Source organism: Agromyces sp. Leaf222 (assembly GCF_001421565.1).
Lineage (GTDB): Bacteria > Actinomycetota > Actinomycetes > Actinomycetales > Microbacteriaceae > Agromyces.
Genome location: NZ_LMKQ01000001.1, coordinates 970,898 through 1,082,317, shown reverse-complemented (window position 1 = coordinate 1,082,317; position 111,420 = coordinate 970,898). Strand labels below are relative to the sequence as shown.

Below are 111,420 nucleotides of genomic sequence, written 5' to 3'. Positions count from 1 at the left end.
AGCGACCTGCCGTTCCGCACACTCCCGCTGGCCAACCGGTCCGGCGCGAAGGACCTCGCCACCGAACTCCACGCGCTCGGCTACCGGCGCTTCGCCGCGCTCACCGGGCCCGAGTCACTGCGCACCGCGCACGACCGCATCGCCGGCTTCACCGAGGGCCTCGCCCCCTTCGGCACCGGCCTCGCCGACGACCGCCTCGTGCGCACCGCGTTCACGCGCGACGGCGGATACGAGGGCATGCGCGAACTCCTCGAACGCGGACTCGGCGACACGCAGCTCGTGTTCGCGCTCAACGACGTCATGGCGATGGGCGCCATGTCGGCCGTGCGCGACGCCGGCCTCGAACCGGGGCGCGACGTGGCCATCGCCGGCTTCGACGACATCCCGACCGTGCGCGACGTCACGCCGCGCCTCACGAGCGTGCGCATGCCGCTCGAGCGCATCGGCGAGCAGGCGCTGCGCCTGGCCCTCGACGACGAGGCGGATGCCGCATCCGCCCGCGCCGCGTCGGCCGACGTCTCGACCGAGGTCGTCATCCGCGAGAGCACGCCCCGCCTCGAGGCGTAGGCCGCACCACTCCGCTCGCCGCCTCCCAGTACTGCGGCGCTCCTGCTGCCCGCGCGCCGGCCGCGCGTCGACCCGCCGGCCCGCCCGCCGGACCACCCGTCGGACCGCCGATCGGACCGCCCACCCCTCGGACCGCCGCCCGAGCGACGACCACGCAGCAAGGACGCTCGTTGCGGTCCGATCGCCTTCGACCCCGCAACGCACGTCCCCGCCAGCTAGGACACCCTCGCCTCTCGACCCCCACGGATGCCGCGGGAACGGATGCCGCGGGCCGGCGCTCCCCGAGCCTGCTTCGGCCGCAGCATCCCTTCCGCGAATGTCCGAAATGTCGGATACACGATCCGGCTCGCCGGCCGAAGGCGCATTGGAGCGGCGTGGCGGATCGTATATCCGACATTTCGGACATCGACCTCCCGCCGACCCGTCACCCGCCGACCCGCCACCCGCGGGCCGCCCCGGCCCCCGCCCGCACTCCCCCGCACCGGGTCTTGCGCGCCGCACCCTCGTGTGCCACACTCGGGTAAACGCTTTCCCAGCGCAGGACGCGGCACCGATCGCCTCCTGCCCCGTCCGAACAGGAACCACCGTGGCAGACACCGCAGCCCCCGCAGGCACCGCAGCCTCCGCACCGCAGGCACCGCAGGCACCGCAGGCGCCCCAGACCATCGGCATCATCATGAACGGCGTCTCGGGCCGCATGGGCTACCGCCAGCACCTCGTGCGCTCGATCCTGGCGATCCGCGAGCAGGGCGGCGTGCTCCTCGGCGACGGCGAGACCCGGGTGCAGGTCGAGCCGATCCTCGTCGGCCGCAGCGAGAAGAAGCTCGCCGACCTCGCGGCCAAGCACGGCATCGAGCACTACACGACGAACCTCGACGAGGCGCTCGCCGACGACCGCTGGCAGATCTACGCCGACTTCCTCGTGACGAAGGCGCGCGCGGTCGCGATCAAGAAGGCGATCGCCGCGGGCAAGGCGATCTACACCGAGAAGCCGACCGCCGAGTCCTTCGAGGAGGCGCTCGAGCTCGCCCGCCTGGCCGACGAGGCCGGCATCAAGAACGGCGTCGTGCACGACAAGCTCTACCTGCCGGGCCTGCAGAAGCTCAAGCGCCTCATCGACTCGGGCTTCTTCGGCCGCATCCTGAGCGTGCGCGGCGAGTTCGGCTACTGGGTCTTCGAGGGCGACTGGCAGCCCGCTCAGCGCCCCAGCTGGAACTACCGCGCCGAGGACGGCGGCGGCATCATCGTCGACATGTTCCCGCACTGGAACTACGTGCTCGAGAACCTCTTCGGCCGCGTCGAGTCGGTCTACGCGAAGGCCGTCACCGAGGTCCCCGAGCGCGTCGACGAGCGCGGCAAGACCTACGCGGCCACGGCGGATGACGCGGCCTACGCGATCTTCGAGCTCGAGGGCGGCGTGGTCGCCCAGCTCAACTCCAGCTGGACCACGCGCGTCAACCGCGACGAGCTCGTCGAGTTCCAGGTCGACGGCACGCACGGCTCGGCCGTCGTGGGCCTCTTCGGCTGCAAGATCCAGCCGCGCAACGCGACCCCGAAGCCCGTGTGGAACCCCGACCTCGCCGACGCGCACGACTACGCCGGCGACTGGATCGAGAGCCCCGGCAACCGCGAGTTCGAGAACGGCTTCAAGACGCAGTGGGAGGAGTTCATCCGCCACGTCGTCGAGGACGCCCCCAACGAGTTCGACTTCCTCGCCGGCGCCCGCGGCGTGCTCCTCGCCGAGCAGGGCCTCGCGTCCAGCCGCGAGGGCCGCCGCATCGAGATCCCGGTCGTCACGCTCGACTCGGGCCTGAGCACCGCGGATGTCGCGGCCGCCGTCGAGGCTCCCGAGTTCGCCGGGGCCCGCTGACCATGACCACGCTCACCCTCCTCGACGCCGACGGCGCACGGCGCGCCGTCGACCTCGCCGAGGCGCCGACGTTCGCCAAGCCGCGGCATCCGCTCACCAGCCGGGTCGCGTACGCGGCGGCGCACGTCGTGCCCAAGGCCCACGCCGACAACACGCCGGGGCAGCCGGCCGAGATCGACTGGGATGCGACGCTCGCGTTCCGCCACCACGTGTGGTCGTGGGGTCTCGGCGTGGCCGATGCGATGGACACGGCCCAGCGCAACATGGGGCTCGACGCGGCGGCCACGCGCGAGTTGATCTCGCGCAGTGCGGCCGAGGCGGCATCCGTCGGCGGCAGGCTGGTCGTCGGCGTGAACACCGACCACGTCGACGATGAGCAGATCTCGCTCGACCAGGTCATCGACGCCTACAAGGAGCAGCTGCACCACACCGAAGATGCGGGCGCCGGCGTCGTGCTCATGGCGAGCCGTCACCTCGCGCGCGCTGCGCAGACCGCTGACGACTACCGCCGCGTGTACCGCGAGGTGCTCGCCGCGGCGGGCGGGCCGGTCGTGCTGCACTGGCTCGGCACGGCCTTCGATCCGAGCCTCGCCGGCTACTTCGGATCCGACGACACGGATGCCGCGGCCGAGACCCTGCTGCAGATCATCGGCTACAACGGCGACAAGGTGCAGGGCGTCAAGATGAGCCTGCTCGACGCCGATGCCGAGATCGCCGTCCGGCGCCGCCTGCCCGAGTCGGCGCGCATGTTCACGGGCGACGACTTCCACTACGTCGGGCTCATCGAGGGCGACGAGCAGGGGCACTCCGACGCCCTGCTCGGCGCGTTCTCGTGCCTCGCGCCGAACGCGTCGGCCGCGATCCAGGCGCTCGACCGGGGCGACGTCGCCGGCTACCGCGAGATCCTCGCGCCGACCGAGCCGCTCTCGCAGCAGGTCTTCGCCGCGCCCACGTACTACTACAAGACGGGCGTCGCGTTCCTGTCGTGGCTGAACGGCCACCAGGCGGCGTTCCAGATGGTGGGCGGCCTGCACGCGGCCCGCAGCCTGCCGCACCTCTCGCGCATCGTCGAGCTCGCCAACGCGTCGGGCGCCCTCGAGCGGCCAGAGCTCGCGGCGGCCCGCTGGCACTCGCTGCTCACCCTGAACGGCGTCGACGTCACGACGGTCACGGCGACGGATGCCGCGGGCGAGGCGGATGTCGCGGGCGACGCCGCTTCGGCCGGGCAGGCCGGTCCTGCGTCCGCGGCGACCGCGGCGGCCCCGGTCGGACATGCCGCCCACGCGGCACCTGCCGAGGCTGCAGAGGACTCCGCGTCGGCGGACGCCGTCGACGCGGCATCCGTCGACGAGGAGGTGCACGCGTGAGCGCGCACCCCCGCCTGTCGATGAACCAGGCGACGATCAAGTACGCGCCGCTCGACGACGCCCTGCGCGTCACCGCCGAGGGCGGCTACGAGTCGATCGGCCTCTGGCGCGAGCCCGTGCAAGCCGTCGGGCTCGACGAGGCCGCTCGCCGCTTCGCGAGCTCGGGGCTGCGCCTGTCGACGTACTGCCGCGGCGGCTTCTTCACGATGCCCGAGGGCCCGGCCCGCCGCGCGTCGATCGACGACAACCGTCGGGGCATCGACGAGACGGCGACCCTCGCGGCGGTCGGCGCGCCCGGCAGCACGCCCGTGTTCGTGCTCGTCGCGGGCGGCCTGCCCGAGGGGTCCACCGATCTCGTCGGCGCCCGCTCGCGTGTGGCCGACGCCCTCGCCGAGCTCGCCCCGTACGCGGCATCCGCCGGCGTGACCCTCGCGATCGAGCCGCTGCATCCGATGTACGCGTCGGACCGCGCCGTCGTCTCGACGCTCGGCCAGGCGCTCGACCTCGCCGATCCGTTCGACCCGTCGGTGGTCGGAGTGACGGTCGACACGTTCCACGTGTGGTGGGACCCCGACGTGCTGCCGCAGATCGCCCGCGCCGGGGCATCCGGCCGCATCGCGACCTACCAGGTGTGCGACTGGAACACGCCGCTCGCCGTCGACGTGCTGCTCTCGCGGCACGAGCCCGGCGACGGCGTCATCGACTTCGCGAGCCTCACCGCGGCGGTCGAGGCCACCGGCTACGACCGCGACATCGAGGTCGAGATCTTCAACCAGGAGATCTGGGATGCCGCGTGGCCCGACGTCGTCGAGCGCACCGCACGTGCGTTCGGCGCCGCCGTCGCGCCGCACCTGCGGGCATCCGTGACCGCGTAGCCGCCGCACGTCGGACCCGAGCCGCCGAGCCTCTCGATCCCCTCTCGTCGCCTCGACGGGAGGGGATCGTCGCGTCGGGAGGTACCCTCCGCCCGAACGCCCTCCCGAGCCGCCGAACTCCTCCCACCGCTCAGGCGACGCTGCTCAGGCGAACGCTGCTCAGGCGAACGGCGCCTGCTCAGGCCGATCCACGGGGTTTCGGCCTGAGCAGCGGCCGGATGCCTGACTCCGATCCCCCCTCGTCGCCTCGACTGGAGGGGATCGTGGCGTCGGGAGGCCCCGTCCTCCGGAAATCGCCCTCCCGAGCCGCCGAACTCCTCCCACCATGTCGCTCACGCGCCACGCACGCCCGCACGCCGGCATGCCCACCCGCCACGCACACGCCACACACACACACACACACACACACACGCCATTCAGGCGCACGGAGGCTGCTCAGGCCGAAACACGACCGAACGGCCTGACGCGGCGACGTTCGCCTGAATTCCGTGCGAGCCGCGCCGAGCCGGGTCGAGCGGAGCCGGGTCGAGCGGAGTCGGGTCGAGCGGAGTCGGGTCGAGCAGGGCCGAGCACGCACGCAACAGGGTCGCCCCACCGGACGGGGCGGGGCCCGACTGCGGCCGCCCGAGGCATCCGCTACGCCGACTGCACCCGGTCGAGCTCGGCGTAGCGTCCGTCGGCGGCGATGAGCTCGGCGTGCGACCCGATCTCGACGATGCGCCCGTGCTCGAGCACGACGATGCGGTCGGCCGAGCGGATCGTCGACAGGCGGTGCGCGACGACGAGGGTCGTGCGTCCGCGCATGAGGTGCTCCAGCGCCACCTTGATCTTCGCCTCCGACTCGGGGTCGAGGGCGCTCGTCGCCTCGTCGAGCAGCAGCACGCGGGGGTCCCGCACGAGCGCGCGGGCGATCGAGAGCCGCTGCCGCTGCCCGCCAGAGAGGCGTGCACCGCGTTCGCCGACGACCGTGTTCCAGCCGTCGGGTTGGGCGTCGACGATCTCGAGCGCGTTCGCGTCGCGCAGGGCGTCGAGCACGCGATCGTCGTCGACCTCGCCGAGCCCGTAGGCGACGTTGTCGCGGATGCTGCCCTCGAACAGCACCGACTCCTGCGGCACGACCGAGACGAAGCTGCGGAACGTGCGCAGGTCGAGCTCCTCCATGTCGGCGCCGTCGAGCAGCACACGTCCGCTCGTGGGCCGCAGGAACCCGAGCACGAGGTTCAGCAGGGTCGACTTGCCCGATCCGGATGACCCGACGAACGCGATCGTCTCGCCGGCACGGATGTCGAGGTCGAGGTCCGAGAGCGCGGGGCGCCGCGCCCCGCCGCCACGCCCTGGCGACGCAGCTCCGGCGGCCGCGACATCCGCCGTATCGCTGCCCGGACCCCTGCCCGCATCGCCGCCCGCACCCCCGCCGTTGTCGTCGTACCGGAAACCGACGCCCTCGAGCGTGAGATCGCCGCGCACCGCGACGACCGGCCGCTTGCCCTCGTTGCGTTCGAGGTCGGGGTCCTGCATGACCTCGCCGATGGAGCGGATCGACTCGGTGCCGCGCGCGATGATCGGCAGCAGCATGAGCAGGTTCGTCGCGGCGCCGGTGAGCAGCGCGAAGTACGAGCTCAGCAGCACGACCTGGCCGGGCGTGATCGGGATGAGGCCGGTGATCGAGACCCAGGCGGCGAGCACGAGGCATCCGATGCCCAGGAGCTGCAGGCTCACCCACGAGAGCGACGCGAAGCGCCCGTTGAGCAGGTCGAGCTGGAACCCGGCCGCGCGCACGCCCTCGGCGCCGTGCGCGACCCGGTTGACGGCGGTCTGCTCGAGGCCGTGGGCTCGCGTGATGGGCAGCAGGGTCGCCATCTCGCCGACGCGGGCCGAGAACTGCTCGACCTCGCGGCGGAACGAGGCGTTGCGCATCGCGCTGCGACGGTTGAGGATCGCGCGCAGCAGCACCGCGAGCGGGATGGCGAGCGCGTAGACGGGCAGGAACGCCGGCACGTTGATCGCCGTCATGACGACCGCGCCGATGAGCACCATGGTCGCCGACAGCAGCGGGTGCGCGGTCTGCTGCAGCATGACCTCGACGTTCTCGACGTCACGCACGACCTTCGTCTGCACGACGGCGGAGTTCGCCCGCGAGTGGAAGCCGATCGAGAGCGCCTGCAGCCTGGCGGCGAGCGCGTTGCGCAGGTCGGCGCCGATCGCGCGCACGGCGCCCATGAACAGGCGCGTGTACTGCACGTGGTTCGGGTAGTTCTGCGCGAGCGCGACGACCGCGACGCCGGCCCAGATCATGAGCGTCGAGACCGGTCCGCCGGCCACGACCACGTCGATGATGGCGGCGGTGATGACGGGCAGGAGCCAGAGGGGCGTGTCCTTGAGCGTGAAGAACGCGACGGCCGCGAGCACGCTCCGGCGGTGCAGGTCGAGCAGGCGGAACACGGACCGCGCGGGGTGCTGTCCGTCGATCGCGTGCTCGAATCGGGAAAGCGCTTGCCCAGTCATGGTCCCATTCTGCCCCGAATCCGCGGCCATGGGTACGCTGGGAGCATGTTCGATCCCCGCAGCATCCCCGCCGATCAGTCCACGATCGACGCACTCCGAGGCCGCGGACTCGACTACCGCGAGGTCGACCCGGCCGACGAGACCGCGCTGCAGGCATGGGCGCAGGCCGAGACCCGCGGCTTCCACCACGCGAGGCCCGAACCGGCCGAACTCCGGCGCGAGCTGCGCATCGCCAAGCAGCGCAGCGTCCGGGGGGTCTACGACCCGAGCGCACACGACGCCGCAGTGCCCGTCGCGACCGTCGACGGCTGGCCGTCGGGCCTCAGCGTGCCCGGCGGTCGGAGCGTCGACGCCTGGGCCGTGAGCGCCGTCACCGTCTCCCCCACGCACCGCCGCCGCGGCATCGCCCGCGCACTGCTCGAGGCGCAACTGCGCTACGCCAGCGAGGCGGGCGCCGCCCTCGCCATGCTCACGCTCACCGAGGCCACCATCTATGGGCGCTACGGGTTCGGCCCCGCGGCATCCGCGGCGACGATCAAGGTCGACCGGCGTCGCGTGCACTGGATCGGCCCGGACGTACCCGGCCGCGTGCAGTTCGTCGAACCCGCCGACCTCATCGCCAAGGCGCCCGCGATCGCGCGCCGCGCCGTCGCGCGCACGCCCGGCGAGATCGACCGCTGGCCGGGGCTGCTCGAACGCCACCTCGGGCTCGTCGACCCCGACAGCGCGGCATCGCGGGCCCTGCGCGTGGCCCGGTACGACGACCGGTCCGGCCAGGCGCAGGGGTTCATCGCGTACACGGTCGGGCGAGAGCCGAACCAGCCGGGCGTCGTCGAGTGCGACGTGTTCGTCGCCGCGACCGACGAAGCCGAGCGCGCACTCTGGCACTTCCTCGTCGAGCTGGACTTCGTCACCGAGATCCGCGCGCGCCTGCGCAGCGTCGACGAGCCGCTTCCGTGGCTGCTCGAGGACCAGCGCGCCGCGAGCATGCACGACGTCGTCGACCACCTCTGGCTGCGCGTGCTCGACCCGATCGTGGCGCTCACGGCGCGCGAGTACGGCGCATCGGGCACCCTCACGCTCGAGGTCGCCGACCCGCTCGGGCACGCGGCCGGCACCTACGTGCTCGACGCCTCGGGCGTCGGGCACGCCGAGGTGCGCAGGGCCGACGAGGTTCCGGATGCCGCGGCCGCCGCATCGCGTTCCGGCCGCCGCTCGCGCGGGCAGGCCGCGCACGGGCTGCGGCTCGATGTGCGCGAGCTCGGCTCGGTGTACCTCGGCGGCGTGCGCCCGTCGGTGCTGGCCCGCGCCGGACGCATCGACGAGCTCTCGCCCGGCTCGCTCGCCCTCGCCGACCGCCTGTTCGCCGCACCGCGCACCCCGCACCTCAGCATCTGGTTCTGAGCGCGGCTGCCTCCGGCCCCCGGTTCCCGGCGGCGCTCGCGCCTCGACCCGCCCACGCCTGCGGCTGCGCCTGCGCCGCATCGGCCCACTCAGGGCCATCACTGATGAGCATTCCTCAGCACCGACCTACACTCGCCGTGTTCACCCCCGCAACCGCCGCGATGGCGTCGCCGAGCCGTCGCTGCGCACGGGCCCATCGCTGGAGGGCGAGAACCATGCAACACGCGAGCAAGCACTCGATCGTGCCCCTGAACGTGCCCCACTCCCGCAGCCACGAAGGGCGCTTCGGGCGCCTCTTCGGTCGCGGCTTCACCCCGTGGTCGCCTCCGGGGTCCACCGACGCCGAGAAGGAGGCGGCGATCCGCACCTTCGCGATCGACGAGATGTTCGCCGACGGCGCCCCGCCCGACAGTGCCACGCCGGTCGGCTACACGTATCTCGGCCAGTTCATCGACCACGACATCACGTTCGACCCGCAGTCGAGCCTCACGAGGCACAACGACCCAGACGGCCTGCAGAACTTCAGGTCGCCGAGGTTCGATCTCGACAGCCTCTACGGGCGCGGCCCCGACGACCAGCCGTACCTCTACGACCACGTTCGCGTGCTGCCCGACGGGTTCCCCGGGTTCCTCAAGGTCGGCACGGGCGAATCGCCGAAGGAACCCGATGTGCAGCGAAACGCCGACGGCATCGCACTCATCGGCGACCCGCGCAACGACGAGAACCGCATCGTCTCGCAACTGCAGCTCGCATTCGCGCTCGCGCACAACAGCACGCTGCAGAAGCTGGCGGACGCCCCGGTTCCGGCTGGTGAGATCGCGCCGACCGGACGGAAGCTGTTCCTCGAGGCTCAGCGCATCACCGTGTGGTTCTACCAGTACGTCGTCTGGAACGACTTCGTCTCGCGCATCGTCGACGACAAGGTCTTCGCCAAGGCGATCTCGTTCGACGAGGACGGCGGCGATGCCGGCGGCCCGTTCTACTCGGTCACCTACGGACTCGAGGACGTGTACGACTGGAGCGAGAACCCGTTCATGCCGGTGGAGTTCTCGGTGGCCGCCTACCGGTTCGGGCACTCGATGATCCGCGCCGAGTACCAGCTCAACATCGAACTGCAGCGCAGCGTCGGCGTCTCGCCGCCGATCGGAACCCAGTTCGGCAAGCCGATCTTCGCCACCCCGGGAGTGACCCAGCCGTCCGTCCCGGTACCCGGCCCGCCCGACCTGCGCGGCGGCTCACCCCTGCCCGACCGGCACTCGCTGCAATGGGACTGGTACTTCGACTTCCCGTCTTCGGGCGGGCCGTTCCCGCAGAGGGCGCACAAGATCGACACGCATCTCAGCAAGTCGGTGTTCACGATCCCTGGCGGACCGACGCCGAACCCGCTCGCGGAGCTCAACATCCGTCGCGGCTGGCGCATGGAACTGCCGTCGGCCACCGACGTCGCCCACGCGCTGCACATCCGCCCGATCGAGAATCTCGCCCCCATGGAGGAATCCCTCTGGGTCTACATCCTCAAGGAGGCGAGCGAGGCCCCCGCCGATGGCGAGCACCTCGGCGCGGTCGGCTCGACCATCGTCGCGGCGGTGTTCTCGGGGCTGCTGCGAGGTGACGCGTTCTCCTACCTGAACCGGGATCCCCACTGGACGCCGGCCAAGGAGAAGGCCGGCGGCGTCGCGCTCTTCGAGAAGATCTCGACGGCGGATCCCGAGAAGTGGGAGATCACCGACCTGCTCGCGGCCGCGGGCGTTCCGGTCGACGGCCAGGCCATCGCCGACCTGTTCGCCTGACCCTGTTCGCGACGCCCTCTTCGCGACGCCCTGTTCGCGAGAGGACACGTTTCGGCGGTCGGCACGCCCTGCCGACCGCCGAATACCGTCCACTCGCCGCCGGTGCCGGTGCCGCCGGCCGGTGCCGGTGCCGGGCCGCCTGCCGTCAGTGGGCGTCCTGCCTCGGGAAGATGACCTTCTCGACGATGATGATGAGCGACGCGGCGACCGGGATCGCGACGAGGGCGCCCAGCACCCCGCCGAGCGTGCCGCCGGCGACCGCCGCGATGACCACGAGCGCGCCGGGCACGGCGACCGCCTTGTTCATGATGCGCGGGCTCAGCACGTAGGCCTCGACCTGCATGTAGATGAGGTAGTAGATCGCCGCGACGAGCGCCGTGAGCGGCGAGGCGGCGAGGCAGACGAGCGAGATGATGACGGCGCCCGTGAGCGTTCCGACGAGGGGCACGAGGGAGAGCAGGAACGCGATGAACGCCAACAGGATCGGCGCGGGCGCGCCGATGATCGTGAGGAAGATGAGGCTCAGCACGCCGTTGACCGCGCCGAGCGAGAACTGCCCGATGACGTAGCGGCCGACGGATCCGGTGATCTCATCGGTCACCTCGCGGTACTTGCCGCGCGAGCTGGCGGGCACGAACTTGGTCGAGTAGCGCTTCATCGAGTCGAGCGAGGCGAGGAAGTACAGGGTGAGGATCAGTACGATCGTCGCCCCCGTGAATCCGCCGGCGATGCCGACGCCGACCGCGAGGATGCCGCCGCCGAGGGCCCCGAGGTTCGCGGGATCGGCGAGCCAGTCACCGGCCGAGGCGATCGCGTCGTCGATCGCGTGGTCGCCGCCGCCGAGCGCGTTCAGCCACGCCACGAAGTCGCTGTTCAGCACGTTCTCGCGGATGTCGTCCCAGTTCTCGACGATGATCTTGGTCTGCTCCACGATGATCGGCACGATCGTCGCGATGAGTCCGACGAAGATGCCGATGACCGCGGCGAACACGATGAGGATCGCCGCCCAGCGCGGCAGCGAGCGCCGCTGCAGCCAGCTCACGACCGGGTCGAGGCCGAGCGCGAGGAACAGTGCGAGCGCGACGTAGAGCAGCACGGTGCCGAGCTGCGAGACGATGCCGCCGAGCAGGATGGCGAGCAGCACGCCGAGCGCACCGACGAAGCCGATGCGGAACGACCGGATCCTCACCTCTGGCGCGTGCACCGTGCTGTCGGTCGTGATCTCGGCCGCCGGTTGCCTGAGCGTTTGCGGTCGTGCGCGTCTCCACATGGATGCGACGCTACGCGTCGGCGCACCCCCGCGAAAGGGTGCCGCGCCGATCATGACTCACTTACCTGGTTAGCGAGTTCAGTGGTACGATCTGGGCCCGCGAGCGGGTCGATCGGCGCGAGCGGATGCCGCGGGCGATCCGTTGCCGGGCCCGCGAGCCGACCGCGACCCGGGCCGTCAGAGGGCCGTGACACCGGCGACCATGCCGACGACGAGCGCGGCGAGGACGATGAGCACGCCCGCCACCGAGCTGGCGACGATGGCCACTCGCGCCGTGCGATTCGAGGCCTTCGCCCGCGCGCCGCCCGTCGTGCGAAGACCGCCGGTCGTGCGAAGACCGCCGGTCGTGCGAAGACCGCCCGTCGTGCGGAGGGAGCCCGTCGTGCGCGCCGAGCGGGTCGCGCCCGCCCTGCGGGTCGTGCGCGTCCGGCGAGTCCTCGCGAGGCTGCGGCTGCGCTCGCCGCCGCTCCCGCGCTTGCCTCGGCCCTCGATGATCATCGAGCGGATCAGGTCGCGCAGCGTGGCGGCGACGTCGTGCGCGTTCGGCCTGGCCGCCGGGTCGTCGTCGGTCATGGCGAGGAGCAGGTCCTGCCATTCGGCGCCGAGCTCCTCTGGCACGACCGGAGGCCGGTGCAGTCGGGCGAGAGCCGCCTCGATCGGGGTGCCGGTGTACTCCCGTTCGCCGTTGAGCGCTTCGAGCAGGACCAGGCCGAGGGAGTACACGTCGCTCGGCGTGCCGACCGGCTCGCCGCGCGCCTGTTCGGGCGAGATGTACGCCGCCGTTCCCATGATCGCGCCGTCGTTCGTCAGGCGGGAGCCCTCGACGAACTGCGCGACGCCGAAGTCGGCGAGCTTGGCCATGAGCGTGTAGCCGAGCGCCGGCGACTCGTCGAGCAGCACGTTCTCGGGCTTCACGTCACGATGGACGATCGACCGGGCGTGCACGTAGCTCAGCGCGTCGGCGAGCTGTGCGCCGAGGTCCGCCACCTGACGCGGCTTCATCGGCGACCGCGCGAGGCGGTGTTCGAGCGAGCGGCCCTCGACGAGCTCCATGACGATGAAGCGTCGGGGGCGCCCGTCGTGCACCATGGTGCCGGCGTCGTGGACGCCGACGAGACCGGGGTGGCTCAACACTCCCAGCAGGTGGATCTCGCGTTCGCGACGCTGCTGGTCGGCGATCGTGCCGCTCTCGTCGCGGAAGAGCTTGATCGCGACCTCGCGTCCGAGTTCGGTGTCGCGGGCTCGATACACGTCGGCCATTCCGCCGGAGCCGAGGTGACCGAGCACGTCGTAGCGAGGTCTGGTCGGCGGGTCGACCACCGGGTCGGCTGGAATCGGATCGGTCATGCTGGGGCTCCTGCGGTCGTACGTCGCGAACGGATGGCGCACGCACCGGTTGCCCTCTGCGTTTTCGCTAGTTTATCTAACGAAATTCGCGCCCGGAGGGCCTTGACAACGCGACCGCCGCATGTCCTCGCGGCGTCGGGGTCAGGCGCCGCTCGCGCCATCCGCCTGCTCGTCGGGCGTCGGCACGCCGTCGACGGCCTCCCGCATGAGATCCAGGAAGCGCAGCACGGCCGTGGCCTGATCGGCCGTGAGCGACTCGGCGACGTCGATCATGCGTCGGTGCATGTCCCCGAGGGTCGTGCGCACCTCGTCGTCGCTGTCGATCGTCGCCGCGATGACGAGTCCGCGTCGATCGGTCGGATGCGGTCGACGCTCGACATGCCCGCTGCGCACCAGCCGGTCGATGAGCACGGTCGTCGACGCCGTCGAGATGCCGAGGTACGCGGCGATGTCCTTCGGGCTCACCATGCGACCGGCCGATCGTTGCTTGAGCAGGAACCGGATGGCGAGCAGGTCGGTCTCCCCCATGCGCATCGCGGAGCGGGTACGGCGTCGCATCGCCGACTCCGCGGCACGATAGTCGCGCAGGGCGTCGAGCACCGCGACGCTGCTCCGGGTGCGGTCGTCGGCGTACCAGTAGTGCGAGGACCGCGGTTCACCCATGCGGACATCCTACGCAGACTGGTAACTAGACCGTCTAGGGATTCGAGGGGCGCGCGGCGACGTCGAAGCGGATGCCGCGGCATCCGATGCCCGAGTCGGGAATGGATCCCGGCCGCGAGCGTTGCACCGATGGTGTGGCTGCCCGCCGCACCCACGCGAGGGGCGCCGGGGCTCCCGCACGCGAAAGGGTGAACGTGGCCGAGACGACAGCCGTTGGATTCCGCTCCGAGCGGGGGCCCGTGCTGATCGCCGTCATGCTGGCCACCGGCCTCATCGCGATCGACTCGACGATCCTCGCGACCGCGGTGCCGTCGATCGTCGCCGATCTCGGCGGGTTCACGCAGTTCCCGTGGCTGTTCTCGATCTACCTGCTCGCGCAGGCCGTCTCGGTGCCCGTCTACGCGAAGCTCGCCGACACCGTCGGCCGCAAGCCGATCATGCTCATCGGCATCGGGCTCTTCCTCGTCGGCTCGGTGCTCTGCGGCTTCGCGTGGGACATGACCTCGCTCATCGTCTTCCGCACCGTGCAGGGCCTCGGCGCCGGCGCCGTGCTGCCCGTGTCGATCACGATCACGGGCGACATCTACACGGTGCGCGAACGGGCTCGGGTGCAGGGCTACGTCGCGAGCGTCTGGGCGATCTCCTCGGTGGTCGGCCCCACGCTCGGCGGCCTGTTCTCGGAGTTCGCGTCGTGGCGCTGGATCTTCTTCGTCAACATCCCGCTGTGCCTGCTCGCCGCGTGGATGCTGATCCGCAGCTACCACGAGTCCGTCGCACGCGAGAAGCACCGCATCGACTACGCGGGTGCGAGCGTGCTGACCATCGCCTCGACGCTGCTGATCCTCGCCGTGCTCGAGGGCGGCCAGGCCTGGGCGTGGCTCTCGTGGCAGTCGATCGGCGCGTTCGCCATCGGCGCGCTGCTCCTCGTCGCGTTCGTGTTCATCGAACGGCGGGCTGCCGAACCCGTGCTGCCGCTCTGGGTCTTCTCTCGCCGCCTCATCGTGACGACCTCGCTCATCTCGCTCGGCGTCGGCGCGGTGCTCATCGGGCTGACCTCGTACGTGCCGACCTTCCTCGAGTCGACCGCGGGGGCGAGCCCGATCGTCTCCGGGCTCGCCGTCGCCGCGCTGACGCTCGGCTGGCCGATCGCCGCGAGCCAGTCCGGCCGGTTGTTCCTGCGCATCGGGTTCCGCAGCACGGCGCTCATCGGCCTCGCGGTCGCGGTGCTCGGTTCGGCGGCGCTCGTCGCGGCCTCCCTCACGCCGAACGTCTGGACCACGGCGATCGCCTGCTTCGTCGTCGGCCTCGGGCTCGGGCTCGTCGCCTCCCCCACGCTCATCGCCGCCCAGTCGTCGGTGCCGTGGTCGGAACGCGGCGTCGTCACCGGCGCCAACATGTTCCTGCGGTCGATGGGCAGCGCGGTGGGCGTCGCGATCTTCGGCGCCGTCGCCAACGGCGTGATCGCGCGGTCCGGCCTCGGCGAGCAGTCGCCCGTCGCGATCCACGCGGCGTCGACCGCCGTGTTCGTGGCGGTGCTCGTCGCCGCGGTCGTCACGATCGCGGGCGGCATCGCCATGCCCGCGGCGCACGTCGACGATGTCGAACATCGCCCGGTCGACGAGGCCGCAACAGCCTGACCCGTCTCAGCCCCGCAGCGACGCCGGCCCCGTGACCTCGCCCTCGAGCGTGCGCACCCAGCGATCCCCCGTCTCGCGGAACTCCGCCCTGGTCGAGAACCGGTAGTGGTACGCGCGGGCCCGCACCCACCTGGGCGGCGCCCCGCCGAACGGGTCGCGTGCGAGCAGGCGCAGCGTCGCGGCATCCGCCTCGAGCAGGCGCAGCAGGAACACCTCGAACCACGGCTCCCACATGCGCCCGAGCGGGAGGAACCACATGAGCCAGTCGAGCCGCAGGTGGTACGGCGCCCATTGCCGCGGAATCGCGCGCACGTCGCCGGGCTTGCCCTTGAAGCCGTACTCGCGCCACTCGGCGGCATCGTCGGGCGCGAGGTCGAGCGTGCCCTCGACGACGATCTCGATGCGGCGCTTCGTGACCGTGCCGAACGCGCCGTAGGCGTTCACGAGCATCCACCGGTTGAAGCTCGCGTTCATGAGCTGACGCCGCGACACCAGGTTGCGCAGCGGCCACCAGCTGAGCACGAGCAGCAGGGCGGATGCCGCGAGCACGACGACGATCCACCACGGCGGCGACGACGCGGCATCCGTTCGAAGCGTCGCCGGGATCGCCGGGATCGCCGCGTGCCACACCGAATCGGGGATGGCGGCGGCCGCGAGCACGACGGTGATCGCGTTGAGCCACGCGAAGTTGCCCGTGACGATGAGCCAGAGCTGCGTGAGGATCACCACGGCGGCGGCGATCGCGCCGACGGGCACCGGGCCGATCCACGGCACGAAGAGCAGGAACGGCACGACGAGTTGCGCCACGTGGTTGCCGAGCACCTCGCCCCGGTGGAACCACGCCGGCAGCAGGTGCGCCTGCCGGCTCAGCGGGCCTGGCATCGGCTGGGTCTCGTGATGGAACATGAGGGCCGTGAGGTCGCGCCACTCACGCCCGCCGCGGATCTTGATCATGCCGGCGCCGAACTCGAGGCGGAACACGAGCCACCACACGGCGACGACGATCGTGATCGGCGGCGGCACCTGCTGCGAGCCGAGGAACGCGACGGTGAACAGCGCCTCGCAGAGCAGCATCTCCCACCCGAAGCCGTAGAAGGTCTGCCCCACGTTCACGATCGAGAGGTACAGCAGCCACGTCGCGAGCAGCACGACGAGCGGCACCCACGGCGGCCCGAGCTGGGGCAGCCCGAGCACCACGGATGCCGCGAGCACGGCGCCGGCGGTCGCGACGACCACGAGCCGACGATCCATGTAGCCCCACCGGAACACGCTCGGACCGCGCAGCCGCGACGCGCGGCGAAGCAGCTCGGGCACGGGCAGCAGGCCGTGCTCGCCGAGCAGCGGGCGGAACTGGTTCAGCGTCGAGACGAACGCGACGAGCGCGAGCGCGGCGACCCCGCGCTGCAGCACCTCGCGGGCGATCTCGGAGTCGTGCGCATCGAACCAGCCGAACCAGTCCTGCCACTGCATGCCGGGATCACCGCACCCCGAACCGCTCCCGCAGGGCGAGCCTCGCCGCGAACCAGCCGTTCATGCCGTGCACGGCCGGGCCGGGCGGCGTCGCGCTCGAGCAGAGGTAGACGCCGGGCAGCGGCGTGCGCCACGGCGCCGGCGAGACCACGGGCCGCTTGACGAGCTGGGTCAGCGTGAGCGCCCCGGCCGAGATGTCTCCGCCGACGTGGTTCGCGTTGCGCGCGGCCATCTGCGCCGCGCTGCTCGACGCCGACGCGAGCACGAGGTCGCGGAACCCGGGCGCGAACCGCTCGACCTCGGCCGTGATCAGCTCGGTCGCGTCGAACGTCGACCCGGCGGGCACGTGCGTGTACGCCCACAGCACGTGCTTTCCCGCCGGTGCGCGGGTCGGGTCGAGCACGCTCGGCTGGGTCACGAGCACGTACGGATGCCGCGGCGCACCGCCGACCCCCGGCTGGAACCCGCGGTGCACGGCGTTCTCGGCCGCCGCGATCTCGGCGCGCGTCCCGCCGAGGTGCACCGTCGCCGTGCGGGCGACGAGTGGATTCGCCCACGGCACCGGTCCGTCGAGCGCGAAGTCGACCTTGGCCACGCCCGAGCCGTACCGGTAGCGCTGCAGTGCACGCCGGTACGCGGGCGGGAGGTCCTCGCCGAGCAGCAGCTCGGGGGTCGTGTCGAGCAGCACCACGCGCGAGTCGCGCACGTCGGCGAGGCGTTCGACCGCGGCATCCGTCACGATCTCGGCACCCCGCTCGCGCAGCTCGTCGAGCATCGCGTCGGCGATGGCCTGCGATCCGCCGCGCGGGAAGCCCCAGCCCACGCCGTGGCCGTGCATCGCGAGCAGCAGGCCGGCGCCCGCGGAGGCGAGCGAGGGCATCGGCCCGGGGGCATGCGCGACGACGCCCGTGAGCAGCGCCTCGGCGACCTCGCCGTCGAGCGCTTCGGCGCCGACTCCGCCGCCGAACCTGAGGTTCCACAGCGGGGGGACGCCCTGCTCGAGTGCACGCAGCCCGAACAGCACGGCCGCCACCGGGTCGCGCGGCACGCGCAGCAACTGCGAGCCCGTGAACTGCACGACGCCCCGTTCGTGCGCCAGCAGCGGCGCGACGAGCCGGCGCCAGGCGTGGCCGGCCGCGCCGAGCCCGTCGACGGTGCGGTCGAGGTCGCGCCAGGCGATGCCGGCTCGACCGCCGTCGAGCGGGTGCGCGTACGACGCCTCGGGCACGATCCAGTCGACCCGCTCGAGCAGCCCGAGCCGGCGGAACACCGGCGACGCGAGGCCCGCCGGATGCACCGCGGATCCGACGTCGTGCCGGAATCCGGGCAGCGTGAGCTCGGCCGTGCGCACGCCGCCGCCGAGCGTCGACGACGCCTCGAGCACGCGCACCGACAGCCCGGCGCGTGCCGCGACCACCGCGGCCACGAGCCCGTTGGGACCGCTGCCGACGACCGTGACGTCGGTCATGTGCTCAGCTCCCGGCGCCGAGGGTGTTCGTGTAGACCCACGGGAGGCTGCCCACGTTGAGCCGGTGCTGCGCGCCCGGGGCCTCGGGTGCCCCGTCGGGCACGGCGTGCGTGTCGGGGCGCTCCCCGTCGAACGCCTCGTCCTCCTGCCAGATGACGGCGGTGCGATCGTCGCTGTAGCGCGAGACGTACGGGCGCACCTCACCGGCCGCGCGCGCGGCGAGCGCCTCGTCGACGGATGCCGCGTCGGTGAGTCCGTGCACCGTCACCCAGGTCGGCGGCCACAGCGTCATGCCGTCGGCGGCATGCCGCTCGAGCACGTCGATCGGGCGGAACCACTCGGCCCGCACGACCTCGTCTGGTGCGAGCACGAGCTCGCCCTCCGGCATGCGGGCGGCGAAGAACCAGGTGCGCAGGCGCTTCGGGGATCCGGGCGGCGGGGTCCAGTGCGAGAACGGCACGAGCTCCTGCAGGCCGAGCACGAGCCCGACCTCCTCGTACGTCTCGCGCACGGCGGCACGGCGCGCGGCGGCCTCGTCGCCGAGCGGGCCGCCGGCGGCATCCGCTTCATCGACGGCGCCGCCCGGGAACACCCAGGCGCCGGCGAACGAGCCGCGCTGGGGGCGCTCGGCGAGGAGCACCTCGACCCCGCGCTCTCCGTCTCGGAGGAGGACGACGGTGGCGGCCGAGCCGTCGACCGTGTCGCGCATCACGGCGTCGAGCTCGGCGGACATGACCTCCACACTATGACGCAGCGCGCGAAACCGCACCGGGCGAGCCCGCGCCCCACCGGCACCGTCGGCCCGCGCGTACACTTCGGGACATGGCCGACCCGCTGCCCCACCACGCTCGCCGCGGCATCCGCCCCTCATCGGTCTCGAGCCTGGCCACCTGCCTGCTCGCGCCGAACCCCGGACCGATGACGCTCGACGGCACGAACTCGTACGTGCTGCGGGCGCCCGGAGCCGCAGGGGCCGTCGTCGTCGACCCCGGACCGCTCGACGAGGGGCACCTCGAGCGCCTCGCGGCCCTGGGCCCGGTCGAGCTCGTGCTGCTCACCCACCACCACGCCGACCACCGCGACGGGCTGGCGCGGTTCGCCGAGCTCGTCGGCGCCCCGGTGCGCGCGGTCGATGCGGCGTTCTGCATCGACGGCGCCCCGCTCGTCGACGGCGAGCGCATCGAGGCCGCGGGCCTCGCCATCGACGTGCTGCTCACGCCCGGTCACACCGCGGACTCGGTCTGCTTCGGGCTCGCCGACGACTCGCCGCACGGCTCGGTGCTCACGGGCGACACGATCCTCGGTCGCGGAACCACGATCATCGCCGATCCCGACGGCGCGCTCGGGCCGTACCTCGAGTCGCTGCAGCGGCTGCGCGCCATGGCACGCTCGCGAGGCGGCCACGTCGCCGTGCTGCCCGGGCACGGGCCGGTGCTGCGCGACCTCGCCGAGATCTGCGACGAGTACCTCGCGCACCGCGCCGAGCGGCTCGACCAGGTGCGGGCGGTGCTCGCCTCGCTCGGCGCCGACCCGGCCGATCCGGCGACGGTCGCGCGCGTCGTCGACACGGTCTACGCCGACACGGATGCCGCGGTCAGGCCGGCTGCCGAGGCCTCCGTTCGAGCCCAGCTGGCGTACCTGCGCGAGCACGGCTGAGCCCGGCGCGCCAGCGCACGCCGGGCTCGAGGCTCGAGGTTCAGGCGCTCGGGCGCTCAGGCGCTCAGGCGCTCAGGCGCTCAGGCGACCTCGTAGGTGAGGCAGTCGGCGTCGTCGACCGAGCCGGCGCCGATGCGCACGGAGGGCGCGGTGCACTCGAGCGAGCTGTTGTGCACGCATTCGGAACGCTGGCAGGCGCCGACGTGGGTGACCACCTTGTCGAGGCCGCCGCGAACGCCGAGCGGAATGAAGGTCGCGCATTCGGCATCGCCGACGGCACCGCCGATGGTGACGGCCGCGGCGTGGCAGTGCGAGTGGTCGTTGTACGAACAGCCGCTCACCGAACACTCGGCGACGGCGGGCAGTTCATCGAGGGTCATGCTCATGGTGGCCTCCACGTGACTCGGCTGGGTACCGGTGATGCTACGCCCGAGCATCCGAGATCCGCCATGAACAAGCGCCGCTTTTCCCCAGATCAAGACCGGTTTTCTTTTTAGGCGAGCCTCACCTATCCGGTCGCTGGCGTCGCCGCTGTCGCGCCCGGGACCCGCCGCCGACGGGCCTTTACCGATGCGGGTCGTGCCGCCAGAATGGGAGCACCATCTGCACCATCTCGAAGGAGTGCGCCATGTCGACTGAAGCCGTGATCTGGTCGGTGCTCGGGCTGATCGCCGCCGTGGGCGGCATCGGGCTGCTCGCCTCGATCATCTCGCTCATCCGCGCCCCGCGCTGAGCGCTCGGCGCTCATCAGCGCCCCGGCGGCGTGCTCCCGCTCGGAGCGCGCCCCGGCGTCAGCGCTTCGGCGGCCTGGTCGACCAGATCGCGAGCGCGACGAGCAGCGGCTGGAAGAACAGCCGGACGAATCGCGACCGGTCGGTCGTGAGGCCGAACGCGTCGCGGCGCTCGCGCCACTGCGCGATGTTTCCCGGGAAGACGGCGGTGAAGAACGCCGCGACGATCCAGCCGATGCGGCGGCGCTCCTTGGGCAGCACGACGAGCGCCGAGCCGAGCGCGACCTCGACGACACCCGAGGCGACAACGACCCCGTCTGCGTCCATCGGCACCCAGGTCGGCACCTGCGCGCGGAACTCCTTGCGCGCCCAGAACAGGTGGCTCACCCCCGCGAAGACGAGGCTGCCGGCGAGAAACCAGCGGCCGATGCTGCGCGGAACCGTCGAGGTGCGAACGTCAGAGGTCATGCTCCGACGCTAGGGCGGCGGGCGGGTGGTTGTCACCCCCTTGCGCCGGGCGGCGGCGGGCTGCATCGATCCCGCGTCGTCTCGCAGGCGGCGGCCGGGTTACGCTGGCGGAGCCGCGCACGTCGTTGCCGTGGCATCCCACCCCTGCGCTTTCCGGAGGCCACCGTGCACGAACCGACGACCGCGGCGCCCGCGCTGCACCCCGAGACGCGGCTCATCATCGCGGGTCGGCCGCCGCACGTGCCCGACCAGCCCATGAACGTGCCGGTGCACCTCACCTCCACGTACGTCGCTGGTGGCGACCTCGAGTACGCGCGCTACGGCAACCCGTCGTGGACCGCGTTCGAGGAGGCGCTGGGCGGGCTCGAGGGCGGCCGGGCCGTCGCCTTCGCCTCGGGCATGGCCGCGATCACCGCGGTGCTCGACCTGGTTCCCGAGGGCGGCACGGTCGTGGCGCCCCGCCACTCGTACACGGGCACGGTCGCGCAGCTCGACCAGCTCGCGGTGCGGGGCCGCCTCTCGGTCGTCTACGTCGACATCAGCGACACGGCCGCCGTCGCCGCCTCCATCGAGGGCGCCGCGCTCGTCTGGATCGAGTCGCCCACGAACCCCGCGCTCGAGCTCGCCGAGATCCCGGCGCTCGTCGCCGCGGCGCACGAGCACGGCGCCCTCGTCGCCGTCGACAACACGTTCGCGACGCCGCTCCTGCAGCGTCCGCTCGAGTCGGGCGCCGACCTCGTCGTGCACTCGGCGACGAAGTACATCTCGGGCCACAGCGACGTGCTCATGGGCGCCGTGGTCGCCGCGACCGACGAACTCGCCGAGAAGGTCACGGCCTACCGGTCGATGTTCGGCGCGATCCCCGGGCCCTTCGAGACCTACCTGGCGCTGCGCGGCCTGCGAACCCTGCCCGTGCGACTCGAGCGCGCGCAGGCCTCGGCCGCCGAGCTCGCCGCACGCCTGCAGGGCCACCCCGCCCTCGACGAGGTGCGCTACCCCGGCTTCGGCGCCATCATCTCGATCGTGGTGCACGGCGGCAAGGAGCCCGCCGACGCGCTCGTGCAGCGCACCGCGCTGTGGGTGCACGCCACGAGCCTCGGCGGCGTCGAGTCGACCTTCGAGCGCCGTCGTCGCTGGCAGCTCGAGCAGCCGACCATTCCCGACGGCCTCGTGCGCCTCTCGGTCGGCCTCGAGCACGTCGACGACCTGTACCGCGACCTCGTCTCGGCACTCGACTCGCTCGGCGCCTAGCCCTCTCGTGCCGCCGCGTCGAGCCCGGCGAGGTGCCGTTCCCGCATCGCGAGGAACAGCGGGAACGTGAAGGTGAACGCGGTCAGCGCCGAGCCGACCACGTAGAGCCAGCCGAAGCGCATGCCGAGGCGCCGCGCCTCCACGATGATGAGGATGCTGCCGGCCACCGCCACGCCGAGCAGGTCGACGGTGAGCGACGAGACGGCGGGCCCGCCGCCGAACCACGCCGCGAGGAAGTCCTGCATCGCGACCGCCGCGAGCACGTTGAAGGTCATCGCGGCGACGAGTCCGGCGATGCTGATGACGAGGTATGTGATCGCGAGCGGCGTCCATCGGGGTCTCATGCGACCCAGTCTGGTGCGGCTCGGGTCAGCGCGCGAGCAGCCAGTCCATCGCGTCGGGCACGACGCCGAGCACCGAGACGTGCCCGTCGTCGAGGCGCATCCAGAGCGTGGCGTCGGGCAGGTGCGCGAGCATCCACGAGGCGTGGGTGCGCGGGACCACCCGGTCGCCCTCGCCCTGCACCACGAGCACGGGCGAGGCGACCTCGGCGAGCTCGAAGCCCCAGGGGTTCGCGAACGCGACGTCGTCGTCGATGAGCCCGTCGTCGCCGAACGCGGCCGACTTCGCGACATCCGCCCCGAGGTCGGACCAGGCGCCGTCGAGGGCCGCGAAGTCGACCGGCAGGAACTGCTCGGGGTCGAACTCGTCGACCTCGGCCAAGCGTGCGCGCGCGGCGCGCCCCTGCTGCGCGGCGTGCAGTCCGCCCGGCGAGCGCATGCCGGCGAACCAGTCGAAGCGGTCGGTGAACGGGGCGATGCCCGCCAGGGTCACGACGCCGGTCACGCGATCCGGATGCCGCGCCGCGCCCGCGAGCGCATGCGGGCCGCCGCCCGAGGCGCCCATGCTCGCGAACCGGTCGACGCCGAACGCATCCGCGACCGCCACCGCGTCGTCGGCCGCCGAGGCGACGTCGCGGCCCGGCCGCGGCGACGATCCGCCGTACGAGGGCCGGGCGTAGGAGATCACGCGGATGCCGCGCGCCGCCGCCGCGGCCACCACCGGCTCGAGCGGGGCGCCGGTCTGCGGCGAGCCGTGGTGCCACATGAGCACTCGCCCGCCCGCGGCATCCGCCACCGGACCGGTGTCGTAGGCGCGAAGCACGCGGCCGTCGGCGAGGTGGACGTCGAGCGCGATCGGCACTGGGCTCGGCATTCGGCCTCCTCGATCGGGGTGGGTGCTGCGGCGGCTGGCCGTCACCGGGCCAGCCTAGGCTGTTCCCCGATGGTGCAACGGTTCCTGCTCGGCGTGCGCATGCTGCTGCGCGGCTTCGGCTTCTGGCGTCGGCAGCCGGGCGCGATGCTGCTCGGACTCGTGCCCGCGGCGATCGTGTGGGTGTTCGTGCTGATCGCCCTGGTCGCGCTCGGCATCAGCCTGCCGACCATCACCGTGTGGGCGACGCCGTTCGCCGCCGGCTGGGTCGAGCCGTGGGCGACGCTCACCCGCACCGCAATCGGCGCGCTCCTGCTCGGCGGCGCCACCGTGCTCGCCGCCGTGACGTTCACCGGGCTCACCCTCATGGTCGGCGACCCGTTCTACGAGCGTATCTGGCTCGCCGTCGAGCATGATCTCGGCGGAGAGCCCACCGGCGACGGCATCGGCTTCTGGCGCTCGGCCGGCGATGCGGTCTCGTTCATCGCGCTCGGCGTGCTCGTCTCGATCGGGGTGGGGCTCAGCGGCCTGATCCCGCTCATCGGCGGCGTGCTGGCCCCCGTGCTCGGCGTCGTGCTCGCAGGGCGCCTGCTCGCCTGGGAGCTCACCGGGCGCGCATTCGAGTCGCGGGGCATCCCGGCCGACGTGCGCCGGACGCTCCTGCGGGGACACCGCGTGCGCCTGCTCGGATTCGGCATCGCGACGCAGCTCTGCTTCATGGTGCCGCTCGGGGCGATCTTCACCATGCCGGCGGCCGTCGCCGGCGCCACGATGCTCGCCCGCAGCGTGCTCGACGACGTGGCCGCGCGAGCGGCGACGCCGCCGGTGCCGCCGGTCGAATAGGCGCTCGCGCCGTATCGAGACCCGCGCCGACGAACCGGGTCTCGATGCGCTCCGCTACTCGACCGGCGCGGGAGCCGCGCCCTCGTAGAGCAGCACGGGCACCGGGCCGAACGGCATCGAGCGCACGCGAAGGCGACGCACGTCGGCGCCGGTGAACCCGGCGGCCGCGAGCTCCGGCTCGGGGTCGCGGTTCCAGTGGCATCCGTGGTCGAGCCACGTCGAGAGCGGGGTCGCCATGTTCTGCAGCGCGCGCTTCAAGGTGCCGCGCGGCGCGGCCACGTGATCGACGAACACGACCCGGCCGCCCGGCACGAGCACGCGGCGAACCTCGGCGAGTGCGGCCGCGACATCCGTCACCGAGCAGAGCACGTAGGTGCCGACGACCGCGTCGACCGAGGCGTCGGGCAACGGGATGTGCTCGGCCGTCGCGTCGAGCGGGGTCGACGCGTGCCGCCATTCGCGCGCCCGGGTCGCGAGCTCCGTGCGGCGACCGGCATCGGGCTCGAGGCCGGTCCACGCGACGTCGGGGTGGAACGCGCCGAAGTTCTCGCCGTCGCCCGCGCCGATCTCGAGCACGCGACCGCGCACCCGCCCGATGAGCTCGCGCTCGAGGTCGTCGAGGCGGTCGTTCGTGATGAGCTCCACGCCCGGCACGATACCCGCAGGCACCGACCGCGTCAGCCTCGGACTGCGTCAGCCTCGGACTGCTCCGCCCTTGGCGGCGATGCGCTTCAGGAGCGGCGGCTTCGCGAGCACCCACGCCACGGCGATGACGACGACGGATGCCGCGAACACGACGAACCCGATCCAGTCGTCGGCGTCGCGGGCCGCGTACATCTGGTTGAGCTTGCGCAGCGCGCCCGTGGTGAGCACGAGCACGACGTGCACGAACGTGAAGGCGAGGAAGAAGAGCATCACCGGGTAGTGCACCGCGCGTGCGAGCCGCTCGGGCACCGCCCGCGCGAGGCGCCCCTCGGGCGGCCAGACCGACGAGAGCCGGAGCCCCGTGAGGATCGCGAGCGGCGACGCGACGAAGACGACGGCGAAGTAGGCGAGCTGCTGCAGCGAGTTGTAGACGATCCAGGAGTTCTCGGTCGGCCAGTCGAGCGACGCGTACTGCAGCGCGGCCGAGATCGCGTTCGGCACGACCGACCAGTCGGTGGGCACGATGCGCAGCCACTGGCCGGTCGCGAAGAGCAGCACGATGTAGAGCACGCCGTTCAGCACCCAGAACGCGTCGAGCCAGAGGTGCAGCCAGAGGAAGATGCCGAGCCGGCGCGGCGCGCGCTTCGTGCGCGGCCACCGGGAGTTGTCGCGTGTGAAGAAGCCCGGCGGGCGCTGCTTCGATCGCAGCTGGAATCCGGTGCGCACGATGAGCACCAGGAAGAACACGTTGAGGAAGTGCTGCCAGCCGAGCCAAGCCGGAATGCCGACGGGCGTGCCCTCGGGCGGCGGCACGATGCCGGGGTAGGTCGTGATGAAGTCCTCGCCGGCCGGGCTCTGGCGAAGCCAGCGTGCGATCAGCACGACCACCACGACGACCACGACGGAGATGAGGGCGGTCCAGCCGACGAGACGCCGACGCGCCTTCACCCACTCGACGGCGCGCGAGGTCTTCGAGGCGGTCTCGGTCATCGCGCGGTGGAGTCCTCTCGGAGGGCAGGCACGAGCGGCCTGAATCGGCCGGTCGTCACGGGGGCGATCACGATCGCGTCGCGACGGGGCGACGAGACGGATGCCTCGACGATAGCGCCGCGACCTGAGCGGTGCGAGTCGACCCGCAACAGATCGCCACAGCGCCGGCCCGCGACATCCGCTCGGCCACCCCGCCGGTCCGCGACATCCACTCGCCCTTCCGTCGCCCCGCGACAACCGCCCGGTCCGCTGCCGCGAGAACAGGACGCCTCGCCCGACACGCCGTAGACCCGCCTGTTTCCGGATGCCGCGTGCTGCCCGTTCCTGTTTCCGGATGCCGCAGGCTCACGCCGCGAGCCCTGCCGCGTGCCTGGCGGCGTCGACGAACGCGGGGCGCACGCGCTCCCAGCCGTCGAGGTAGCCGCCGACCATCGCGGCGTCGCGGAGCAGCACGAGCTGTCCCGCCGCGATCGCGGGGTCGGGGCGGCCGGCACCCGTGAGCAGCGCCTCGAGCGTGCCGCGGAACCAGTCGCGGTGCTCCCCCACCGCGACCCGCACGCCGCTGTCGGCCTCGGGGTACTCGGCCGCGGCGTTGATGAACGGGCAGCCACGGGTGTGCAGGCGCGCCACGTCGTCGGCCAGGCCCTCGATCACCAACTCGAGCAGCTGCTCGGGGTCGTCGGTCACCTCGCCGGCCCGCTCGAACGCACCGCGGATGTTGGCGTCCTCGACGTCGAGGTAGGCCTCGACGAGGTCCTCCTTGCCCGGGAAGTGGCGGTAGAACGTGGCGCGCGTGACGCCGGCCTCGCCGATGATGCGGTCGACCCCCACGGCGTGGATGCCCTCGCGGTAGAAGAGGTCGGATGCCGCGGCGACGAGCTTCTCGCGTGCGACGGAAGCGCCTGCAGATGTGGTTCGTGTTGCCATGAAGTAAATGATAGAACGATCTTTCTCTTTTTGCTTGACAGCAGCTGTGAATCGGGTCTACCTTGAGATCCATCAGGAAGTAGACCAGTCGTTCTACTTACACCGCAGTCAGTTCGACCCACAGGAGAAGGCATCATGACCAGCACCGACAAGACCCCCATCGTCCTCGTCCACGGCCTCTGGATGACCCCCAAGAGCTGGAACACCTGGGCCGAGTACTTCGAAGCCCGTGGCCACCAGGTGATCCGCCCGGGATGGCCCGGCATCGACGACCGCGAGGTCGCCGACATCCGCTCGAACCCCGAAGCCCTCAAGAACATCGGCCTGAAGCAGATCGCCGACCACTACGAGCGCATCATCCGCGCACTCCCGCAGAAGCCGATCATCATGGGCCACTCCTTCGGCGGCCTGCTCACCCAGATGCTCGCCGACCGCGACCGCGACCTCGGCGTCGCCTACGTCGGCGTCACCCCCGGGCAGCCGGCCGGCATCACGACGCTGCCGCCGTCGACGCTGCGCACCGGGTTCCCGATCCTCGCCAACCCGTTCGACAAGAACGGCGCGAAGCCCATCTCGAAGGGCCACTTCCACTTCACCTTCGGCAACGACCTCTCGCGGGCCGAATCCGACGCCATCTGGGAGGAGTTCGCGGTGAACTCGTACAACCGGGTGTTCTTCGAGGGCGTCGCGGGCGCCTTCAACGAGAAGGGCGGCGTCAGCCACGTCGACTACGCCAAGGCCGACCGCGCCCCGCTGCTCGTCATCACCGGCGAGATCGACCACGTCGTGCCGCCGGCCATCGGCAAGGCCATCGTGAAGAAGTACCACGCCACCGGCAGCCCCTCGGTCGTCGAGTACCAGGAGTTCGCAGGCCGCACGCACCGCATCGTCTCGCAGGACGGCTGGGAAGAGGTCGCCGAGTACGCCCTCACCTGGGCGCTCGAGCACGCGGTCGCCCAGACCGCAGAGACCCCCGCCGACGCGTGAGCGGATGCCGCTGAATCCACGCGCGACGCACGACACGACGCCCGCACCGGTCACCCGGGGCGGGCGTCGGCTCGCCCGACGCTCATGCGCGAATCAGGAGGGCGCACCCGACTCGCCGTCGACGCGGGCCTCGGGCGCACGCAGCCCCACCAGGTCGGGCACCGACATCGGCACCCGCGGCAGCCAGGCCTGCACCTCGGGCCAGGCCCGACCGGTCGGCAGCCGCCGGAGCAGTGCCGCGAGCGAGGCATCCGCAGACGGCCACGGGATGACACGGGTCGGCGATTCGGCGGCGAGCACGCCGAGCCACCAGTGCTTCCACGTGACCGGCAGCCCCTCGGGATGCAGCACGACGTAGTAGTCGGGCACGTTCATCTCGCGCCGCCCGGCGGCATCGAGTGCGCGCTCGATCTCGAGTTCGAGCACCCCGAAGGTGGAGAGGTCGTCGAAGAACTCCACCCAGGCCGCGGCCACGTGTCCGAGCGGATCGTGGTCGTGCACGACGTAGGGTGCACTGGATGCGGCCGACCAGCGCACGACGTCTTCATCCGAGGCATCCGTGAGGCTCGCGGCCTGCACGTTCGGAAAGCGCTCGAGTGAACGGATGGCCTGCGACGCCTCGTCGCCGACCACGACCAGAGTCGTGCTGACCGGTGGCTCCATTTTCGGAGTCTACGTCTGCGCGACGGCCATGAGCCCGTCGGCGCGCGTTCCGACTCCGAACCGAAACACGCGCGACGCGTGGGCGCTACGCGGCCTGCTGGGCCTCTGCCGCACGGCGCTCGATCGCCAGTGCGGCCTCGAGGTACGGCACGTCGGCGACGGTGCGCACATGCCATTCGGCGTTCGCGAACTGCAGCACCGACGACGACAGGTTGTCGAAGCGCGGGTAGTGGCGGGCGTCGTGGCCCGAGATGCTCGAGAGCGTCTGGCGGATGAACGTGCCGTGCGCGATGGCGAGCACGTGCCGGCCGTCGTGGTCGAGGGCGATGCGGTGCAGCCCCCGCACGCCGCGCGCGGCGACCTCGTGGTCGGCCTCCTTGCCCGGGAACGCCCGGTCGGGCCAGCGCGTCGACAGCTCGGAGACGGCAACGCCCTCGGCCTCGCCGAACTCCTGCTCGATCAGCTCGTCGTACGTGCCCGTGAACGGCAGGTCGATGGCGTCGGCCAGGATCTCCGCGGTCTCGCGCGCACGCCCCAGCGGCGAGCTCACGACGGCCTCCCAGTAGCCACCGGCGTAGGCGGATGCCGCGGCACGAGCCTGCGCGCGGCCCACGGCGTTGAGGGGGATGTCGGTTCGTCCCTGCAGCCGTCCGGCGAAGTTCCAGTCGGTCTGGCCGTGGCGAATGAGCGCGAGCATGGCCTCCAGCATATGAGCGCGCGGCTGAGCGGATCCTGCGCACGGGCGTGCGCCGCGGGGTCGTTGCGCGACCGTGACCCTCCGCCACGGCGCGGGCGCCCAACACCCCGGGCGTTGCCGAGAGGACGGCTTCGGGCGGTGCCCGACGCCGCGGAACCGCCCGAAGTCGTCCTCTCGCCGAACGCTTCGGTGGCGTCCGCGGGGCGTGAGCCGGGCCGGAGCCCTCAGTCGGCGACGGGGCCCATCGTGCTCGTGCCGTCGGAGAGGATCGGCGAGATGAGCCCGAACACGTTGTTGTCGGGGTCGAGCAGGTAGCCGACCCGGCCGACGCCCTGCATGTCGTCGAGCGGCAGGGCCTCGATCGCCCCGAGCGCGAGGCCCTTCGCGAAGGTCGCGTCGATCTCCTCGACGCCGACGACGAAGTTCGCCCCGGTCACCGGTGCGCCGACCTCGGGTTTCGGGCCGAGCCGCTGCGTGAGGCCGCCGTTGATGCCGAACCCCGGCTCGCCGGTCACGTTGCCGATCGCGCCCTCGCCGGTCGAGATCGACCAGTACGGGATGTCGCCGAACTGCGTGAAGCTCCAGCCCAGCAGTTCGGAGTAGAAGTCGATGAGCCGCTGCGGCTCCGACGCGTGGATCTCGAAGTGCACGACGAGGCTTGCCATGGTCTCCCCCAGATGTCAGGTCGGGTGCGGCCCCCGCCGCCGTCCGATAGGCGCAGGCTACGCCCGGAGCGCGGGCGCCGCCACGCCGTGTGCGCACCCCGCATTCCCACGACGTCTTGCGGCTTCACGCCCGCGTGCGGAACTCCCGTGAAGCCGCGAGCCGTCGTGGGAACGAAGAGTCGGGACTCAGCGACCGTCAGGCGGGCAGCAGGCCGCGCAGGGTCTGGATCGTGTCGGCCTCGGCAGGCGGCTTGTCGTCGCGATAGCGCTTGACGCGGGCGAAGCGCAGCGCGATGCCGCCCGGGTAGCGACTGGAGCGCTGCACGCCGTCGATCGCGATCTCGACGACGGTGATCGGCTCGACGAAGACCGTGTTCGCGGTGCGGCGGGTCTCGATCTCGGGGAACCGCTCGGTCTGCCAGCGCAGCAGTTCGTCGGTGAGGCCCTTGAACGTCTTGCCGACCATGACGAACGACCCGGGCTCGCCGAACTCGCCGACCGCGTCGAGCGCCCCGAGATGCAGGTTCGACAGCAGGCCCGTGCGCCGGCCGGAGCCCCATTCGCAGGCGAGCACCACGAGGTCGTACGTGTGCACGGGCTTGACCTTGATCCAGCTCGCGCCGCGGCGGCCGGCAGCGTAGGGCGCGTCGATCGCCTTGACGACGACGCCCTCCTGGCCCGCGGCGAGCGCCTCGCGGGAGACGCGTTCGGCGACCTCGGGGTCGGCGGTGATCTCGCCGGGGATGCGGTGCGACGACGCGATGCGCTCGAGCTCGGCGATGCGCGTCGACAACGGCTCGTCGAGCAGGTCGCGCCCGTCGACGTGCAGCACGTCGAAGAACCACGGATGCAGCAGCGTCTCGCGCGCGGCATCGGCACCGAAGCGCGACATCGTCTCTTGGAACGGGCGCGGCCCGCCATCTTCGTCGAGCGCGAGCGTCTCGCCGTCGAGGATCACGTCGCGCACGGGCAGCGAGCGCACCACGTCGACGACCTCTGGCAGCCGGTGGGTCACGTCGGCGAGGTTGCGGGTGTACACGCGCACGTCGTCGCCGCGTCGGTGCACCTGGATGCGCGCGCCGTCGAGCTTGTACTCGACGGAGGCCTCGCCCGTGGTCTCGAGGGCGGCGGCGGCGCTCGACGCGGTCGCCGCGAGCATGGGCTGCACCGGGCGCCCGACCACGAGGCCGACCGCCTCGAGCTCGTCGGCCGTGCCGGTGAGCGCGAGCAGGGCCGTGGCGCCGAGGTCGCCCTGCAGCATCGCCGCTCGCCGCACGCTCGCCGGCGGGCGGTCGGCGGCCTTCGCGACCGCGTCGGCGAGCACGCCCGCGAGCGCGCCGGTTCGCATCTCGCCGAGCAGCGCCCTGGCGATGAACTCCTGCTCGTCGGCCGTCGCCGCCGCGAGCAGGTCGTGCAGCTCGCGGGTGCGGTCGAGGCTCGACCCTGTGCCGGATGCCGCGGCCAGCCGCTCGAACGCAGCGTCGAGCCCGTCGACGGTGAGCGTCGCCTCGGCCGCGGGCGTCGTCGACGACGTGGCGGATGCGACGCCCCTCCACCCGACGCCGAGCCGCCCCTGGCGGGGCTTGCCGACGAGCAGGCCGATCGCGGGCACGACCTCGTCGGGCTCGAGCCTCGCGAGGAGGTCGGCGAGCGCCTCGATCTTCGCCAGCCGCGATCGCGTGGCGGTGACGGCCTGGGCAGTGGTGACGAGCTCTGCGAGCAGCACGTGGCCAGTCTCGCACCCACCGCCGACGTCGCAACCGCCGTCGCCGTCTCACCCGACGCTCGCCGACATCCGCTCGCCCGAACGGCGTCGCCGCCACTACTCTTGGCCCAGCCCGCCCGTGAGGAGACTTCATGTCCGAACTTCCCGTCTTCACCGTCGCCGATCTCGAGGCGCAACCGCAACTCGACGTCGACGCCTTCGTCAACGACGATGCGGTCGACCTCGGGGTCACCGCCATCGAGGTGATCCGCCAGCGGCGGCTCAACCTGGCGGTGCGCGTGGTGCTGCGGGGCGACCTCGTGTTCCAGGCGAAGCTGCGCGAGACCGGGCCCGACAACGACGAGTGGCTGGCGGGCAAGGCCGCCGTGGTCGAGCGGTTCGGCGAGCCGTCGCTGCTCGTGCGGCGACGCCACGACGAGGCCGGCACGCCGTTCGGCGAGCGCGACGACGTCGACCACGACGCCCTGCGGGCGCACGGCGGCTCGCTGCCGATCCGCGTCAAGGGCGAGCTCGTCGGCACGATCACGGTCTCGGGCGAACCCGATGTCATCGACCACGAGGTGGCGACCGAGGCCGTTCGGCGGTTCAGAGCCCGCTGACGCCGAGGCACCTGCCACCGGCATCCGCACCGCAGGCGCCGGCCCGCGACATCCGCACCGCTCCGAACCCGCTCACACCCCGATCGTGAGCGCCGCCGCATACCCGGCGGCGACCGAGCCCGACATGTTCGCGATCTGGTGGATGCCGCCGTCGTCGCTGAACACGTTGTCGCTCGCGAGGCTCGTCTGCGCCATGTTGCGCACGCTCTGCTCGTAGCCGGCGGTCGCGTAGACGAGGGCGTTCGCCTCCTCGGGCAGCGCGATCTGCGAGGTCTTCACGATGGGGCCGCTCGCGACGGCGGTCGCGACGTCCGAGTAGACCTCGAAGTGGATGTGCGGCCAGCGGCCCGTGTAGCAGGCCGGGTAGATCGAGGTGAAGGTCACCGTGCCGTTCGCGTCGGTCTGCTGCACGCCGCGCAGGTAGTTCTCGCCCTCGAGCCCGTTCGAGTACAGCGAGTAGCCGCCGTCGCGGTCGCAGTGCCAGAGGTACACGCCGGCGCCGACGAGCGCGCTGCCGGTCGCGGCATCCCGCACCGTGAGCGCGATCGTGAGCGGGACGCCCTGGGCGACCGTCGACGACGATCCGAACGACGAGCGGATGTCGCGGCGCACGATGCCCGAGTCGTCGAGCACGTTGACACCGTTCGAGCCGTCGGCCGGGTAGGGGCCGCCCGTCTCGTCGGGCACCTCGTCGAGCGGTCCGGATGCCGCGGCCGACGCCGACGGCGAGGGGGTCGCGGATGCCGAGGCCGACGCCCTCGGCGCGGCGCTCGCCGTCTGCTCGGGCGGATCGGCCGAGCACGCCGCGAGCAGCGCGGTGAGGCCGACGCCGCCGAAGATGCCGAGGGCGCGCCTGCGGTCGACGAGCGTGCGGATGTCGTAGACGAGCCCGCGGTGGTCCTCGTCGATCTCGTCGCCGTGCTCGTCGATCCAGCGGGGGTCGGTCGTCATGTCGTGCTCCTCTCGCGGGCCCGGCTGTCGTGCTGGGGCATGCAGCGAGTGTGTCCCGGGCATCCCGCAACCCCCTGTGGAGCGACGATGCGTTTCCTATGATGGGTCGCGCCGACGCCCGCCGGGGCGACGCGCGAGCCGGGCGACCGGCGACCACGGAACTGCGAGGGAGCATCATGGGAACCATCTCGGTCGACCTGTTCATCACGCTCGACGGGGTCTACCAGGGTCCCGGGGGCCCTGATGAGGACGAGTCGGGCGGCTTCGCGTTCGGCGGTTGGCAGGGGCACTACCTCGACGACGAGAACGGCGCCGCGATCGGCGAGGGCATCGACCGCATGGACGCCCTGCTGCTCGGCCGCCGCACCTACGACATCTTCGCCGCGTTCTGGCCCCACCGGGGTGACGAGCCGATCGCCGTGAAGTTCAACGGGATGCCGAAGTTCGTCGTCTCGCGCACGCTCTCGGATCCGGGGTGGGAGGGCACGACGGCCCTCTCGGACGTCGAGGAGGTGCGGGCGCTCAAGGACCGCTTCGAGGACATCCACGTCGTGGGCAGCGGCGACCTCGCGCGGTCGCTCATCGCGGCGGGTCTCGTCGACCGCCTGAACCTCTACCTGTATCCCGTCGCGCTCGGCTCGGGCAAGCGGCTCTTCGACGGCGACTTCGGCGTTCCGGCGGCGTTCACGCCGGTAGAGCCGCCCAGGCCGTTCCCGAATGGGGCCGTGCTGCTCGTGTACTCGCAGGCCGGTGAGGCGGTCACGGGCTTCGACATGTCGAAGTAGCGTCGGCGCGTGGGCGGCTCCGACGGGAACCGCGGATGCCCGATGATGGTGGGATGCAGCCCGGATTCCGCTTCTCCGCCGACCCCGACGACCTCGACCGCGAGCGAGTGCACCGCTGGCTCTCGACCGACGCATACTGGGCGCTCGGCCGCCCGCGCGAGCGCCAGGAGGCCGCCATCGACGGATCCCGCAACTACGGCGTCTTCGACGAGGCATCCGGCGCACAGGTCGCGTACGCACGCGTCGTCACCGACGGTGCGACGTTCGCCTGGCTGTGCGACGTGTACGTCGATCCGTCGGCGCGGGGCAACGGCGTGGGCGTCGGGCTCATCGAGGGCGTGGTCGCCGACCTCGAGCCGCTGGGCCTGCGCCGCATGATGCTCGCGACCGCCGACGCGCACGGCCTCTACGCGAAGTTCGGCTTCGAGCCGATCGCCGAGCCCGCCCGGTGGATGGTGCGGCTCGACCCGGGCGCGAACGGCTGACCCGCCGACGGCGTACCGGCCGGCCGGGCGACGGCGTACCCTCGCCCCATGGACGATCGCGCGCGGGGGCTCGAGCGGCTCGAACAGGTCACCACCGAGCTCAGGGAGCGATCGGATGTCGCGGTCGGCCGCATGTTCGGCTCGGAGGGCTACTCGGTGCGGGGCAAGCTCTTCGCGTTCGTCGCGACCGACGGGCGCCTCGTCGTGAAGCTGCCGGAGGAGCGCATCGAGGAGCTGCGGCTCGACAACATGGTCATGCGCGGCCGGCCGATGCGCGAGTGGGCCGTCGTGCCATACGCCGACGGCGTGGATCGATGGGCCTCGATCACGGTCGAGGCCCACGCCTACCTCGACGAGATCACGCCGTAGCGCGGGTCGCGTGCTCGCCGAGCCAGGCGTCGAACGTCTGCGTCGCGAGCACGGCGTTGGGGCCGGGCAGCGTCTCGCCGCGGCGCATGGCGGCGAACTGCTTGCCGGGCAGCGAGACCGGCGACGGCGATCCTCATGCCGCTCCCCCCATTCACTGCGACAGGTCGTCGCGCTCCACGATGCGATCCTCGTTCCACGGCTCGGTCCACCCGAGCTCGTCGAACATGCGGGCGAGCACGAGCGCGGTGAAGCCCCACACGACGCGACCGCCCACGGTGAACGCGGGCCCGCGGTAGACCTTGCCGCCGAAGGTGATCTCGGTGCTGCCGCGATTGGCCGGGTCGAGCAGGTCGGCCACCGGCACCCGGAACACCTCGACCGACTCGTCGTGATCGACGGCCGCGACCTCCGACGGCCTCATCCACCAGCCGGGCACCGGCGTCACGAGGTGATTGCTCACCGGCACCGGAAGCGGGGCGAGCGTGCCGAGCGGCTCGACGTCGGCCGGATCGACGCCGGTCTCCTCGGCGGCCTCGCGGAGCGCTCCGGCGACGGGCCCGTCGTCGGACTCCTCGATGCGCCCGCCGGGGAACGCGATCTGGCCCGGGTGGCTGCCGAGCGTCGACGCCCGGCGCAGCAGCAGCACGTCGAGGTCGCGGGCGACCGGCGCGGATGCGGTGTCGTGCGCCGTGGCGCCGGCCCTCGCCGGCAGGTCGTCGAGCACCCCGAAGAGCACGAGCACGGCGGCCGGGCGCCGGTCTGCGGCATCCGTCGCCCACCGGGGCACGTCGGTGTGCCACGTGATGCCCCGTTCACAGAGGGCGAGGAGTTCGGCGCGGGCGTCGACGACCTCGCTCATGACGGGCTCCCGACATCGCGACGCAGCATGCCTGCCATCCTGCCACTCCGGTGCACCTGTGAACACGTCGTGAAATGCCACGCAACCCCCAGCCGAAAACACGACGAGGTCATATTCTGATCGGATGCTGGTGATCAGCTACAACCTCCGCAAGCATCGCGCGATCTCCGAACTCGCGGCGCTCGATGAGCGCTACTCGCCCGACGTCGTGTGCCTGCAGGAATGCGACACGCTCGACCTCGCCGAGCACGTCGGTCGGCTTCGCCTCGCGCACTCGACCGTCGGCAGCCGCCTCGGCCTCGCCGTCTACTACCGGCCCGACCGCATCGAGGTTCGGAAGCTCCGCACGGTCGCCCTGAAGAAGTCGATGCACGACCGCGTGCTGCGGCCCGCTCATGAGCGACTGCTGGGCGCCCTCGTGTTCGACCGCGTGCACGAGCGCGAGGCGATCGTGGCGTCGTTCCACGCCGCTCCACTCACGGCGCTGAACTCGCTCCGCCGCCACCAGATCAAGGCCGCGCTCGGCGAGCTGCAACTGCTCGGCCCGAACCTGCCGACCCTCATGGTCGGCGACTACAACTACCCGATCTTCAAGGACAACCTCGCCGAGAAGGTGCGCGAGGCGGGCTACGACCTGACGCTCAGCGACAGCCGCACCTACACGCGCTACAAGTTCTTCCGCGGCCACTTCGACCTCGCGACCTCGGCGGGCTTCACGATCCGCAAGGTCGAGACCCTGCCGCGCGGCTCGAGCGATCACCTGCCGATCCTCGTCGACACCGAGTACGCGGATGTCGCGAGCGACCTCGCGAGCGCTCCCGACCCGGCCGACGCGGCCGACGTCGCCTGATCCACCGCATCGGTGCCCGCGGCGGACCGGCCCCTTCCGCCGATCGCCGCGACGCCGTCTGACCAGGATCGAACCCGGCGGATGGCCGCCGCGCACGATTCCGGTCGCACGTGATGATGGCCGCGGAGCCCCCTCCTGCGGCAGAATCGTGCGATGACCGACCTCTCCGCGCGAGCACAGGACCGGCTCCCCGACCTCGCCAACGTCGAGACGCCGTGGGGCGCGTTCCTGGCCGTCGAGGACGACGGCGTGCAGCGCATCCGCAACATCCGCTACGCGCGGGCCGCCCGGTTCGCGCCCGCCGAGGCCGTCGACCCCGACCCCGCGTCATCCGCCGACCTGCAGTTCACGACGATCGCGTGCCCGCAGCCGCCGAGCCCGAGCGCGGCCGTGCTCGGCGAACCGCTCGAGGGCGCCACCTTCGACGAGGACTGCCTTCGCGTCACGATCACGCGCCCCGCCGACCTCGACGGCCCGGTGCCGGTCATGGTGTGGATCCACGGCGGCGCCCACGTCTCGAACGCGGGCGACCTGCCCGGATTCGACCCGTCGGCGCTCGCGCGCGAGCACGGCGTGCTCGTCGTGGCGCCCACATTCCGGCTCGGACTGCTCGGGTTCATCGGCGACGGCACCCCCGACACCGCGACCGGCAGGGCCCCAGGCGGAGCAGTCGGCGGCACGCACCGGCCCGCGAACCTCGGGCTGCTCGACGTCATCACCGCGCTCCGCTGGGTGCGCGAGCATATCGCCGGCTTCGGCGGCGACCCCGAGCAGGTCACGGTGTTCGGGCAGTCGTCGGGCGCCGACGCGCTCGCGCACGTGCTCGCCGCCGACGGCACCGACGGGCTGATCACGCGGGTCGTGCTGCAGAGCGCGCCCTTCGGCATCCGCACCGACCGCGACGAGATGCAGGCGAAGATGCGCGCGGCCATCGGCGAGATCCCGGCGGATGCCACGACCGACGAGCTCGGTGCGCTGCAACTCGTCGCGAAGCAGGCGGGTTCGGGGTTCGGGCTCCGCTCGAGCATGGCCTTCGGCACCGAGTACGGCCGCGCGCCCCTGCCCGTCGAGGCCGACATCCCCGCGGCGTGGATCCGCCGGGCACCGGGTCTCGAGGTGCTCGTCACGTGGACCACCGAGGAGACGATGTTCTACCTCGGCACCGTGCCGAGGCTCGAGCGGCTGTTCCGCGTGCCACTGATCGGCGCGCTCGCCCGCCGTGTGGTCGTGAACGCCACGACCAGGTCCGTCTACTCCCGAGACGGCCGCCGGTTCGCGAAGCTGCTCGCGCAGGCCGGCGCCTCGGTGCAGGTCGGCGTCTTCGACGGTCGGCCCGATGGCAGCCCGCTCGGCGCCGCGCACGCGATCGAGCTGCCGCTGCTGTTCCCGAACGAGGCCGCCTGGTCGCGTGCGGCCCTGCTCGACCCCGACGGGGCCGGCACGCTCGTCGAGGCGGGCGCCGCGCTGCGCTCGGCCTGGGTCGAGTTCGCCCGCACCGGGCGCATCGCCGAGCAGCGCATTCCCGTCGGCGCCGGCTGGCGCGGCGGACTCCGAGTGGAGGACATCGCATGAACGACAAGCCCGCCAAGCCCACCACGGTCGACGAGTACCTCGCCACGTTCGAGGGCGAGCCCGCCGAGCGCCTCGCCGCGGTGCGTGCGGCGATCCACGACGTGCTGCCCGACGCCGAGGAGAAGCTCCGCTACGACATTCCGGGCGTCTCGATCCGGGGCCGCTACTGGCTGCATTTCGCGGGCTGGAAGCACCACATCGGCCTCTACCCCGTGCCGCACACCGACGGCGAGCTCGAGGAGCGCATCGCGCCGTGGCGGGCGGCGAAGGACACCGTCAACCTGCCCTACTCCAAACCCCTGCCGCTGGATCTCGTGCGCGACATCACGCGGCTCGTGGTGGGCCTGCACGGCGCCGACGGTCCGACCGCCTGAGCCATCTGCCAGAATCTCGGGGTGACCAGCCCCGAATCCATCCCCTCGTCCGCATCCGTCGGCGCACCGACCCCCGCGCGCCCGTCTCCGCTCGCCATGGTGTCGTTCGTCGCCGGGACCGCGGCGAACCTGCTCCAGTTCCTCATGCAGTTCGTCTTCGTCCTGCTGCTGAGTTCGGTGGGCTACGCGGGGCTGCAGCCCGTGCAGTTGATCGCTACCGCGATCGCGTTCGTGCTCGGTGCGGCTGCGCTCGTCATCGGCGTCCTCGCGCTCCTGCAGAAGAACGCGCCCAAGGCTCTCGCCGGCGCAGGTACGGCGCTCGGCGCGGTCGTGGTGCTCGGCGCCGTGGTGAGCCTGATTCAGGGCCTCCTGCTCGCCCTGGTCTGACCCGCCCGCTCGGAACACGGCGGATGCCGCGGCAGCACGTGCTGCCGCGGCATCCGCGATTCTCATGGGCCGTTCAGACGCCCGCCCGAACTCAGCCGAGCGTGAACGTCTGCGTCGTCGCGTTGCCGGCGACGTCGTAGACGACGAGGGTGTTCAGCCCTGCGACCGCACCGAACACGCCGGGCTTGACGTAGTTCACGTCGGACCAGGCGTTGTTCGAGAGGTCCTTGACCTTGCCGTTGAGCTCGACGCGGTCGATCTTGCCCGCGTCGTACAGCTTGAAGCTGACGAGCGAGTACCCCGCACCCTTCGCGACGGTGTACGAGGCGCCGTCCTTCACGGTGACCGTCGGCTTGACGGCGTCGATCGTGAACGCGAAGGTGCTCGTCTTGGAGATGTTGCCGGCGAGGTCCTGCGCGTTGTACTTGACGGTGTAGTCGCCGGAGGCCAGCGCCACCTTCGCCGTGTGCGAGCCGACCTTCGCGCCGCCCTCGACCTTGGACTGCGTGCTCTTGACGAGCTTGCCGTCCTGGTAGATGTTCGCGACGATGCGCTGCAGGCCGCGGTCGTCGGTCGCGTCGACCTGCACCGAAAGCTCCCGGAACGGTCCGACGACGGTCGGCGAGACGAGCGAGACCTCGGGGCGGGTGGTGTCGGGCTCCTCGACGGGCGGCTCGACGCCCGCCTCGGTGACCCACTTCTCGCCGGCATCCGTCTTCGTCACGGTGAACTCGTCGTACACCGCGCCGACCGGGAGGTCGGTGGTGGCATCCGCCGTCTTCTCCGCGAGGTACGACCGGTAGTGCAGCTGGTCGTTCGAGACGTCGATGACCTGGTAGGTCGTGACGCCGGCGCCGCGCAGCACCTGGGTGGCGTTGTTGTTGGTCCAGACGTTCTTCGCGTCGGTCTCGAGCTCGTAGTGCTTCGCGCCCGAGTTGGAGACGATGTAGACGGGGCCGTCGGTGATGCCGGCCGTCTCAGTGACGTCGTCGTTGTTGTAACCACGGGCGTAGGTGTGGTCGTGGCCCATCATGACGAGGTCGATGTCGTGCTTCTGGAACACGGGCACCCAGTACTTGCGCAGCTCGGGCTCGTTGCGGCCTTCGGAGGCCGAGTAGACCGGCTGGTGGAAGGTCACGACGTTCCACTTCGACGGGCTCTGCTCGAGCACGTGGTCGAGCCATGCCGCCTGGAACTCGGGCCAGAGCGACGAGAGCTTCGTCGACGGGCAGTCGGCGCCGGCGCAGGCCGGGAGGTTGTCGGGCGTCAGGAACGTCGCGTCCCGGGTCGCGTTCAGCGTGATGAAGCGCACGCCCTGGTAGTCGGTGAAGTACACCGTCTCGGTGGCGAACTGGGTCCAGTGCGCGAAGTATGCGGCGTACTGCTTCGCGACGTCGGTGTCACCGTCGGCGAGGTCGGCGAGGGCGCCGACGGTCTCGGTCGTCGGGTTGTTGTGCGGGTACTCGAAGTTCGCCTTCCACGACTTCAGGAGCTTGTCGCCCGAGTACTCGTGGTTGCCGGGGGCGGCCATGACGTTGGTCGTCGCGGCCGAGGTCTGCATTCCCTTGAACCAGTTGACCCACTGGGTCTCGTTGCTGGCGCTGTCGATGAGGTCGCCGGCGTGCACCGATCCGATCGAGTCGGGGGCGGATGCCTCGGCCATGGCCACGACCTTCGGCCAGGTGGTGTCGAGGCCGATCTGCGCGTCGCCGTAGTAGACGAACTGGAACTCGTCGTCCTTCGGGTCGGCGGTCGTGAACTCGGTCCACGGGCTCCAGCCCGTGTCGGTGCCGACGCGGTAGGTGTACGCGGTGCCGGCGGCGAGGCCGTCGACCGTGGCGGAGAAGTGCTGCAGCGGGTTGCCGTTCACGGAGCCGGCCGCATACGCGTCGATCGAGCGGATGTCGCCGCCGGCCGTCGGGCGGATCTCGACGTGTCCCGTGGTCTGCGTCGCGTCGCCCGCGAGCCACGAGAACGACTGCGACGTCTCGGGGGTGGCGGTCGGCGTGAGGATGACGCGCGACGGCGGCGCGCTCACCGGCTCGACGGGTCCGGCGGCCTCGGTCAGCCGCAGCGAGGTCACGTCGAGGTAGATGTCGCTGCTGGTCTCGCGGTCCTGGTAGAGCGCGACGGCGACCGTGTTGACACCGTCGACGAGCACGTCGCCGTCGGCCGCGAAGCTCGCGGCGAGCGGGTCGGACATGCCGGCGCCGGCGTACTCCTGGTTCGTGGTGCCGGTGACCCGCTCGTCGCTGAGGCCGGCGACCTTCTGGCCGTTGATCCACACGATGGCGCCGTCGTCGTAGACGACGTCGCCGAGCACCTGGTCGACCCGGTCGGCGACGCCGGCCTCGAGCGTGAAGCTCGTGCGGAAGAAGAACGTCGGCACGTCGGGCGCCTTCACGCCGTCGAGGTACTGGTTCAGCAGGGTCTTCGGCATGCGCGGGCCGACGGCGGCGAGCTTGCCGCCCTTGGCGCCGAAGCTGCCCGCCGCGGACTTCCAGGCCGAGTCGTCGAACGCGCCGGTGGTCCAGGCCCGCAGGTTCGCATCGCCCTTCACGGGGTCGCTGCCGTCGTCGAGGTAGCGCCAGGTCGTCTCGCCCGTCACGACCGGTGCCGTGGGCACGTCGGGTGCGGTCTCATCGGCGGCGAACGCGGCGGCCGGCGCCGCGATCGCTCCGCCGACGAGGGCGAGCATGAGCGCGGATGCCGCGGCTCGCCTCCCCCATCGCGTCGCCGTCGTCTTCGTCTTCGTCATCGTCATTCCTTCGTCGCTCCGGAGGGCGCGCATGCGCGATGCCCCTCCGGTCGCCCGCAGGTGCACCGTCTGCCGCCCGAATGCCGTACTCCATCGAATCCGGGCCGGATGTCTCGCCCCTTGCCCCGCGGTGGCCCCGACGTGAACCCGCGGTGGCCCTGCGCGACAGGTCGGCCTGCTAGCCTTCGGGTCCTCCCGGTGCCGGTCCCACGGTCTCGGCCGATCGGCCGATCGGCCGATGCAGGTCCGGCCGGCGGGCCGATGCGTCTGCACACGCCGACGACGAGCATCGACGCATGACCCAGACTTCGAACGCCGGGACGGCACGCCGCCACCGCCGCCACCACCGCCCCGAGTGGCTCGCACCGGCGGGACTCATCGCCCTCACGCTCGTGCCGATGGCGGCGGGCTCGAGTCGGCTCGCGCAGCTCGGCTCGGGCGCCGAGGTCACCGCCGAGAACGCCCGCTTCTTCGACTCCCCCGTTCCCGTGATCGCGCACATCATCGGGTCCACGGTGTTCCTGTTGCTCGGCGCCCTGCAGTTCGCTCCGTCGCTGCGGCGGCGTCGCTGGCATCGGCTGGCCGGGCGGGTGGTGGCGCCCGCAGGGCTCGTGTCCGCGGCATCCGGGCTCTGGATGGCGGTGGCGTACGACCTGCCGGCGAACAGCGGGGTCGCGCTCATGGTGATCCGCGTGGTGCTCGCGCCGGCGATGGCGGCGGCGATCATCGTGGCGGTGCTCGCCATCAGGCGCGGCGACGTCGCGACGCACAGCGCGTGGATGACGCGCGCGTACGCGATCGGGCTCGGCGCCGGCACGCAGGTGCTCACGATCCTGCCGTGGGCACTCGTGGTGGGCGAGCCCGGCGAGGTCGCGTACACCGTGCTCATGGCGCTCGGGTGGGCGATCAACCTCGTGGTGGCCGAGGTCGTCATCCGCGCACGGGTGCGGCGGGGCATGTTCGGCCCGCGTGCCGCATCGGGCGGGCGCATCGTGGAGCCCTCGGCGCCGGATGCCGCGCACCTATCATGAGGGCATGACGAGCCCCGTGCGGTCGCTGTGGAACGCGCCGGCCGCGGTTCCGCCCCCGCCACGGCGGGTGTGGCGCGACTGGGCGCTTGTGGGCCTGCTCGTTCCCCTCATCGTCGTCGAGGCGTCGCTGCGTGCCGAGCTGCCGTGGCGGTGGGCGTGGGCGGCCGCCCTCGTGCTGCTCGTGCCGACCCTGCTCTGGCGCCGCACCCGACCCTTCACGATGCTCGCCGTCGCCTCGGGTGCGGGCACGCTGCTCGGAATCGCGACCGGCGGCGACCCGCAGTTCTTCACGACCGCGTACTTCCTGCTGCTCGTCTACGCCGTCATGCGCTGGGGGTCGGGGCGCGCAATGCTCGGTGGCGGCGCGGTCGTGCTCGCCGGCTCGGTGCTGACGCTCGTCACCGGCGAGCCGACCGTGGCCGACGTGATCGGCAGCATCGCGGTCGTCGTGTCGACGTGGTCGCTCGCCCTGGCATTCCGGTGGCGTGCCGGCGCGAGGTCCCGCGAGCTCGAGCGCATGCGCCTGCTCGAACGCGAGCAGCTCGCGCGCGACCTGCACGACACGGTCGCCCACCACGTGTCGGCGATCGCGATCCAGGCGCAGGCGGGGCTCGCCGTGGCCACCACGCAACCGGATGCCGCGGCCGGCGTGCTGCGCACCATCGAGGTCGAGGCGTCTCGCACCCTCGACGAGATGCGCGCGATGGTGCGCGTGCTGCGGCAGGACGGCGGGCCCGGCGACCGCGGGCCGGGCGCCGTCGGGGCGGACCTGAGCCCGGCGCCGGGAGCCGGGGACCTGCGGCGGCTCGCGACATCCGCCCACACTCCGTCCGAGCTCGAGGTCGAGGTGGCCGTCGACGGCGACCTCGACGGGCTGCCGCCGGCGGTCGGCGCGGCCGTGTTCCGCATCGCGCAGGAGGCCGTGACGAACGCCCGCCGACACGCGCGCGACGCGACCCGCGTCGGGGTTCGCGTGCGGGTCGACGGCGACGGCGTGCAGCTCGAGGTGCTCGACGACGGCCGGCCCGCGGCATCCGCTCGCCCGGGGTACGGCATCACGGGCATGATCGAACGCGCGACGCTGCTCGGCGGCACGTGCGAGGCCGGGGCCGTCGACGCGGCCGACGGCGGAGGATGGCGGGTCGCTGCCGCGCTGCCGCGCGCCGCCTGGACGGGAGGAACGGCATGACCGTGCGCGTGCTCATCGCCGACGACCAGGAGCTGGTGCGCACCGGCCTGCGCATGATCCTCGACGCGCAGCCCGACATCGAGGTCGTCGGCGAGGCGGTCGACGGCGGCGAGGCCGTGCGCATGGCGCGCGCCCTGCGCCCCGACGTGTGCCTCTTCGACATCCGGATGCCGGTGGCCGACGGCATCGCGGCCACGCGCGAGCTCGCGGGGCCGGGCGTCGCCGACCCGATGCCCGTGGTCGTGATCACCACGTTCGACCTCGACGAGTACGTCTACGCGGCGCTGCGAGCGGGCGCACGCGGATTCCTGCTGAAGAACGCCGGAGCCACGCTGCTGCGCGAGGCCGTGCATGCGGCTGCCAGAGGCGACGCGCTCATCGATCCCAACGTGACGGTGCGGCTCATCGAGGCGTTCGCCGGCACCGCCCCCGAGCCGAGGCCGGCGCCGTCGACGCCGCTGACCGACCGCGAGCGAGAGGTCGCCGCGGCGGTCGCCCGCGGCCTCGGCAACACCGAGATCGGGCGCGAGCTGCACATCTCGCTCAGCACGGTGAAGACGCACATCGCGAGCATCATGGCCAAGATCGGCGCCCGCAATCGCGTCGAGCTCGCGATCTGGGCGACCGAGACGCGGCGGTAGCGCGGATCGCCGGCTGCTCGCCCACGCAGATCAGTCGTCGAGCTCCTCGAAGAGCGTCAGCTGCAGCCCGGCCGGGCCCCGCAGCCGTGAGTTGACCGAGCGCCACGGCGTCTCGCGCGGCTCGGCGATGAGCTCGGCCCCGGCCTCGACGAGCTCGGCCGTCGTCGCCGCGCTGTCGTCGACCTCGAGGGCGACGCGCAGCCGGTCGCTGCGCTGCCCCTCGGCCTCGACGCGATCGATGAACCGCACCTGCGCCGGATTCGAGAGCTCGAGGGTCGCCCGCCCCGCGTCGAGGATCACGACCCGCGCGCCCTCGTCGCCGTCGTAGGCCTCCTGCTCGGGCATGCCGAGCACGTCGCGGTAGAAGGCGAGCGCCTGCTCGAAGTCCTCGGCCTCGACGACGAGCCGCAGCTGTCTGACGCCCTTGGCCCGGCGGGCGCCGGCGTTCTCGTGCTCGTGCTCGTGCTCTGGTTCGGTGGTCATGCACCCATTCTGCGCGCAACGCGGGCATCCGCATCCGCACCGGCAGCGCCCTCGGCCGCGGCGCGCTCTGCCGCGAGCCGCCCGACCATCTCCTTGAGGAACTCCTCCACGTTCGTGCACTCCACGGGCGTCGGCACCCAGAACACCGCCTCGGCGATCTCGGCCGTGACGGCCTCGGAATCCTGTTCGAACCGCACGAGCAGGCAGCGCACCGAGTACGCGGCCACGTCGATGAGGTATCGCGCCGCCCGCAGTCGCTGCTCGGGATCGAGCCCACCGGCATCCGTCGTCTCGATCACGCGAAGCAACATCGACGCGTCGAGCAGCATGCCGAACTCGTCGCCGCGCATCGCGGTCGACTCGAGCAGCGTGTCCAGTCCGGATGCCGCGGCCAGCCCATCGGGCTCGAGGATCCCCTGCCCGGCCAGCGCGCCGCGCACGCCCGAGAACCGCGAGATCTCCCACGGCGAGCGGATCGGCCGCAGCACGAGATCGCGCATGCGCTGCTCGTCGCCGAGCAGCTTCAGCTCCGGGTCCCATGACGCCAGCCCGCGGTAGTAGTCGACCGACTGCGCCGCACTCACCCGCCGCACGGCGTCGCTGACCACGTTCTCGCGCACCTTGCGGTTCTCCGCAGTGCGGGAGCGGCGCGCGAGGTAGCACGCGTACGAGTACCGGATCTCGATCTCGCACGACGCCTTCGTCTCGTCGAGCCACGGCCGCACCAAGGCGGCCGCCCGATCGCGGACCTCGGCCTGCCGCTCGGACTCCGACAGGGCCGCGAGGCGCCCCTGCTCGCGCCGCCGCTCGGCCCAGGCCGCATGTCGCGGAGGCCTCGACAGACGGCGGCTCGCGGCATCCGTCACCTTTGCGGCGTCGTTCGGGTCGATGGGGTCCGCGGCCGAGACGAGCTCGGTCACCGCGGACCCGTCGGAGAAGATCACGAAGGCCAGCGCCGCCCGTGCGCGCATGCGCAGGAGGATCCCGAACTGGTCGCGCCGCTCGAGCTCCTCGTTCTCCCAGGTGCGGCGGGCGGCAGCCGAATTCGGCCGGAGCGTGCTTCGGATGGCGCGGCCCGTCGCCTGGAGCCGCGTGAGTTCGGTGCGTTCCGCCGTCTCGAGCGCGAGCAGCTCGACGAGCCGCTCGAGGGAGCGCCGGATCTTCGCTCGACGAGTCGCGACGTCGTCGTCGACGCCGTGCAGCTCCACCTGCGCCGCCCAGTTGCGCGCGTGCGTCGAGTAGAGCATGAGCGTGCGGAGCAGCATGATGCGCGGCTCCTGCCGCCGAGTGCGCGTCCGTTCGCGTCGGCGTGCCTTCCGGTCGAACTCGGCATTCGGGCCCTTGCGCTCCAGCCGCGCCTGCTCCTCCCGCTGCTCCTCCTGCTTCCGCTTCCGCGACCGCTCGACGTAGTCGTGCCAGTCCCGTGGCTCCGCGTCGAACACGAGTTCCGCGCCACAGACGCTGGCGACCTGGTTCACCACGGGTTCGAGGTGATCCATGAGCGCCTCGAGGTCGCGGCGCCCTTGGGCCCCGTCGGAATCGAGCAGCACCCGCCGGTACTCGACGAGCAGGCTGCGCGGTTCGAGTTCGAGGGCGCGGTTCAGGTAGTAGTCGCGCTCGGCGGCATCGGCGGCCATCTGCGCGATGCCCAGGTATCCCAGCGAGCGCCAGTTCCTCGCGCCGTAGAAGCCGCGCACGTCGGGATACCGCTCGGCCATCGTCATCGCCGTGAACGCGGCCGCCAGCGCGAGCAGCTTGCGATGCTGGTCGGCCTCGTCGGCGTTCCGAACGCCACGCCAGCCCAGCTGGAGCTGCACCTCGCCCACGGACGCGCCGTTCCGGCGGATCGTGGCGATCGCGGAATCCGCGTCGACCATCGCGACCTGCAGCATCCAGGGCGAGGAGTTGAAGAGCACCTGCACAAGCCACGCGACCACCGAGGCGAGGCCGTTGCCGCTCCGGTCGGCGACCGTGATGAACTCGCCGAAGTCCGGCGAGTTCTGCCGTTCGACGCGTCCGGGATCGTCGGCGTTCAGGTCGCGCACCTGCAGGAGCGCATCGATCGACCAGGCCTCGTTCGCCGACCCGCCGGGCGCGATCACGTGGGCGTCGATCCGCGACCGCGTCGCGAGTCCGGGAGCGAGCACGCACACGGCCACGGTCGCGAGCACGCCGCCGACGAGCCCCCACATGAGCAGCGCATCGCGGGCGAAGACCGTGACGAACACGGTCGCGATCGGTGTCGCGAGCACGAGCGCCCAACCGTACGTGCGGAACCGGCGGCCGGCGGCACGCGTCAGCCGCAGATCACGCACGCCGGGCAGCAACGTCACGATGCGTGCCGCAACGGCGAGGCCGACCCACCAGCCGGCGATCGCGATGCCGGCGTCGGTCAGCGGCGCGAGGTTGCCGTCGACGAAGCGCTCCCAGCGGGCGCCGATGGACGAGGTCCAGTCGCCCAGGCCGCCATCCCCGGCTGCGGCGGAGCACCCGCTCAGGGCGGCCAGCACGATGAACGCGCCGAATGCCGCGCCTGCCGCCCTCGGCATTCGGGACCAACCTGACCGCGGATCGCGTCGCATCTTCCATACCGCCTGCCCCGACCATGGACCCGCGCGAGCCCGACCGGGTCAGGGCGGCCCCGGAGATCGCCCGAGGTCAGCCCTGAGTCGCGATCAGGACGCGGCACCGCCGAGCCCCGGTGTCACGGCGACCGGGGCGCGGCGGCCGAGGTTGGCGACGACGAGTGCGGCGACGCCGAGCAGCAGAATGACGGGCGCCCCGATCTCGAGGGCGAGCTGCAGTCCGGAGGCCGTGGCAAGCGCGCCGAGGCCCAGCGCCGCGAGGGCCTGCACGAGGTAGGCGACGACGTACGCGGCCGAGATCACGGCGGCCCGCTCGTGCGTGGGCGCGGTCGTGGTGATGAGTCCGAGGCCGCCGGCGAACATGAGGCTGTAGCCGGCTCCGGCGACGATCGAGGCGGCGATGAACGCGGGCAGCGAGTGCGCGGCCCCCGCGACGATGAGCAGGCCGAGGCCGGCCACGGCGAGCGGGGGCCCGATGCTCACGGCGGTGCGCGGCGGCATCCGCCTGAAGACGATCGCGACCACGCCGATGACGATTGCCGACAGGGCGATGATCGCGCCGTCGACGAACGCGTTGTCGCTGCGCACGAGTTCGCGGGCGATCTGCGCGCCGAGGGCGAGGAAGATCGCGCCCATGGCGTAGGCGGCCGTGATGCCGAGGGTTCCGGCGACGAACGGGCGGCGCTCGGTCCGCGGCATCCGGGGCAGTCGGGGTCGCCATGGGCCGGATGCCTCGTCGCGGGTGTGCCGGGGCAGCGCGGCCGTGAAGGCGGCGACGCCGACCGTGACGCCCGTGAGCACCCAGAAGCTCAGGTGCATGGGAGCCGGCGCGTACTGCACGAACAGCCCGCCGAGGATCGTCGAGAGCGCGAGGCCGGTCGCGGTCGCGGCGGTCGTGGCCGAGCCGGCGCGGCTCGCTCCGTCGGCGCCGCCGAACTCGACCATCGCGGCCGTGGCGGGGCTGAGCGCCAGGCCGACGCCGACGCCCATGAGCGCACGGCCGATGAAGACCCAGGTGAGGTCGGGTGCGATGCCGAACGCGATCGAGCCGAGGCCGAGGGCGCCGAGCCCCATGAGGATCACCGCCCGCCGGCCGATCACGTCGGAGAGGTTGCCGAAGACGATGAGCACGGGCACCAGCACGAGCGGGTAGATCGCGAAGATGGCGGTGGTCACCGTCGGCGGCACGTTCCACTCGGCGGCGTAGAGCGGATAGACCACCGTCGGGGCGCCGCTCGCCCAGAGGGCGAGGCCCGCGACGGCTGCGGCGGTGAAGAAGCTGCCTCGTCTGCCCAGGGTCATTCGGGACTCCTTCTGAGTTGGAAGGCCCAAGTTAGCATCCTGAGTACGAATCTCCTAGCCAGCTTGCTAGAATCAAGGCATGACGACCCCCGCCCCCTCGCTGCAGCGCTGCTCGATCGCGCGCACCCTCGACGTGCTCGGCCAGAAGTGGTCGCTGCTCATCGTGCGAGAGGCCATCTGGGGGCGCACCCGGTTCGCCGAGTTCCGCGCCCGCCTGGGCATCGCCCCCGACATCCTCGCTGACCGGCTCGCCCGCCTCGTCGAGGCCGGCATCCTCGAGCGCCGCCCCTACCGCGACGACGGCGAGCGCGAGCGCGACGAGTACGTGCTCACCGACGCCGGTCGCGCGCTGACCCCCGTGCTCGCAGCCATGGTCGACTGGGGCGACGAGTTCCGCCCAACGGGCTTCGGCCCGTCGACGGTCTACACCTCGCGCACCACCGGCGAGCCCGTGCGCCTCACGTTCGTCGACGCCGCCGGAGTCGAGCATTCTCCCGCCGACATCGTGCCCGTTCGCGGACCCGGCGCGCTCACGTAGCGGCGAGCGCACGACGAGCGCGCACGACCTCAGCGCGGAGCGTCGCCCATGCCGACGGCGAGCGAGGCACGCGCCCGGCTGAGCCGCTGCCGAACGGCTGCGTCGGAGAGCCCGAGCTCCTCGGCGATGCGCTTGGTCGCATGGCCGTGGCCGTACCGGAGCTCGACGACCTCGCGCAGCGCCTCGGGAAGCCCCTGCACGGCGCGCGCCGTCGCCGTCACGAGCTCCTGACGCTCCCACTCGGTCTCCGCGCTCGCCGCGAGACCGCCGCTCACGATGCCGGTGGCGGATGCCTCGGCGAGGACCTCGCCCGATGAGAGGAACGCACGTTCGCGCTGCCCCCGCCGGTACGCGTCGGCGACGACACGGCGGGCGATCGTGTCGACCCAGGCGCAGATCACGGGCTCCTCGGCGCAGCGAACGGCGTCGATGTGCTCGAGCGCCGCGACGGCCGCCGCCTGCGCGGCGTCCTCGGCATCCTCGCGACGGAGCCCGAGGCTCACGGCACGCCGGCGCAGGCGCTGCGGCTGCTCGGTGAACATCGTGTGCAGCACGCGGACCGCGTCGTCCGACGTCGCCTCGGCGTGCATGGTTCCTCCACTCGTTCGCCATCCGGTCGGCGGAGGCCTCGGGCACCAGACCCCGGTATTCGGGCCGCCGAACGCGAGAGTACCGGATCGCGATGTCACATTCTCGTCGCCGCGACGTCTCTCTTTCGGAACCCGCTCGTCGATTTGACGCACGGGGTCCGCCGACCCGTGCGAACGCCAGGTGCACCTGGGGGGACCTGGCGCTCCACGGGTCGGCGGCGGGGGCGCCGGACGCGGGAATCCCGCTGTCGCGGTGGAGCCCCGAACGATGGGGATGCTCCTGCGACAGCGGGATTCCGGTGGTGGATCAGGTGGAGGGGTCAGCGCCCGCGGCGCTCGTCCCACGGCTTGCCGGCCTGGTCGCCCTTCGGCAGCGGCCAGCTCACCTTGACATCGGTCTTCAGCTTGAGCGCGTTCGCGATCGTGAAGAAGGTGTCGGTCTGGTCGGTCAGGCCGAGCACGCCGATCGCGCTCGGGCCGAACGCGGCGACGCGCAGCTGCGAGCCGGTGTGCTGCTGCGAACCGCCCTCGGCCGAGGTGCCGTACGAGATGCGCAGCGGCGTTCCGTCGGCCGTCGTCAGCGTCGTGCCGAGGCCGGGGGTCGCGCCGTCGACGATCTGCGACGAGTGCGCGTGGTCGGCGGTGACGATGACGAGCGTGTTCTTGTCCTTCTTCGCGAAGGCGAGAGCCGCCTGCACGGCCTCGTCGAAGTCCTGCGTCTCGCCGATCTGGCCGCACGCGTCGGCGGCGTGGTCGCGCTTGTCGATCGACGCGCCCTCGACCTGCAGGAAGAAACCCTTCTTGGCCTTCTTGTCATTCAGCAGCTGGATCGACTTCTCGGTCATCGCCTTCAGGGTGACGCCGGATGCCCCGAGGTAGGCCGGGTTGGGCTGGCACACCTCGCCGGTCGCGGCACCCGACCCGCCCACGGTCGCGACGGTGGGCGCGAACCGGGTCGGCAGGTTTCCGGGCGCGAAGAGCCCGAGCACCGGTGCGTCCTGGCTCGCCTTCGTGATGCCGCTGAGGCCCGCGCCGTCGGTGACGACGTTGTAGCCGCGGTCCTTCGCCTGGTCGAGGAGCGTGAGCCCCGACCACTCGCCGGCCTTCGCCGTCTGGGCGAACGTCGCCGAGCCGCCGCCGAGGGTCACGTCGGGGCGGGTGTCGAGCAGCTGCTCGGAGATCGAGCCGGCTCCGCCGTTCACGAGCGCGTCGGCGCCGCACGACGCACTGTCGGGCCCGTAGCAGCTGCGGGCGGCGACGTGCGCGACCTGCACGGCCGGCGTCGCATCCTGGATCTCGGAGGTCGTGACGTCGCCGGTGCGCAGCCCGTTGCCCTTGGCGAGCTCGAGCAGGGTGCTCTGCGCCTCGCCGTGGATGTCGACCGAGACCGCGTTGTCGTACGTCTTCGTGCCGGTCGCCCAGCCGGTGCCGGTCGCCGCGGAGTCGGGCGTGTAGTCGGGCTTGCCCGCGAGCGGATCGCCGTCCTTGTAGAGCGAGTACGTCGTGTACTGCCCGGTGACGGGCAGGGCGTCGATGCCGGCGAGCTGGCCGCCGGCGCCGACGAGGTAGTTGCGGGCGATCGTGATCTCGCTGTCGCCCATGCCGTCGCCGATGAGGAGGATGACGTTGCGCGCCGGGGTCGGCAGCAACGACTTGGCGAGGTTGACGGCATCGCCGAATCCGGTGGTGTTGTGGCGCACCGCGCCGCCGGTCTGGTCGGGCGAGGGCTGCGACGCGGCGGTCGCCGTGAAGGCGGATGCCGCGACGATCGCGCCGGCGCCGAGCACGGCGGCCGCGGACAGCGCTGCGCGCCGCCGGGTGAGACGGAACTGCATGGGGATTCCTCTCGAAACGTGTGAGTGAGCGGCCGGCGATCGGGTGACCTGGCGGCCGAACCCAGCGCACCAGTGACCGCGTACGGCCGCATGAACTCCGCACGAATCTCGGATGAACACCCCCGGATGGGGGTCAACGGTCGTAGCTTGGTGGTGTCATCCCGCCTCGAACACCTCCGATGAAGGAGCATGCGCATGATCAGACGTCGTCACACCCTCCCCCTCGCCGCCGCGACCCTCGGCACGGTCGCCGCCCTCACGCTCGGCGCGATGCCCGCGGCCGCGGCCCCGACGCCGGCGACCGCGCCGGCCCAGAACCCGGCGCAGGCCGACTCGAGCGGCGATCCGTCGGGCGGCCCGTCGGGCGACCGACACTCGAAGCTCGCCGACCTGCTGCGGCGCGGCTCGACCGAACTGCGGGTCGCCACCTACAACCTCTCGCTCAACCGCGCGACGGCGGGCGAACTCGAGGCCGACCTCTCGACCGGCGACGACGTGCAGGCGCAGACGGTCGCCGAGGTGATCCAGCGCGCGAACCCCGACATCGTGCTGCTCAACGAGTTCGACTACGTGCCCGACGGTCGCGCCGCCGACCTCTTCCGCGAGAACTACCTGCAGGTGTCGCAGGGCGGCGCCGACCCCGTCGAGTACCCGTACGCCTTCGTCGCACCGTCGAACACCGGCATCCCGAGCGGCTTCGACCTGAACAACGACGGCACCGTGGGCGGCGGCGACGACGCCTTCGGCTTCGGCCTGTTCGAGGGGCAGTACGGCATGGTCGTGCTCTCGAAGTTCCCGATCGTCGAGTCGAAGGTGCGCACGTTCCAGGACTTCCTCTGGAAGGACATGCCGGGTGCGCTCCTGCCCGACGACCCGGCCACGCCGGCCGCGAACGACTGGTACACCCCCGAGGAGCTCGAGGTCGTGCGGCTGTCGAGCAAGTCGCACTGGGACGTTCCCGTCAAGGTCGGCCGCTCGACCGTGCACGTGCTGGCGTCGCATCCGACTCCCCCGACGTTCGACGGCCCCGAAGACCGCAACGGCAAGCGCAACCACGACGAGATCCGCTTCTGGTCCGACTACGTCTCGCCCGGCAAGGGGCGGTACATCGTCGACGACCAGGGGCGCCGCGGCGGTCTCGCGATCACGCAGCCGTTCGTGATCCTCGGCGACCAGAACGCCGACCCGCTCGACGGCGATTCGGTCGATCAGGCGATCGACCAGCTGCTCGAGAACCGCCGCATCACCGACCCGCTGCCGACCTCTGACGGCGCCATCGAGGCATCCGCCCTGCAGGGAGGCGCGAACGCGACGCACGCCGGCGACCCGCGCTACGACACCGCCGACTTCGCCGACACCGCGCCCGGCAACCTGCGCGCCGACTACGTGCTGCCGTCGCGCGTGCTGCTGCAGGTGAAGGATGCCGGGGTGTTCTGGCCCGTGCAGTCCGACCCGCTGTCGCGGCTCACCGGCGTCTACCCGTTCCCGAGCAGCGACCACCGGCTCACGTGGGTCGACCTGCGCGTACCCGGCTGGACTGGTTGGATCAGCTGACCCTCCGCTTTCACCCGCGAAGGCCCGGCAGCCTCATGGGCACCGGGCCTTCGCCGTGGGCGCTCCTCCCCGTCGCCGCCCGGCGGAGGCCGCTGCTTCTACAAGGCACCGTGGGAGGCGTGCGTCTTCCAGGTCGACGCGGCCGCCAACGGCGGAGGCACGAGCTACGTCTCGGCCGATCGATGGAAGGCGCTCGGCTACCCGGCCGTCACCACGCTCGACCTACGTGCCGTCGCTGCGCGCGATCACGTACGCCGAGTGGACCGAACTCGGGTTCCCGACGCCGCAGGTCGTGTCGAAGCTCCCCTGACTGCGAAGCCCTCGACCCTGAAGCGAGCGGATGCCGCGGCCGGCCGTCAGCCGGCCGCGTTCCCTCGTGCGCAACTCACGCGCATGCCACCAGGGGGCCGTCACTCCGCGGCATAGGCCCTCAGCCGCTCGCGCAATGAACCCGAGTGCAGCTCGAAGAGGTGACCGTCGTCGTCGTGGAAGTAGATCGAGTCGCCTTCGCCGTCGACCCGTGACCTCGGCGGCCGGATGTCGAGGCCGAGCCCGGCGACGGTCGCTCGAAGCCGAGGCAGGTCGCCCGCTTCGACCTGGAACGCGACGTGGTTGTAGCTGCGCGGCAGTCCGCCATCGCCGACCATGATCGCGACCCAGGTCGCCGTCGGTCCGTCGCCGACGAGGAAGAACCGCTCCTGCGACAGTGAGAACGTGTCGCTCCCGCTGTCGTAGACGCGCACCGCACCGAGCACCGTGGTGAGGATGCGTTCCATGCGGTCGAGGTCGCGCACGATGAAGGTCACATGGCTGAGTCCGCTGCTGGTCACCGCGACAGGCTACGCCGCTGACTCCCACACGAACCCGTCGGGGTCGGTGAACGCGCCGCCGTCAGAGGAGATGCGGATGCGGTGCGAACCGGTGCCCTCGGCGTCGACGCCCGCCTGCTTCGCGAGCGCGCGGCGCTTGTAGAGGCCGAGGCCGACGGGGCTCTGCCCGGTCGAGAAGTCGACGTAGCTGCCGAAGCTCTTGCCGACCTCGAGTCCGCGCGCGGTGTAGAACTTCTTGCTCGCCGACACGTCGTCGGCGCCGAGCAGCAGCACGAGGTTCTCGAACTCCTTGGTCGCGGGCCCGGTGTCCTTCTTGTTCGACGTGGCGAGGTTCCAGATGGCGCCGTCGGGCGCCTGCACGACGCCGCCGAAGCCCCAGAGCGACTTTTCCATGGGCTTCAGCTGCGTCGCGCCGGCGGCGATGGCCGCGGAGAAGAGGGCCTGCACGTTCCCCGGCTGCGACACGACGAGCGAGAGGGTGAAGCCGCGGAATCCGCTCGTCGGGGCCTCCGATGCGACGGTGCGCACCTGCGGGCCGAGCTCGAACGCGTCGGCGTAGAACCGGGCGGCCGCATCGGGATCGGCGGCCTCAATGATGATCGAGTCGATGGTCGTGATGGTCTGGTCGATGGTGTTCATGGCTCAGAAACTACGCTCGCACGCGGCATCCGGCTTCTCGATTCCTGCTCGATCACCCGGCGAGCGCCGGCGAGAACGCGTCCCACGCCCGGCGGCGCTCGGTGCGCGGATCCTGCTCGATGCGGTCCGACGCGTCGATCACGAGTGTCGATCGCGTGCCCTCCTCGTAGCGGGGCCATGCCGCTCCCGGGTCGCCGTGCTCGACGAAATGCAGCCAGAGGCGCCGCATCCGCTCCCCGGCCGCGGCGTACTCCTCGTACCCGCCGAGCGACGTGAAGACGCGGGCGAGCGGCACGTCGGTGCGGTCGAACAGGGCGAACATCTCGACGCCGTGAGTCGCGTCGAGCCCGACGAGCTTCAGGAGCCGCGGGGCGAAGTCGAACCGGTACGACCAGACGGGCGCGTGCCGCGAGCCGGCATCGGCGATGCGGGTGCTCGGGTACCAGAAGCCGTAGTCGCCGCCGAAGTCCGCCGCCGCGCGCCGCGCCGGCAGGTCGGGGTACGCGTCGCGCATCGGCTGGCGCGCGTGCCCGGGAGCGCGCGCGAAGAGGTCGTCGATGCGGTCGGGCGTGCGGGGCAGGATGTCGACGCGACCACGGAAGATCGATCCCTCCCGGTCGTTGGTGCCGATGATGAGCGGCACCCGGTGCGCGCGACCCTCGCGGAAGGCGACGAACGGCCGCTCGGGCACGATGTCGCCGTCGACGACGGGAGCGAAGCAGAATGCGCCGGGGTAGATGTCGGGCGTCCGCACCTGCAGGGCGATGGATGCCGCGACGAGGTCGTCGGTCGCGGCATCCGCCAGCACTCGTTCGGGAGGGTCGGATGCCGCGCCGCGATCGGGAGCCGTCTCGCGGAGCAGCCCGTACAGGAGTGCGAGGTACTCCGACGCCCACCGCGCGGTGAGTTCGCGCGGGTAGACGGCGTCGGGAGGCGGGCTCTGCGCGATGGCGCCGGCGAAGAGCCCGCGCGCCGACGGCATCGTCATGAGGGTCGTGATGGCGTTGCCGCCGGCCGATTCGCCGAAGATCGTGACGCGCGAGGGGTCTCCGCCGAACGCGGCGATGTTCGCGCGCACCCAGCGGAGGAGCGCGACCTGATCGCGCAGTCCGAGGTTGGCCTCGAACGGACGGCGCTCGGTGCTGTACCGCCGAAAGTCGAGGTAGCCGAGGGCACCGAGCCGGTAGTTGAAGCTCACGTACACGACGCGTCCGCTGCGCACGAAGCCCTCGCCCTGGCCCGAGAAGTCGCGCGACGAGCCCGCGCTGTAGCCGCCGCCGTGCACGAACAGCATGACGGGCAGGGGCGGTGCGCCTGCCTCGCGCTCGGGGGCGACGACGTTCACGGTCAGGCAGTCCTCATCGACCTCCGCGAGCGCCGCCATGGGCCGCCCGAGCCGCACGCCGCGATGCTGCGGGGCCATCGCCCCGAATGCGGAGGCCGCGCGGATTCCGATCCACGCCCGCACGGGTCCGGGCGCCCGGAACCGCCGTGCGCCGGTCGGCGGGGCCGCGTACGGCATGCCGCGCCAGGCGAGCATCGAGCCCTCGCGGATGCCGCGGACGACGCCCCCGGTGACGCGGACCTCGAGTCCGTCGCCCGTTCGGACGCCTGCGGTCATCCCTGTACGCGGCTCACCACCCCATTCAATGCCCGTCGGCCGCCGGCCGCCAGTGCTTGCGCGGAACGGGGTGCTCCGCGAACGGACTGTCGCAGGTCTCGGATGGCAACCGGAAGATGAACATGACGTCAACCCGCTGACGCAGGTCCCGCATCGGCGTACCGTTGCGCGCAGCGCGACCGCCTGGCGCGCGACCGGACACGAGGAGGCGGCACATGGCCGAGGGTGACGTCGAGACGCATTCGAATCGCGGGCAGTGGGAGAACCGCGTCGAGGGGCGTCCGGAGGATTCGCAGAGCTTCGCCGAGCGCGACGAGGCGATCGAAGCCGGCCGCCTCTATGCCGAGGAGCACGGCACGGCGCATACCGTCGTCGACAGCGACCCGTCGGGCGTGATCACCGACGAGGACCCGCCGACGGGAGCGCAGGCCTGATGCATCCGACGCCGCTGCCGACCGCGCCGGGCCAGGAGTCCGTCTGGGACTACCCGCGCCCGCCACGCGTCGAGCCCATCGACGCACGGGTCACCGTCACGCTCGGAGGGACGACGATCGTGAGCACTCGCGACGTGCTGCGCGTGCTCGAGACGAGTCATCCGCCCGTGTACTACCTGCCGATCGAGGAGTTCGCGCCGGGCACCGTCGTGCCGGCGACCGGCTCATCGTTCTGCGAGTTCAAGGGCTCCGCGCGCTACTACGACCTGCTCTCGGGAGCCCGCACCGCCGAGCGGGCGGGCTGGGAGTACCCCTCGCCGTCGCCGGGCTACCTGGTGCTCACCGGCCGCATCGCGGTCTACGCCGGCCTGGTCGACGCGTGCACGGTCGACGGCGAGGTCGTCGAGCCGCAACCCGGCGGCTTCTACGGCGGCTGGATCACGTCGAACATCGTCGGCCCGTTCAAGGGCTCGCCCGGCACGTCGGGCTGGTAGGCGCCGCTTCAGTACGGCGGCGGTTGCTTCGGCCTGGTGCCGGATGGTTCCGTCACGATTTCCCCGCAACTTTGCAACTTTGCAACTTTGCAACTTTGCAACTTTGCAACCTCGTTTCGAAGCGGATGTCTCCCGCGGCCGGAGCGAGCGCGGCACAGGTCGCGATCGTGTTGCCGAACCGGCAAGCGAAGGTGCCGTCGTCGCGCCAGACCCGTAGCCTCGAGGCATGACGGCATCGGCACACCAGCGCGCATCGGCGCACCGGCACGACGACGCGGGTTCGATGTTCGAGGCGCCGGGCTGGGAGGAACGGTATTCCGGCGATCAGACCGTCTGGAGCGGAAACCCGAACGCGCAGCTCGTCGCCGAGGCTTCGAAGCTCGAGCCGGGCACGGCGCTCGATGTCGGCTGCGGCGAGGGCGGCGATGTGATCTGGCTGGCTCGTGAGGGCTGGACCGTCACCGGCGCCGACTTCTCGGCCAACGGCCTCGCCCGAGCCGCCCGCCACGCGGAGGAGGCCGGGGTCGCCGATCAGACCTCCTGGTGGCAGGTCGACGCGCGAACGTTCACCGCTGACGGACGATCGTACGATCTCGTCACCACGCACTTCCTGCACCCGCCGGACGCGGGCATGGTCGACGTGACACGCCGGCTCGCCGAGGCCGTCGCCCCCGGCGGACACCTGCTCGTCGTCGGCCACGCTCCGTCGGAGCTCCACCGCCACCTGAGCGAGAGCCACCGCTCGGCGATGTTCCTCGCCGCAGACCTGCTGCCAGGCCTGCCCGACGACTTCGAGGCGGTCGTGGTCGAGCAGCGTCCGAGGACGATGGCTCGCGACGGCGAGACGATGCACGTGCACGACTCGACCCTGCTCGCGCGCCGCCGCCCCTGACCGGGCGGCGAACGGCATGCGCGACGGCGCGACGGCCCGGTGATTGTGCCCGGCCGCCGACCGGAGGATCCTGAGATCCATGAACGACCGTGAAGAGTTCCTGGTCTGGGTGCAGAGCGAGTTCGTGCGGGCCGAGCGGGCCATGTTCGACGGCGACGACGGCCCACGTCGCACCATCTGGTCGGCCGAGGAGCCGATCAGCGTGCTGGGCGCCTGGCGCAACGCCACGAATCGCGCTGAACTGGTCGAGGCGTTCGAGACGCTCGCGGCGACCTTTTCGAACTGCACCGACTACGCGTTCGACCTGATCGCCTTCGACCTGATCGGCGACATGGCGTACACGGTCGGCTACGAGCGCGTCTCGGCGTCGATCAACGGCGAGCCCCGCACCTTCACGTTGCGCGCGACGCAGGTGTACCGCCACGAGGCCGACGGCTGGCGCGTGGTGCACCGGCACGCCGACACGGTCGGCTAGGTGCTGGCGCCCGGCCGCTCGTTGAGCGCTCAGGCGCCTCCCTCGGCCAGCAGCGGCGCCAGCAGCTCGAGAAGCGCGCGCTCCGTGTCGTTCACGTCGAGGCCGCCGTCGAAGCGCAGGATGCGCCAGGTCGTGGCATCGCAGATCGCGATGATCTGCGCCAGCCGACGGGTGCGGTCGGCGAGGCCGAGCGACGTCGGCAGGGCGAACGCCCGACGGCACCAGTCGACGTGGTAGGCCCGCCCGCGGGCGGCGAGTTCGGGCAGCCCCGGCACTTGCGGCGCCTCGGAATAGGTCTTGAGGATGAGCGCGCCGTAGCGCTCGTAGTGCTCGACCAGGGCTCGAACGGTCTCGTCGGGCGAGGATCCCCTCGCCGCCTCGCGGGCCGCGGCGATCCTGCCCAGCTCACGCTCGACGGTGGCGTTCATGAGCGCGGACTTGCTGCCGAAGCGACGGATCACCGTCTGGCCGGTCACGCCGGCGTCGTCGGCCACGTCTTCGAGCCGGATCTGCTCGTAGGGCGTCGTCACGAGCCGGGCGAGCATCGCGTCGATGACCCGCTGCCCGGTGAGCTCGGCAGCCTCGGCGCGTGCGGTCATCCGGTAGGGTCGACTATTCATGTTAGTTAAGCTAACATCAAAAAATGAACACGATGACAGAACACGCCGAGCGCATCCCGACTCGGCTCGGCGCACTGCATGCACGCATCATCGGGTCGGGGCGCACGACGATCCTCTGGTCGTCGATGTTCGTCGACAGCCACACGTGGGACGACCTCGTGCCGCTGCTCGCGGACGCCGATGACGAACGCCGCCGCTTCGTTTTGATCGACCCGCCGGGGCTGGGCTCCAGCGAGCCGCTCGGGCGCCGCAGCACGATCGCCGAGGCAGCGGATGCCGCGCGCGACGCACTCGACGCACTCGACACCCGGGGTCCGGTCGACTGGGTGGGCAACGCCTTCGGCGGGCACGTCGGACTGGACCTCGCGACCGATCCCGCTCGCCTGCGCAGCCTGATCGCGATCAGTTCCCCGACCGAGGCGATCGCGCCCGACCTCCGACGCAAGATCCAGCTCCTCAAACCGCTGCTGGAACTGGCCGGCCCCGTCGGCCCCGTGCGCGCCGCCATCGTCGAGGCGATGCTCACGGAACGATCGGCCGCCACGCCTCACCTGCGTCGAGTCGTGCTCGACAGCCTGCAGCGCCCGTCACGCAAGAGCATGAGCCTCGCGCTGCGCTCGTTCATCCTCGACCGAATCGACGTGACCGACCGGCTCCCCGACATCCGCGTGCCGAGCCTCTTCGTCGCCTCCGGCGACCGCGGCGACTGGAGCCCCGCCGACGCCGAGCGGGCCGCGTCCCTCACGCCGCACGCACAGGTGCTGACGATCGAGGGGGCGCGCACGCTGGTTCCCCTCGAGCAGCCTGAGGCGCTCGCCACGGCGATCAGCGACTTCTGGCGGGGGCTCGCGGACTGAGCGCCGCGCCGCCGACCCGCGCTCTCCGGCGGGTCGCCGGTTCGCCGGCCCTCCGGTCACCGTGCAGAGCCGCGCTCGCGTCAGGCGGCGTGCCGTCCGCGCCCGGCGCGAGCCGTCAGCGGGCGCAACGAGACCGCACGGCGGCGGTGCCCCGTCGCGTGACCCGAACCGAGCGGCAGGTCTGCGGATGCCGCGGCGAGCCCGGCAGACCCCAGACGCTGGTGATCCGCGACCCGCCCGCACACGCACGGCAGCGCGGTGCGCTCGCCGAGTGATCCGGTCACGTATTCCAGGTGGGCCGTCATCGCGCGGATCCTCTCTCAGTCACGGGCGGTGGCATTCGCCTCTCACCCATAGAGATGCAGAATGCCCCGGATCATGACGCGCGACATCCGGATCAGCACTGATCTTCACCCTGAACCGGGAGACGATGCCACTCAGGCCCCTCGCGCCTCGCGATCTGCCGTGTCTGCCGCGCCTTCCGCATCGGCCTCAGCGGCCGACGTCGGCCCGGCGCGGAGGCGATCGACGTTCGGACGGGCCGTGCTCTCGCGGAGGATGAGCCGCGGCCGCTCCGAGGAGTAGAGCCGATCGCTCGAGTCGTCGATGACGTGCAGCAGCAGCTGGAACCCCCGGCGGCCGAGCCCTGCGAAGTCCTGCTCTGCGGTGGTGAGCGGCGGCGACCACATCTCGGCCAGCGGGTGGTCGTCGAAGCCCGCGACCGAGACGTCGTCGGGCACCTTGAGTCCGGCGTCGGCGAGGCCGCGCATCACGCCCATCGCGATCTCGTCGTTGCCGCAGAACACGGCGGTCACCGTCGGATCTTCAGCGAGGCGCCGGCCGATCTCCATGCCCGTGCGCGGCTCCCAGCCGGCATCGTGCGTCTCGGGGATCGGGGCGCCCGCCTTGCGGAGCGCGCGACGCCATCCGGTGGTTCGGCCGTCCTCACGCCGCGACGGGGGCACGCGCACGTGGTGCACGGTGCGGTGCCCGAGGCCGAGCAGGTACGCCGTGAGCTCCTCGGCCGCACGGGCCTCGTCGAGCACCGCCTGGGGCACGCCGACGTCGCGCACCCCAGAGAGGGCGACGACCGGGATGTCCGACGGCAGGCGCTTCAGCGCCGCAACGCCGGGCGGGTCGAACTTCAGCACCACGACGCCCGCGATGGACTGCGTCATCGTGGCCGAGATCGCCCGGTCGACCTCTTCGTCTTCTGCGGTCTCGACGACGGTGATCATGACCGTGTACCCGGATGCCCTGGCCGCGACCTCGACGCCGCGGATCGTCTCGGCGTAGCCGTACCTCGACGTGTCTCCGGCGATGACCGCGATGACCTGCGAGCGTCGCGAGGCGAGCGTGCGGGCGGCGGCGCTCGGCCGGAAGTTGAGTTCGGCGATGGCCGCCTCGACGCGCTCGACCTTGGCCGGGCTGACGCGCGCGGCCCCCGTGAGCACCCGCGAGACCGTGGGAACGGACACACCAGCGCGCGCCGCGACATCCGCGATCGTGGCGTTCTTGGCGCTCATGCGTGTCCTGTTCACTCGTTGGCCCGACTTCACTTCACGGCACCGCTCGTGATGCCGGAGATGATCTTGCGCTGCGCGACCATGAACGTGATCAGCAGCGGCAGGCTCATCAGGATGATGTAGGCGAAGATCAGGTGCCAGTTCTGAAGATAGAGCCCCGAGCTGGCGACCTGATAGAGGTTGAGCGGCAGCGTGTCGAGCCTGCCCCCGACCACGAACAGGGCGTAGAAGACGTCGTTCCAGATGTAGAGGCAGATCAGGATCGTCGCCGTCGCGAGCACCGGCATCAGCAGGGGCAGGATGATCGTGATGAACACGCGCACGGGCGACGCCCCGTCGACGCGCGCCGCCTCCTCGAGCTCGGGCGGGATGGTGCGCACGAAGCCGGTGACGAAGAAGATCACGGTCGACAGGTACATGCCCATGTACACGCAGATCATGCCGATGGGGGTGCCGGCGAGTCCGAGCTGGCGCAGCAGCAGCACGATCGTGACGACGGCCGGCGGCAGCACGATGCCGCTGATCGCGAGCGCGTAGACGATCGCGAGCGCACGGCTCGAGCGTCGGGCGAGCACCCAGGCCGCCATCGCGCCGAGCACGAGCACGCCGAGCACCGACGGCACCATGACGAGCAGGCTGCCGAAGAAGGCGGGCAGCATCTTGCCGTCGGTGAAGACCGTCGCGAAGTTCTCGAAGAGGCGCCACTCGGTGGGCAGGCTGAGGTTCGGGTTCAGCGCCTCGGCCTGGTCCTTCGACGCCGTGACGATGACGAGCCAGAACGGGATGCCGAGCAGCAGCACGGCCGTGAGCACCGCGGCGATCGGTTGCACCACGCGGGCGAGATGATGACGGGTGCGACCCGCCGGCCGGTCGGCGTCGGCCGTGCGGCCTGAGCCTGCACGGGCGCCGGAGCGCCCGCCGCCTCGGGTGACGATCGCGCGGGTCGAATCGGTGGTGAGGGTCATCAGAGGACGTCCTCTCGCTTGCGAAGGGTGCGGATGACGGGGAACGCGAGGATCGCGACCAGCAGGAACAGCACGAGGCTCATCGTGGTCGCCTGCGCGAACAGGCCCTGTCCGAACGTCCTGAAGATGAAGATGTTGAGCAGTTCGGTCGTGCCGCCCGGCCCGCCGGCGGTGGTCGCCTGCACGATGTCGAAGCCGTTCATCGAGCCGAGCAGGGCCGTCGCGACGTTGAACGTGACGGCGGGAGCGAGCAGCGGGAACCGGATGCTCCGGAACGTCGTCCACCAGCTCGCGCCGTCGAGCCGCGCGGCCTCGAGGATGTCGCCGTCGATGGTCTTCAGGCCGGCGAGGTAGATGAGCATCGAGAGGCCCATCCACTTCCAGGCGTGCACGAGGGCGACCACGACGATCGTCCACGTCGTGCTGCCGAGCCACGCGATGTCGACCGGCTGGCCGATCACGGTGCCGATGATCGAGTTGACCGCGCCGTCGGGCTTCAGCATGGCCTGGAAGATGTAGCCGACGGCGAGCGCCGACATGATCACGGGAATGAAGAACGCGACGCGGAGGCCGCGGTTCAGCGGGGTGTCGCGTTCGAGCAGCAGCGCGAGCGCGAGGCCGAAGACGTTCTGGAAGACCGCGACGAGCACCGCGTAGACGAGGGTCACCCAGAGTGCGCCGAGCAGCTGCCCGCTCGAGAACAGCGAGACGAAGTTGTCCCAGCCGACGAACCCGATCTCCGACTTGAAGCTCGACCAGTCGGTGAAGGCGTAGACGAAGTTGAAGACGGTCGGGATGAAGAAGAACACCACCAGCACGACCAGGGCGGGAATGAGGAACCAGAGCGGGTGGTCCTGCTTGGCGCGCGGGCTCGCCGCGAACTCCCGGATGCCGCGGGCGCGCGCTGCGCCCTTCGAGAGCCCAAGAGTGGTGGTCATGGGTGTTGCCTTTCGAGGGAGGTGAACGGAGCGGTGGGGTGCCGATGCCGGCATCGGCACCCCTCGCTGCGGATCAGAAGCCCGATGCGCCGATCGCCTTGGCGAGCTCGGCGAACTGCTTCTGCGTCGCCTCGCCGACCTCTGCGGTGGTCATCGTGCCCTGGATCAGGTCGCCCAGGTTGAGGTACAGGTCGGGGTTCGCGATCGCGAGCGCCTGCATCGAGCCGACCGAGTCGGCGAGCGAGTCGCTGACGGCCAGGAGCGCCTGCGGCACCTCGGCCGAGGAGTCGACATCCGTCTGCAGCGACACCGTGGACTGTGCCTCGACGAAGTCGGCGTAGCCGTCGCCGAGCCAGTACGAGAGCAGCTGGCGGGCGCCGGCCTCGCGCTTCGCGTCACCGGTCTTGAAGGCGACGAGGGCGTTGGACTGGTCGGGGATGAACGTGCCCACGTTGCCGCTCGGGGAGATCGGGAAGAAGCCGATCTTCTCGTCGAGCTCCGCGGTGTCGGCGAGCGACTGCAGCTGGCCGAAGAACGAGTTCACCTGCACGGCCATGGCCGCGTCGCCGGAGAGCAGCGCGGGACCCTGGTCTTCGAAGGTCGCCGTCTTGAGGTTCTCGTTGAAGAGGCCCTCGGCGATGAGGTCGTCGTAGGTGTCGATCGCTCCCTGGATGGTCGGGTCGGTGAACGTCTCCTCGTTCGCGTTCACGCGCTCCCACAGGCCGTCCTTCGCGGCATCGGCGAGCTGCACCTGCACCCACCACTGGGTCGCCCACGGCGTACCGCCGCCGAAGTCGAAGAACGGGGTGACGCCCTTCGCCTTGAGGTCGCGGCCGGCCTGCACGAACTCGTCCCAGTTCGCGGGGACGTCAGTGATGCCGTTCGCCGCGAACACCTCCTTGTTGTAGTACACGCCCTCGACCGCGGGGGTCGTGATGAGGGCGGCGTAGCGGGTGTCGTCGAGGATGCCGGTGATGTCGCGCAGCTCGGGCTTGTACGAGTCGAGCCAGGGCGCGTCGTCGAGCGGCTGCAGGTTGGTCGACGCGTTCAGCGCGGTCAGCATCGACGCGGTCGGCTGCCAGAACGCGAGGTCGGGCGTGTCGCCGGTCGCGACCTTCGTCTGCACGCTCTGCTCGTACGGGTCGGGGATCGTGACGACGTCGACCTCGGCGCCCGTGAGCTCCTCGAAGCCCTCGACCACGCTCTCGGGAACGGTGTTCGAGTTCTGGGCGGCCCAGATCGTGAGGGTCGTGCCCGAGAGGTCGGCGTCCTGCGCCGGCCAGTCGGCGGGGGCGGCGTCGCCGCCTCCGGCGCCGGGGTCGGAACAACCGGCGAGGGTGAGTGCTGCGACGGCGGCGATGACGGCCGCGCCGCGGAACCTGTTCTTCATTGAATCGCTCCTTACTGTGTGATTATCCGATGCGCCCGGTGGGTCCGGTGACCGGCTGTGATGCAGTCCTCTGTGCCCGACTCGGGGTGTCGGTGGTGAGGCGAAGGGTGCGCGCGGCGAGTTCCCCGTCGTTCGCGCGCACGGTCAGGGTTCCCGTCGCGGCATCCCATGCGGTCTGCCAGGCGGGGAGGTCGGTCGGGAAGACGGCCTCGACGGTCACGTCTTCGCCCGCGAGGTGCGGGAACGACAGGTCGGTCGACGTCGAGCCGTCACGGCGCCAGATCGAGACGAGGTCGGCGCCGGCGCCGCGGAGCCCGAGGCTCACCCAGGCGTCGTTCCACCCCGGCATGCCGGAGGGCCAGTACGGGTGGCCGGCGAGCAGCTCGGGGCGCAGCGCCTTCGCCGCGGCGACCGCCTCGGCGACGAGTCCGCGCCCGCGGTCGTCCATGCGGTTGAGGTAGCCCGACACGTAGAAGCGTCCGAGCAGGCCCGTGACGAGGCAGAACGCGACCTCCTCGTCGGACATGCCGGGTTGCGGGTACGCCCAGCTCGCCGCCTGCTCCGGCAGCAGCGACATGGGCGCGGCCGCGGCGATCGGCGGGAACTTCGTGAAGTCCTGCTGGTCGGAGGTCGACTGCATCGCGAGGCGCGACAGCATGGCGAAGTCCATGCGCATGGCACCCGACGAGCAGCTCTCGATGACGAGTTCGGGATGCCGGTCGAGCATGCGGTCGAGCCAGGCGAGGTGCGCCCGGTTGTGCTCGAGCAGCCCGTCGCCGACGCTGTCGGCGTCGTGGTCGGTGCCGGCGCCCGGGTTGATGTTGTAGTCGAACTTGAAGAAGCCGACGCCGAAGTCCCGCACGAGGCGATCGACGACGCCGTCGAGGTGGGCGATGGCCGCCGGATGCCGCAGGTCGAGGTGGTAGCGGTGGTGCTCCACGATGCGCTGACCGTGTCGGAGCAGGAACGCCTCTCGGGGAAGTTCGTCGGCGATCGGGCTGCGCACGCCGATGACCTCGGGCTCGAGCCAGAGGCCGGGTGTCATGCCCGCATCGCGGATCGCGTCGATGACCTCGCCGAGCCCGCCGGGGAACCTCGTGGTCGACGGCAGCCACTCGCCGACGGTGTCCCACCAGTGCCCGCTGTCGTCGTACCATCCGGCGTCGATGCAGAAGATCTCGGCGCCGACCTCGGCGGCCGCGGCCACCAGCGGCAGCAGCTTCTCGGTGGTCGGATCGCCGTCGAGCGTGTTCATGTAGTCGTTGAACACGACCGGCATGGCGGTGTTGTCGGGGTGGCTGCGGCGCGCGGCGCGGCGGTAGTCGGTGAGCGCGGCGACCGCCTGCTCGAAGTCGGCGCCGACGGCGATCGCGACCGGCACGGTGGTGAAGGTGTCGCCGGGTGCGAGCACCTTGGTCCACGAGGAGTCGGTGTCGGTCGGGCCCGAGAGGCTGAAGTAGCCGCCATCGGTGTCCTCGCCGATCTCCCACCGCCAGGCGCCGTTGTGCTCGATCTGCCAGAGCAGTGCGAGGCGCTCGTCGCGCGATTCGGCACCGCCCACCGGCAGGTCGCGGCCCGTCGACCACGTGCCGTCGGAGGTGACCGCCCACGCGCCGCGCGGGTTGTGCCCGGTGAGGCCCTCGGCGAGCAGCGGGAAGTCGGGGCCCCGAAGCGCCTCGCGGGTCCAGCGGCCCTCGCCGAGCCAGTCGCTCGTGCCCGAGATGCGGTGCCAGCCGTCGAGCTTCTCGAGGCTGGAGCCGTCGCGGGCCGTGAACCCGGCCGACCACGAGGCGACCGAGCGCAGCACGACCGGCTCGGCGCCGACGGCCGTCACCGTCACCGTCGCACGCACCGCGTCGGGCGCGGCCGCGAACTGCTCGAACACCGAGACGGCCTCGACGCCGGGCCCGGCCTGGCGGATCGTGAGTCGGTTCGTGAGTCGGTCGGCGGTCGCCTCGTGGCCGACGTGGCGCAGCTGCGAGCCGAGCTCGGTGTGCGCGAGCCGATCGGATGCCGGGAGCCGGCCCTGCCCGACGGTGAGGATCTCGACCAGCGGCACGGCGTAGACCGGGTGGGGGCGACCGTCGCTCGTGATCTCGGTGATGCGCACCGGAGCATCGGCGCTCCACTCGAGGCGGAACGCGAGAGCGAGGCTCCCCCAGCTCAGCTGTTCGGTCACGACGCTCCTCGTCTTCGGGGATGATGCGGCCGATCGTCGGCCACCTTGATAACGGTTTCAGGGATGACCATAGACGATCCTGAAACCGCTATCAAGTTTTGCTTGAAATCGCTATCAGAAGTCGGTAGCGTCGGGCCCCGTGCGGTGGGCCGTGGCGTGAGCCGGCACCGATCCGCACTCGACACTCGACGAAGAGGGGAATCGACGACGATGAGATTGAGGACGATGGCGGCCGCCGGAGCGGTCGCAGCACTCGCGGTGACGGGGGTGGTCGCCCAGCCCGCACTCGCAGACGACGCCGACGTGCTGGCCGTGGACTTCTCCGCTCGCACCGGCGACTTCCGCGGCGGCGCGACCGGCACGCTCTACGGCTTCGGCGACGAGGGCGCGCCGACGCAGGCGCTCATCAACGGCGCCGCGATCACGAACACCTCGCAGAAGGCGCCGTACGGAACGCAGCATCCGTCGGGCGACGCGATCAAGGTCGAAGACGGCTTCTTCACCAAGCACGGCGAGGACATGTACATCTACGTGCAGGACTACTACCCCGACTGGTCGTACAACGGCGGCCGCCGCCCCGGCGACGCCCGCACGTACAACCAGGCCGACGGCACGTACACGAACACGCCGAACGGCGTCTGGGACTACCTCGAGGTCGTCGAGTTCGTCGCCGAGGCCGTGGCGACCGACTCGGCCAGGCCCGACGACTACGTCTTCATCACCTTCAACGAGCCCGACGGCGGCAACTGGTATCCGAACTGGTCGACGCAGAAGGCGCAGTTCCTCGACGACTGGCAGGCGACCTACGACAAGGTGCAAGAGGTGTGGGCGCGCCACGGCCTCGGCCACGCGCGCATCGGCGGCCCGGGCGACACCCGCTGGCAGCCCGAGCGCAGCCGCGACATCCTCGAATTCGCCAAGGCGAACGGCTCGCTGCCCGACGTGTTCATCTGGCACGAGCTCGGCATCGACAACCTCGCGCACTACCGGCAGAACTTCGCCGACTACCGCGCGCTCGAGGAGTCGCTCGGCATCGACCCGATCCACGTGAACATCACCGAGTACGGCATGCTGCGCGACATGGGCGTTCCGGGGCAGCTCATCCAGTGGTTCACGATGTTCGAGGACACCAAGGTCGACGCGCAGACGGCCTACTGGAACTACGCCGGCAACTTCTCCGACAACAGTGCCAGGCCGAACGGCGCGAACGCGGGCTGGTGGATGTTCAAGTGGTACGGCGACCTGAACGGCAGCGAGACCGCGCAGGTCACGCCGCCGACGCCGAACGGGGTCGACACCCTGCAGGGCATCGCCGCCGTCGACGACGAGAACCGTCGGGCGACCGTGCTCTGGGGCGGCACCGACCGCGACGTGTCGCTGGACCTCAGCGGGCTCGACCCTGCGGTGTTCGGCGACGCCGTCGACATCGAGGTGCGCGAGGCCGCGCTCACCGGCGCCGAGGGCCTGGCCGACACCCCGCGGGTCATCACCGCGATCGACGGCGCAGCGCTCGACGGCGGCACGCTCGACCTCGTCGTGCCGACCTACGACCGCTATGCCGGTTACCAGCTCGTCATCACGCCGTCGCAGCATCGGGATGTCGCCGCGGCCCAGGCCGCGCAGCCGTGGACCGCGTCGATCGAGGCCGAGGCGATGCAGCTCACCGCCGCGCAGGCCTACGCGCAGGACCCGAAGGCCGGCGGCGGCTGGAAGTTCCTCGCGTCGGGCGGCCGCGACGTCGGCTCGTTCAACCGTGCGACCTCGAAGGCCGACTGGACCGTGGAGGTGCCGCACGACGGCACCTACCGGCTGCAGGTCATCGGCGGTGCGCCGGGCGTGCCCGGTCGCCATGCCCTCTTCGTCGACGGCGCGGCATCCGGCACGATCCAATACACCGCCGACCTCGCTCTGAACGCGACGAGCCGCTGGCAGTACCGCGGCAGCGCCGAGCTGCTGGTCGACCTGACGGCCGGAACGCACACGCTGTCGATCCGCGCGAGCGCCGACGGCACCACACGGCTGCCGAACTCCGACATCACGCTCGACAAGGTGTCGCTCACCTCGGTCGGCGAGGGCGAGCCCACCTCGTATCCGGCGTCGGGCTTCCGCCTGGCGGGCGATGCCGCGCTCGAATGGAGCGGCGCCCACCCCGGTGCGGCGAGCCTCGTCGGTGAAGGGCGAGCCGATGTCTACGCGAGCGCCTTCGAGACGGGGTACTACGACCTCGTGGTCGACTGGGCGACGACGGATGCCGCTGAGCTGACGATCGACGTCAACGGGCAGTCCACGCCGGCGATCGCCGCCGACGGGGTCGGCTCGTGGCGCTCGACGACCCGGGTGCACCTGGTCGAGGGCATCAACGAGCTCGAGCTGCGCTCACCGTTGGGTGCCGCGGTCTCGAACCTCACGACGGTGCGGGCGCGGGAGGCCGACGCGGCAGCCGTCTCGATCGAGGCCGAGAGCGCCCAGCTGGTCGGCGGCGCAGCGGCCGCGACGCTCGCCGACACCACCGGCACGAACGCCTCGGGCCGCGCCTTCGCGGGCAACGTCGGCAACGGCACCGGCACCGGCACCGGTGCGATCGTGATCGACCGTGCCGCAGGCTTCGACACGGCCGGCGCGTACGACCTGACCGTGCACTATGCGAACGCCGAGACATCCGGCGATCACGCGTACAACCCGCAGGTGGTGGATCGTCGCCTCGACGTGAGCGAGGGAGGCGAGCACGTCGGCGACGCGTACTTCCGGTACACGTACTCGTGGAACAGCTTCTGGCAGCGCACGATCCCGGTGACGCTCGCGACCGGCGACCGGCCGCTGCGCTTCGGCAACACCACGGGTTGGGCGCCGAACGTCGACCGCATCGTCATCGCCCCGCGAACGCTCGGCGAGCCGACCACCGTCGCGGCCGCAGCGACGATCGACGTCTCGGTCTCGACGGCGTGGCGGTGCGTCGCGCGCAAGGCCGTGCTGGCCGTCACGGTTCGCAATGACGACGAGGTGCAGGTGGAGGCGCAACTCACGAGCGACTTCGGCACGGCGACCTTCGGCACGATCCCTATGGACAAGGCCTCGTCACGAGCGATCACCACCCGACTCGCGACGGTTGGCTCCGGAGTCGTCGGCGTGCATCTGACGGCGGAGATCGACGGCGAGCAGGTGACGCGCGACCTCGAGATCGACTACCCGGGCACGACCTGTTCGTAGCGACCCGCTTCGAACGCCACCGAACGCCCGGCCTCCACAAGGAAGCCGGGCGTTCGCGTTCGCTCGTGCGAGCCTGCGCCCTCGTGCAGGACTACAGGCTCGTGATGACCACTCGCGTGATGCTCGAGTCCTTGAGCGCCTCAGCCGCTCAGAACGCTGCGCCCGCGTCGAGCGCCGCTTCGGCGGCCGCGCTCGCCGGCCCGATCCACGCCTCGCCGTGTCCGGGCAGCACGACCCTGGCGGTCGACCAGCCGATGGCACCGACGGTCGCCCTCGCCCGCTCGGCGTCGCGATGGAACATCGACGCCAGCAGTTGCGGCCCCTGCAGCGGCGAGGTGCGGTGCCGGGTGACGAGCGCGTCGCCGACGGCGAGCACGCCCTCGTCGTCGAACTCGAACACCGCGTGCCCGCTGGTGTGCCCGTCGATGAGTCGCATGCGCGGATGCCCCGGCACGTCGACGAGCTCGCCGCGCATCGGCGGCGCCGTCACGCTCGGCACTCCGAGGCCGGCGCGGCCGTCGAGGAGCGGCACGATCGCGCTCGCCCACGCCGCGACGCCCGGCCGCCACGCGTTGCGCAGCACCCGCGCGGTGCTCGCCTGCTCCAAGATGTCGCGGCGCACGTTCGCGAGCTCGAGCGGGTGGGCGTGCACGGGCGTGCCGAACTCCTCTGCGAGCCACGCGGCCCCGCCGAGGTGATCGGCGTGGCCATGGGTGATGAGCACCGCCGCGACATCCGCCGGCCCGACGCCGATCGCGTCGAGGGATGCCTCGAGCAGCACCCGCTGGCCCGCATAACCGGAGTCGACGAGCGTGACGCCGTCGGCGCCCGCGTAGATCACCCAGTTCACGTGCTCGGTGTGCGCGAAGTGGATGCGCTCGGTCATGCGGTGAACGCGCACGCCGTCGCGAACCCCGCTGCCGCCAGCCGTGCCGACCATGCGTCCTCCCCCGGGCCCACAGTACGCCCGGCCGAGTTTCCGGCGGCCGAGGCTGGTCGTCAGCCGCCCACGCAGTTCGGGTCGCCCGGGCTCATGCAGGAGTTGCCGCCGCCGGGGTCACTGGGCGCGGACGGCTCGGTCGGAGCGGGCGGCGGCTCGGGGGCGAACCGGTCGGTCGGCACCGGCACGGTGAAGGTGATGATCAGGCCGAGACATCCGACGATGCACGAGGCGATGATGAGCCCTCGGCGACGACTGACCGCGGCGAACACGATGGCGCCGACCAACGCGCCGAGCGTGACCGCGGCCGTGACGACGTAGAGGTTCTCCTGATCGGGCGTCGGCGTCGGTCGGCTGCCCCAGATGGCGAGGTTGGCCGCGATCCACTGCCAGACGAGCAGCAGCGTGAGCAGTCCGCCGAGGGCGAGCAGCACACCCGCGATCCGCGAAGACGTGCGCCGTTCCCCGCCGAGGGCGGCCGCGGTGAACGCGATGCCGAGCGCCACCACGAGGGTGAGGATCCCGGCGTCAATCCAGGCGACGGGGTTGCCGAACAGCGCGCCGAGGCCGGCGGTCCCGAGACTCGGAATCCCCCGCACGGCGTTCACGACCACGACCGCGACGGGCGCGGCGAGCACGACCAGCGCCCATCGCCCCGGGCGGCCCATCGCCCGCAACCCGAACTGCACGGCCGCGGCGAGCGCGATCCACACGAGCACGTTCGGGTCGAACACCATGGCGACGAGTGGCATGAACGCGTCGAACGAGCCGAGCCCGTACGACGACGCCACCATCAGCAGCAGGCCCAACAGGCGAAGCACGATGACGGATGCCACGAGCACGACCGTCTCGACGACCCGCGCTCGCAGGTCGAACGTCGGCCGGTCGGTGGCGGCCTCGGCGCTCTCGCCGGGGTCGTCGCGGGCGTCGGAACGAGTTCCGCTCATCGGGCCAGCCTTCGCCGTCAGCAGCGCGCCCGCCTCAGTGGTGACCCGGAACGTCGTCGCGGCGCCGGGTCTCGATGCGGTGCCGCGGCGGTACGCCGAGCGGCGGATGCCGGCGGACGGTGGATCCTTCGAGAAGGCCACGCCGCCCCGCGCGGATGATTGTGCCCGACCGCGAGTCCCGCCATCCTGAGACCATGACTGATCCCTATGAGTTCCTGGCCTGGGTGAACATCGATGTCGTGGCCGCCGAACGCGCAATGCTCGACGGCGACGACGGTCCGCGCCGGGCCATCTGGTCGACGCAGGAGCCGGTCAGCGCACTCGGGGCGTGGCGTACCGCGGTCGGGCGCACGCAGCTGGTCGAGGAGTTCGAGGTGCTCGCCTCGACGTTCTCGTCGTGCCTCGCGTACGAGTTCGACCTGCTCTCGTACGACGTGACCGACGACTTCGCGTACACCACCGGCTACGAGCGCATCGAGACCTCGGTCGATGGGGTGCCGCGCAGCTTCACCCTGCGGTCGACCCAGGTGTACCGTCACGAGGCCGACGGCTGGAAGATCGTGCACCGCCACGCCGACATCCTCTCGTGACGGCGAGCTGAACGCGGGCCCGCCCGCTGGGCTCATCCTGGCCAGGCCCGGGCGCCGCCCGTCGCGGAAACGCAGGAATCCCGCCCGTGCGGACACTCCGCCGGTCGAGTAGCGAAGCGTATCGAGACCCGGGGGGATGGCCTCGATACGCTGCGCTACTCGACCGACGGGGCGGCTAGGCCGCCAGCGGCACCGTCACCGTCGCCCGGGGCACAGGCACGATCACGAACTCGCCGTCTGCGGCATCCACCCGCACGCCCTCGCCGTCGCCGAGCGCGCCCGAGACGAAGAGGTCCGCGATGCGGTCGTCGACCTCGCGCTGGATCACGCGACGCAGGGGTCGGGCGCCGTACTCGGGCTCGTAGCCGCGTTCTGCAAGCAGTGCGACCGCGGCATCCGTCACCTCGAACTCGACCTCGCGGGCCGCGAGGCGAGCGGAGGTGGCACCGAGCATGAGGCGCACGATCTGCGACAGCTCGTCAGCGCCGAGCTTCTGGAACAGCACGATCTCGTCGATGCGGTTCAGGAACTCGGGGCGCATGGCCTCGCGCACCTTGCCCATGACGCGGTTGCGCACGTCAGCGGCGGAGCTGAAGCCCGAGCCATCCGTCGACGCGACGAACCCGAGCGCACCCGAGCGCGACGCGAGGAACTCCGAACCGAGGTTCGAGGTCATCACGATCACCGTGTTGCGGAAGTCGACCGTGCGGCCCTGGCCGTCGGTCAGGCGTCCGTCGTCGAGCACCTGCAGCAGCAGGTTGAACACGTCGGGGTGCGCCTTCTCGATCTCGTCGAAGAGCACGATCGAGTACGGGTTGCGCCGCACGCGCTCGGTGAGCTGCCCGGCCTCGTCGTAGCCGACGTATCCGGGAGGGGCGCCGACGAGGCGCGACACCGTGTGCCGCTCGCCGAACTCGCTCATGTCGAAGCGGATGATCGCACCCTCATCGTCGAACAGGCGGTCTGCCAGCGCACGCGCCAGCTCCGTCTTGCCGACGCCCGTCGGGCCGAGGAACAGGAACGACCCGACCGGTCGACGCGCGTCGCCCATGCCGGTGCGGCTGCGGCGCACGGCCTTCGCGACCGCGGTGACCGCGTCGTCCTGGCCGATGACGCGCGCGTGCAGCTCGCCCTCGAGGTCGCCGAGGCGCTCGCGCTCGGTCTCGGTGAGGCGGTTCACCGGAATGCCGGTGGCCCGCGAGATCACCGCGGCGATCTCGGGCTCGTCGATGGTCGTCGCCGGTTGAGTAGCGAGCGACGAAGGAGCACGCGTATCGAAACCCTCGCTGGCGCTGGTCTCGATACGCTCCTGCGTCGCTACTCGACCGGCGGACGTCGCCCGATCGAGTCGCTCCTGCACCTTCGAGATCTCGTCGCGGATGCGCGAGGCCTCCTCGTAGTGCTCGGCGCTCACGGCGGCGTTCTTGTCGGCCTCGAGGTCGGCGAGCCGCGCGATGAGCGCGGAGACATCCGTCTTCATGCCGAGCTTGAGGCGCAGGCGCGCCCCGGCCTGGTCGATGAGGTCGATGGCCTTGTCGGGCAGCACGCGGTCGGTGAGGTACCTGGCCGAGAGCTCGACGGAGGCCCGCAGCGCGGCATCCGTGTACTCGACGCCGTGGTGCTCCTCGTATGCCGAGCGCAGGCCCCGCAATATGAGCACCGCGTCCTCGATCGAGGGCTCGCCGACGCGAACCGGCTGGAACCGGCGCTCGAGGGCGGGGTCCTTCTCGATGGTGCGGTACTCCTTGAGCGTGGTCGCGCCCACGAGGTGCAGGTCGCCGCGCGCGAGGCGGGGCTTCAGGATGTTGCCGGCGTCGGTGCCGCCGTCGCCGGAGCCGCCCGCACCGACGACCGTGTGGATCTCATCGATGAAGATGATGAGCTCGCCCTTGTGCGCGGCGATCTCCTCCATGGTCTTGGTGAGGCGCTCCTCGAAGTCGCCGCGGTAGCGGGTGCCGGCGAGCATGCCGGGCAGGTCGAGCGAGATGACGCGCTTCTCGAGCAGGGCCTCGGGCACCGACTCCTCGACGATCGCGCGCGCCAGGCCCTCGACGATCGCCGTCTTGCCGACGCCGGCCTCGCCGATCAGCACGGGGTTGTTCTTCGTGCGGCGGCTGAGGATCTCGATGGTCTGCTCGATCTCGTCCACGCGTCCGATCACGGGGTCGAGCTCGCCGTTCTCGGCGAGGGCGGTGAGGTCGGTGCCGAACTTGTCGAGCATCGGGGTCGCGGATGCCTCGGAGCCGGCGCCGTTCGCACCGTACTGCTCGGCGTCGTCACCGTCGAACCCGGCCTCGACGGTCTCGCGCATGCCCTGCGTGAGCGCCTCGGCGGTGACGCCGGCGCGCGCCAGCACCTGGCCGGCGGGGGCGTCCTGCCCCAGCACGAGCGCGAAGAAGAGGTGCTCGGGGTCGATGTAGGTCGAGCCGGCCGAGCGCGCCACCTGGTAGCTGTGGAACAGCGCGCGGGAAGCGCTCGGGGTGATCGTGGCCGCGTTGATATCGGCGACATCGGATGCCGCGGGCAGGCGCGCCTCGGTCGCGGTGATGAGCCGCTCGGGGGCGACGCCGATGCGGGCGACGGCCTGCTTCACGCTGTCGTCCTCGACGATCACGCGCAGGATGTGCAGGGCGTCGAGCTCGGTCTGGCCGCGCTCGAGCGCGAAGCGTCCTGCCTTCTGCAGGATGCCTTGCGTGCGGGCGGTCAGGAACCGGCTGAGGTCGATCGACCGAGCCTGGCGAGCCTGCTCACCCGCGAGATACCGGCTCAGAAACTCGTCGAACGAGCTCGCACCGGCTTCGGGGTTGAAGTCTTCGGGCACCAATCCTCCTGGAACTTGAGTGGCGTACGCTCAAGTTCAACGCGGCGGGGGCTGGTGTATTCCCGGCGCGTTGCGTCCTCACTTCATGCGAATCCAGGATGCGGCGTGTCATCGACTGCTAGCGCATTCCATCGATAGTGTCGCAGCCACCGACCGGAGCCAACGCATGCACGCGTTGCTGTCGAGAAAGCCACATCGCTGTCGCCGCGCAAGGCGAATCGCAGACGCACTGGAGGAGCAAGTATGGATATCGTTCGCATCGACCTCGACGACGGCACTCACGTGCTTATGCCAGTAAGCACCACCGACCCCGAGCAGGAGGTGGGATTTGAAGAGGCACGCATCAAAATTGGCCAACTACTAGCCGGGGTCAAGCCGTTCGCGGAAAAGTTGCGAGAAGAACTTGAGGACGTTGTACCGGACAAGACGACCGTTACTTTCACCGTTGGAGTTGGGTGGGAATCTGGCGCGTTTGTGAGCCTGATCGGCGGTCCGACTGCAGATTTTGGCGTGCAAGTCAGCGTCGAGTGGGCTTCGAAGGCCGAGTAGTGGATCGACTCATCGAATTAATTGATCGATGCGTTGTTCCTGTTCGCGGCTTGAAGCTTGGCACTGGGTGGTTTGTTGGCCCCGACCTTGTTGCTACGAGTAGACATATCGTCGACGGTCGTCCGATTGTCACGATCGATGGCGCTCGTATTCCGGCAGACTCAGTGATCCAAGTTGACGACACCGACGTTGTCTTACTGCGGATGCCAGTCCGACGCTCGAACTGGATGCTCCTTGCGGAGGAGTGGGCGTTCGACGAGCGGTGCCTAGTACGAGCTGCCACAGCGGACTCATTCGATAGCGCGATGGTTACTATCGAAGGTACCCGCGGCACCAGCTTCGACTACCAACTCAAGGTTGGAAGCGGCCAGATAATTCCAGGTTTCAGTGGGGCTCCGGTGGTCTCATTGGCGAGCGGGCGAGTCATTGGCCAGGTTCACAAGACGCGTGACAAAGACAATGCGTTGGGCGGCTACCTTGTGCCGTCAGCAACCATTGCAGCTTTCCTGAACGGGTTGCAGAGCAACGAAGAGACTGCAACAGTTGCTGGCCAATGGCGCGCCGCCGTTGGTGGTAATCCGATTGAGCACATCACCCCACCGCCGCCGCCCCCGTTCGGAACGCTGCATGGCCGTGTCACGGAGGTTGCTGACCTTCAAAGCAGGACCTCACTCGGATCCGTTCGCGTTCTGGCCGGCCCGCCGTCCTCGGGAAAGACTGCCCTCATCGCAGCGTGGATGTCCTCAGAGTCGGTCGATCTCAAGGGCAACATTTACAGCAGGTACGCCTACGTCAATCTCACTGGATTCATCCTCGGGCGCAGCCCAGTACTGCGAGCGCTAGCAGAGCACCTCGAAGTTCTCACAGATACGGACGATCGGCGGGCGTTAGAGATAGACGATCAAGCCGCTGCCTATGTGCAATTGGGTATTCGGCGCAAGCTCGGGGCTGCACCAGTCGGCCTAGCGCTCGACGCGGGGGAGGGTCTCTTCCAAACGGCCAGCGGACAAAAATCGTTGTTGGAAGTTCTACAGGCCGGGGTACTGGGATGGGCGGCTGTTGTCGTGGTGGCCTGGGCCCCCGCGCCCGAGCTTCCTCTCGGCCTCCGAACTAGACCACCGATCTCGATCGGCTCATTGGGTAAGTCGGATGCCGCAAACCTCCTAGCAGCGGAGACAGGTCTCGGCGTCGCGGTTGCACAGGATGCAATCGAACTAATTGATGAGCCCCACCGGCTGCCGGGCGTAATCGTCTCAGCCGGCGGACGTATTGACCTCGATGGCGATGCATTCAAGATTGCCGAAGAGCTGACCAACATAGCGGTGCGCCAATTTCTTACCGGCATTGACCGAATCACGGCGCATGTACCCGACGGGGAGCGGCTCTGGCCCCGTTGGTTAGTTCAGTCGATCTCGCAGGGCACCAATGCCGATCCTCACGACCAAGCTCCGCTCGCGCATGCGCTGGGGTGGAACGACGCGTCCGGCGAGATTCGTCCGGAAGTCAGACTTGCGGGGTTCCGTCTGCTTGCCGACGCGGCGATTCTCGGCCATATTGACCACGAGTTGATTGAAGAAGTTCTGGACCTACTTCTGGACGCAGCCCCGAGGCAAATCCTTGAACTCCTGCTCTGCTCCAACTTGGCGGGCTTGGATACGGAGTCCGTCCGCAAGGTCCACCGTCGCATTCGTGACCGCATAGCGCGAATGACTGTCGGCGATCCGATGGGCCCTGTGCTAACTGACCAAACTAACACGACGGCACTCCGCATGGCAGCGGAGCCGCTCACGACCGCAGATTTGCTGCTCTTGGCACGAACATCCCCGGACGCGGACAGTTTTCTAAGCGAAGTCCGAGCGGCATTCCTCGACGGCGGCGCGGACTACCGCATTGACGACCAGATCGGTGCCGCACTCGTTAAGCAAGCATTCGCGGAGGTAGAGAACAGAGTCAATTTCCAAATCGAGGCCGTCTTGGCTCGGGAACTATTCCTCGACAACATTGAGAGTGACGCACACTCGATTGCGGCGGCGTCACACCTTGAGTTGCTGCACGACTCGGCTCGCGGCCTGCTCTTCGTTTCAAGGCACGACGATGCGATGGCCCGTATGACCGAACTGCATTCAGCGCTTGAACGCAGCAAACCGGCTGAATCGAATATGTCCGTCCAAGCCTGGACGCGCACGCGCATGAGCCTAGATGTTCTCCGCGCACGCGCTGGTGTCGTGGCCATCGACGAGGTCATCAGTCGTCTCGACCGCGACCTTGACGATCAGACGATCACCGCGCGGGACGCGCTCACCGCCCGCGCGACGCTCCTCGACTTCGGTGCTGCACGGGGAATGCCTGCCATCCGAATCACCGAACAGCTCCAACGACTGCTTGAAGACGCGTCCCGGGTTTCTACTGTCGAAACTCGAGCAGCGATAGTGGCTCGCGTACTTGCTGTGGTTCGCTCCGCGAGCGTTGAGCTTCCCCTGTCGGAGCGAGCGGAGTTGCTCGAGAAGGCGCTAACCATTGCGGCGGACATTCATGACGACGCACGCGCCCTGTCCCGTTTCGGTGATGCCCGACCACTCTCGGCGGTCATTCGTGGCCTTCTCGCTCTTTCCGACTGTCTAAGGATGAGTACCGAGCAAAGCGAGCGGCAGCGCGCACACACACTCCGGCTGAACGCGATAGCGATGCTGCGGGAGGCGACTTTGGACGCGCCGAATGCGACTTTGTGGGGACTGTACATGCGAGCGGTCGACCGTATCGCTCCCTCGGCATACGACGCCGCGCTTGATCCCACTTGGATGTCCCGTGAACAGCTGACTTCGGCCGACGGAACGATCCGCGAGTACCGGAAATGGTCTCGGGCACGACGAATGAGCTCAGCACGTGAGTTCGAGAACGAGGTATGGATTCTCCGGCGGTCTTGGGCGAGAGAGGGAAGCCTCATAAATGCCGTGATCAGGGAAGATCCGAACTGGCAGAGGCTCCCCGTCGACGCCAAGCTCGACGCGTTCAAGGCACAGTATTTGAAGCGACGTGCGCGCCTCCACGACCTCGCTAAGCGGTGGAACGGGCAAACCGAGGTACACCTTGAACGGTTCCGCATCGAACGTCAATATCAGCGAGCGTTGGCCCAGTTCAGGAACGGCGTGACCAACGAAGAACCTGTATTCGCTGTGCTCGACGAAGCGATCCGTGAACGGGGGCCCCTGGCCGAACTCCAACTCGTACGGGCCTCGTACATGCGGTACATAGGGCGGACTGACGACGCGATCATTGAACTGCGTGCCTTGCTTGGCTCGTCGATCGCGAATCGTGCGACGGCGCGTAGGACCCGTCAAACGCTCGCGCAAGCGCTGATAGACAAGGTAGCGCGCCAGGAGAACCAGGATGTCGAGGGACTTTGCGGTGAGGCGATCCAGCTACTCGGTGGGCTCGAGGAGGCAAACGCCGAAAGTGCACTCATTGGTCTGCGCGCACGTGTGGAACTGCATCGCGGCGTACTCCCGCCATCCGCAGAGGCATTGTGGCCGCTCTTCACGACTTCTGGGCCACTGAACGAGGTCTGGACGAAGCGAGAAATTTTCGAGCGCTGCGAGAACCTGCTGCGCGACCAGGGCGCACCGTTCGGACTGCAATTGATCGCGCAAGAGTTCACGAACCCCAAGATCCTATTGAAGTTCTCGTCCATCCTGCTTCGATGGCACGTTCTCCTCGGAGACAAGAAAATCCAGAGGGTCGTGGCCGCATTGACCGCAATGGAAGGGGCACGCATATTCGCAGCTACCTCATCAAGGACGGAGCAGCTTGCCTATCTTCAGGGCCGGGCTCTGTTGATTGCCTGTGAAGAAACGATGTCGATATGCCCGCTTCACTGGAGCACGAAAACTAGCGATCTCGACATTGACGATCTGGAACTCTCTTTCAGGCGTCTTCAAAGCGCGCTGGATCGGTCAGTCGGCGGTTTTCGCGAGGTTATCAAAGACATGATCGCCCGCGGTAAGTATCTCCGCACGGAGATCGAGAACTCCTGACGGGTTCGAGGTCATCGCGCATTGCGCGGGCATCAACCGCGAGATCGGCGAGCAGACCTACCAGCGGGTGCACATCGAGGGCACCGCGAACGTGATCGAGGCGGCCAAGCGCGCCGGGGTGCGCAAGGTCATCATGCTGAGCTTTCTGCGGGCGCGCCCCGACTGCGGGTCCGCGTACCACGAGTCGAAGTGGGCGGCCGAGGAGCTGGTCCGCGCCTCGGGCCTCGACCACACGATCCTCAAGGCCGGCATGATCTACGGTCGCGGCGACCACCTCATCGACCACCTCAGCCACACCGTGCAGACCCTGCCGGTGTTCGCGACCGTCGGCTTCCGCGAGAAGGCGATCCGGCCCATCCCGATCGACGACCTCACCGACATCCTCGTCGCCGCGGTCGACGGGCGGATGCCGCGTGAGACCGTCGCGGTCGTCGGCGCCGAGCAACTGCTGCTGTCGAAGGCCGTGCGGCGCGTGGCATCCGTCGTCGGTCGTCGCGTGGTCGTGGTGCCGTGGCCGGTGTGGGCGCAGTTCGCGCTCGCGCAAGTGACCGAGTGGACCATGAAGGTGCCGCTCGTCGCGAAGGCGCAAGTGCGCATGCTCGCCGAGGGCGTGACCGATGCCGCGCCGCCCGCGGCATCCGTCCCCGACGACCTGCTGCCCCGGCGAATGTTCACGGCCGAGCAGATCCGCCAGAGCCTGCCCGAACCGGGCGGGTTCGGGTGGAAGGACCTGCGGGTCAGCCGCTGATCCTGTCACCCGACCGCGGTGGTTGCCGCCATCACCCGGTGACGCTCACACGAGCGCCGGATACGGGTACTCGGTCGAGCGCGCCTGGAACTGCAGGATCGCCTCGTTGCGCACGCGACCGCCCTCGATCTCGATCGCACGGCTGATGGTGTCCGACTCGGCCCAGGCCCCAGGGCCCTCCATCACGGTGCGGAGGAACGGCATGAGGGCTTCGCTGATCTCCCACGTGGCCGAGTTCCACAGGTACGAAGGGCTGTGGTCGACGGCGTAGTAGTTGGTCGAATCACCGACCGTGAACATCGGATCGGCGAACGAGGTGGGCCGCGCCCACTCGAATCCCATGCCCTCGTCGATCGAGACGTCGACGATGAGACTGCCGGGGCGGAAGGCCCCGAGGTCCTCGGTGCGCAGGTAGGTCAGCGGTGCGTTCGGATCCTGCAGGGTGCAGTTGACGACGATGTCGTGCGCGGCGAGGAACGGGGCGAGTGCGACCGGGCCGTCCTCCGTGTTCACGGTGCTCGCGAACGGCGCCTCCGGGTCGTGTTCGAACTGGATGATGTCGACGGACGGGATCGGGGAGCCGACGGCAGCCGTGTCGCGGTTGGTCAGCACGCGCACGTCGTGGATGCCGTGCGCGTTCAACACGGTGACGGCGCCGCGTGCCGTCGCGCCGAAGCCGATCACCACCGCGTTGAGCCGCCGGCCGTAGTCGCCCGTTGAGCCGCACAGTTGCAGGGCGTGCAGCACGGAGCAGTACCCCGCGATCTCGTTGTTCTTGTGGAACACGTGCAGCCCGAACCCGCCGTCGGCCTTCCAATGGTTCATGGCCTCCCACGCGATGAGCGTGAGGCCCTTGTCGATGGCGTATTGGGTCATGTCCCGGTCCTGGACGCAGTGCGGCCAGCCCCACAGCACCTGTCCATCGCGGAATTCGGCGAGGTCAGATGCGAGCGGCTTCGGCAGGGCGATGACGTCGGCCTCGGCGATGATGGCCTCGCGGGTGGCCATCGCGCCCACCAGCGGAGCGAGCTGTTCGTCCGAAAAGCCGAAACGCTCGCCGTAGCCGTGCTCGAGGATCATGTTCGCGCGCAGGTCGGCGTCGATCCGCTCGAGATGGGAGGGATGGATCGGCAGTCGCCGCTCGTCGGTCTTGCGAGAGGTGACCAACACCCCGAGTTTGAGGAGAGCGGGTGTCGGCGTGTTCATGTGGGCTCCAGTTGTGCGGCTGCCGGTGTCGGCTCGAGCTCGCTCACCGGCATCCGTCATGGCAGGTGTAGACCACGGGTGAACCGCCGTCCGTCGAACCGGCGTCCTTCCCTGAGGGTACGTCACGGATGTTCGCGCGATCGCTGATCGCGGCGAGGCCGCTCGCAGGGCGCCGATCAGGCGCGGACGAACACGATCGCCGCCGGGAACCGCTTGAGCACGGCCCGGAACGGCCCCTTCGCGAGCTGTTCCGCCGCGGCCGCATCGACGATGCGCGGCTGCACCAGCTCGACGTCGCGCCCCTTCCAGCGCAGCGAGGCGCCGTCGGCCGCGATGACGTTGCGCGCCCAGTTGGTCTTCGCACCCCACGGCAGGCCGATCATCACGATGGCGGCGTCCTTCGTGGGCACCACCGCGATCGGCGTCTCGTAGGCCGTGCCGCTCTTGCGCCCGCGATGACGGATGACGCCCCAGACCGGCATCCACCTGCGCCCCGCCAGTGCTCGGGCGACGGGCGCGGTCGCGTTCACGAGCCGGCGGGGCGGCCCGCCGGCGGCATCCGCGCTGCTGCGTGCTGAGGTCGTCGTGTTCTCGTTCATACCAAGGGGACGACTGAGCGATCGCGATTGTGACCATCGGAACGACATCCGGACTTGCCGTCACACTCGGCCTGGGTGAATCGTCTCTCTTGACATGACCGATTTCGCCGAGCTCTGGACCGCCCACCGGTACGTCGTACGCGACGTCGCGTACCGGGTGCTCGGCTCCGTCGCCGACGCCGAGGACGTGACGCAGGAGACGTACGTGCGGCTGCTCGCCCGCGGCGACGAGCCACTCGACGACCCGCGCGCGTGGCTCATCACGGTTGCGTCCCGGCTCTCGATCGATCGGCTGCGTGCGCACGAGCACTCCCGCCGCGCCTACGTCGGACCGTGGCTCCCGGAGCCGATCGTCACCGACGCGCGGACCCTCCCCGAGGATCGCGTCACGCTCGACGACTCCGTACGGATGGCGCTGCTCGTCGTGCTCGAGCAACTGTCGCCCGCCGAGCGCACGGCGTTCCTGCTGCACGACGTCTTCGACCTCGACTTCGGCCGCGTGGCGGAGATCCTCGGCGTGAGCCCGGCGAGTGCGAGGCAGTCCGCGTCGCGCGCACGCAGGCGAATCACGGCGCAGGGCGAGGCCCGGTACACCGTCGAGCCTGCGGCCGCCCGACGCCTGTCGGAGCAGTTCGCAGCGGCCGCGTCCGAGGGCGACTTCGATGGACTCGTCACGGCACTCGCCGCAGATGCCCGCGGCCACTTCGACTCCGGCGGCATCTTCCCGGATGCCCCGACCGAGGTCGTGCACGGCGCGGAGCGGATCGCCCGACAGCTGCTCGCGAACGTCGGCGGCCAGGGCCTGGAGTTCGAGGTCGCCGAGGTGAACGCCGAGCCCGGCATCATCGCGCGCCGCCGCGGCCGGATCATCTCGGTGCTCGCCCTCGAGTTCGATGACAACCGGATCTCGGTCATCCACGGCATCGGCAACCCGGCGAAGCTCACCCACCTGCGCTGAGTACCGGGCTGCGCTCACCCTTGCGTTATCGGCACATAGGTGCGTATAGTCACACGCATGCCTAGACGACGTGCGGGAGTGCTCCTCCCGATCGAGCTCGCGATCCTCGATGCGGGTCTGACGATCCAGCCGCGCGAGGGCTCCTTCTTCGGCTTCGCGCTCGCTCGCACCCTCGCCGAGACGCAGGGGTCCGCGTTGATCGCGCACGGAACGCTCTATCGCGCCCTGAACCGAATGGATGCCGCGGGGCTGCTCGAATCCGAGTGGGAGGCGCCCGAGCTGGCAGAGGCCGAGGGTCGGCCTCGCCGCCGCCTGTACCGGGTGACCGGAGTCGGCGAGGCCGCCTTCCGGCAGGCCGCCCGTGCCGAGCAGCGCGGCACCGTGACCGGAGAGGCGCTCGCATGACCGGCCGGGGAGACCGAGCGGTGGAACGCGCCGCTCGGGCGACGCTGCACTGGTCGCTGACGTACACGGGCGGCTTGGACCCGGTCGTCGCGGCCGATCGGCAGCATGAGATCCTTTCCGACCTGCACGAGCAGGCGGCGTGGGCGAGCGAGGCCGGCATCAGCCAGCGGGCCGTCGCCAGGTCGATGCGCGCGCGCATGCTCCGCGGCATCCCGGCCGATCTCGGCTGGCGTCGCACGCAGCTCACCGGTGAGGAGCGTGCCACGTGGAGCGCACCGCGCGTCGACGGGCTGCTGCTCGCCGCCGTCGCGCTCATCGGCATCGTGCAGGTCGCCGTCGGCGCGTTCATCGCGGCCCGGCAGACGCGCGCGCTACTGATCGGCGATATCAGCTTCATTCCGAACTCCGCAGCGATCACCATCGCACTCGGCTCGATAGCGCTCGTCGCCACCGTGCTGCTCTGGCACCGGAGCACGCGACACTGGGGCGCAGCGCTGCTCGCCGTCACGGGCGTGCTGATATTCGCGCAGAGCGTCGAATCGCTGTACTACCTCAGCGCGACCGCGCTCCTCGTGATCAACGGGGTGACCTGGCTCGAACCTGCTGCCTACGCCATCGGCTTCGGCGTGGCGATCGCCTGCCTCGCGGGCGCCGCCCAGTGGGCCAAGCCCGTGCACCTCATCTCGGCCACGCCGACCCGAAAGGAATCCCGATGAACGTGCAGCACCTGCTCGACGAAGAACGTGAGCGCGAGAACCGGAGCACGCAGCGTCGGATGCCGCGGCACCGCGTCGCGCTCCTGATCGGCGCCGTCGGGGCGGTCATCATCATCGGCACGGGTTCCGCGTTGACCGCGGCGGCGGTCGCCTCGATCACCGAGTACGACGAGCTGAACGCCGCCGCGGAGGCGTCATCGCCCGTGATCACGCCCACGGAACTCGCCCCCTCGGCGATCCTGCCGGCAGAGACTGCGACTGAGACTGCGGCTGAGGCACCGGCGGCCGCCGCGGCCGAGGAGACCGTCGTCGACGAGGCCGCCACGGAGGACCCCGTCGAACCGGCTCCCGGTGGCATCACCACCATCCTCGGGCACACCGTGTACGACGAGACCACCGACCTCGCCCTGATCCCCCGACCCTCCCCCGAATTCATCGAGGAGTGGGCGCTCGACTTCGACACGATCGTGATGCAGTCCCACCTCGATGCGGTATGCATGGCCGACAAGGGATTCCAGGCTGCGTTCCTCCCGATCTGGGACACGTGGGAGTCGGGCGACACGATGGAAGCGGTCGGTGCGCTGGATGCGTTCAACGACTCCCGGAATCCCGAATGGCAGCTGGCCATGTGGGGTGCCGACGACCAACCGCTCGGCGAGGACTACGACTGGAAGCAGGCCGGGTGCCACGGGGCATCCGTTCACGACACCGGAATGGACGACGCCCACTAGGCCGCCAGAAGGGTCGCCGCCACATCGTCGGCGACCAGGTCGGCGTTGAGGGCGCCGGCCACGAGCGACCCGAGGCCGAGCGACACCGAGACGTTGGCGCGCAGGTTCACGACGTTGCCGACCGCCCAGACGCCCGGCACCGAGGTGCGCCCGTCGGCGTCGACGTCGACCCAGTCGCCGAGGTCGCTCACGGTGCTCGACGCTCCGAGCGAGCGCAGCAGGGCATCGCGCGGACGAAGCGTCGGGCCGGTGAAAACCACGCCCACGTCGATGACGCGCCCGTCGACCTCGACCCCCGTCATCCGCTCACCCTCGATGCGAAGGCCGGTGACCTCGCCCGATTCGATTCGGATGCCGCGGCTCACGAGTCTCTCGAGGTCGGCTCCGGATGCCGCGCCGACGACGTTCTCGAAGTAGACGACGCGATCCGACCACTGCCGCAGCAGTTGCGCCTGCTCGACGCTGCGCGGCGAGGTCGCGACGACGCCGATGACGTCGTTGCGGTGCTCCCAGCCGTCGCAGTAGGGGCAGACGACGACGCCTCGACCCCACTGGTCGCGGAATCCGGGGATGTCGGGCAGCACGTCTTCGAGGCCGGTCGCGACCAGGAGCCGACGCGTACGGATGGTGCCGTTCGCCGTGTCGACCTCGATGACCTCTCCGTCGACGCGGGCAGCCTCGACCTCGCCGTGGAGGAATCGCACGCCGTATCCGGCCGCCTCGGCGCGCCCGCGCTCGAGCAGCACGAGCGGCGACAGTCCGTCGTGGCCGAGCACTCCGTGCATGTGGGCGGCGGTGCGGTTCCGCGGCTCGCCCGAGTCGATCACCGTGACGCGTCGCCGCGCCCGTCCGAGTGAGAGCGCAGCGCTGAGACCTGCCGGGCCACCGCCGACGATCACGACATCCGTGAGTCCGTCGGCATCTGCGTGCGCCGCGGCATCCGCTCGTTCCTGTGCATGTTCGACCATGCACACCATGCTTGCGCTGGGGCACCCGAACGGCAATGCTTGTTGCCGTATCAGCAACGAGCCGCGGGCAACGAGGAGCACCATGGAGCAGCGCGACGAGTTGGCCGGCATCGGCGATCGGCTGCGGGCGATCCGCGAGTCGCGGGGCATGACGCTTCGGGCCGTCAGCGAGGCCAGCGGCATCTCGACGAGCACGCTGTCGCGGCTCGAATCGGGTTCTCGGCGCGCGCAGCTCGACCTGCTCATGCCGCTCGCGCGGCTCTACCGCCTGCCGCTCGACGATCTCGTCGGGGCGCCGCCGCTCGGCGATCCGCGCATCCACCCGCGGCCGCGGCTGCGACACGGGGTCGTGACGGTTCCGCTCTCGGGCGGCGCGGGTGCGTGGGAGGCGTTCAAGCAGGTGCATCCGCCGGCGCCCGAGAAGCCGATCACCCAGTTCGTGCACCCCGGCTGGGACTGGATCTACGTGATCTCAGGGCGGATGCGGCTGCTCCTCGCCGACGACGACCTCATCATCGAGGCGGGCGAGGCCGCCGAGTTCGACACCCGCGTTCCGCACGGCTTCGGCAACCCCGGCCCCGACGTGCTCGAGGTGCTCTGCCTGTTCAACGCGCAGGGCGCGAAGGTGCACACGCGGGCGTCCGTCTGAGGTCGAAGCCCCTCGCGAGAACTCGCCGCCCGAGATGGACCCGCGTCACCCCTCGACGTTCGGGTGCCCCACGACATCCGCGAGCGCGTTGCCGATGAAGACGGCCGGCTCGGCGCAGGCGCCCGTGGTGCGACCGCCGTCAACGGTGGCCGTCCCTTCGGGGCACTCCCCCGACTTGATGTCGCTGTTCGCCATGACGATGAGCGTGGTGCCCGACTCGAGGTGGTGCTGCAGCACGGTGTTGAAGCCGGGCATCGTGCCGTCGTGGCCGTACCAGCCGAGCGCCAGGCCCATGCCGAGGCCGTAGGCGCGGGCCGGGGTCTGCGGTGCCGTGGTGCCTTCGCCGGTGTACACGGGCAGGCTGAAGTCGAACGAGTCGATGCGCTGCTCCTGCCACTCGGGGGCGAGGAGCCCGTCGCCGGTGGCCAACGCCTCGCTCCAGGTGAGCAGGTCGTCGAGGTCGGAGATGACGGAGCCGGCGGTCCACCCCCATGACGGGTTCCAGTCGGTGGTCTCGATCGGCACCCCGTCGTCGACCCCCTGCAACGTGTACCCCTGCGCATGCGGCTCGGGGAACGAGGCATCCGTCGGGAAGATCGTGCCATCGAGGCCCAGCGGCTCGAAGATCTGCTCCTGCAGCACGTCTTCGATGGACTTGCCGGTGACCTGTTCGATGACCATGCCGAGCAGCACGGTGTTGGTGTTCGAATAGAACGTCATGGTGCCTGGCGCGAACATCGGATCCTCGCCGCGCACGATGTCGACGAGTTCCTCGGGCGTCCAGACGTGGTTCGGCTCGTCGAACAGCATCTGCTCGAACTCCGTGTTGTACGTGTACGACGGAATCCCGCTGCGCATCGCGCCGAGCTCGAAGAGCGTCGCGTCGCCGTTCGGCAGGCCGGGCACGTACTTCTCGATCGGGTCGTCGAGCGAGAGCACCCCCTGCTCGGCGAGCTGCATGAGCGCCGTGACGGTGAACGTCTTGGTGACGCTGCCCACGCGATGGTTGACGTCGGCGGTCATCGGAACGGTCTTCTCCCAGTCCTCGAAGCCGACCGTCGCGGCCCACGTGCCCTCTGGCGTTCGCACCCCGATGACGGCGCCAGGCGAACTGACGCCGGCGAAGGCCTCGCTCGCGGCGGCCGCGAGCTGCTCGCCGAGCTCGGCGCCGAGACCGTCTTCAACGACGACGAGACGACCATCGGATGCCTCGGCAGCCGCGGTCTCGGTCGCGGACACATCAGCCGTCGGGCTCGCGCAGCCGGCCGCCCCGACGACGAGCCCGCTGAGGGCAAGGGTGAGCAGGGCGGTGCGGATCGTGCTCGGCATGTCGTTCCCCATTCGATCACCGGGCTGCGTCTTCACTCTATTGACGACTCGGCGCGATCCGCGCCCTTCGGCGTCTCTGGCGAGGCCCCCCGTTCGGGGCAGATCGCACGCTTTTGATATTCCGACTCTCCACCGCTCACTACCTTGGTACTCGTTCGTGGGAGCCGGGAGTTCGGCGCAGGCCCATCACGATCACCGGATCCGAATACCCGTTCGGCACCGAAGCCGCGGATGCCGCCTGCCGCGGCATCCGCTCATGCAAGCCGCCGCGAGTCGAGACACCCTGCCGACGACGCGTTGGATGTGCATCGAGATCCAACCTGCGACGGCGTCGTCGCTCTACCCGAGGAGTTCCACCGCATGACCACCACGGCCACGCCGCCACGACCGACCTTGCCCGCGTCTCAACCGGTGAAGAAGACGCCGTGGTGGGCGAAGGCACTGCTCGTCCTCTTCGTGCTCCTGCTCGTGGCGGGGGCGGCCTTCGCGGGGCTGACAGCCGGGAGGTTCTTGGGCGCGACCGAATCGCGCGACACCCAGGTGATCAGGTCGATCACCACAGAGGAGCAGGTCATCCTCTTGACCGCTGGCATGGCTGACGTGAAGACGGAACGCGGCGAAAAGTACAAACTCCTCGGGCTGTTCGAACTGCCGGGAAGCGAGCGTGCCTTGTTCCTCCGTTACGAGTTCGACGCCAAGTTCGGCATTGAAGGCAAGGACGTGAGGATCAGCAAGACCGGCGACAACGCGTATCTCATCTCGATCCCGGCGTTCACGTTCCTCGGCTACGAGAACCCCGACGTCTCGCTGGCCAAGGAGGAGAACGGCCTCCTCAGCTGGACCACTCCCGAGATCGACAAGTTCGAGGTCATCGAGGAGGTCCTCACCGAAGAAGGTGTGGATACCCACATCGAAGGTATCCGGCCGCTGCTCGAAGACCAGGCCCGCTCCTTCTACACGAGCATCATCACGAGCATCGACCCCGACGTCACCCTCGAATTCGAGTTCACGAAGTGACGACCGAGAATCGCGCCCAGAAAGACGGCAGCCCGATGGCGGCTGAACCCGAGACGCCCACCGATCGTTCGCAGGAGTTCGACGAGCGCCCCTTCATCGAGGCGTCCACTGAGGCGAAGTCTCGATACGGGCGGTTCAATCTCGCGATCATCGGTGGCTCCGGCGTGGGCAAGTCCTCGCTTGTGAACGCCGTGTTCGGCCGGGACTGGGCCAAGGTCGGCACCGGCCTGCCGGTGACTCGAGGCGTGAAGTACTACCACGACGATTCGCTCGGCATTTGGGATGTCGAAGGATTCGAGATCGGTTCTCCGCTTCAACCGAGCGAGCAGCTGCGCAACCACCTGACGACGATCTCGGAGCGATCCGCCGACGAGCAGGTCTCGGTCGTCTGGTACTGCGTCAACTCATCCTCGGATCGCCTGCAGCAGCCCGAGATCGACATGATCCGAGAACTCGATGCCCAGGGTCTTCCCGTGATCCTCGTACTCACGAAAGTCGACTGGCTGAAGAACCCCATCACGGGAAAGCGTGATGTCGCCCAGGATCTCAAGAGGTTCGTCGCTTGGCTCGAGAACCCCGTCGACGAAGGCGAGCGGCCGCTCAGCATCCCGTACGAGCGGGTCATCCTCACCTCAACCCGTGACAAGCACGGGAAGGGGAAGGGGCACGGCCTCGGTGAACTCGTCGCGGAGACCCTCAGCCTCTCGCCCGAAGACGAGAAGGATGCCTTTCGCATCGCACAGCGGCTCAACCTCCCGTGGAAGCGGGAGATGGCTCGCCCGATCATCCGCGGCGCTGCCGGACTGGCTGCCGCCGCGGCTGCGACGCCCATCCCCGTTGCCGACGCGGTCGCCCTCGCGCCGATCCAGCTCGGAATGATGGGCCGCATCGCGGCGATCTACGACCTCGAATTCAAGACGATGCTCTCGGCTGGAGCCCTTGCTCAGCTCGGCGTGCAGATCGCAGGTCAGGCGCTGGCTCGCAGCTTCATCAAGCTGATCCCCGGTGCCGGAATGGTCGTGAACGCGAGCGTTGCGGGCGCGCTGACGGCAGCGACCGGCGAAGCGTGGATGCGCCTCTGCGAACAAGTACACACGGGCAAGGTCGACCTTGCCAATGTCGCCGATTCGTGGGGTGATTACGCGCCCAACCTTCTCGACGTCATTCGCAAGATGGCCGAGCAGCGCATCAGCAAACGGTAAATCACCAGGAGTAGGCGAATTGCCTACATATGGTTCGTGCGACGCCATGCCAGTTCCGCCTCACGATGAGGCGGATCTGGCATTCGAATTCTGAAAACGTGATGGCGCTCGAAGCTCATTCAACGGACCTAGGAGACGCGGCGCTCCAGACGACATCGATTCGACTCGCCATTCGCCCCATTGCTCGCCGAGGTTCAGCCACTGGCAACTCCGCCGCGAGAGCCGCCTGACCCCCTGAAGTGGGGGCGTTGCCCGTCAGACAGCGGCGCGCGCCCGCGGCGTAGGGTCGCGAGTGGGGGCACGGGGCTCCTGAACTGCGTCTTGCGCGACCCCCGAGGGGCTGGTCATGCGGAACTCCAGATGGGCGGGCGCAGCAATTGCGGCCGCCACGATCCTCCTCCTCGGAGGGTGCGCCGCGACGCCGGTTTCGGATGCCGCCACGAGCCCGCCCGCGACATCCGCCCCGGTGCTCGACACGGCGCTGCGCGCAGAACTCGAGGCGGCGCTCGACGAGGGGTTCGCGGCATCCGGCATGCCTGGCGTGATCATCGGGGTGTGGATCCCCGGCGAAGACGAATGGGTCTCCGAGCGGGGCGTGGCCGACGTCGACACCGGCGAGCCGATCGGCCGCGTCAACCAGCAGAAGATCGGCAGCATCACCAAGACGATCGTCTCGACGGTCATGCTGCAGGTGATCGGCGAGGGTGAATTCGACGTCAGCCTCGACGACACCCTCGACCGGTGGTACCCCGACTTCCCCGAGGCGTCGAACATCACGGTACGGATGCTTCTGAACCACTCGAGCGGCACCGGCGAGGCCGGGCGGGCGCAGGTGGATCGCATCTGTGCCGCCCCGCACGCCGTCCCGGCGCCCGACGAACTCATCGCGGTCGGCGCGGCGACCCCCCGCGCCGACTTCGCCCCGGGCGAGGGATTCGAGTACGCCAACACGAACTACTTCCTGCTCGGCGGTATCCTCGAGCAGGTCACCGGCGACGACCTCGCGACCCTCATCCACGACCGCATCACCGAGCCGTTCGGCATGGACCGCAGCCGGTTCGCGCCCGACGGAGAGGTCACCGCCCCGCTGACCCACGGCTACTCCGGGTTCTGCCCCGAGCTCGGCGCGGTGGTCGACACCGTCGACTGGTCGAACGGCGAGAGCTGGGCAGGTGGGGCGATGGTGTCGACCCTCGACGACCTGCACGCATGGGGCGAGGCCCTCGGCGAGGGCGCGGGCGTGACGCCCGAGCTGCAGATCGCGCGGTACGCGGATGTCGCGGCCATCTCGACCGGCGCCGCGTACGGCCTCGGCACGGGCATCGAGTTCGATGTCGAGACCGGCTGCATCACGAGCGTCTCGCACGCCGGCGCCGAACCCGGATACGGGACGAACCTCGCGTACTACCCGATGACCGGGGCGGTCGTCGCGATGCTCGGCAACGGCGACGGCGGAACCGGCGATGCGTCGACACAGGTGCTGCAAGCGCTGGCGCCGCTGCTCGGTCCAGTGCTCAAGGGCTCGCCGACCGAGCCGTGCGACGCGCCGTGGGGATGAGCGTCGACGCCTGACGGCGCCGCCTCCGCGACCGGCCCATCAAAGGGCTCAGCCGAGCCCGGCACGCTCCTCTGCGGCATCCGAATCGCCCTCGACCGGGCGGCGCGAGAGGCCGACCGAGCCGGCACCCTCGCCCTTCGACAGGGCGGCCGCGACCGCGACCGACTCGTCGACCCCGGGGTACTGCGGGCGAAGGTGCACGGCCTCTTGACGGCGCTGCTCGCGCTTCGCCTTGCGGCCGGACGCGACGAGGTTCAGCGCCTCGACGAGGATCGCGAACGCCATCGGCGCGTAGATGAGCGCCTTGTCGATGTGCACGCCGAAGCCCTCGGCGATGAGGAACACGCCGATGAGCAGCAGGAACGACAGCGCGAGCATCTTCACCGTGGGGTGGCGGTTCACGAAGGTGAAGATGAAGCGCGACGCGAACAGCATGATGCCGAACGAGAGCACCACGACGGTGACGATGACGATGAGGTTCTCGGTCATTCCGACTGCCGTGATGACCGAGTCGAGCGAGAAGACGATGTCGAGCAGGAGGATCTGGATGAGCACCGAGCCGAACGTGATGCGCTTCGGCGCGCCGCCGTGCTCCTCTTCGGCGCCCTCGAGCTTGTGGTGGATCTCGGTGACCGCCTTGTAGACGAGGAAGAGGCCACCGGCGATCAGGATGAAGTCCTTCACCGAGAAGCCCATGCCGAACCAGACGACCACGTCCTCCTTCAGCGTGATGATCCACCCGGCGAAGAACACGAGCACCACGCGGATCACCATCGCGAGCGTCAGGCCCAGGTTGCGGGCCTTCGCCTGCTGCTCCTTCGGCAGCTTCGACGCGAGGATCGAGATGAAGATGACGTTGTCGACACCCAGCACGATCTCGAGCACGAACAGGGTCACGAAGACGGCGATGAGGTCGGGGGTGAAGGCGAAGGAGAAGTCCACCCGGTCATGGTACTTGCGGCATGGGTGAGCGCATGTCGCGTGTTGACGCCGCGTCGTCGCGCCCAGCCCCAACTCGTTCGGCCGCCTCGACGACCTCGGCCTGTCGCGAAGAGGTCTCGACGCCGTCCGACTGACGCACGGCATGCCTAGACTGAGACGGTGAAGAGCCGTTCGGCGGTCCCGACCCTGCAAGACGTCGCCGATCGGGCCGGCGTCGCGAGAGCGACCGCGTCGTTGGCGCTCAACGGCAAGGGCCGCATGTCGGAGCAGACGCGTCAGCGTGTTCGCACGGCGGCCGACGAGTTGAACTACGTCGTCAACGTCTCGGCACGCAATCTCCGCACGGCGCGCTCCGGCGCGGTCGGCATCTACATTCCCGACCACACGTTGAGCTCCCGGTACTACATGGACGTCGCCTTCGGCGCGGTGGAGCAGGCGCAGTCATCCGACCTGCTCGTCACGCTCATGCCGACCGCCTTCGCTCCTCGCTCGGGCATCACCGAGCACCTCGACGGCTTCATCATGGTCGACCCGATGGACGGCGACCCGATCGTCGAGCGACTGCTTCGCGGGCGGGCGCCGGTTGTGAGCGGCGAGGGATCACCGGCGGGACTGCCCTCGCCGTTCGGCCTCGTGCAGTCCGATCACCGGGCAGGAATGCGAGTGCTCCTCGACCACCTCTGGGAGCACGGGAGTCGGCATCCCGCCTGCATCCTGCCCGACCACTCGATCGCGTGGGGTCGCCAGATGCACGAGGGCTACGCGGACTGGTGCGCCGAGCGCGGCATCGAACCGCGCCTCGCGGCCGGAACCCTTCACGCGACGCCGCAGGAGAACCGCGAGCTCGTCGCCGCATTCGTCGCCGATCTCGGCGAGGTCGATGCGATCGTCGGCGGCGCCGACGGCGTCGCCCTCATGGCGCTCGACGCCCTCCGCGAGGCAGGCATCGAGGTCGGCCCCGACATGATGCTGGCCAGCTACGTCGACGGGGATGCGCTCGCCGTCACGGAGCCGTCGATCACCGCACTCGACTTGGCTCCGCGCGACTTCGGTCGTCGCTGCATGGACCTCCTGGCCGGAGCCTTGGACGGCACCATCGAGGCCGGGGCGACGGTCGAGATGCCGGTCACGCTCATTCCTCGGGCATCGACCATGCGCGTGCGCACCCTCCGCTGACGCGTCAGATGTCGATGCCGAACCTCGATGATGAATCGATTATGCAATTGCGGATGCAGCGTGCATAATCGATTCACCTCGCGGGGAACCCCCTTCTCGCGACGCGACCACGCAAGCGAAGGAGCTTGGTTTGGGCATCATCGACTCTCCCCGGATGGACCCCCCTGTGGCTGAGGGGCAACCCCACGCCCTGCGGACGAACGCGCTCGGTACCGGCGGCATCGTCTTCATGGTCATCTCGGCGGCCGCCCCGCTCACCATCGTCGCGGGCGTCGCGCCGATCGCGATCCTGATCGGCGGCATCGCGGCACCGATCGTCTACACGGTGGCCGGCATCGTGCTCGGCATCTTCGCGATCGCGTTCATGGCCATGACCCGCTACGTCAAGGCGCTCGGCGGCTTCTACACCTATATCGCGCAAGCGCTCGGCAAGGCCGCGGGCCTGGGCTCCTCGTTCGTCGCGCTGGTCTCGTACAACGCGCTGCAGATCGGCCTGTACGGTCTTCTCGGCGCCCAGGGCCACGAGATGTTCCTCACGCAGTTCGGCATCGACATCCCCTGGTGGGCGATCGCCGGTGTCGGCATCTTCGCGGTCTTCTTCGTCGCCTATCGGGGCGTCGACGTCGGCGCCAAGGTACTCGGCGTCCTGCTCGGCGCAGAGGCGCTCATCCTCGTGATATTCGCCGTGGTCGTCCTGGCGCAGGGCGGCGCCGAGGGCATCACGTTCGGCAGCTTCACGCCCGATGCGATGCTCAACCCCGGCCTCTTCGCGATCCTCGGCGCCGGCTTCGCCGCGTTCATGGGCTTCGAGTCGACCGCCCTCTACCGCGAGGAGGCGCGCGACCCCGAGCGCACCATCCCGCGTGCGACGTACATCTCCGTCGCATTCATGGCGATCTTCTACGGCTTCATCATCTGGGCGGTCATCATCTCGCTCGGCGAGACCAACGCCGTCGACCTGGCTGCTGAGAACCCGGCCGGACTCGTCTTCGCACAGGCGGGCCACTACCTCGGCGCCTGGGCCGAACTCGCCATGTACCTGCTGATCCTCACCAGCGTGTACGCCTCGCAGCTCGCCTTCCACAACGCCATCAACCGCTACACGTTCTCGATGGCGCGTGACGGCGTTCTTCCCGTCTCGCTGAGCCGCACGCACCCGACGTCCGGCTCGCCGTACGTCTCGGGCATCCTGCAGACGATCCTCGCCGTCGTCGTGGTGGCCTTCTTCGCGATGGCCGGCCTCGATCCCTACATGCAGCTGCTCCTCTGGGTGAACAGCCCGGGCGTGCTGGGCATCCTCTTCCTGCAGGTGCTCACGTGCCTGGCCGTCGTGGTGTTCTTCGTGCGCAACCGCGACATCGCGCGCCGCTGGTTCGTCATCCCCTCCGCCGTGGTCGCGGGCCTCGCGATGACCGGCGTGCTCTGGCTCCTGTGCACGAGCCTCGACATGCTCACCGCAGGTGGACCGGTCGTCAACGTGATCGTCGTCGCCATCACCCCGGTGACCTTCGTGGTCGGCGTCGTGCTCGCCCTGATCTGGAAGCGCACCCGTCCGGAGGTCTATGCCAGGATCGGCGGCGCCAGCGAGTTCTCCGAGGTCGAGCGATGAGCACCGGCGACCTGCTCATCCGGGCGGGCGCCGTGCTCACCCCTGAGGTCATCAGTGGTGAATCGGAGGCCGCCCCCGGCTTCGTCGCGATCCGGGACGGCGTCATCGTCGAGGTCGGAGACGGCGACGGCGCGGAGTGGCAGGCCGGCCGCGTCGTAGACCTCGGCGAAGCCACGCTCGCACCCGGGTTCATCGACGCGCACATCCACCCGATCATGGGGCTCCAGTTGACCAGGGGCGTCGACCTGTCAGGGCTGCAGTCCCTGGACGAAGTACGCGCGGCGCTCGTGTCGCACATCACCGAGACCGACGACTCCTGGGTCGTCGGCTGGGGACTCGACCTCAATGCGTTCGGCGCCGGCGAGGCCTCGTTCGCACTCTTCGACGGCATCGAGGACGCGCGCCCGATCTTCCTCACGATGTTCGACGGCCATTCCGCCCTGGCCTCACGGGAGGCGCTGCGCATCGCCGGAATCACCGGCCGGGAGACGTTCCCGGACGCTTCCAGCGTCGCCGTGGATGCGAACGGCGAGCCCACCGGACTCCTGCTCGAGATGAGCGCGGTGACCCTGCTCTGGAACCACCTCCCCACGCAGACGTTCGACGAGCGGGTCGGGGCATTGGAAGCCCTGTTCCGCGGCATGGCCGAGGCCGGCCTGGTCGCGGGCCAGATGCTCGACCTGACCGCGCCCGACTCCTTCGCACTGCTCGAAGAACTCGAGCGCCGGGGAGAGTCCGCCATCCGGCTTCGCATCTCGCCGTTCGTCATGCCCGGCTTCACCGATGAGGACCTCCAGGACATCGTCGGGCTGCAGGAACGGGCAGGCCGACGCTGGCACGTTCGCGGCGTCAAGCTCATGATCGACGGCACCGTCGACAACGGCACCGCCTGGCTGTTCGAGCCCGACGCTCGCGGCGAATCGACGGAATCGCTCTGGCTCGATGAAGGCGAGTACCGCCGAGCCGTCGCGTTCTTCCATGAGCGCGGCATTCCGACCACGACGCACGCGATCGGCGATCGGGGCATCGCCTTCGTCGCCGAGACCCTCGCCGCATTGCAGGTCAACGGCACGCAGCACCGCATCGAGCACGTCGAGACACTGCCGGACGCGGTGCTCGAAACGATCGTCGCGGCAGGGGTGGCCGTCAGCATGCAGCCCACACACTGCACGCACTACACCCGCGCCGACCACACCGACAACTGGTCGACCCGGCTCGGCGACGAACGTGCCGACCGGGCCTGGCGCGTCGGCGACCTCCGTCGCCGCGGCGCGATCGTGACGCTCGGCTCCGACTGGCCGATCGCCCCGTACGACCCGCGGACCTCGTTCGTCTCGGCGGTGCTCCGGCGTCCGTCCGGCAGGCCCGAGGTGGAACCGGTCCTCCCAGGACAGGCCATCTCCGCCGCGGCCGCCGTCGAGGGCTACACCAGCGAGTTCTGGCGTTCCGTCGGCGAAGAGGGAGGCGTCATCGCGCCCGGCATGCGCGCCGACCTGACGGCGTTCGCGCACAATCCGCTCACCACCGACCCTGACGAGTTCGCCACGACGCCCGTGCTCCTGACGGTCGTCGACGGCGACGTGGTGGTCGATCGCGTGCCGGAGTTCGACCTGAGCTGAATCCGCTCGCATCGCGTGGAACCCGCACGCAGAGGACCCCGGCTCTTCGGGAGATCACGTGGATCTCGTGAAGAGCCGGGGTCCTCGGTTCGTTACGCTCCAGGGCTCTGCCGCCGAGCAGTGGTGCGTCAGTACCGCGAGATGACCTGGATGCCGGCGCCGCTGCCGACGGGCTTGTCGACGTAGCATCCGGCGTCGTAGGCGGCCTGCCACGCCGACTTCTGCAGTGCCGAGGCGTTGTACACGGCGAACGAGCGGGTGCCTGCGTAGCGGCAGAGCTGGTTCCAGCTGTTGCGGCCGACGATGCCATCGGAGACCAGGCCGGTGTAGCTCTGGAAACGTCGCACGTTCGTGTTGGTGTTGGCGCCGAAGCTGTTGTCGACGGCCAGTTGGTAGCCGCCGTAGCTGCCGCCGCGGGTTGCGGCGATGCCGTTCAGCATGCGCTGGATGTAGCCGACGCAGGTCGAGTAGCCGCCCGACGAGTACTGGTAGGCCGTGCAGCCCTTGCCGGTCGCACCGGTGGCCGCGTTCGCCGCAGTGGCCGGCGCGATCGCACACAGCCCGGCGATCGCGAGCGCGGTCATGGCTCCGGCGACGCCCCTCCTCAGCTTGATCATGGTCGCACTACTCCGTTTCGGACGGTCGATGGATGCCGCGGCATCCGAGGTGAGCTGCGCAACTGCGCGCGGCGCGAGCCTATCCAGCCGCCCGGTGCGGTGGGAATGGGCAGGGCTTCCCCTCCCCGAAGGGGTGACACACGCGCAAGCGCGGCTTATATTAGATAGATCGAATACTGGAGGTGGATCGATGAGCGCAGGCAGCCTGATTCGCACCGCCCGCAAGAGCCGCCGGCTGACGCAGGGTGCGCTCGGGCGCCGCGCCGAGCTGTCGCAGTCCCATCTGTCGCTGATCGAACGCGGGCACCAGAATCCTTCGTTCGATGCCGTGGAGCGAGCGCTCCGCGCGACCGGTCACCGCCTGATCGCCGTGCCGAGCGTTCGCGACGACGCGGCGGCCGTCGCCGCCGACATCCGATTCGCGGTGCTCGACGGCCGCGAAGAGCTCGCACTGCGCCGATTCATCCAGCTCAGCGACAACCTGCACGCCGAACACGGTGCGGTTCGGTTCGCGCTCACGATCTCGGAGCCCGAACCCACCGGCAGCAAGCAATGGGACGCCGCGATCGCCGCAGTCGTCGCACACCACCTGGTCACCGAGCACCTTCCGGTACCCGACTGGGCGAACAGTCCGACGCGCACCCTGCGCCGACGGTGGGCAGTCGGCGAGGGGCCCTACACGCTCACGCCCGAGCTTCACCGGGTTCCGCCGGAGTTCCTGCGACGCGGCGTGCTCATCGATGCAGACACGTTGGTCAGCGCATGACCACGCGATTCGACCGCGACGGGCTCATCGACGGGCTTCGGCAGCTCATCGCGAAGCTGCGGGAGACCGACGGCCCGACCGGCCTGCGCATCATCGGCGGAGCAGCCCTCGCCCTGCGTTACTTCGAACGCGAATCGACCGTCGACATCGACGCCCGGCCGATCGGCGACGCCGAACCGGTGCTCGAAGCCGGCCGGGCGATCGCCGCCGAGAACGGCTGGCCCGAAGACTGGCTCAACTCGAAGGCATCGGGCTTCATCCCCGAATACGGCGCGGCCGTGACCGACTGGCACACCCTGTACGACGACGGAACGGTCGTCGTTCAGGTCGCCTCCGCCGAGGCGATGCTCGTGATGAAGCTCCGGGCGAACCGGCCCGGGCGCGACGAACGAGATCTCGCGAACCTCATGGCGATCGGCGGCATCACCACGGTCGACGATGCCGAGGCGCTCTACGAGTCGTACTACCCGGCCGATCTCCTCCCCGATCGTGCGGTGCGCATGGTCGAGAGGATCCTGAAGGTCGGACTCCCCCAAGCGCCGCCGGCACCGCCACGACCCGACCTCGGAAGCTGACGAGCGCTGCCGGAAGCAGCGCCACCCGCATCCGGTGCCACGCTCGGCTGGCGCCCTACGCCCAGCCCAGCTCCCCGAGTTTCGCGTCGTCGAGGCCGAAGTAGTGGCCGATCTCATGCACGAGCGTGATGCGCACGCGGGCGCGCAGGGCGTCGAGGTCGGCGCTGTGCTCCGCCATGGTGTTCTTGAACAGGGTGATGCGGTCGGGCAGCTCGCCGTAGCCGTAGACGCCGCGGGTCTTCAGCGGGCGGCCGCTGTACAGGCCGTAGAGCCGCGGCCGCTGGCCGACCGGCTGGTTCGCCGTGAGGATCGCGACGTTCTCGAGCCCCTCGACCATCTCGTCGGGCAGCGCATCGAACTCGTCGGCGACCATGCGCTCGAAGTCGTCGTCGGAGATCTCGACCATGACCCCATTCTGCGCGCTGCGTCGGTGCGCGCGGCCGGTTCCGCGAACTTCCGCCGCGCCGTCAGTACGTCTGCGCCACGATCGCCTGGGCGACCGCCTGCGCCCCGTCGCCCTGGATCTCGTAGAGCGTGGCGCCGATGCTCAGGTACGCGGGCGACGCCGGCCCGTCGTGGGCGACGGCGACGACCGCGGCGGCATCCGCCGGGGCATCCGCCAGGTCGAACGGAGTCAGGCCGACATCGCCGTCGGGTGCGCCGAAGCGGTCGAAGAGCGGTGAGAAGCCGCGCGCCGTCGTGATCGTGACGCTGGGGATCCCGTCGACCCAGAGCTCGCAGTCGAACGCGAGCGCCGCGGCGTGCACCGCCTCGCTGAAGTACGACGGCGCCTCGGCCGTCGGATCGACGGTCGTGTACTCGACGCCCGCGTCGGCCGGCAGCTGCAGCGCGGCGACGATGCCCTGTTCGTCGAGTCCGCCGTTGCACACCGCATCCGTCTGCCTGGGCTCCACGGCCGGCCAGGCGAGTTGCGCCGGTGACGCCGCCTGCACGGCGGTGAACGCCGACTCGGCGACATCCGCGAGCCTGCCGATGATCGCGTCGGCGTCGAGCCCGGCGAAGCGGCCGCCGGTCGAGGTCAGGGCCGCGGCGCTCAGGCTCGCGACCACCCAGCTCTCGCCGACGGGCGCAGAGATCGACCAGCCGGGGTCGCCACCCGAGACGGATGCCTCGATGCCGGCGAGGGTGCGGGTGTCGGTCGACGGCGAGTCGCCCGCCCACAGCGGCACCCACTGGTCGGCGGCGCCCGGCAGCACGTCGATGCGCAGGTACGCCCAGTCGCTCGGGGCGTTGTACTCGGGCATGCCCGACCCGACCCGCCACGAGCACGGCAACCCGCCCGCGCCCTCGAGCAGCACGCCGTCGAACACGTCTGCGCGGTTCACCGCGGGCACCGGCTGCACCGCGACCCCGTCGGCACCCTCGAGCGCGGCAGCCAGAAGATCGGTCGGTGCGAGGTCGTCGCACGAGAGCAGCACCGGCTCGGGCGCGGGCGTCGACTCGGTCGGCGACGCGCTCGGCGTCGGCGTCGCGGGGGCGATGGGAGCGGTGCACGCCGTGAGGGCGAGCAGGAGCAGCGAGGCGGTGACGGCCGCAGCCGGTTTCAGGTGCACGGTACGACGCTAGTGGGCGGGTGGCCGCCGGGGCATGAGGGTGGGCACTGGGAACACCGACCGACGGGCGCGCTTCAGCCCTGCTTCAGCAACCGCGACGAGAATGGCGTGGATGCGAATCCTGGTGGTCGACGACGAGGTGCGCCTCGCCGACGGCGTGCGCCGCGGGCTCGAGGCCGAGGGCTTCGCCGTCGATGTGGCGCACAACGGCGTCGATGGGCTCTGGCGAGCGCGCGAGACGCGGTACGACGCGATCGTGCTCGACCTGATGATGCCCGGCATGAGCGGGTGGAAGGTCTGCGAGGCGCTGCGCGCGGAGGAGAACTGGACGCCCGTGCTCATGCTCACCGCCAAGGACGGCGAGTGGGACCAGGTCGAGGCCCTCGAGACGGGCGCCGACGATTACGTGACGAAGCCGTTCTCGTTCGCCGTGCTCGTCGCCAGGCTGCGTGCGCTGATCCGTCGCGGCGGCGTCGAGCGGCCGGTCGTGCTCGAGGCCGGCGACCTGCGCCTCGACCCGAGCAGCAAGCGCGTCTGGCGCGGCGACGAGCAGGTCGCGCTCACGGCCCGCGAGTTCGCCGTGCTCGAGCACCTCATGCGGCACCGCGGGCAGGTGCTCTCCAAGCGCGACCTCATCTCGGGCGTCTGGAACGACGACTTCGAGGGCGACCCGAACATCATCGAGGTCTACGTCGGGCACCTGCGCCGCAAGCTCGACCGCCCCTTCGGGCGCGAGGCCATCGAGACCGTGCGCGGCTCCGGGTACCGGCTGGCGGCCGACGGTGGCTGAGCGGCGGCGGCAGTCGGCGTCGGCGGCGAGGTCGGCGAAGCCGGCGCGGCCGATGCGCTCGGTGCGGGCGCGTGCGACGGCCGGGGCGACCATCGTCATCGCGGTCGTGCTGCTCATCGGCTCGTTCGCGTTCCTCGAGATCCTGCGCGGCAGCATGCTCGGTGCGTCGACCAGGGCCGCCGAGACGCGTGCGGAGGCGCTGGCGACCCAGGTCGAGATGCAGGGCCCGGCGGCGATCGAGGCGCTCGACGACGAGCTCGTGCAGGTGCTCTCACCGGGCGGCGAGGTCGTCGCGGGGTCCGACGAGGCTCCGGATGCCGCACTGCCGTTCGCCGACGATCCGCAGGTGTTCACCGTCGACGACGAGCCCGTGCTCGTGGTGACCGAAGACCTCGACGGCGACGGCACCCTCGTGCTCGGGGTCTCGGTCGAGGACGACGTCGAGACCCTCGGCACGGTCACGCTGCTGCTCGCCGTGTCGGTGCCGCTCGTGGTGCTGCTCGTCGCCGTCAGCACCTGGATCGTGATGGGGCGTGCGCTGCGCCCCGTGGCGCGCATCACCGCCGAGGTCGAGGACATCACGGCAGACCGCCTCGACCGGCGCGTGCCCGTTCCCGCGTCCGGCGACGAGATCGCCGCCCTCGCCGAGACCATGAACGCGATGCTCGAACGGCTCGATGCCTCGGCGAGCGCGCAGCGACGCTTCGTCTCCGACGCGTCGCACGAGTTGAGGTCGCCGTTGGCCACGATCCGCCAGCACGCCGAGCTCGCGCAGGCCCATCCCGAAGTGACGTCACTGCAAGAGCTGGCGGATGTCGCGCACGACGAGGGGCTGCGCCTGCAGGGACTCGTCGACGCGCTGCTGCTGCTCGCGCGCCTCGACGAGGGTGCGCCGAGCGCCGACGAACCCGTGGACCTCGACGACCTCGTGTTCGCCGAGGCTGCACGGCTGCGGGCCGCCGGAGTCGCGGTGGACGAGACGGGCGTCGGCGCCGCGCGCGTGCACGGCAACCCGCAACTGCTCGGCCAGCTGCTGCGCAACCTCGCTGACAACGCCGCACGCCATGCCCGCAGCCGCGTCGCCCTCGGTCTGGCCGAACGCGACGGACAGGCGGTGCTCGTCGTCGACGACGATGGCGCCGGCATCCCCGCGGCCGAGCGCGAGCGCGTGTTCGACCGGTTCGTGCGCCTCGACGACGCCCGCGATCGTGACGCCGGCGGCAGCGGCCTGGGCCTCGCCATCGTGCTGGCCGTCGCCCGCGCCGCGCACGGCGACGTCACGATCGACGACGGCCCGCTCGGCGGCGCCCGCTTCATCGTGCGCCTGCCCGCGGCATCCTGAACCCGGCTTCAGGAAGCTTCAGGGTCGCTTCAGCGCCCGTTCGACACCATCGGGACATGAGCGAAACGACGAACACCCCGAACCCGCCCGACCCGAAGAAGGCGGATGCCGCGACGCACGAGAACACGAAGATCGACGCCGCGCCGACCACGACCCCCGCGAAGCCGGCCTCGCGCAAGCGCACCCTGCTCATCGCGGGCGGCTCCGTGCTCGCAGTCGCGCTCCTCGCCGGAGGCGGCATCGCCGTCGGCGCCGCGATGGCCGACGAGCACGACGGCGACGATGACGGAACGACGGCCACCTCCGTCGCCGACCAGGACGACGAGGGCGGGCGTGACGACGACGCCCGCGACGACGGCAAGGACGACACCACGTTGGCCGCCGGCTCCGGCGCCACCTCGGCAAGCGAGCTGAGCGAGATCATCGCCGCCGCGGCATCCGAGGCCGAGGGCACGCCGGTCAGCCTCGACGCGAACTCCGACGGCAGCTGGGACGTCGAGTTCCGCACCGACGCCGGCGACGAGACCGAGGTGCGCGTGGCCGACGGCAGCGCGAAGGTCATCTCGACCGAGGCCGCCGACGCCGATGACGCGAACGACCCCGCCCCGCAGGGAGCCCTCGACGCGGCGACCGTGAAGGCACTCGTCGACGCCGCCCTCGGCGAGGTCGACGGCCGCGTCGTCGAGCTCGACGTGGACGACGACACCACCTCGCCCTATGACGTCTCGGTGCTCACCGGCGACGGACGCACCGTCGAGGTCTCGCTCGATGCCGACGTGAACGTGGTGACCTCCGGCACCGACGACTGACGACGTTCCGGCGACCGGCATGCCGGCTGCCGGAGCCGAGGCCGGCCCGAAGCCGAGTTGCTGGCCCGCGGAGGCGACAGGCCTCAGCGGGCCAGTTCGGCCTCCGTCCCCACCCAGCCCAGCTTGTCGGGATTCGCCATCGAGAAGATGCGCGTGATGCGCCCGCCCTCGATCGTGAGGCTCACGACGCCGGCCAGCTGCCCGTCGAGCTCGACGCGGATGCCCGGATGCCCGTTGAGCCACGCCGGCGCGGCGACGACCTCACCCGGCGTCTTCGCGAGTCCGCCGACCAGGTACCGCGCGATGCGGTCGGCACCGATGATCGGCCGCAGCGCCGCGCCCCGAACCTTGCCGCCGCCGTCGGCGACCGACACCACGTCGGGCGCGAGCACGTCCATGAGGCCCTGCACGTCACCCGTGTTCAGCGCCGCGACGAGCTGCGCGACGACCCGCTCATGCTCGGCATCCACGACCTCCATGCGCGGCCGGCGCGCGGCGACGTGGTCCTTCGCGCGGTGGGCGATCTGCCGCACGGCCGCCGGCGACTTGTCGACGGCGACCGCGATCTCGTCGTACGGCACGTCGAACACCTCGTGCAGCACGAACACGGCGCGCTCGGTCGGCCCGAGCGTCTCGAGCACGGTGAGCATCGCGATCGAGACGCTCTCGGCCAGCTCGACGTCGTCGGCGACATCCGGGCTCGTGAGCAGCGGCTCCGGCAGCCACTCCCCCACGTACGACTCGCGCCGGCGCGACACCGAGCGCAGGTGGTTCAGCGCCTGCCGCGTGACGATGCGCACGAGGTACGCCCGCGGGTCGCGCACGTCGTCGCGCGCGACATCCGCCCAACGCAGCCAGGACTCCTGCAGCACGTCCTCCGCATCGACCGCCGAGCCGAGCATCTCGTAGGCGACAGTGAAGAGCAGGCTGCGATGGGTGACGAACGGATCGTCGGTCATGCCGGCGAGCTTACGACCGTGGGCCGTTGGGCGAGAGGCGGCAGGCCGCATGCGTCCGCGAACCCCTCGGAGGTGATCCCGAGGGTGATGTTCATGCGCGCGCTCATGTTCATGAACGCCACGCGGGCGGTGAGCTCGATGAGGGCGGCCGGGCCGAGCTCGTCGAGCAGCGCCGCCGACATCTCGTCGGTCACGGCCGGCGGCGTCTGGCTCATCGCCTCGGCGTACTCCATGACGCTGCGCTCCAAGGGCGTGAAGACGGATGCCTCGCGCCACCGTGGCACCTCGCGCACCTTCGCCTCGTCGAGGTGCTCGTTGTGGGCCATGAAGTAGTTCAGGTCGAGGCAGGCGTTGCAGCCGACGTAAGCGGCTGCGGCCATGACGGCGTAGGAGTCGAGGTCGGGGTCGAGCTCGTGCCAGCGCACGACCTTGCGGCCGAAGCCCATCGCGTCCTTCATCACGGCCTGGTGGTGCCACAGCACGCCGAGCGAGTCGGGCACCTTGCCGATCATGCGGCGGGCGGCGAACTTCGTCGCGGTTCCGTAGAGCCCCGTGACCTCGGCCGGCGGGATGCGGGTGCTGATGCTCATCGTGTCCTCCTGGGTGTGGTTCGCGGGCCCGGTTCGGCCCGTCGACATGGAGACACCGCTCGAGCGACGGATGTGACATCCGCTCGATGCGCAACCCGGTCGACGCCGTCGGCGCGAGCCGGTATCGTCCGGTGCGATCGCCGCAAAGACGCTCGAATGAACGGGGAACCACGATGTCAGAGGTGCTGCTCTTCCACCACGCGCTCGGCCCGAACGACGGCCTGCGCGCCTTCGCCGATTCCCTGCGCGAGGCGGGCCACACGGTGCACGCACCCGACCTCTTCGAGGGGCGCACGTTCGACACCATCGAGGACGGTGTCGCCTACGCGAAGGAGGTGGGCTGGGACGAGATCATGGCCCGCGGCGTGCAGGCGGCCGACGCGCTGCCGCACGAGCTCGTGTACGCGGGATTCTCGCTCGGCGTCGTGCCCGCCCAACTGCTCGCCCAGACCCGGCCGGGCGCCTCGGGCGCGCTGTTCTTCTACTCCTGCCTGCCGGCGTCGGAGTTCGGCGACTGGCCGGCGGGCGTGCCCGTGCAGATCCATGGTGCGGATGCCGACCCGATCTTCATGGAGGAGGGCGACGTCGATGCCGCCCGCGAGCTCGTCGCGACCACCGACGACGCCCAGTTGTTCCTCTACCCCGGCAACCAGCACTACTTCGCGGACTCCAGCCTGCCGGGCTACGACGCCGAGGCGGGCCGGATCCTCATGGAGCGGGTGCTCGCGTTCCTCGCGCGCGTCGGCTGAGCGACATTCCCGCTGGCGCGGATCCGTGCGAGCGACGGATGCCGCGGCATCCGGACTCGGGTCACGCGTCGTTCGCTCCGCCGCCCTCGACCGCGACGATGCGATGGTCGTCGGCGTGGGTGAGCTCGGTACGCAGGAACAGGTCGTCGGTGGGCAGGCGCAGCTCGAAGCGGGCGTAGGCGTCGACCTGCAGTTCGCCGCGCGCGACGGCGAGGTCGAGCACGTGCCCGCCGACGCTGCGGTCATCGGCCAGGAAGTGCAGGTGCAGCCCGGCGACGGCGATGCCCTGGTAGATCGCGGGGGTCCAGAATCCGACGAGGGTTCCACGGATGCCGCGCACGGTCGTCTCGACCTGGTGGCTCGTCACCTCGGCGAGGCGTGGCAGCGGGTGATGCTGGCGGGGCGTCGCGCGCACTCGGACTCCGGACAGCTCTCCGTCGAACCGCACCGCGTGGAACAGGTTGCGGCTCACGAGCTCCGACTCGACGGATGCCGCGAATCCGGCGAGGTCGCGGTCGCGCACGTCGATGCCGGGTCGCCGCGGCATCCGGCACACGATCGCGAACGGCAGCACCTCGTCGTCGCCCATCGCACTCGGCGGGCCGTCGACCGTGCACTCGATCGCCGTGCCGTCGAGGATCACGACCTCGCCGCCGAGGTGGTCGACGCAGCCGAGCCCGAAGTCGCCGAGCGAGCGGACCTCGTCGACGCGGATGCCCGACTCGTACGCGCCGGCGAGCAGCGCGTCGAGCACCGCGAACTGGGTCACGGCTGAATCCGCAACGGCGGGCGGTACCCCGGAGCTCGGCACGTGCGGCGGAGTCATCACGGTTGGAGCGTACTCCCGAGCCTGTCGGCGGCACCTGCCACGATGGGCGGATGACTCGCCCCGACCCCATCGACCTCGCCACCTGGACCCGGCGCGAGACGTTCGAGCACTACCGCCGCAGCGTGCCGTGCACCTACGCCATCACCGTCGAGCTCGACGTGACGGCGTTCGCCGCCGCGCTGGCCCGCTCATCGCGCAAGACCTACATCGCCCAGATCTGGGCGATCGCGACGGTCGTGAACCGCCACCGCGAGTTCCGCATGGCGGTGTCGGATGCCGGCGAGCCCGCCGCCTGGCCGGTCGTGCACCCCGCGTTCACGGTGTTCAACGCCGAGCGAGAGACGTTCGCCGCGGTCTGGGTGCCGTACGACGCCGACTTCGCCCGGTTCCACGATGTCGCCGCCAAGGTGCTGGCGACCGCGGCGAGCGCGACGACGATGTTCCCGCAGGGCGAGCTGCCCGCCGACGTCTTCGACGTCTCGAGCCTGCCCTGGACGAGCTTCACCGGCTTCACGCTGAACATCGACGGCGGGTCGAACCACCTGCTGCCGATCTTCACGCTCGGCCGCTACCTCGAGCGCGACGGCCGCACCCTGCTGCCGCTGGCCGTGCAGATCCACCATGCGGCGGCCGACGGCTTCCACACGGCACGGCTCGTGCGCGAGCTCGAGGACCTCATCGCCGAGCCGAGCTGGGTCGACGGCTGACCTTCGCTGGCCGAGACGATCTGCCGTGTCCCGGCGGTGGAGTTCGTGCCGGGAACTCGTGCAACTTTGCAACTTTGCAACTTTGCAACCGAATCTGCGAGCGCGATGCCCGCACCGCGAGCCCGGCGGCGGCCGCGTCGCGAAGGGCCGTCAGTTTGCGAACTCGAGTCCGTGCGCGTCGATCGCCTCGGCGAGCAGGCGGATCGCCTTCGGCCCGACGCCGTGCATCGCGAGCAACGCCCGCCGCCCGGTCGCGGCGACCTGCTCGAGCGACGTGATCTCCGCGAGCAGCAGCGCGCTGTTCGCCGGGCGTCCGAGGGGAGGCAGGTCGCCGATCTGCGCCGGCACGTCGCGGGTGCTCATCGTTCCACCGTACCCACGGGCCTTTCTTCACGCGGGCCGACGATCGCCTCGACCGCCGCGTCCCACGCCGACGGCGGCAGCTCGTGTCCGCCTCCCGGGATCGTCACGAGCCGAGCTTCGGGTATGTCCCGGGCAAGCGCCTCTCCGTTCCCGAGCGGGAAGACCGGGTCGGCCGTGCCGTGCACCACGGTCGTCGGCACCTGGATCTCGCCGAGCCGCTCGCGCCAGCGCGGCCCGTCTTCGACGACATCCGCCCCGCCCTCGTCACGGTGCATGCCGGGTGAACGACGCACCGTGTCCGACCAGATCGCGCGATCGTGGGCCTCGTCGAACTCGTCGCCCGCGTAGTCGCGGTCGATCTCGACGTGGTACTCGATCACGGCCTCGGCATCGCTCCAGTCGGGCTCGGGTCGCGGGTTCGCCCAGGCCTCCTGCATGCGGGCGGTCGCGCCCGGCAGGTCGGCGTCGGGCTCGAACATCGTCGGGCTCGTCTCCATCAGGGTGAGGGCGCGAACCCGGCCGGGGTGGTCGAGCGCCGCGAGCTGCGCAACCCATCCGCCCGCCGAGAAGCCGACCCAGTGCGCGTCGCGCCCGGCATCCTGATCGGCAGCGGCGGCCGCGTCGAGCACGGCGATCGCATCCCCGACGGCCGCCGTCAGCCCGTCGTGCCGCGGCGACGGGCCGAGCGTCGTCTCCCCCATGCCGCGCTGGTCGTAGCGCACCACGCAGCATCCGCGCCGCACGAGCAGGTCGCAGAACTCGGGCCGCCACCAGTCCATCGACGACTCGCCTCCGGCGACGAGCAGCACGAGCGGATGCCGCGCATCGCCGATGACCTCGGCCGCGATCACCGCCCCGTCGGGGCGCGCGATCCGCAACGCCCGCCGCGAGGCATCCGTCGATCCCATGCGCCCATGATGCTCGCCCTCCGCATGCCGCGCCACGGGGTTGACGCGCCACGGGTTGACGCGCCCGGCGCCCTCGATGCTGCGGGCACCGCCCGAACGTGGCAGGCTCGCCGCCATGGCATCGGACACGTACGTCGCGCTGCTGCGCGGCATCAACGTCGGCGGGCGCAATCCCGTCGCCATGGCCGATCTCGTCGCGTGCTTCGAGGTCGCCGGGTTCGGCGACGTGCGCACCCACCAGCAGAGCGGCAACGTGATCTTCACCGCGAGCGTGCCGAAGCGCACGGCCGACGAACGCCTCGAGGCGACGATCGAGGAAGCCCTGCGGCAGCGGTTCGGGTTCGAGATCCCGACGCTCGTGCGCTCGCGCGACGAGTTCGCCGCCACGATCGATGGCGCACCGCCCGACCACGGCTCCGACACGCTGCGAAGCGAGGTCTTCTTCGTCAAGGCGCCGCTGACGGTCGGGGAGGTGCTCGCCCAGATGCCCGAACTGCGCGATGGCGTCGACGCGATCACCCCTGGGCCCGACGCGCTCTACTTCTCGCGGGTTCGTGCGATGGCGACGAAGACCCGAATCCAGAAGCTCATGGCGATGCCCGTCTTCAAGCAGATGACTGTGCGCAGCTGGCGCGTCTGCACCCGACTGCTCGAACTGCTCGACGACGGCGAGTAGGCGACACGACCCGCGCGGCGCGGCCAGGCGCGGCGCGGCGTGGCGTGGCGCGCCCTTGCCCGGCGCCGAATCGCCTGCCACGATGCGGGTAGCCCTACGAGACCCGCAGCACGCAGACCGGAGACCCGATGCCCGAAACGCTCGCCCGCCCACCAGCCGAAGCGCTCTCGACGCTGCCGGGGGCGCCGATCATCCGGCGCATTCGAGGCCTGCTGTACTCGGCCGGCGCGACCGCGCTCGTCTACTCGATCCTCAGCACGGCGAGCAAGGGCGGCTGCCCCGGCGGCGTCACCGGCGACGGCGGGTTCATCGACGCGAACGGCGCCCCGACCGACGCGCAGCAGCTGTGCGTGACGCTGACGCTGCGACCGAGCCCGATCGTCTACACGGCGATCGGGGTGATCGTGCTCATCGCCCTCACGCTCGTGCTGCGCCGCGCCGAGTCGGTCACTGCGGCTCTGCGACTCCTCGACCGTGCGGCGATCCTGATCATCGCCGTCACGCTCGTCTGGACCGTGCTGACGATGGTCTCGTTCTTCGCGATCCCGATCGACGCGTGGAACGGCGTCGATCCCTTCACGATCCCGTTCACGTTCGGCAACGTCGACGTCGACGTCACCCCGCTGCAGTAGGGGGCCGAGCATGCGGATCCGCGCGAGCGCTCAGAGCCAGCCTCGCTCTCGAGCAATCGTGAACGCTTCCAGACGGTTGCGCGCACCGAGCTTGCCGATCGCACCTGAGAGGTAGTTGCGCACCGTGCTCGGCGACAGCGAGAGCTGCACGGCGATGTCGATGACGGTCGCCCCCGCCGCGGAGGCGCGCAGCACCTCGGCCTCCCGCTCGGTGAGCGGCGAGCCACGGTCGCCGAGCGCCTCGGCCGCGAGCTTCGGATCGACGACTCGTTCACCCGATCGAACCCGCCGGATCGCGGCGGCCAGTCGCTCGACCGGGTCGTCCTTCACGAGGAATCCGCGCGCGCCCGCGGCGAGTGCACGACCGAGGTATCCCGGGCGGCCGAAGGTCGTCACGACGACGACGGAGCAGCCGGGCACAGCCTCGATCAGCGGCGCGATCACGTCGAGCCCGCTGCATCCGGGCAGTTCGATGTCGAGGAGCACGATGTCGGGCCGAAGGCGCTGCGCGGCGGCCACGACCTCGTCACCACGCTCCACCCCGCCGATCACCGCGAGATCGTCCTCGAGGTCGAGCAGGGTGGTGAGCGCGGAGCGCATCATGCGCTGGTCCTCGGCGATGAGGATGGTCGTCGGCTCGCTCATCGACCTGCCCCTCCTAGGAGCGGGATGTCCGCCGCGAGCCGGAACTCCGATGGATCCGAGCTGACCGCGATGGCCCCGCCG

Annotated in this window: 108 protein-coding genes (2 of these 108 only partly in view); 54 read left to right on the top strand and 54 right to left on the bottom strand. The window is 70.6% G+C overall.

Features of this window, described 5'->3' with window-relative positions:
* The 4 genes from ASE68_RS04730 to ASE68_RS04715 all read left to right on the top strand — a co-directional run.
* Window positions 1–567 carry the 3' portion of a LacI family DNA-binding transcriptional regulator gene (locus ASE68_RS04730; RefSeq protein WP_055855617.1) on the top strand. Its footprint begins 501 nt before the window's first position, so the window shows 567 of its 1,068 coding nt (coding positions 502–1,068); its start codon lies off the left edge, out of view; the stop codon is at window positions 565–567.
* Window positions 568–1,243: 676 nt separating this feature from the next.
* On the top strand, window positions 1,244–2,437 hold the full coding sequence (locus tag ASE68_RS04725) for a Gfo/Idh/MocA family protein (protein WP_055860714.1): 1,194 nt from the start codon (window positions 1,244–1,246) through the stop codon (window positions 2,435–2,437).
* Window positions 2,438–2,439: 2 nt separating this feature from the next.
* Window positions 2,440–3,804, top strand: a complete 1,365-nt coding sequence (locus ASE68_RS04720) for a dihydrodipicolinate synthase family protein (protein ID WP_082462007.1) — start codon at window positions 2,440–2,442, stop codon at window positions 3,802–3,804.
* Complete coding sequence (locus ASE68_RS04715; RefSeq protein ID WP_055855615.1) at window positions 3,801–4,679, top strand: sugar phosphate isomerase/epimerase; 879 nt, start codon at window positions 3,801–3,803, stop codon at window positions 4,677–4,679. Before ASE68_RS04720 ends, ASE68_RS04715 begins: the two co-directional genes overlap by 4 nt.
* A 636-nt stretch (window positions 4,680–5,315) precedes the next feature.
* On the opposite strand, the gene ASE68_RS04710 is transcribed toward ASE68_RS04715, so the two are convergent.
* Window positions 5,316–7,184, bottom strand: a complete 1,869-nt coding sequence (locus tag ASE68_RS04710) for an ABC transporter ATP-binding protein (RefSeq protein ID WP_055860711.1) — start codon at window positions 7,182–7,184, stop codon at window positions 5,316–5,318.
* Between the two features lie 45 nt (window positions 7,185–7,229).
* Here ASE68_RS04710 and ASE68_RS04705 point away from each other — a divergent pair, with 45 nt between their 5' ends.
* Window positions 7,230–8,588, top strand: coding sequence for a GNAT family N-acetyltransferase (locus ASE68_RS04705; protein ID WP_055855612.1), 1,359 nt, complete (start codon window positions 7,230–7,232; stop codon window positions 8,586–8,588).
* Window positions 8,589–8,803: 215 nt separating this feature from the next.
* Window positions 8,804–10,378, top strand: a complete 1,575-nt coding sequence (locus ASE68_RS04700) for a peroxidase family protein (protein ID WP_055855608.1) — start codon at window positions 8,804–8,806, stop codon at window positions 10,376–10,378.
* A gap of 145 nt (window positions 10,379–10,523) precedes the next feature.
* On the opposite strand, the gene ASE68_RS04695 is transcribed toward ASE68_RS04700, so the two are convergent.
* The 3 genes from ASE68_RS04695 to ASE68_RS04685 all read right to left on the bottom strand — a co-directional run bounded on the left by ASE68_RS04695 (window position 10,524) and on the right by ASE68_RS04685 (window position 13,658).
* On the bottom strand, window positions 10,524–11,648 hold the full coding sequence (locus tag ASE68_RS04695; RefSeq protein ID WP_082462004.1) for an AI-2E family transporter: 1,125 nt from the start codon (window positions 11,646–11,648) through the stop codon (window positions 10,524–10,526).
* Between the two features lie 177 nt (window positions 11,649–11,825).
* A complete protein-coding gene (locus ASE68_RS04690) occupies window positions 11,826–12,995 on the bottom strand; it encodes a serine/threonine-protein kinase (protein ID WP_055855602.1) in 1,170 nt (389 codons plus the stop codon).
* A 141-nt stretch (window positions 12,996–13,136) separates the two neighbouring features.
* Window positions 13,137–13,658 carry a MarR family winged helix-turn-helix transcriptional regulator gene (locus ASE68_RS04685; RefSeq protein WP_055855599.1) on the bottom strand — a complete coding sequence of 174 codons (522 nt, stop codon included), beginning with the start codon at window positions 13,656–13,658 and terminating at the stop codon, window positions 13,137–13,139.
* 194 nt (window positions 13,659–13,852) lie between these two features.
* On the opposite strand from ASE68_RS04685, the gene ASE68_RS04680 reads away from it, so the two are divergent.
* A complete protein-coding gene (locus ASE68_RS04680; RefSeq protein WP_055860709.1) occupies window positions 13,853–15,295 on the top strand; it encodes an MDR family MFS transporter in 1,443 nt (480 codons plus the stop codon).
* A 6-nt stretch (window positions 15,296–15,301) separates the two neighbouring features.
* Here the strand turns inward: ASE68_RS04680 and ASE68_RS04675 are convergent, their stop codons facing one another.
* The 3 genes from ASE68_RS04675 to ASE68_RS04665 are packed head-to-tail and all read right to left on the bottom strand — an operon-like array spanning window position 15,302 to window position 18,966.
* Complete coding sequence (locus tag ASE68_RS04675) at window positions 15,302–16,765, bottom strand: lipase maturation factor family protein (RefSeq protein ID WP_055855597.1); 1,464 nt, start codon at window positions 16,763–16,765, stop codon at window positions 15,302–15,304.
* A gap of 7 nt (window positions 16,766–16,772) precedes the next feature.
* Entirely contained in the window at window positions 16,773–18,233 is a 1,461-nt protein-coding gene (locus ASE68_RS04670; protein ID WP_055855594.1) for an NAD(P)/FAD-dependent oxidoreductase, read from the bottom strand.
* A gap of 4 nt (window positions 18,234–18,237) precedes the next feature.
* Complete coding sequence (locus ASE68_RS04665) at window positions 18,238–18,966, bottom strand: NUDIX hydrolase (RefSeq protein ID WP_157421546.1); 729 nt, start codon at window positions 18,964–18,966, stop codon at window positions 18,238–18,240.
* A gap of 89 nt (window positions 18,967–19,055) precedes the next feature.
* Between ASE68_RS04665 and ASE68_RS04660 the strand changes: the two genes are divergently transcribed.
* Window positions 19,056–19,889, top strand: a complete 834-nt coding sequence (locus ASE68_RS04660) for an MBL fold metallo-hydrolase (protein ID WP_055855591.1) — start codon at window positions 19,056–19,058, stop codon at window positions 19,887–19,889.
* Between the two features lie 80 nt (window positions 19,890–19,969).
* Here ASE68_RS04660 and ASE68_RS04655 read toward each other — a convergent pair whose 3' ends face one another.
* Entirely contained in the window at window positions 19,970–20,275 is a 306-nt protein-coding gene (locus tag ASE68_RS04655) for a DUF1540 domain-containing protein (RefSeq protein ID WP_055860705.1), read from the bottom strand.
* A gap of 405 nt (window positions 20,276–20,680) precedes the next feature.
* Complete coding sequence (locus ASE68_RS04650) at window positions 20,681–21,088, bottom strand: hypothetical protein (protein WP_055855588.1); 408 nt, start codon at window positions 21,086–21,088, stop codon at window positions 20,681–20,683.
* A 165-nt stretch (window positions 21,089–21,253) separates the two neighbouring features.
* Between ASE68_RS04650 and ASE68_RS04645 the strand changes: the two genes are divergently transcribed.
* Window positions 21,254–22,339: a PLP-dependent aspartate aminotransferase family protein gene (locus tag ASE68_RS04645; RefSeq protein ID WP_235480762.1), complete on the top strand. Its 1,086-nt coding sequence runs from the start codon at window positions 21,254–21,256 to the stop codon at window positions 22,337–22,339.
* On the opposite strand, the gene ASE68_RS04640 is transcribed toward ASE68_RS04645, so the two are convergent.
* Window positions 22,336–22,683 carry a DUF2834 domain-containing protein gene (locus ASE68_RS04640; protein ID WP_055855585.1) on the bottom strand — a complete coding sequence of 116 codons (348 nt, stop codon included), beginning with the start codon at window positions 22,681–22,683 and terminating at the stop codon, window positions 22,336–22,338. The two genes, ASE68_RS04645 and ASE68_RS04640, sit on opposite strands and share 4 nt — an antisense overlap.
* A 25-nt stretch (window positions 22,684–22,708) precedes the next feature.
* The gene (locus ASE68_RS04635; RefSeq protein ID WP_055855583.1) at window positions 22,709–23,554 is read right to left on the bottom strand and encodes an alpha/beta fold hydrolase; all 846 of its coding nucleotides are present in this window, start codon (window positions 23,552–23,554) and stop codon (window positions 22,709–22,711) included.
* Between the two features lie 69 nt (window positions 23,555–23,623).
* Here ASE68_RS04635 and ASE68_RS04630 point away from each other — a divergent pair, with 69 nt between their 5' ends.
* Window positions 23,624–24,394: an EI24 domain-containing protein gene (locus ASE68_RS04630; protein WP_055855581.1), complete on the top strand. Its 771-nt coding sequence runs from the start codon at window positions 23,624–23,626 to the stop codon at window positions 24,392–24,394.
* A 54-nt stretch (window positions 24,395–24,448) separates the two neighbouring features.
* Here the strand turns inward: ASE68_RS04630 and ASE68_RS04625 are convergent, their stop codons facing one another.
* The 3 genes from ASE68_RS04625 to ASE68_RS04615 all read right to left on the bottom strand — a co-directional run bounded on the left by ASE68_RS04625 (window position 24,449) and on the right by ASE68_RS04615 (window position 26,956).
* On the bottom strand, window positions 24,449–25,039 hold the full coding sequence (locus ASE68_RS04625) for a class I SAM-dependent methyltransferase (protein WP_055855577.1): 591 nt from the start codon (window positions 25,037–25,039) through the stop codon (window positions 24,449–24,451).
* Window positions 25,040–25,087: 48 nt separating this feature from the next.
* A complete protein-coding gene (locus ASE68_RS04620) occupies window positions 25,088–26,029 on the bottom strand; it encodes a cytochrome b/b6 domain-containing protein (protein ID WP_055855575.1) in 942 nt (313 codons plus the stop codon).
* Window positions 26,030–26,374: 345 nt separating this feature from the next.
* Complete coding sequence (locus tag ASE68_RS04615; protein WP_055855572.1) at window positions 26,375–26,956, bottom strand: TetR/AcrR family transcriptional regulator; 582 nt, start codon at window positions 26,954–26,956, stop codon at window positions 26,375–26,377.
* Between the two features lie 135 nt (window positions 26,957–27,091).
* On the opposite strand from ASE68_RS04615, the gene ASE68_RS04610 reads away from it, so the two are divergent.
* A complete protein-coding gene (locus ASE68_RS04610) occupies window positions 27,092–27,943 on the top strand; it encodes an alpha/beta hydrolase (protein ID WP_055855569.1) in 852 nt (283 codons plus the stop codon).
* A 93-nt stretch (window positions 27,944–28,036) separates the two neighbouring features.
* Here ASE68_RS04610 and ASE68_RS04605 read toward each other — a convergent pair whose 3' ends face one another.
* The 4 genes from ASE68_RS04605 to ASE68_RS04590 form a co-directional block, all read right to left on the bottom strand.
* Complete coding sequence (locus ASE68_RS04605) at window positions 28,037–28,606, bottom strand: hypothetical protein (RefSeq protein WP_157421545.1); 570 nt, start codon at window positions 28,604–28,606, stop codon at window positions 28,037–28,039.
* A gap of 85 nt (window positions 28,607–28,691) precedes the next feature.
* Window positions 28,692–29,303, bottom strand: coding sequence for a histidine phosphatase family protein (locus ASE68_RS04600; protein ID WP_162238247.1), 612 nt, complete (start codon window positions 29,301–29,303; stop codon window positions 28,692–28,694).
* Between the two features lie 224 nt (window positions 29,304–29,527).
* A complete protein-coding gene (locus ASE68_RS04595) occupies window positions 29,528–29,968 on the bottom strand; it encodes a VOC family protein (protein ID WP_055855561.1) in 441 nt (146 codons plus the stop codon).
* A gap of 196 nt (window positions 29,969–30,164) precedes the next feature.
* Window positions 30,165–31,694, bottom strand: a complete 1,530-nt coding sequence (locus ASE68_RS04590; RefSeq protein WP_055855557.1) for an ATP-dependent DNA ligase — start codon at window positions 31,692–31,694, stop codon at window positions 30,165–30,167.
* A 131-nt stretch (window positions 31,695–31,825) separates the two neighbouring features.
* On the opposite strand from ASE68_RS04590, the gene ASE68_RS04585 reads away from it, so the two are divergent.
* The gene (locus ASE68_RS04585) at window positions 31,826–32,293 is read left to right on the top strand and encodes a heme-degrading domain-containing protein (protein WP_055855554.1); all 468 of its coding nucleotides are present in this window, start codon (window positions 31,826–31,828) and stop codon (window positions 32,291–32,293) included.
* Between the two features lie 72 nt (window positions 32,294–32,365).
* On the opposite strand, the gene ASE68_RS04580 is transcribed toward ASE68_RS04585, so the two are convergent.
* Window positions 32,366–33,244, bottom strand: a complete 879-nt coding sequence (locus ASE68_RS04580; RefSeq protein WP_055855553.1) for an intradiol ring-cleavage dioxygenase — start codon at window positions 33,242–33,244, stop codon at window positions 32,366–32,368.
* 176 nt (window positions 33,245–33,420) lie between these two features.
* Between ASE68_RS04580 and ASE68_RS04575 the strand changes: the two genes are divergently transcribed.
* Genes ASE68_RS04575 through ASE68_RS04565 form a run of 3 tightly spaced genes read left to right on the top strand, consistent with a single transcriptional unit; the run spans window position 33,421 to window position 34,883 of the window.
* The gene (locus ASE68_RS04575; RefSeq protein ID WP_055860698.1) at window positions 33,421–34,029 is read left to right on the top strand and encodes a dihydrofolate reductase family protein; all 609 of its coding nucleotides are present in this window, start codon (window positions 33,421–33,423) and stop codon (window positions 34,027–34,029) included.
* Between the two features lie 53 nt (window positions 34,030–34,082).
* The gene (locus ASE68_RS04570; protein ID WP_200921668.1) at window positions 34,083–34,514 is read left to right on the top strand and encodes a GNAT family N-acetyltransferase; all 432 of its coding nucleotides are present in this window, start codon (window positions 34,083–34,085) and stop codon (window positions 34,512–34,514) included.
* Window positions 34,515–34,562: 48 nt separating this feature from the next.
* Window positions 34,563–34,883: a hypothetical protein gene (locus ASE68_RS04565; protein ID WP_055855549.1), complete on the top strand. Its 321-nt coding sequence runs from the start codon at window positions 34,563–34,565 to the stop codon at window positions 34,881–34,883.
* A 151-nt stretch (window positions 34,884–35,034) separates the two neighbouring features.
* Here the strand turns inward: ASE68_RS04565 and ASE68_RS04560 are convergent, their stop codons facing one another.
* Window positions 35,035–35,742: a CoA pyrophosphatase gene (locus ASE68_RS04560; RefSeq protein WP_055855548.1), complete on the bottom strand. Its 708-nt coding sequence runs from the start codon at window positions 35,740–35,742 to the stop codon at window positions 35,035–35,037.
* 124 nt (window positions 35,743–35,866) lie between these two features.
* Here ASE68_RS04560 and ASE68_RS04555 point away from each other — a divergent pair, with 124 nt between their 5' ends.
* The 4 genes from ASE68_RS04555 to ASE68_RS04540 all read left to right on the top strand — a co-directional run bounded on the left by ASE68_RS04555 (window position 35,867) and on the right by ASE68_RS04540 (window position 38,925).
* Window positions 35,867–36,592: an endonuclease/exonuclease/phosphatase family protein gene (locus ASE68_RS04555; RefSeq protein ID WP_055855547.1), complete on the top strand. Its 726-nt coding sequence runs from the start codon at window positions 35,867–35,869 to the stop codon at window positions 36,590–36,592.
* A 153-nt stretch (window positions 36,593–36,745) separates the two neighbouring features.
* A complete protein-coding gene (locus ASE68_RS04550) occupies window positions 36,746–38,164 on the top strand; it encodes a carboxylesterase family protein (protein WP_055855545.1) in 1,419 nt (472 codons plus the stop codon).
* Window positions 38,161–38,538 (top strand): iron chaperone, encoded by a 378-nt coding sequence (locus tag ASE68_RS04545; protein ID WP_055855543.1) that lies wholly within the window; start codon window positions 38,161–38,163, stop codon window positions 38,536–38,538. The genes ASE68_RS04550 and ASE68_RS04545 overlap by 4 nt, the downstream gene beginning before the upstream one ends.
* 21 nt (window positions 38,539–38,559) lie before the next feature.
* Window positions 38,560–38,925: a hypothetical protein gene (locus ASE68_RS04540; RefSeq protein WP_157421544.1), complete on the top strand. Its 366-nt coding sequence runs from the start codon at window positions 38,560–38,562 to the stop codon at window positions 38,923–38,925.
* 91 nt (window positions 38,926–39,016) lie between these two features.
* On the opposite strand, the gene ASE68_RS04535 is transcribed toward ASE68_RS04540, so the two are convergent.
* On the bottom strand, window positions 39,017–41,683 hold the full coding sequence (locus ASE68_RS04535) for a fibronectin type III domain-containing protein (protein ID WP_082462318.1): 2,667 nt from the start codon (window positions 41,681–41,683) through the stop codon (window positions 39,017–39,019).
* Between the two features lie 296 nt (window positions 41,684–41,979).
* On the opposite strand from ASE68_RS04535, the gene ASE68_RS04530 reads away from it, so the two are divergent.
* The 3 genes from ASE68_RS04530 to ASE68_RS04520 are packed head-to-tail and all read left to right on the top strand — an operon-like array spanning window position 41,980 to window position 44,544.
* On the top strand, window positions 41,980–42,714 hold the full coding sequence (locus tag ASE68_RS04530; protein ID WP_055855539.1) for a DUF2306 domain-containing protein: 735 nt from the start codon (window positions 41,980–41,982) through the stop codon (window positions 42,712–42,714).
* Window positions 42,715–42,718: 4 nt separating this feature from the next.
* On the top strand, window positions 42,719–43,903 hold the full coding sequence (locus tag ASE68_RS04525; protein ID WP_055855537.1) for a sensor histidine kinase: 1,185 nt from the start codon (window positions 42,719–42,721) through the stop codon (window positions 43,901–43,903).
* Window positions 43,900–44,544, top strand: coding sequence for a response regulator transcription factor (locus ASE68_RS04520; protein WP_055855535.1), 645 nt, complete (start codon window positions 43,900–43,902; stop codon window positions 44,542–44,544). The genes ASE68_RS04525 and ASE68_RS04520 overlap by 4 nt, the downstream gene beginning before the upstream one ends.
* A 30-nt stretch (window positions 44,545–44,574) precedes the next feature.
* Here ASE68_RS04520 and ASE68_RS04515 read toward each other — a convergent pair whose 3' ends face one another.
* The 3 genes from ASE68_RS04515 to ASE68_RS04505 all read right to left on the bottom strand — a co-directional run bounded on the left by ASE68_RS04515 (window position 44,575) and on the right by ASE68_RS04505 (window position 48,914).
* Window positions 44,575–45,027: a VOC family protein gene (locus ASE68_RS04515; RefSeq protein WP_082461999.1), complete on the bottom strand. Its 453-nt coding sequence runs from the start codon at window positions 45,025–45,027 to the stop codon at window positions 44,575–44,577.
* Window positions 45,024–47,576 (bottom strand): hypothetical protein, encoded by a 2,553-nt coding sequence (locus tag ASE68_RS04510; protein WP_055855534.1) that lies wholly within the window; start codon window positions 47,574–47,576, stop codon window positions 45,024–45,026. The genes ASE68_RS04515 and ASE68_RS04510 overlap by 4 nt, the downstream gene beginning before the upstream one ends.
* 126 nt (window positions 47,577–47,702) lie before the next feature.
* On the bottom strand, window positions 47,703–48,914 hold the full coding sequence (locus ASE68_RS04505; protein ID WP_055855532.1) for an MFS transporter: 1,212 nt from the start codon (window positions 48,912–48,914) through the stop codon (window positions 47,703–47,705).
* 79 nt (window positions 48,915–48,993) lie between these two features.
* Here ASE68_RS04505 and ASE68_RS04500 point away from each other — a divergent pair, with 79 nt between their 5' ends.
* Window positions 48,994–49,452, top strand: coding sequence for a helix-turn-helix domain-containing protein (locus ASE68_RS04500; protein WP_055855530.1), 459 nt, complete (start codon window positions 48,994–48,996; stop codon window positions 49,450–49,452).
* Window positions 49,453–49,481: 29 nt separating this feature from the next.
* On the opposite strand, the gene ASE68_RS04495 is transcribed toward ASE68_RS04500, so the two are convergent.
* Together ASE68_RS04495 and phoA are read right to left on the bottom strand one after the other, a co-directional pair.
* On the bottom strand, window positions 49,482–50,042 hold the full coding sequence (locus ASE68_RS04495; protein ID WP_055855528.1) for an RNA polymerase sigma factor: 561 nt from the start codon (window positions 50,040–50,042) through the stop codon (window positions 49,482–49,484).
* 320 nt (window positions 50,043–50,362) lie between these two features.
* Window positions 50,363–51,877 (bottom strand): alkaline phosphatase, encoded by a 1,515-nt coding sequence (gene phoA / locus ASE68_RS04490; protein ID WP_082461998.1) that lies wholly within the window; start codon window positions 51,875–51,877, stop codon window positions 50,363–50,365.
* A gap of 195 nt (window positions 51,878–52,072) precedes the next feature.
* Here phoA and ASE68_RS04485 point away from each other — a divergent pair, with 195 nt between their 5' ends.
* Window positions 52,073–53,431, top strand: coding sequence for an endonuclease/exonuclease/phosphatase family protein (locus ASE68_RS04485; RefSeq protein ID WP_235480761.1), 1,359 nt, complete (start codon window positions 52,073–52,075; stop codon window positions 53,429–53,431).
* Between the two features lie 410 nt (window positions 53,432–53,841).
* On the opposite strand, the gene fosX is transcribed toward ASE68_RS04485, so the two are convergent.
* From fosX to ASE68_RS04470, 3 genes are read right to left on the bottom strand one after another with little or no spacing between them, the layout of a single operon-like run.
* Window positions 53,842–54,261, bottom strand: a complete 420-nt coding sequence (gene fosX / locus ASE68_RS04480; RefSeq protein WP_162238246.1) for a FosX/FosE/FosI family fosfomycin resistance hydrolase — start codon at window positions 54,259–54,261, stop codon at window positions 53,842–53,844.
* 9 nt (window positions 54,262–54,270) lie between these two features.
* Window positions 54,271–54,900, bottom strand: a complete 630-nt coding sequence (locus tag ASE68_RS04475; RefSeq protein ID WP_235480760.1) for a glyoxalase — start codon at window positions 54,898–54,900, stop codon at window positions 54,271–54,273.
* Between the two features lie 52 nt (window positions 54,901–54,952).
* Window positions 54,953–56,521 (bottom strand): carboxylesterase/lipase family protein, encoded by a 1,569-nt coding sequence (locus ASE68_RS04470; protein ID WP_055855527.1) that lies wholly within the window; start codon window positions 56,519–56,521, stop codon window positions 54,953–54,955.
* A gap of 215 nt (window positions 56,522–56,736) precedes the next feature.
* Between ASE68_RS04470 and ASE68_RS04460 the strand changes: the two genes are divergently transcribed.
* The 4 genes from ASE68_RS04460 (at window position 56,737) to ASE68_RS04445 (ending at window position 58,816) form a co-directional block, all read left to right on the top strand.
* Window positions 56,737–56,955 carry a DUF2188 domain-containing protein gene (locus ASE68_RS04460; protein WP_055855522.1) on the top strand — a complete coding sequence of 73 codons (219 nt, stop codon included), beginning with the start codon at window positions 56,737–56,739 and terminating at the stop codon, window positions 56,953–56,955.
* Complete coding sequence (locus ASE68_RS04455; protein WP_055860684.1) at window positions 56,952–57,449, top strand: DUF427 domain-containing protein; 498 nt, start codon at window positions 56,952–56,954, stop codon at window positions 57,447–57,449. Before ASE68_RS04460 ends, ASE68_RS04455 begins: the two co-directional genes overlap by 4 nt.
* Before the next feature lie 226 nt (window positions 57,450–57,675).
* Entirely contained in the window at window positions 57,676–58,341 is a 666-nt protein-coding gene (locus ASE68_RS04450; protein WP_055855520.1) for a bifunctional 2-polyprenyl-6-hydroxyphenol methylase/3-demethylubiquinol 3-O-methyltransferase UbiG, read from the top strand.
* A gap of 79 nt (window positions 58,342–58,420) precedes the next feature.
* The gene (locus ASE68_RS04445; RefSeq protein ID WP_055855518.1) at window positions 58,421–58,816 is read left to right on the top strand and encodes a nuclear transport factor 2 family protein; all 396 of its coding nucleotides are present in this window, start codon (window positions 58,421–58,423) and stop codon (window positions 58,814–58,816) included.
* A 29-nt stretch (window positions 58,817–58,845) separates the two neighbouring features.
* On the opposite strand, the gene ASE68_RS04440 is transcribed toward ASE68_RS04445, so the two are convergent.
* Window positions 58,846–59,436 (bottom strand): TetR/AcrR family transcriptional regulator, encoded by a 591-nt coding sequence (locus tag ASE68_RS04440; RefSeq protein WP_082461996.1) that lies wholly within the window; start codon window positions 59,434–59,436, stop codon window positions 58,846–58,848.
* 32 nt (window positions 59,437–59,468) lie between these two features.
* Between ASE68_RS04440 and ASE68_RS04435 the strand changes: the two genes are divergently transcribed.
* A complete protein-coding gene (locus ASE68_RS04435; RefSeq protein WP_055860682.1) occupies window positions 59,469–60,293 on the top strand; it encodes an alpha/beta fold hydrolase in 825 nt (274 codons plus the stop codon).
* Window positions 60,294–60,373: 80 nt separating this feature from the next.
* Here the strand turns inward: ASE68_RS04435 and ASE68_RS20120 are convergent, their stop codons facing one another.
* From ASE68_RS20120 to ASE68_RS04410, 6 genes are all read right to left on the bottom strand, one after another.
* Window positions 60,374–60,598: a hypothetical protein gene (locus ASE68_RS20120; RefSeq protein WP_157421543.1), complete on the bottom strand. Its 225-nt coding sequence runs from the start codon at window positions 60,596–60,598 to the stop codon at window positions 60,374–60,376.
* Window positions 60,599–60,730: 132 nt separating this feature from the next.
* Window positions 60,731–61,819, bottom strand: a complete 1,089-nt coding sequence (locus ASE68_RS04430; protein ID WP_082461992.1) for a LacI family DNA-binding transcriptional regulator — start codon at window positions 61,817–61,819, stop codon at window positions 60,731–60,733.
* A gap of 29 nt (window positions 61,820–61,848) precedes the next feature.
* Window positions 61,849–62,784, bottom strand: a complete 936-nt coding sequence (locus tag ASE68_RS04425) for a carbohydrate ABC transporter permease (protein ID WP_082461991.1) — start codon at window positions 62,782–62,784, stop codon at window positions 61,849–61,851.
* A complete protein-coding gene (locus ASE68_RS04420; protein ID WP_235480759.1) occupies window positions 62,784–63,722 on the bottom strand; it encodes a carbohydrate ABC transporter permease in 939 nt (312 codons plus the stop codon). Before ASE68_RS04420 ends, ASE68_RS04425 begins: the two co-directional genes overlap by 1 nt.
* A 73-nt stretch (window positions 63,723–63,795) precedes the next feature.
* Window positions 63,796–65,112: an ABC transporter substrate-binding protein gene (locus ASE68_RS04415; RefSeq protein ID WP_055855515.1), complete on the bottom strand. Its 1,317-nt coding sequence runs from the start codon at window positions 65,110–65,112 to the stop codon at window positions 63,796–63,798.
* A 22-nt stretch (window positions 65,113–65,134) separates the two neighbouring features.
* Window positions 65,135–67,291: a glycoside hydrolase family 36 protein gene (locus tag ASE68_RS04410; RefSeq protein WP_082461989.1), complete on the bottom strand. Its 2,157-nt coding sequence runs from the start codon at window positions 67,289–67,291 to the stop codon at window positions 65,135–65,137.
* 225 nt (window positions 67,292–67,516) lie between these two features.
* Between ASE68_RS04410 and ASE68_RS04405 the strand changes: the two genes are divergently transcribed.
* A complete protein-coding gene (locus ASE68_RS04405; RefSeq protein ID WP_200921666.1) occupies window positions 67,517–70,498 on the top strand; it encodes a hypothetical protein in 2,982 nt (993 codons plus the stop codon).
* A 148-nt stretch (window positions 70,499–70,646) separates the two neighbouring features.
* Here ASE68_RS04405 and ASE68_RS04400 read toward each other — a convergent pair whose 3' ends face one another.
* Together ASE68_RS04400 and ASE68_RS04395 are read right to left on the bottom strand one after the other, a co-directional pair.
* A complete protein-coding gene (locus ASE68_RS04400; protein ID WP_055855513.1) occupies window positions 70,647–71,438 on the bottom strand; it encodes an MBL fold metallo-hydrolase in 792 nt (263 codons plus the stop codon).
* A 59-nt stretch (window positions 71,439–71,497) separates the two neighbouring features.
* A complete protein-coding gene (locus ASE68_RS04395) occupies window positions 71,498–72,385 on the bottom strand; it encodes a hypothetical protein (RefSeq protein ID WP_157421542.1) in 888 nt (295 codons plus the stop codon).
* A gap of 194 nt (window positions 72,386–72,579) precedes the next feature.
* Here ASE68_RS04395 and ASE68_RS04390 point away from each other — a divergent pair, with 194 nt between their 5' ends.
* Entirely contained in the window at window positions 72,580–72,975 is a 396-nt protein-coding gene (locus ASE68_RS04390) for a DUF4440 domain-containing protein (protein WP_055860672.1), read from the top strand.
* Between the two features lie 175 nt (window positions 72,976–73,150).
* Here ASE68_RS04390 and ASE68_RS04385 read toward each other — a convergent pair whose 3' ends face one another.
* On the bottom strand, window positions 73,151–75,796 hold the full coding sequence (locus tag ASE68_RS04385; protein WP_055860669.1) for an ATP-dependent Clp protease ATP-binding subunit: 2,646 nt from the start codon (window positions 75,794–75,796) through the stop codon (window positions 73,151–73,153).
* A gap of 243 nt (window positions 75,797–76,039) precedes the next feature.
* Between ASE68_RS04385 and ASE68_RS04380 the strand changes: the two genes are divergently transcribed.
* From ASE68_RS04380 to ASE68_RS04370, 3 genes are read left to right on the top strand one after another with little or no spacing between them, the layout of a single operon-like run.
* Window positions 76,040–76,345 carry a CU044_2847 family protein gene (locus tag ASE68_RS04380; protein WP_055855509.1) on the top strand — a complete coding sequence of 102 codons (306 nt, stop codon included), beginning with the start codon at window positions 76,040–76,042 and terminating at the stop codon, window positions 76,343–76,345.
* Window positions 76,252–80,376: a trypsin-like peptidase domain-containing protein gene (locus tag ASE68_RS04375; RefSeq protein WP_369800059.1), complete on the top strand. Its 4,125-nt coding sequence runs from the start codon at window positions 76,252–76,254 to the stop codon at window positions 80,374–80,376. Before ASE68_RS04380 ends, ASE68_RS04375 begins: the two co-directional genes overlap by 94 nt.
* Complete coding sequence (locus ASE68_RS04370) at window positions 80,348–81,124, top strand: NAD(P)H-binding protein (protein ID WP_082461988.1); 777 nt, start codon at window positions 80,348–80,350, stop codon at window positions 81,122–81,124. The genes ASE68_RS04375 and ASE68_RS04370 overlap by 29 nt, the downstream gene beginning before the upstream one ends.
* 45 nt (window positions 81,125–81,169) lie before the next feature.
* Here ASE68_RS04370 and ASE68_RS04365 read toward each other — a convergent pair whose 3' ends face one another.
* The gene (locus tag ASE68_RS04365; protein ID WP_055855502.1) at window positions 81,170–82,330 is read right to left on the bottom strand and encodes a N(5)-(carboxyethyl)ornithine synthase; all 1,161 of its coding nucleotides are present in this window, start codon (window positions 82,328–82,330) and stop codon (window positions 81,170–81,172) included.
* A gap of 176 nt (window positions 82,331–82,506) precedes the next feature.
* Window positions 82,507–82,929, bottom strand: coding sequence for a nitroreductase family deazaflavin-dependent oxidoreductase (locus ASE68_RS04360; RefSeq protein WP_082461987.1), 423 nt, complete (start codon window positions 82,927–82,929; stop codon window positions 82,507–82,509).
* Window positions 82,930–83,023: 94 nt separating this feature from the next.
* Here ASE68_RS04360 and sigJ point away from each other — a divergent pair, with 94 nt between their 5' ends.
* Genes sigJ through ASE68_RS04340 form a run of 4 tightly spaced genes read left to right on the top strand, consistent with a single transcriptional unit; the run spans window position 83,024 to window position 85,739 of the window.
* Complete coding sequence (gene sigJ / locus ASE68_RS04355; RefSeq protein ID WP_055855500.1) at window positions 83,024–83,887, top strand: RNA polymerase sigma factor SigJ; 864 nt, start codon at window positions 83,024–83,026, stop codon at window positions 83,885–83,887.
* 57 nt (window positions 83,888–83,944) lie between these two features.
* Entirely contained in the window at window positions 83,945–84,292 is a 348-nt protein-coding gene (locus ASE68_RS04350; protein ID WP_082461986.1) for a PadR family transcriptional regulator, read from the top strand.
* On the top strand, window positions 84,289–85,008 hold the full coding sequence (locus tag ASE68_RS04345; protein WP_157421540.1) for a hypothetical protein: 720 nt from the start codon (window positions 84,289–84,291) through the stop codon (window positions 85,006–85,008). Before ASE68_RS04350 ends, ASE68_RS04345 begins: the two co-directional genes overlap by 4 nt.
* Window positions 85,005–85,739 carry a hypothetical protein gene (locus ASE68_RS04340; RefSeq protein WP_055855495.1) on the top strand — a complete coding sequence of 245 codons (735 nt, stop codon included), beginning with the start codon at window positions 85,005–85,007 and terminating at the stop codon, window positions 85,737–85,739. The genes ASE68_RS04345 and ASE68_RS04340 overlap by 4 nt, the downstream gene beginning before the upstream one ends.
* Here the strand turns inward: ASE68_RS04340 and ASE68_RS04335 are convergent.
* The gene (locus tag ASE68_RS04335; protein WP_055855492.1) at window positions 85,736–86,707 is read right to left on the bottom strand and encodes an NAD(P)/FAD-dependent oxidoreductase; all 972 of its coding nucleotides are present in this window, start codon (window positions 86,705–86,707) and stop codon (window positions 85,736–85,738) included. The genes ASE68_RS04340 and ASE68_RS04335 overlap by 4 nt on opposite strands.
* Window positions 86,708–86,789: 82 nt before the next feature.
* On the opposite strand from ASE68_RS04335, the gene ASE68_RS04330 reads away from it, so the two are divergent.
* Entirely contained in the window at window positions 86,790–87,356 is a 567-nt protein-coding gene (locus tag ASE68_RS04330; protein ID WP_055855490.1) for a helix-turn-helix domain-containing protein, read from the top strand.
* A gap of 45 nt (window positions 87,357–87,401) precedes the next feature.
* Here the strand turns inward: ASE68_RS04330 and ASE68_RS04325 are convergent, their stop codons facing one another.
* Window positions 87,402–88,685, bottom strand: coding sequence for a serine hydrolase (locus tag ASE68_RS04325; protein WP_055855488.1), 1,284 nt, complete (start codon window positions 88,683–88,685; stop codon window positions 87,402–87,404).
* 360 nt (window positions 88,686–89,045) lie between these two features.
* On the opposite strand from ASE68_RS04325, the gene ASE68_RS04320 reads away from it, so the two are divergent.
* The 3 genes from ASE68_RS04320 (at window position 89,046) to ASE68_RS04310 (ending at window position 92,462) form a co-directional block, all read left to right on the top strand.
* Window positions 89,046–89,702: a hypothetical protein gene (locus ASE68_RS04320; RefSeq protein WP_157421538.1), complete on the top strand. Its 657-nt coding sequence runs from the start codon at window positions 89,046–89,048 to the stop codon at window positions 89,700–89,702.
* Window positions 89,699–90,904, top strand: coding sequence for a YcjF family protein (locus ASE68_RS04315; RefSeq protein WP_235480758.1), 1,206 nt, complete (start codon window positions 89,699–89,701; stop codon window positions 90,902–90,904). Before ASE68_RS04320 ends, ASE68_RS04315 begins: the two co-directional genes overlap by 4 nt.
* A 346-nt stretch (window positions 90,905–91,250) precedes the next feature.
* The gene (locus ASE68_RS04310; protein WP_082461982.1) at window positions 91,251–92,462 is read left to right on the top strand and encodes a serine hydrolase; all 1,212 of its coding nucleotides are present in this window, start codon (window positions 91,251–91,253) and stop codon (window positions 92,460–92,462) included.
* Window positions 92,463–92,510: 48 nt separating this feature from the next.
* Here ASE68_RS04310 and ASE68_RS04305 read toward each other — a convergent pair whose 3' ends face one another.
* The gene (locus ASE68_RS04305) at window positions 92,511–93,404 is read right to left on the bottom strand and encodes a TerC family protein (RefSeq protein WP_055855482.1); all 894 of its coding nucleotides are present in this window, start codon (window positions 93,402–93,404) and stop codon (window positions 92,511–92,513) included.
* A 159-nt stretch (window positions 93,405–93,563) separates the two neighbouring features.
* On the opposite strand from ASE68_RS04305, the gene ASE68_RS04300 reads away from it, so the two are divergent.
* The 3 genes from ASE68_RS04300 to ASE68_RS04290 all read left to right on the top strand — a co-directional run bounded on the left by ASE68_RS04300 (window position 93,564) and on the right by ASE68_RS04290 (window position 97,808).
* Window positions 93,564–94,580, top strand: a complete 1,017-nt coding sequence (locus tag ASE68_RS04300; protein WP_055855480.1) for a LacI family DNA-binding transcriptional regulator — start codon at window positions 93,564–93,566, stop codon at window positions 94,578–94,580.
* Window positions 94,581–94,734: 154 nt separating this feature from the next.
* Window positions 94,735–96,189, top strand: a complete 1,455-nt coding sequence (locus ASE68_RS04295; protein ID WP_055855478.1) for an APC family permease — start codon at window positions 94,735–94,737, stop codon at window positions 96,187–96,189.
* On the top strand, window positions 96,186–97,808 hold the full coding sequence (locus ASE68_RS04290; RefSeq protein WP_055855476.1) for an amidohydrolase: 1,623 nt from the start codon (window positions 96,186–96,188) through the stop codon (window positions 97,806–97,808). The genes ASE68_RS04295 and ASE68_RS04290 overlap by 4 nt, the downstream gene beginning before the upstream one ends.
* A gap of 128 nt (window positions 97,809–97,936) precedes the next feature.
* Here ASE68_RS04290 and ASE68_RS04285 read toward each other — a convergent pair whose 3' ends face one another.
* Entirely contained in the window at window positions 97,937–98,425 is a 489-nt protein-coding gene (locus ASE68_RS04285; RefSeq protein WP_055855475.1) for a peptidoglycan-binding protein, read from the bottom strand.
* Window positions 98,426–98,615: 190 nt separating this feature from the next.
* Here ASE68_RS04285 and ASE68_RS04280 point away from each other — a divergent pair, with 190 nt between their 5' ends.
* Together ASE68_RS04280 and ASE68_RS04275 are read left to right on the top strand one after the other, a co-directional pair.
* Entirely contained in the window at window positions 98,616–99,191 is a 576-nt protein-coding gene (locus ASE68_RS04280; protein ID WP_055855473.1) for a helix-turn-helix domain-containing protein, read from the top strand.
* Window positions 99,188–99,766, top strand: a complete 579-nt coding sequence (locus tag ASE68_RS04275; RefSeq protein ID WP_055855471.1) for a hypothetical protein — start codon at window positions 99,188–99,190, stop codon at window positions 99,764–99,766. The genes ASE68_RS04280 and ASE68_RS04275 overlap by 4 nt, the downstream gene beginning before the upstream one ends.
* Window positions 99,767–99,821: 55 nt before the next feature.
* Here ASE68_RS04275 and ASE68_RS04270 read toward each other — a convergent pair whose 3' ends face one another.
* Both ASE68_RS04270 and ASE68_RS04265 read right to left on the bottom strand, forming a co-directional pair.
* On the bottom strand, window positions 99,822–100,172 hold the full coding sequence (locus ASE68_RS04270) for a metallopeptidase family protein (RefSeq protein WP_055855470.1): 351 nt from the start codon (window positions 100,170–100,172) through the stop codon (window positions 99,822–99,824).
* A 61-nt stretch (window positions 100,173–100,233) separates the two neighbouring features.
* A complete protein-coding gene (locus ASE68_RS04265; protein WP_055855468.1) occupies window positions 100,234–101,340 on the bottom strand; it encodes a hypothetical protein in 1,107 nt (368 codons plus the stop codon).
* 112 nt (window positions 101,341–101,452) lie between these two features.
* On the opposite strand from ASE68_RS04265, the gene ASE68_RS04260 reads away from it, so the two are divergent.
* From ASE68_RS04260 to ASE68_RS04250, 3 genes are read left to right on the top strand one after another with little or no spacing between them, the layout of a single operon-like run.
* Window positions 101,453–102,130: a response regulator transcription factor gene (locus ASE68_RS04260; protein ID WP_055860660.1), complete on the top strand. Its 678-nt coding sequence runs from the start codon at window positions 101,453–101,455 to the stop codon at window positions 102,128–102,130.
* The gene (locus ASE68_RS04255) at window positions 102,123–103,472 is read left to right on the top strand and encodes a HAMP domain-containing sensor histidine kinase (RefSeq protein ID WP_235480757.1); all 1,350 of its coding nucleotides are present in this window, start codon (window positions 102,123–102,125) and stop codon (window positions 103,470–103,472) included. The genes ASE68_RS04260 and ASE68_RS04255 overlap by 8 nt, the downstream gene beginning before the upstream one ends.
* A 56-nt stretch (window positions 103,473–103,528) precedes the next feature.
* Entirely contained in the window at window positions 103,529–104,281 is a 753-nt protein-coding gene (locus tag ASE68_RS04250) for a PepSY domain-containing protein (RefSeq protein ID WP_055855466.1), read from the top strand.
* Window positions 104,282–104,364: 83 nt separating this feature from the next.
* Here ASE68_RS04250 and ASE68_RS04245 read toward each other — a convergent pair whose 3' ends face one another.
* The gene (locus ASE68_RS04245; protein ID WP_055855464.1) at window positions 104,365–105,240 is read right to left on the bottom strand and encodes an RNA polymerase sigma-70 factor; all 876 of its coding nucleotides are present in this window, start codon (window positions 105,238–105,240) and stop codon (window positions 104,365–104,367) included.
* Window positions 105,237–105,830, bottom strand: coding sequence for a carboxymuconolactone decarboxylase family protein (locus ASE68_RS04240; RefSeq protein ID WP_055860654.1), 594 nt, complete (start codon window positions 105,828–105,830; stop codon window positions 105,237–105,239). Before ASE68_RS04240 ends, ASE68_RS04245 begins: the two co-directional genes overlap by 4 nt.
* Window positions 105,831–106,003: 173 nt before the next feature.
* Between ASE68_RS04240 and ASE68_RS04235 the strand changes: the two genes are divergently transcribed.
* Entirely contained in the window at window positions 106,004–106,579 is a 576-nt protein-coding gene (locus ASE68_RS04235) for a dienelactone hydrolase family protein (RefSeq protein WP_055855463.1), read from the top strand.
* 61 nt (window positions 106,580–106,640) lie between these two features.
* On the opposite strand, the gene budA is transcribed toward ASE68_RS04235, so the two are convergent.
* A complete protein-coding gene (budA, locus tag ASE68_RS04230; protein ID WP_235480756.1) occupies window positions 106,641–107,348 on the bottom strand; it encodes an acetolactate decarboxylase in 708 nt (235 codons plus the stop codon).
* 110 nt (window positions 107,349–107,458) lie between these two features.
* Between budA and ASE68_RS04225 the strand changes: the two genes are divergently transcribed.
* Complete coding sequence (locus ASE68_RS04225; protein ID WP_055855460.1) at window positions 107,459–108,115, top strand: CatA-like O-acetyltransferase; 657 nt, start codon at window positions 107,459–107,461, stop codon at window positions 108,113–108,115.
* 150 nt (window positions 108,116–108,265) lie between these two features.
* Here ASE68_RS04225 and ASE68_RS04220 read toward each other — a convergent pair whose 3' ends face one another.
* Together ASE68_RS04220 and ASE68_RS04215 are read right to left on the bottom strand one after the other, a co-directional pair.
* Window positions 108,266–108,478: a hypothetical protein gene (locus tag ASE68_RS04220; RefSeq protein WP_055855458.1), complete on the bottom strand. Its 213-nt coding sequence runs from the start codon at window positions 108,476–108,478 to the stop codon at window positions 108,266–108,268.
* Complete coding sequence (locus ASE68_RS04215; RefSeq protein WP_162238244.1) at window positions 108,475–109,515, bottom strand: alpha/beta fold hydrolase; 1,041 nt, start codon at window positions 109,513–109,515, stop codon at window positions 108,475–108,477. Before ASE68_RS04215 ends, ASE68_RS04220 begins: the two co-directional genes overlap by 4 nt.
* Between ASE68_RS04215 and ASE68_RS04210 the strand changes: the two genes are divergently transcribed.
* Together ASE68_RS04210 and ASE68_RS04205 are read left to right on the top strand one after the other, a co-directional pair.
* Window positions 109,502–110,062, top strand: a complete 561-nt coding sequence (locus tag ASE68_RS04210) for a DUF1697 domain-containing protein (protein ID WP_055855454.1) — start codon at window positions 109,502–109,504, stop codon at window positions 110,060–110,062. The genes ASE68_RS04215 and ASE68_RS04210 overlap by 14 nt on opposite strands.
* Window positions 110,063–110,190: 128 nt before the next feature.
* Window positions 110,191–110,694, top strand: coding sequence for a hypothetical protein (locus tag ASE68_RS04205; protein WP_055855452.1), 504 nt, complete (start codon window positions 110,191–110,193; stop codon window positions 110,692–110,694).
* Between the two features lie 30 nt (window positions 110,695–110,724).
* Here ASE68_RS04205 and ASE68_RS04200 read toward each other — a convergent pair whose 3' ends face one another.
* Both ASE68_RS04200 and ASE68_RS04195 read right to left on the bottom strand, forming a co-directional pair.
* Window positions 110,725–111,339, bottom strand: coding sequence for a DNA-binding response regulator (locus tag ASE68_RS04200; RefSeq protein WP_055855450.1), 615 nt, complete (start codon window positions 111,337–111,339; stop codon window positions 110,725–110,727).
* Window positions 111,336–111,420, bottom strand: the final stretch of a protein-coding gene (locus ASE68_RS04195) for a sensor histidine kinase (protein WP_055855448.1). The gene runs 1,073 nt beyond the window's last position; only the last 85 of its 1,158 coding nucleotides appear in the window; its start codon lies beyond the right edge, outside the window; the stop codon is at window positions 111,336–111,338. The genes ASE68_RS04200 and ASE68_RS04195 overlap by 4 nt, the downstream gene beginning before the upstream one ends.

Excerpts from the sequence above, each read along its gene's own strand:
- ASE68_RS04725 (WP_055860714.1), top strand. The coding sequence starts at position 1,244 with ATGAACGGCGTCTCGGGCCGCATGGGCTACCGCCAGCACCTCGTGCGC.
- ASE68_RS04720 (WP_082462007.1), top strand. The coding sequence starts at position 2,440 with ATGACCACGCTCACCCTCCTCGACGCCGACGGCGCACGGCGCGCCGTC.
- ASE68_RS04710 (WP_055860711.1), bottom strand. The coding sequence starts at position 7,184 with ATGACTGGGCAAGCGCTTTCCCGATTCGAGCACGCGATCGACGGACAG.
- ASE68_RS04705 (WP_055855612.1), top strand. The coding sequence starts at position 7,230 with ATGTTCGATCCCCGCAGCATCCCCGCCGATCAGTCCACGATCGACGCA.
- ASE68_RS04700 (WP_055855608.1), top strand. The coding sequence starts at position 8,804 with ATGCAACACGCGAGCAAGCACTCGATCGTGCCCCTGAACGTGCCCCAC.
- ASE68_RS04695 (WP_082462004.1), bottom strand. The coding sequence starts at position 11,648 with ATGTGGAGACGCGCACGACCGCAAACGCTCAGGCAACCGGCGGCCGAG.
- ASE68_RS04690 (WP_055855602.1), bottom strand. The coding sequence starts at position 12,995 with ATGACCGATCCGATTCCAGCCGACCCGGTGGTCGACCCGCCGACCAGA.
- ASE68_RS04685 (WP_055855599.1), bottom strand. The coding sequence starts at position 13,658 with ATGGGTGAACCGCGGTCCTCGCACTACTGGTACGCCGACGACCGCACC.
- ASE68_RS04675 (WP_055855597.1), bottom strand. The coding sequence starts at position 16,765 with ATGCAGTGGCAGGACTGGTTCGGCTGGTTCGATGCGCACGACTCCGAG.
- ASE68_RS04670 (WP_055855594.1), bottom strand. The coding sequence starts at position 18,233 with ATGACCGACGTCACGGTCGTCGGCAGCGGTCCCAACGGGCTCGTGGCC.
- ASE68_RS04665 (WP_157421546.1), bottom strand. The coding sequence starts at position 18,966 with ATGTCCGCCGAGCTCGACGCCGTGATGCGCGACACGGTCGACGGCTCG.
- ASE68_RS04660 (WP_055855591.1), top strand. The coding sequence starts at position 19,056 with ATGGCCGACCCGCTGCCCCACCACGCTCGCCGCGGCATCCGCCCCTCA.
- ASE68_RS04655 (WP_055860705.1), bottom strand. The coding sequence starts at position 20,275 with ATGAGCATGACCCTCGATGAACTGCCCGCCGTCGCCGAGTGTTCGGTG.
- ASE68_RS04650 (WP_055855588.1), bottom strand. The coding sequence starts at position 21,088 with ATGACCTCTGACGTTCGCACCTCGACGGTTCCGCGCAGCATCGGCCGC.
- ASE68_RS04640 (WP_055855585.1), bottom strand. The coding sequence starts at position 22,683 with ATGAGACCCCGATGGACGCCGCTCGCGATCACATACCTCGTCATCAGC.
- ASE68_RS04635 (WP_055855583.1), bottom strand. The coding sequence starts at position 23,554 with ATGCCGAGCCCAGTGCCGATCGCGCTCGACGTCCACCTCGCCGACGGC.
- ASE68_RS04630 (WP_055855581.1), top strand. The coding sequence starts at position 23,624 with ATGGTGCAACGGTTCCTGCTCGGCGTGCGCATGCTGCTGCGCGGCTTC.
- ASE68_RS04620 (WP_055855575.1), bottom strand. The coding sequence starts at position 26,029 with ATGACCGAGACCGCCTCGAAGACCTCGCGCGCCGTCGAGTGGGTGAAG.
- ASE68_RS04615 (WP_055855572.1), bottom strand. The coding sequence starts at position 26,956 with ATGGCAACACGAACCACATCTGCAGGCGCTTCCGTCGCACGCGAGAAG.
- ASE68_RS04610 (WP_055855569.1), top strand. The coding sequence starts at position 27,092 with ATGACCAGCACCGACAAGACCCCCATCGTCCTCGTCCACGGCCTCTGG.
- ASE68_RS04605 (WP_157421545.1), bottom strand. The coding sequence starts at position 28,606 with ATGGAGCCACCGGTCAGCACGACTCTGGTCGTGGTCGGCGACGAGGCG.
- ASE68_RS04600 (WP_162238247.1), bottom strand. The coding sequence starts at position 29,303 with ATGCTCGCGCTCATTCGCCACGGCCAGACCGACTGGAACTTCGCCGGA.
- ASE68_RS04595 (WP_055855561.1), bottom strand. The coding sequence starts at position 29,968 with ATGGCAAGCCTCGTCGTGCACTTCGAGATCCACGCGTCGGAGCCGCAG.
- ASE68_RS04585 (WP_055855554.1), top strand. The coding sequence starts at position 31,826 with ATGTCCGAACTTCCCGTCTTCACCGTCGCCGATCTCGAGGCGCAACCG.
- ASE68_RS04580 (WP_055855553.1), bottom strand. The coding sequence starts at position 33,244 with ATGACGACCGACCCCCGCTGGATCGACGAGCACGGCGACGAGATCGAC.
- ASE68_RS04575 (WP_055860698.1), top strand. The coding sequence starts at position 33,421 with ATGGGAACCATCTCGGTCGACCTGTTCATCACGCTCGACGGGGTCTAC.
- ASE68_RS04570 (WP_200921668.1), top strand. The coding sequence starts at position 34,083 with ATGCAGCCCGGATTCCGCTTCTCCGCCGACCCCGACGACCTCGACCGC.
- ASE68_RS04565 (WP_055855549.1), top strand. The coding sequence starts at position 34,563 with ATGGACGATCGCGCGCGGGGGCTCGAGCGGCTCGAACAGGTCACCACC.
- ASE68_RS04560 (WP_055855548.1), bottom strand. The coding sequence starts at position 35,742 with ATGAGCGAGGTCGTCGACGCCCGCGCCGAACTCCTCGCCCTCTGTGAA.
- ASE68_RS04555 (WP_055855547.1), top strand. The coding sequence starts at position 35,867 with ATGCTGGTGATCAGCTACAACCTCCGCAAGCATCGCGCGATCTCCGAA.
- ASE68_RS04550 (WP_055855545.1), top strand. The coding sequence starts at position 36,746 with ATGACCGACCTCTCCGCGCGAGCACAGGACCGGCTCCCCGACCTCGCC.
- ASE68_RS04545 (WP_055855543.1), top strand. The coding sequence starts at position 38,161 with ATGAACGACAAGCCCGCCAAGCCCACCACGGTCGACGAGTACCTCGCC.
- ASE68_RS04535 (WP_082462318.1), bottom strand. The coding sequence starts at position 41,683 with ATGACGAAGACGAAGACGACGGCGACGCGATGGGGGAGGCGAGCCGCG.
- ASE68_RS04530 (WP_055855539.1), top strand. The coding sequence starts at position 41,980 with ATGACCCAGACTTCGAACGCCGGGACGGCACGCCGCCACCGCCGCCAC.
- ASE68_RS04525 (WP_055855537.1), top strand. The coding sequence starts at position 42,719 with ATGACGAGCCCCGTGCGGTCGCTGTGGAACGCGCCGGCCGCGGTTCCG.
- ASE68_RS04520 (WP_055855535.1), top strand. The coding sequence starts at position 43,900 with ATGACCGTGCGCGTGCTCATCGCCGACGACCAGGAGCTGGTGCGCACC.
- ASE68_RS04515 (WP_082461999.1), bottom strand. The coding sequence starts at position 45,027 with ATGACCACCGAACCAGAGCACGAGCACGAGCACGAGAACGCCGGCGCC.
- ASE68_RS04510 (WP_055855534.1), bottom strand. The coding sequence starts at position 47,576 with ATGCCGAGGGCGGCAGGCGCGGCATTCGGCGCGTTCATCGTGCTGGCC.
- ASE68_RS04505 (WP_055855532.1), bottom strand. The coding sequence starts at position 48,914 with ATGACCCTGGGCAGACGAGGCAGCTTCTTCACCGCCGCAGCCGTCGCG.
- ASE68_RS04500 (WP_055855530.1), top strand. The coding sequence starts at position 48,994 with ATGACGACCCCCGCCCCCTCGCTGCAGCGCTGCTCGATCGCGCGCACC.
- ASE68_RS04495 (WP_055855528.1), bottom strand. The coding sequence starts at position 50,042 with ATGCACGCCGAGGCGACGTCGGACGACGCGGTCCGCGTGCTGCACACG.
- phoA (WP_082461998.1), bottom strand. The coding sequence starts at position 51,877 with ATGCAGTTCCGTCTCACCCGGCGGCGCGCAGCGCTGTCCGCGGCCGCC.
- ASE68_RS04485 (WP_235480761.1), top strand. The coding sequence starts at position 52,073 with ATGATCAGACGTCGTCACACCCTCCCCCTCGCCGCCGCGACCCTCGGC.
- ASE68_RS04475 (WP_235480760.1), bottom strand. The coding sequence starts at position 54,900 with ATGAACACCATCGACCAGACCATCACGACCATCGACTCGATCATCATT.
- ASE68_RS04470 (WP_055855527.1), bottom strand. The coding sequence starts at position 56,521 with ATGACCGCAGGCGTCCGAACGGGCGACGGACTCGAGGTCCGCGTCACC.
- ASE68_RS04460 (WP_055855522.1), top strand. The coding sequence starts at position 56,737 with ATGGCCGAGGGTGACGTCGAGACGCATTCGAATCGCGGGCAGTGGGAG.
- ASE68_RS04450 (WP_055855520.1), top strand. The coding sequence starts at position 57,676 with ATGACGGCATCGGCACACCAGCGCGCATCGGCGCACCGGCACGACGAC.
- ASE68_RS04445 (WP_055855518.1), top strand. The coding sequence starts at position 58,421 with ATGAACGACCGTGAAGAGTTCCTGGTCTGGGTGCAGAGCGAGTTCGTG.
- ASE68_RS04440 (WP_082461996.1), bottom strand. The coding sequence starts at position 59,436 with ATGAATAGTCGACCCTACCGGATGACCGCACGCGCCGAGGCTGCCGAG.
- ASE68_RS04435 (WP_055860682.1), top strand. The coding sequence starts at position 59,469 with ATGACAGAACACGCCGAGCGCATCCCGACTCGGCTCGGCGCACTGCAT.
- ASE68_RS20120 (WP_157421543.1), bottom strand. The coding sequence starts at position 60,598 with ATGACGGCCCACCTGGAATACGTGACCGGATCACTCGGCGAGCGCACC.
- ASE68_RS04430 (WP_082461992.1), bottom strand. The coding sequence starts at position 61,819 with ATGAGCGCCAAGAACGCCACGATCGCGGATGTCGCGGCGCGCGCTGGT.
- ASE68_RS04425 (WP_082461991.1), bottom strand. The coding sequence starts at position 62,784 with ATGACCCTCACCACCGATTCGACCCGCGCGATCGTCACCCGAGGCGGC.
- ASE68_RS04420 (WP_235480759.1), bottom strand. The coding sequence starts at position 63,722 with ATGACCACCACTCTTGGGCTCTCGAAGGGCGCAGCGCGCGCCCGCGGC.
- ASE68_RS04415 (WP_055855515.1), bottom strand. The coding sequence starts at position 65,112 with ATGAAGAACAGGTTCCGCGGCGCGGCCGTCATCGCCGCCGTCGCAGCA.
- ASE68_RS04405 (WP_200921666.1), top strand. The coding sequence starts at position 67,517 with ATGGCGGCCGCCGGAGCGGTCGCAGCACTCGCGGTGACGGGGGTGGTC.
- ASE68_RS04400 (WP_055855513.1), bottom strand. The coding sequence starts at position 71,438 with ATGGTCGGCACGGCTGGCGGCAGCGGGGTTCGCGACGGCGTGCGCGTT.
- ASE68_RS04395 (WP_157421542.1), bottom strand. The coding sequence starts at position 72,385 with ATGAGCGGAACTCGTTCCGACGCCCGCGACGACCCCGGCGAGAGCGCC.
- ASE68_RS04390 (WP_055860672.1), top strand. The coding sequence starts at position 72,580 with ATGACTGATCCCTATGAGTTCCTGGCCTGGGTGAACATCGATGTCGTG.
- ASE68_RS04380 (WP_055855509.1), top strand. The coding sequence starts at position 76,040 with ATGGATATCGTTCGCATCGACCTCGACGACGGCACTCACGTGCTTATG.
- ASE68_RS04365 (WP_055855502.1), bottom strand. The coding sequence starts at position 82,330 with ATGAACACGCCGACACCCGCTCTCCTCAAACTCGGGGTGTTGGTCACC.
- ASE68_RS04360 (WP_082461987.1), bottom strand. The coding sequence starts at position 82,929 with ATGAACGAGAACACGACGACCTCAGCACGCAGCAGCGCGGATGCCGCC.
- sigJ (WP_055855500.1), top strand. The coding sequence starts at position 83,024 with ATGACCGATTTCGCCGAGCTCTGGACCGCCCACCGGTACGTCGTACGC.
- ASE68_RS04350 (WP_082461986.1), top strand. The coding sequence starts at position 83,945 with ATGCCTAGACGACGTGCGGGAGTGCTCCTCCCGATCGAGCTCGCGATC.
- ASE68_RS04345 (WP_157421540.1), top strand. The coding sequence starts at position 84,289 with ATGACCGGCCGGGGAGACCGAGCGGTGGAACGCGCCGCTCGGGCGACG.
- ASE68_RS04340 (WP_055855495.1), top strand. The coding sequence starts at position 85,005 with ATGAACGTGCAGCACCTGCTCGACGAAGAACGTGAGCGCGAGAACCGG.
- ASE68_RS04335 (WP_055855492.1), bottom strand. The coding sequence starts at position 86,707 with ATGGTCGAACATGCACAGGAACGAGCGGATGCCGCGGCGCACGCAGAT.
- ASE68_RS04330 (WP_055855490.1), top strand. The coding sequence starts at position 86,790 with ATGGAGCAGCGCGACGAGTTGGCCGGCATCGGCGATCGGCTGCGGGCG.
- ASE68_RS04325 (WP_055855488.1), bottom strand. The coding sequence starts at position 88,685 with ATGCCGAGCACGATCCGCACCGCCCTGCTCACCCTTGCCCTCAGCGGG.
- ASE68_RS04320 (WP_157421538.1), top strand. The coding sequence starts at position 89,046 with ATGACCACCACGGCCACGCCGCCACGACCGACCTTGCCCGCGTCTCAA.
- ASE68_RS04310 (WP_082461982.1), top strand. The coding sequence starts at position 91,251 with ATGCGGAACTCCAGATGGGCGGGCGCAGCAATTGCGGCCGCCACGATC.
- ASE68_RS04295 (WP_055855478.1), top strand. The coding sequence starts at position 94,735 with ATGGACCCCCCTGTGGCTGAGGGGCAACCCCACGCCCTGCGGACGAAC.
- ASE68_RS04290 (WP_055855476.1), top strand. The coding sequence starts at position 96,186 with ATGAGCACCGGCGACCTGCTCATCCGGGCGGGCGCCGTGCTCACCCCT.
- ASE68_RS04285 (WP_055855475.1), bottom strand. The coding sequence starts at position 98,425 with ATGATCAAGCTGAGGAGGGGCGTCGCCGGAGCCATGACCGCGCTCGCG.
- ASE68_RS04280 (WP_055855473.1), top strand. The coding sequence starts at position 98,616 with ATGAGCGCAGGCAGCCTGATTCGCACCGCCCGCAAGAGCCGCCGGCTG.
- ASE68_RS04275 (WP_055855471.1), top strand. The coding sequence starts at position 99,188 with ATGACCACGCGATTCGACCGCGACGGGCTCATCGACGGGCTTCGGCAG.
- ASE68_RS04270 (WP_055855470.1), bottom strand. The coding sequence starts at position 100,172 with ATGGTCGAGATCTCCGACGACGACTTCGAGCGCATGGTCGCCGACGAG.
- ASE68_RS04260 (WP_055860660.1), top strand. The coding sequence starts at position 101,453 with ATGCGAATCCTGGTGGTCGACGACGAGGTGCGCCTCGCCGACGGCGTG.
- ASE68_RS04250 (WP_055855466.1), top strand. The coding sequence starts at position 103,529 with ATGAGCGAAACGACGAACACCCCGAACCCGCCCGACCCGAAGAAGGCG.
- ASE68_RS04245 (WP_055855464.1), bottom strand. The coding sequence starts at position 105,240 with ATGACCGACGATCCGTTCGTCACCCATCGCAGCCTGCTCTTCACTGTC.
- ASE68_RS04240 (WP_055860654.1), bottom strand. The coding sequence starts at position 105,830 with ATGAGCATCAGCACCCGCATCCCGCCGGCCGAGGTCACGGGGCTCTAC.
- ASE68_RS04235 (WP_055855463.1), top strand. The coding sequence starts at position 106,004 with ATGTCAGAGGTGCTGCTCTTCCACCACGCGCTCGGCCCGAACGACGGC.
- ASE68_RS04225 (WP_055855460.1), top strand. The coding sequence starts at position 107,459 with ATGACTCGCCCCGACCCCATCGACCTCGCCACCTGGACCCGGCGCGAG.
- ASE68_RS04220 (WP_055855458.1), bottom strand. The coding sequence starts at position 108,478 with ATGAGCACCCGCGACGTGCCGGCGCAGATCGGCGACCTGCCTCCCCTC.
- ASE68_RS04210 (WP_055855454.1), top strand. The coding sequence starts at position 109,502 with ATGGCATCGGACACGTACGTCGCGCTGCTGCGCGGCATCAACGTCGGC.
- ASE68_RS04205 (WP_055855452.1), top strand. The coding sequence starts at position 110,191 with ATGCCCGAAACGCTCGCCCGCCCACCAGCCGAAGCGCTCTCGACGCTG.
- ASE68_RS04200 (WP_055855450.1), bottom strand. The coding sequence starts at position 111,339 with ATGAGCGAGCCGACGACCATCCTCATCGCCGAGGACCAGCGCATGATG.